The 104,032-nt window shown below is 47.8% G+C and carries 108 protein-coding genes (1 of these 108 running past the window's edge); 60 read left to right on the top strand and 48 right to left on the bottom strand.

All coding sequences use genetic code 11. From position 1 onward, the window contains the following. A protein-coding gene (locus tag ACP7FG_RS08995) for an epoxyqueuosine reductase QueH (protein WP_054490416.1) crosses the window boundary here: on the top strand, positions 1-80 show its 3' end. The gene continues 577 nt to the left of window position 1, outside the view; 80 of the gene's 657 nt are visible here — the last part of the coding sequence; its start codon lies beyond the left edge, outside the window; it ends in the stop codon at positions 78-80. 71 nt (positions 81-151) lie between these two features. Here ACP7FG_RS08995 and ACP7FG_RS09000 read toward each other — a convergent pair whose 3' ends face one another. From ACP7FG_RS09000 to ACP7FG_RS09010, 3 genes are all read right to left on the bottom strand, one after another. Further along, positions 152-2,275 carry a TonB-dependent siderophore receptor gene (locus ACP7FG_RS09000; RefSeq protein WP_439226186.1) on the bottom strand — a complete coding sequence of 708 codons (2,124 nt, stop codon included), beginning with the start codon at positions 2,273-2,275 and terminating at the stop codon, positions 152-154. A 72-nt stretch (positions 2,276-2,347) separates the two neighbouring features. Then, complete coding sequence (locus tag ACP7FG_RS09005; protein WP_278356392.1) at positions 2,348-2,818, bottom strand: hypothetical protein; 471 nt, start codon at positions 2,816-2,818, stop codon at positions 2,348-2,350. Beyond that, positions 2,818-3,963: a PepSY-associated TM helix domain-containing protein gene (locus ACP7FG_RS09010; protein WP_439226187.1), complete on the bottom strand. Its 1,146-nt coding sequence runs from the start codon at positions 3,961-3,963 to the stop codon at positions 2,818-2,820. The genes ACP7FG_RS09005 and ACP7FG_RS09010 overlap by 1 nt, the downstream gene beginning before the upstream one ends. 112 nt (positions 3,964-4,075) lie before the next feature. Between ACP7FG_RS09010 and ACP7FG_RS09015 the strand changes: the two genes are divergently transcribed. The 7 genes from ACP7FG_RS09015 to ACP7FG_RS09045 all read left to right on the top strand — a co-directional run bounded on the left by ACP7FG_RS09015 (position 4,076) and on the right by ACP7FG_RS09045 (position 10,385). Then, positions 4,076-6,241, top strand: a complete 2,166-nt coding sequence (locus ACP7FG_RS09015; protein ID WP_439226188.1) for a TonB-dependent siderophore receptor — start codon at positions 4,076-4,078, stop codon at positions 6,239-6,241. Positions 6,242-6,348: 107 nt separating this feature from the next. Further along, entirely contained in the window at positions 6,349-7,269 is a 921-nt protein-coding gene (ctlX, locus tag ACP7FG_RS09020) for a citrulline utilization hydrolase CtlX (protein ID WP_439226189.1), read from the top strand. 238 nt (positions 7,270-7,507) lie between these two features. Then, positions 7,508-7,717, top strand: a complete 210-nt coding sequence (locus tag ACP7FG_RS09025) for a cold-shock protein (RefSeq protein WP_054490405.1) — start codon at positions 7,508-7,510, stop codon at positions 7,715-7,717. Positions 7,718-7,845: 128 nt separating this feature from the next. Then, positions 7,846-8,679 (top strand): putative RNA methyltransferase, encoded by an 834-nt coding sequence (locus ACP7FG_RS09030; protein ID WP_439226190.1) that lies wholly within the window; start codon positions 7,846-7,848, stop codon positions 8,677-8,679. Between the two features lie 112 nt (positions 8,680-8,791). After that, positions 8,792-9,028, top strand: a complete 237-nt coding sequence (locus tag ACP7FG_RS09035; protein WP_439226191.1) for a DUF4160 domain-containing protein — start codon at positions 8,792-8,794, stop codon at positions 9,026-9,028. After that, entirely contained in the window at positions 9,009-9,248 is a 240-nt protein-coding gene (locus ACP7FG_RS09040) for a DUF2442 domain-containing protein (protein ID WP_054490399.1), read from the top strand. The genes ACP7FG_RS09035 and ACP7FG_RS09040 overlap by 20 nt, the downstream gene beginning before the upstream one ends. Before the next feature lie 3 nt (positions 9,249-9,251). After that, entirely contained in the window at positions 9,252-10,385 is a 1,134-nt protein-coding gene (locus tag ACP7FG_RS09045; RefSeq protein WP_439226192.1) for a GNAT family N-acetyltransferase, read from the top strand. On the opposite strand, the gene ACP7FG_RS09050 is transcribed toward ACP7FG_RS09045, so the two are convergent. Beyond that, positions 10,382-12,157, bottom strand: a complete 1,776-nt coding sequence (locus tag ACP7FG_RS09050) for an SLC13 family permease (protein WP_222235980.1) — start codon at positions 12,155-12,157, stop codon at positions 10,382-10,384. The genes ACP7FG_RS09045 and ACP7FG_RS09050 overlap by 4 nt on opposite strands. Positions 12,158-12,262: 105 nt before the next feature. On the opposite strand from ACP7FG_RS09050, the gene ACP7FG_RS09055 reads away from it, so the two are divergent. Further along, the gene (locus tag ACP7FG_RS09055) at positions 12,263-13,288 is read left to right on the top strand and encodes a Vgb family protein (protein WP_199495099.1); all 1,026 of its coding nucleotides are present in this window, start codon (positions 12,263-12,265) and stop codon (positions 13,286-13,288) included. On the opposite strand, the gene ACP7FG_RS09060 is transcribed toward ACP7FG_RS09055, so the two are convergent. After that, positions 13,289-14,119, bottom strand: a complete 831-nt coding sequence (locus ACP7FG_RS09060; RefSeq protein ID WP_439226193.1) for a DUF4198 domain-containing protein — start codon at positions 14,117-14,119, stop codon at positions 13,289-13,291. A 2-nt stretch (positions 14,120-14,121) separates the two neighbouring features. Further along, positions 14,122-15,189: a PepSY-associated TM helix domain-containing protein gene (locus ACP7FG_RS09065; protein WP_439226194.1), complete on the bottom strand. Its 1,068-nt coding sequence runs from the start codon at positions 15,187-15,189 to the stop codon at positions 14,122-14,124. 143 nt (positions 15,190-15,332) lie between these two features. Between ACP7FG_RS09065 and ACP7FG_RS09070 the strand changes: the two genes are divergently transcribed. The 5 genes from ACP7FG_RS09070 to ACP7FG_RS09090 all read left to right on the top strand — a co-directional run bounded on the left by ACP7FG_RS09070 (position 15,333) and on the right by ACP7FG_RS09090 (position 18,999). Then, positions 15,333-16,115: a ferredoxin--NADP reductase gene (locus ACP7FG_RS09070; RefSeq protein ID WP_054490386.1), complete on the top strand. Its 783-nt coding sequence runs from the start codon at positions 15,333-15,335 to the stop codon at positions 16,113-16,115. Positions 16,116-16,157: 42 nt separating this feature from the next. Further along, on the top strand, positions 16,158-16,997 hold the full coding sequence (locus ACP7FG_RS09075) for a patatin-like phospholipase family protein (RefSeq protein WP_054490384.1): 840 nt from the start codon (positions 16,158-16,160) through the stop codon (positions 16,995-16,997). Further along, positions 16,954-17,544: a uracil-DNA glycosylase family protein gene (locus ACP7FG_RS09080; protein ID WP_439226195.1), complete on the top strand. Its 591-nt coding sequence runs from the start codon at positions 16,954-16,956 to the stop codon at positions 17,542-17,544. Before ACP7FG_RS09075 ends, ACP7FG_RS09080 begins: the two co-directional genes overlap by 44 nt. 64 nt (positions 17,545-17,608) lie before the next feature. Beyond that, positions 17,609-18,325: a PepSY domain-containing protein gene (locus tag ACP7FG_RS09085; protein WP_054490376.1), complete on the top strand. Its 717-nt coding sequence runs from the start codon at positions 17,609-17,611 to the stop codon at positions 18,323-18,325. A 5-nt stretch (positions 18,326-18,330) separates the two neighbouring features. Then, positions 18,331-18,999, top strand: a complete 669-nt coding sequence (locus tag ACP7FG_RS09090; protein WP_236690636.1) for a PepSY domain-containing protein — start codon at positions 18,331-18,333, stop codon at positions 18,997-18,999. An 11-nt stretch (positions 19,000-19,010) separates the two neighbouring features. Here the strand turns inward: ACP7FG_RS09090 and ACP7FG_RS09095 are convergent, their stop codons facing one another. Beyond that, on the bottom strand, positions 19,011-19,472 hold the full coding sequence (locus ACP7FG_RS09095) for a methyltransferase family protein (RefSeq protein WP_222235973.1): 462 nt from the start codon (positions 19,470-19,472) through the stop codon (positions 19,011-19,013). Between the two features lie 36 nt (positions 19,473-19,508). Here ACP7FG_RS09095 and ACP7FG_RS09100 point away from each other — a divergent pair, with 36 nt between their 5' ends. From ACP7FG_RS09100 to ACP7FG_RS09110, 3 genes are all read left to right on the top strand, one after another. Then, the gene (locus ACP7FG_RS09100; RefSeq protein ID WP_222235972.1) at positions 19,509-20,048 is read left to right on the top strand and encodes a DUF1415 domain-containing protein; all 540 of its coding nucleotides are present in this window, start codon (positions 19,509-19,511) and stop codon (positions 20,046-20,048) included. Between the two features lie 85 nt (positions 20,049-20,133). Then, positions 20,134-21,522, top strand: coding sequence for a diguanylate cyclase (locus ACP7FG_RS09105; protein ID WP_439226196.1), 1,389 nt, complete (start codon positions 20,134-20,136; stop codon positions 21,520-21,522). A 216-nt stretch (positions 21,523-21,738) separates the two neighbouring features. Next, positions 21,739-21,948, top strand: coding sequence for a cold-shock protein (locus ACP7FG_RS09110; RefSeq protein ID WP_054490368.1), 210 nt, complete (start codon positions 21,739-21,741; stop codon positions 21,946-21,948). Between the two features lie 62 nt (positions 21,949-22,010). Here the strand turns inward: ACP7FG_RS09110 and ACP7FG_RS09115 are convergent, their stop codons facing one another. Together ACP7FG_RS09115 and ACP7FG_RS09120 are read right to left on the bottom strand one after the other, a co-directional pair. Then, positions 22,011-22,343 carry a helix-turn-helix transcriptional regulator gene (locus ACP7FG_RS09115; RefSeq protein WP_199495090.1) on the bottom strand — a complete coding sequence of 111 codons (333 nt, stop codon included), beginning with the start codon at positions 22,341-22,343 and terminating at the stop codon, positions 22,011-22,013. 3 nt (positions 22,344-22,346) lie between these two features. After that, positions 22,347-22,742, bottom strand: a complete 396-nt coding sequence (locus ACP7FG_RS09120; protein WP_224798401.1) for a hypothetical protein — start codon at positions 22,740-22,742, stop codon at positions 22,347-22,349. Positions 22,743-22,965: 223 nt separating this feature from the next. Between ACP7FG_RS09120 and ACP7FG_RS09125 the strand changes: the two genes are divergently transcribed. After that, positions 22,966-23,625, top strand: coding sequence for an SDR family oxidoreductase (locus ACP7FG_RS09125; protein ID WP_417442811.1), 660 nt, complete (start codon positions 22,966-22,968; stop codon positions 23,623-23,625). Positions 23,626-23,684: 59 nt separating this feature from the next. On the opposite strand, the gene ACP7FG_RS09130 is transcribed toward ACP7FG_RS09125, so the two are convergent. Continuing rightward, a complete protein-coding gene (locus ACP7FG_RS09130) occupies positions 23,685-24,710 on the bottom strand; it encodes a phospholipase A (protein WP_439226197.1) in 1,026 nt (341 codons plus the stop codon). Positions 24,711-24,886: 176 nt separating this feature from the next. Here ACP7FG_RS09130 and ACP7FG_RS09135 point away from each other — a divergent pair, with 176 nt between their 5' ends. Together ACP7FG_RS09135 and ACP7FG_RS09140 are read left to right on the top strand one after the other, a co-directional pair. Continuing rightward, positions 24,887-26,011 carry a hypothetical protein gene (locus ACP7FG_RS09135; RefSeq protein WP_439226198.1) on the top strand — a complete coding sequence of 375 codons (1,125 nt, stop codon included), beginning with the start codon at positions 24,887-24,889 and terminating at the stop codon, positions 26,009-26,011. A 300-nt stretch (positions 26,012-26,311) separates the two neighbouring features. Continuing rightward, on the top strand, positions 26,312-27,178 hold the full coding sequence (locus ACP7FG_RS09140) for an AraC family transcriptional regulator (RefSeq protein ID WP_439226199.1): 867 nt from the start codon (positions 26,312-26,314) through the stop codon (positions 27,176-27,178). A 73-nt stretch (positions 27,179-27,251) separates the two neighbouring features. Here the strand turns inward: ACP7FG_RS09140 and ACP7FG_RS09145 are convergent, their stop codons facing one another. The 4 genes from ACP7FG_RS09145 to ACP7FG_RS09160 all read right to left on the bottom strand — a co-directional run bounded on the left by ACP7FG_RS09145 (position 27,252) and on the right by ACP7FG_RS09160 (position 29,720). After that, positions 27,252-27,713, bottom strand: coding sequence for a hypothetical protein (locus ACP7FG_RS09145; RefSeq protein ID WP_439226200.1), 462 nt, complete (start codon positions 27,711-27,713; stop codon positions 27,252-27,254). A gap of 85 nt (positions 27,714-27,798) precedes the next feature. Next, complete coding sequence (locus ACP7FG_RS09150; protein WP_439226201.1) at positions 27,799-28,656, bottom strand: alpha/beta hydrolase; 858 nt, start codon at positions 28,654-28,656, stop codon at positions 27,799-27,801. A gap of 18 nt (positions 28,657-28,674) precedes the next feature. Next, entirely contained in the window at positions 28,675-28,986 is a 312-nt protein-coding gene (locus ACP7FG_RS09155; RefSeq protein ID WP_417437486.1) for a hypothetical protein, read from the bottom strand. Continuing rightward, a complete protein-coding gene (locus ACP7FG_RS09160; protein ID WP_439226202.1) occupies positions 28,983-29,720 on the bottom strand; it encodes an alpha/beta hydrolase in 738 nt (245 codons plus the stop codon). The genes ACP7FG_RS09155 and ACP7FG_RS09160 overlap by 4 nt, the downstream gene beginning before the upstream one ends. Positions 29,721-30,095: 375 nt before the next feature. Here ACP7FG_RS09160 and ACP7FG_RS09165 point away from each other — a divergent pair, with 375 nt between their 5' ends. After that, positions 30,096-31,001 carry a TlpA family protein disulfide reductase gene (locus tag ACP7FG_RS09165; RefSeq protein WP_439226203.1) on the top strand — a complete coding sequence of 302 codons (906 nt, stop codon included), beginning with the start codon at positions 30,096-30,098 and terminating at the stop codon, positions 30,999-31,001. Positions 31,002-31,222: 221 nt separating this feature from the next. Beyond that, positions 31,223-31,690, top strand: coding sequence for a hypothetical protein (locus ACP7FG_RS09170; protein ID WP_271332245.1), 468 nt, complete (start codon positions 31,223-31,225; stop codon positions 31,688-31,690). 126 nt (positions 31,691-31,816) lie between these two features. On the opposite strand, the gene ACP7FG_RS09175 is transcribed toward ACP7FG_RS09170, so the two are convergent. The 13 genes from ACP7FG_RS09175 to ACP7FG_RS09235 form a co-directional block, all read right to left on the bottom strand. Continuing rightward, positions 31,817-32,959: a N(5)-(carboxyethyl)ornithine synthase gene (locus tag ACP7FG_RS09175; protein WP_439226204.1), complete on the bottom strand. Its 1,143-nt coding sequence runs from the start codon at positions 32,957-32,959 to the stop codon at positions 31,817-31,819. Between the two features lie 196 nt (positions 32,960-33,155). Then, on the bottom strand, positions 33,156-34,337 hold the full coding sequence (locus tag ACP7FG_RS09180; RefSeq protein ID WP_439226205.1) for an NAD(P)/FAD-dependent oxidoreductase: 1,182 nt from the start codon (positions 34,335-34,337) through the stop codon (positions 33,156-33,158). Further along, positions 34,337-34,828 (bottom strand): peroxiredoxin, encoded by a 492-nt coding sequence (locus ACP7FG_RS09185; RefSeq protein ID WP_439226206.1) that lies wholly within the window; start codon positions 34,826-34,828, stop codon positions 34,337-34,339. The genes ACP7FG_RS09180 and ACP7FG_RS09185 overlap by 1 nt, the downstream gene beginning before the upstream one ends. Further along, entirely contained in the window at positions 34,812-35,603 is a 792-nt protein-coding gene (locus tag ACP7FG_RS09190) for a class I SAM-dependent methyltransferase (protein ID WP_439226207.1), read from the bottom strand. Before ACP7FG_RS09190 ends, ACP7FG_RS09185 begins: the two co-directional genes overlap by 17 nt. Continuing rightward, on the bottom strand, positions 35,600-36,052 hold the full coding sequence (locus ACP7FG_RS09195) for a GNAT family N-acetyltransferase (protein ID WP_439226208.1): 453 nt from the start codon (positions 36,050-36,052) through the stop codon (positions 35,600-35,602). The genes ACP7FG_RS09190 and ACP7FG_RS09195 overlap by 4 nt, the downstream gene beginning before the upstream one ends. Then, on the bottom strand, positions 36,049-36,921 hold the full coding sequence (locus tag ACP7FG_RS09200; RefSeq protein WP_199495068.1) for a Dam family site-specific DNA-(adenine-N6)-methyltransferase: 873 nt from the start codon (positions 36,919-36,921) through the stop codon (positions 36,049-36,051). Before ACP7FG_RS09200 ends, ACP7FG_RS09195 begins: the two co-directional genes overlap by 4 nt. 81 nt (positions 36,922-37,002) lie before the next feature. Continuing rightward, positions 37,003-38,601, bottom strand: coding sequence for an AAA family ATPase (locus ACP7FG_RS09205; protein WP_439226209.1), 1,599 nt, complete (start codon positions 38,599-38,601; stop codon positions 37,003-37,005). Positions 38,602-38,646: 45 nt separating this feature from the next. Then, positions 38,647-39,720 carry a 3-dehydroquinate synthase gene (gene aroB / locus ACP7FG_RS09210; RefSeq protein WP_439226210.1) on the bottom strand — a complete coding sequence of 358 codons (1,074 nt, stop codon included), beginning with the start codon at positions 39,718-39,720 and terminating at the stop codon, positions 38,647-38,649. Between the two features lie 18 nt (positions 39,721-39,738). Further along, positions 39,739-40,272 (bottom strand): shikimate kinase AroK, encoded by a 534-nt coding sequence (gene aroK, locus ACP7FG_RS09215; RefSeq protein WP_199495065.1) that lies wholly within the window; start codon positions 40,270-40,272, stop codon positions 39,739-39,741. Between the two features lie 137 nt (positions 40,273-40,409). Continuing rightward, complete coding sequence (locus ACP7FG_RS09220) at positions 40,410-41,684, bottom strand: type IV pilus secretin PilQ (RefSeq protein WP_439226211.1); 1,275 nt, start codon at positions 41,682-41,684, stop codon at positions 40,410-40,412. Beyond that, a complete protein-coding gene (locus ACP7FG_RS09225; RefSeq protein WP_439226212.1) occupies positions 41,684-42,505 on the bottom strand; it encodes a hypothetical protein in 822 nt (273 codons plus the stop codon). Before ACP7FG_RS09225 ends, ACP7FG_RS09220 begins: the two co-directional genes overlap by 1 nt. Further along, positions 42,498-43,019 carry a hypothetical protein gene (locus ACP7FG_RS09230; protein ID WP_439226213.1) on the bottom strand — a complete coding sequence of 174 codons (522 nt, stop codon included), beginning with the start codon at positions 43,017-43,019 and terminating at the stop codon, positions 42,498-42,500. Before ACP7FG_RS09230 ends, ACP7FG_RS09225 begins: the two co-directional genes overlap by 8 nt. Next, a complete protein-coding gene (locus ACP7FG_RS09235) occupies positions 43,007-43,825 on the bottom strand; it encodes a hypothetical protein (protein WP_439226214.1) in 819 nt (272 codons plus the stop codon). The genes ACP7FG_RS09230 and ACP7FG_RS09235 overlap by 13 nt, the downstream gene beginning before the upstream one ends. Before the next feature lie 154 nt (positions 43,826-43,979). Here ACP7FG_RS09235 and ACP7FG_RS09240 point away from each other — a divergent pair, with 154 nt between their 5' ends. After that, entirely contained in the window at positions 43,980-46,442 is a 2,463-nt protein-coding gene (locus ACP7FG_RS09240) for a penicillin-binding protein 1A (RefSeq protein WP_439226215.1), read from the top strand. 30 nt (positions 46,443-46,472) lie between these two features. Here ACP7FG_RS09240 and ACP7FG_RS09245 read toward each other — a convergent pair whose 3' ends face one another. Further along, positions 46,473-48,914, bottom strand: coding sequence for a bifunctional aspartate kinase/homoserine dehydrogenase II (locus ACP7FG_RS09245; protein WP_417448030.1), 2,442 nt, complete (start codon positions 48,912-48,914; stop codon positions 46,473-46,475). 174 nt (positions 48,915-49,088) lie between these two features. On the opposite strand from ACP7FG_RS09245, the gene metJ reads away from it, so the two are divergent. After that, positions 49,089-49,412, top strand: a complete 324-nt coding sequence (gene metJ / locus ACP7FG_RS09250; protein WP_224798386.1) for a met regulon transcriptional regulator MetJ — start codon at positions 49,089-49,091, stop codon at positions 49,410-49,412. Here the strand turns inward: metJ and ACP7FG_RS09255 are convergent. After that, on the bottom strand, positions 49,409-50,653 hold the full coding sequence (locus ACP7FG_RS09255) for a malic enzyme-like NAD(P)-binding protein (RefSeq protein WP_224798385.1): 1,245 nt from the start codon (positions 50,651-50,653) through the stop codon (positions 49,409-49,411). The genes metJ and ACP7FG_RS09255 overlap by 4 nt on opposite strands. A 247-nt stretch (positions 50,654-50,900) precedes the next feature. Then, a complete protein-coding gene (gene rpmE, locus ACP7FG_RS09260; protein WP_054490333.1) occupies positions 50,901-51,113 on the bottom strand; it encodes a 50S ribosomal protein L31 in 213 nt (70 codons plus the stop codon). 167 nt (positions 51,114-51,280) lie between these two features. Here rpmE and priA point away from each other — a divergent pair, with 167 nt between their 5' ends. The 5 genes from priA (at position 51,281) to hslU (ending at position 57,894) form a co-directional block, all read left to right on the top strand. Beyond that, positions 51,281-53,491, top strand: a complete 2,211-nt coding sequence (priA, locus tag ACP7FG_RS09265) for a primosomal protein N' (protein ID WP_439226216.1) — start codon at positions 51,281-51,283, stop codon at positions 53,489-53,491. 92 nt (positions 53,492-53,583) lie between these two features. Continuing rightward, positions 53,584-55,326: an arginine--tRNA ligase gene (gene argS, locus ACP7FG_RS09270; protein ID WP_271332262.1), complete on the top strand. Its 1,743-nt coding sequence runs from the start codon at positions 53,584-53,586 to the stop codon at positions 55,324-55,326. Between the two features lie 6 nt (positions 55,327-55,332). After that, positions 55,333-55,899, top strand: coding sequence for an SPOR domain-containing protein (locus tag ACP7FG_RS09275; protein ID WP_054490326.1), 567 nt, complete (start codon positions 55,333-55,335; stop codon positions 55,897-55,899). Between the two features lie 83 nt (positions 55,900-55,982). After that, positions 55,983-56,540: an ATP-dependent protease subunit HslV gene (gene hslV / locus ACP7FG_RS09280; protein WP_054490324.1), complete on the top strand. Its 558-nt coding sequence runs from the start codon at positions 55,983-55,985 to the stop codon at positions 56,538-56,540. 1 nt (position 56,541) lies between these two features. After that, on the top strand, positions 56,542-57,894 hold the full coding sequence (hslU, locus tag ACP7FG_RS09285) for an HslU--HslV peptidase ATPase subunit (protein ID WP_199495055.1): 1,353 nt from the start codon (positions 56,542-56,544) through the stop codon (positions 57,892-57,894). A gap of 10 nt (positions 57,895-57,904) precedes the next feature. Here hslU and ACP7FG_RS09290 read toward each other — a convergent pair whose 3' ends face one another. Next, the gene (locus tag ACP7FG_RS09290) at positions 57,905-59,977 is read right to left on the bottom strand and encodes a putative bifunctional diguanylate cyclase/phosphodiesterase (protein ID WP_224798383.1); all 2,073 of its coding nucleotides are present in this window, start codon (positions 59,975-59,977) and stop codon (positions 57,905-57,907) included. A 161-nt stretch (positions 59,978-60,138) separates the two neighbouring features. On the opposite strand from ACP7FG_RS09290, the gene rraA reads away from it, so the two are divergent. Then, positions 60,139-60,624 (top strand): ribonuclease E activity regulator RraA, encoded by a 486-nt coding sequence (gene rraA / locus ACP7FG_RS09295; RefSeq protein WP_054490318.1) that lies wholly within the window; start codon positions 60,139-60,141, stop codon positions 60,622-60,624. Between the two features lie 2 nt (positions 60,625-60,626). Then, complete coding sequence (locus ACP7FG_RS09300) at positions 60,627-61,673, top strand: formimidoylglutamase (protein WP_199495053.1); 1,047 nt, start codon at positions 60,627-60,629, stop codon at positions 61,671-61,673. On the opposite strand, the gene hutI is transcribed toward ACP7FG_RS09300, so the two are convergent. Next, complete coding sequence (gene hutI / locus ACP7FG_RS09305) at positions 61,624-62,850, bottom strand: imidazolonepropionase (protein ID WP_439226217.1); 1,227 nt, start codon at positions 62,848-62,850, stop codon at positions 61,624-61,626. The genes ACP7FG_RS09300 and hutI overlap by 50 nt on opposite strands. A 122-nt stretch (positions 62,851-62,972) precedes the next feature. Between hutI and hutC the strand changes: the two genes are divergently transcribed. The 3 genes from hutC to hutH are packed head-to-tail and all read left to right on the top strand — an operon-like array spanning position 62,973 to position 66,899. Then, positions 62,973-63,674 (top strand): histidine utilization repressor, encoded by a 702-nt coding sequence (gene hutC, locus ACP7FG_RS09310; RefSeq protein WP_054490313.1) that lies wholly within the window; start codon positions 62,973-62,975, stop codon positions 63,672-63,674. 3 nt (positions 63,675-63,677) lie between these two features. Next, positions 63,678-65,354, top strand: a complete 1,677-nt coding sequence (hutU, locus tag ACP7FG_RS09315; protein ID WP_224798380.1) for a urocanate hydratase — start codon at positions 63,678-63,680, stop codon at positions 65,352-65,354. 9 nt (positions 65,355-65,363) lie between these two features. Next, positions 65,364-66,899, top strand: a complete 1,536-nt coding sequence (gene hutH, locus ACP7FG_RS09320; protein ID WP_439226218.1) for a histidine ammonia-lyase — start codon at positions 65,364-65,366, stop codon at positions 66,897-66,899. 3 nt (positions 66,900-66,902) lie between these two features. Here hutH and ACP7FG_RS09325 read toward each other — a convergent pair whose 3' ends face one another. From ACP7FG_RS09325 to ACP7FG_RS09335, 3 genes are read right to left on the bottom strand one after another with little or no spacing between them, the layout of a single operon-like run. Continuing rightward, the gene (locus ACP7FG_RS09325) at positions 66,903-67,805 is read right to left on the bottom strand and encodes a bifunctional GNAT family N-acetyltransferase/hotdog fold thioesterase (RefSeq protein ID WP_199495049.1); all 903 of its coding nucleotides are present in this window, start codon (positions 67,803-67,805) and stop codon (positions 66,903-66,905) included. A gap of 5 nt (positions 67,806-67,810) precedes the next feature. Continuing rightward, a complete protein-coding gene (dtd, locus tag ACP7FG_RS09330) occupies positions 67,811-68,248 on the bottom strand; it encodes a D-aminoacyl-tRNA deacylase (RefSeq protein ID WP_439226219.1) in 438 nt (145 codons plus the stop codon). Positions 68,249-68,303: 55 nt separating this feature from the next. After that, positions 68,304-69,158, bottom strand: a complete 855-nt coding sequence (locus tag ACP7FG_RS09335; RefSeq protein ID WP_439226220.1) for a virulence factor BrkB family protein — start codon at positions 69,156-69,158, stop codon at positions 68,304-68,306. Positions 69,159-69,227: 69 nt separating this feature from the next. Between ACP7FG_RS09335 and ACP7FG_RS09340 the strand changes: the two genes are divergently transcribed. The 5 genes from ACP7FG_RS09340 (at position 69,228) to ACP7FG_RS09360 (ending at position 71,939) form a co-directional block, all read left to right on the top strand. Then, entirely contained in the window at positions 69,228-69,950 is a 723-nt protein-coding gene (locus ACP7FG_RS09340) for an SDR family NAD(P)-dependent oxidoreductase (protein WP_224798376.1), read from the top strand. Positions 69,951-70,020: 70 nt separating this feature from the next. Further along, positions 70,021-70,260 (top strand): hypothetical protein, encoded by a 240-nt coding sequence (locus ACP7FG_RS09345; RefSeq protein ID WP_054490299.1) that lies wholly within the window; start codon positions 70,021-70,023, stop codon positions 70,258-70,260. Continuing rightward, positions 70,257-70,904: a DUF2959 domain-containing protein gene (locus ACP7FG_RS09350; protein ID WP_222235940.1), complete on the top strand. Its 648-nt coding sequence runs from the start codon at positions 70,257-70,259 to the stop codon at positions 70,902-70,904. The genes ACP7FG_RS09345 and ACP7FG_RS09350 overlap by 4 nt, the downstream gene beginning before the upstream one ends. 15 nt (positions 70,905-70,919) lie before the next feature. Continuing rightward, the gene (locus tag ACP7FG_RS09355; RefSeq protein ID WP_199495046.1) at positions 70,920-71,435 is read left to right on the top strand and encodes an NADPH-dependent FMN reductase; all 516 of its coding nucleotides are present in this window, start codon (positions 70,920-70,922) and stop codon (positions 71,433-71,435) included. A gap of 3 nt (positions 71,436-71,438) precedes the next feature. Further along, on the top strand, positions 71,439-71,939 hold the full coding sequence (locus ACP7FG_RS09360; protein WP_199495045.1) for an MgtC/SapB family protein: 501 nt from the start codon (positions 71,439-71,441) through the stop codon (positions 71,937-71,939). Here ACP7FG_RS09360 and ACP7FG_RS09365 read toward each other — a convergent pair. Then, positions 71,936-72,550 (bottom strand): TetR family transcriptional regulator, encoded by a 615-nt coding sequence (locus ACP7FG_RS09365; RefSeq protein WP_439226221.1) that lies wholly within the window; start codon positions 72,548-72,550, stop codon positions 71,936-71,938. The genes ACP7FG_RS09360 and ACP7FG_RS09365 overlap by 4 nt on opposite strands. A gap of 177 nt (positions 72,551-72,727) precedes the next feature. Between ACP7FG_RS09365 and ACP7FG_RS09370 the strand changes: the two genes are divergently transcribed. Together ACP7FG_RS09370 and trhA are read left to right on the top strand one after the other, a co-directional pair. Then, on the top strand, positions 72,728-73,009 hold the full coding sequence (locus ACP7FG_RS09370) for a DUF3081 domain-containing protein (RefSeq protein WP_054490288.1): 282 nt from the start codon (positions 72,728-72,730) through the stop codon (positions 73,007-73,009). Next, positions 73,006-73,674, top strand: a complete 669-nt coding sequence (gene trhA, locus ACP7FG_RS09375; protein ID WP_439226222.1) for a PAQR family membrane homeostasis protein TrhA — start codon at positions 73,006-73,008, stop codon at positions 73,672-73,674. Before ACP7FG_RS09370 ends, trhA begins: the two co-directional genes overlap by 4 nt. Positions 73,675-73,745: 71 nt before the next feature. On the opposite strand, the gene typA is transcribed toward trhA, so the two are convergent. After that, a complete protein-coding gene (typA, locus tag ACP7FG_RS09380; protein ID WP_054490284.1) occupies positions 73,746-75,587 on the bottom strand; it encodes a translational GTPase TypA in 1,842 nt (613 codons plus the stop codon). A gap of 303 nt (positions 75,588-75,890) precedes the next feature. Here typA and glnA point away from each other — a divergent pair, with 303 nt between their 5' ends. The 6 genes from glnA to ACP7FG_RS09410 all read left to right on the top strand — a co-directional run bounded on the left by glnA (position 75,891) and on the right by ACP7FG_RS09410 (position 82,958). Beyond that, a complete protein-coding gene (gene glnA, locus ACP7FG_RS09385) occupies positions 75,891-77,300 on the top strand; it encodes a glutamate--ammonia ligase (protein WP_054490281.1) in 1,410 nt (469 codons plus the stop codon). A gap of 73 nt (positions 77,301-77,373) precedes the next feature. Then, positions 77,374-78,447 (top strand): nitrogen regulation protein NR(II), encoded by a 1,074-nt coding sequence (glnL, locus tag ACP7FG_RS09390; RefSeq protein ID WP_222235937.1) that lies wholly within the window; start codon positions 77,374-77,376, stop codon positions 78,445-78,447. Next, the gene (ntrC, locus tag ACP7FG_RS09395; protein ID WP_199495040.1) at positions 78,437-79,843 is read left to right on the top strand and encodes a nitrogen regulation protein NR(I); all 1,407 of its coding nucleotides are present in this window, start codon (positions 78,437-78,439) and stop codon (positions 79,841-79,843) included. The genes glnL and ntrC overlap by 11 nt, the downstream gene beginning before the upstream one ends. A 75-nt stretch (positions 79,844-79,918) precedes the next feature. Then, positions 79,919-80,599 carry a response regulator transcription factor gene (locus tag ACP7FG_RS09400; RefSeq protein ID WP_054490274.1) on the top strand — a complete coding sequence of 227 codons (681 nt, stop codon included), beginning with the start codon at positions 79,919-79,921 and terminating at the stop codon, positions 80,597-80,599. Continuing rightward, positions 80,596-81,957: a sensor histidine kinase gene (locus ACP7FG_RS09405; protein ID WP_439226223.1), complete on the top strand. Its 1,362-nt coding sequence runs from the start codon at positions 80,596-80,598 to the stop codon at positions 81,955-81,957. The genes ACP7FG_RS09400 and ACP7FG_RS09405 overlap by 4 nt, the downstream gene beginning before the upstream one ends. Further along, on the top strand, positions 81,954-82,958 hold the full coding sequence (locus ACP7FG_RS09410) for an alpha/beta fold hydrolase (RefSeq protein ID WP_439226224.1): 1,005 nt from the start codon (positions 81,954-81,956) through the stop codon (positions 82,956-82,958). Before ACP7FG_RS09405 ends, ACP7FG_RS09410 begins: the two co-directional genes overlap by 4 nt. On the opposite strand, the gene fieF is transcribed toward ACP7FG_RS09410, so the two are convergent. Beyond that, entirely contained in the window at positions 82,948-83,877 is a 930-nt protein-coding gene (gene fieF / locus ACP7FG_RS09415; protein WP_054490268.1) for a cation efflux pump FieF, read from the bottom strand. The genes ACP7FG_RS09410 and fieF overlap by 11 nt on opposite strands. A 54-nt stretch (positions 83,878-83,931) precedes the next feature. Here fieF and trmL point away from each other — a divergent pair, with 54 nt between their 5' ends. Beyond that, a complete protein-coding gene (gene trmL, locus ACP7FG_RS09420) occupies positions 83,932-84,396 on the top strand; it encodes a tRNA (uridine(34)/cytosine(34)/5-carboxymethylaminomethyluridine(34)-2'-O)-methyltransferase TrmL (protein ID WP_439226225.1) in 465 nt (154 codons plus the stop codon). A 1-nt stretch (position 84,397) separates the two neighbouring features. On the opposite strand, the gene ACP7FG_RS09425 is transcribed toward trmL, so the two are convergent. After that, positions 84,398-85,717 carry an ABC transporter substrate-binding protein gene (locus ACP7FG_RS09425; RefSeq protein WP_439226226.1) on the bottom strand — a complete coding sequence of 440 codons (1,320 nt, stop codon included), beginning with the start codon at positions 85,715-85,717 and terminating at the stop codon, positions 84,398-84,400. Between the two features lie 298 nt (positions 85,718-86,015). Between ACP7FG_RS09425 and ACP7FG_RS09430 the strand changes: the two genes are divergently transcribed. Continuing rightward, positions 86,016-87,692 (top strand): cyanophycinase, encoded by a 1,677-nt coding sequence (locus ACP7FG_RS09430; protein WP_439226227.1) that lies wholly within the window; start codon positions 86,016-86,018, stop codon positions 87,690-87,692. A gap of 173 nt (positions 87,693-87,865) precedes the next feature. Here the strand turns inward: ACP7FG_RS09430 and pyrE are convergent, their stop codons facing one another. Together pyrE and rph are read right to left on the bottom strand one after the other, a co-directional pair. Further along, complete coding sequence (gene pyrE, locus ACP7FG_RS09435) at positions 87,866-88,510, bottom strand: orotate phosphoribosyltransferase (RefSeq protein ID WP_222235929.1); 645 nt, start codon at positions 88,508-88,510, stop codon at positions 87,866-87,868. 36 nt (positions 88,511-88,546) lie between these two features. Then, positions 88,547-89,260, bottom strand: a complete 714-nt coding sequence (rph, locus tag ACP7FG_RS09440) for a ribonuclease PH (RefSeq protein ID WP_224798449.1) — start codon at positions 89,258-89,260, stop codon at positions 88,547-88,549. A gap of 136 nt (positions 89,261-89,396) precedes the next feature. Between rph and smrA the strand changes: the two genes are divergently transcribed. The 5 genes from smrA (at position 89,397) to ACP7FG_RS09465 (ending at position 94,562) form a co-directional block, all read left to right on the top strand. Beyond that, positions 89,397-89,984 carry a DNA endonuclease SmrA gene (gene smrA / locus ACP7FG_RS09445; RefSeq protein WP_199493759.1) on the top strand — a complete coding sequence of 196 codons (588 nt, stop codon included), beginning with the start codon at positions 89,397-89,399 and terminating at the stop codon, positions 89,982-89,984. A 29-nt stretch (positions 89,985-90,013) separates the two neighbouring features. After that, entirely contained in the window at positions 90,014-90,877 is an 864-nt protein-coding gene (locus ACP7FG_RS09450; protein ID WP_439226228.1) for a YicC/YloC family endoribonuclease, read from the top strand. Between the two features lie 196 nt (positions 90,878-91,073). Then, the gene (locus ACP7FG_RS09455) at positions 91,074-92,303 is read left to right on the top strand and encodes a tyrosine-type recombinase/integrase (RefSeq protein WP_439226229.1); all 1,230 of its coding nucleotides are present in this window, start codon (positions 91,074-91,076) and stop codon (positions 92,301-92,303) included. A 398-nt stretch (positions 92,304-92,701) separates the two neighbouring features. Beyond that, complete coding sequence (locus ACP7FG_RS09460; RefSeq protein WP_439226230.1) at positions 92,702-93,787, top strand: helix-turn-helix domain-containing protein; 1,086 nt, start codon at positions 92,702-92,704, stop codon at positions 93,785-93,787. A gap of 190 nt (positions 93,788-93,977) precedes the next feature. Then, on the top strand, positions 93,978-94,562 hold the full coding sequence (locus ACP7FG_RS09465; RefSeq protein ID WP_439226231.1) for a hypothetical protein: 585 nt from the start codon (positions 93,978-93,980) through the stop codon (positions 94,560-94,562). Between the two features lie 35 nt (positions 94,563-94,597). On the opposite strand, the gene ACP7FG_RS09470 is transcribed toward ACP7FG_RS09465, so the two are convergent. Beyond that, positions 94,598-95,173 carry a helix-turn-helix domain-containing protein gene (locus ACP7FG_RS09470; protein WP_439226232.1) on the bottom strand — a complete coding sequence of 192 codons (576 nt, stop codon included), beginning with the start codon at positions 95,171-95,173 and terminating at the stop codon, positions 94,598-94,600. Between the two features lie 88 nt (positions 95,174-95,261). On the opposite strand from ACP7FG_RS09470, the gene ACP7FG_RS09475 reads away from it, so the two are divergent. Then, the gene (locus ACP7FG_RS09475) at positions 95,262-95,906 is read left to right on the top strand and encodes a LysE/ArgO family amino acid transporter (RefSeq protein ID WP_439226233.1); all 645 of its coding nucleotides are present in this window, start codon (positions 95,262-95,264) and stop codon (positions 95,904-95,906) included. 127 nt (positions 95,907-96,033) lie between these two features. Further along, complete coding sequence (locus tag ACP7FG_RS09480; RefSeq protein ID WP_439226234.1) at positions 96,034-97,137, top strand: Fic family protein; 1,104 nt, start codon at positions 96,034-96,036, stop codon at positions 97,135-97,137. Here the strand turns inward: ACP7FG_RS09480 and ACP7FG_RS09485 are convergent. Continuing rightward, a complete protein-coding gene (locus tag ACP7FG_RS09485; RefSeq protein ID WP_439226235.1) occupies positions 97,134-97,298 on the bottom strand; it encodes a hypothetical protein in 165 nt (54 codons plus the stop codon). The genes ACP7FG_RS09480 and ACP7FG_RS09485 overlap by 4 nt on opposite strands. Next, entirely contained in the window at positions 97,295-97,531 is a 237-nt protein-coding gene (locus ACP7FG_RS09490; RefSeq protein ID WP_439226236.1) for a hypothetical protein, read from the bottom strand. The genes ACP7FG_RS09485 and ACP7FG_RS09490 overlap by 4 nt, the downstream gene beginning before the upstream one ends. Positions 97,532-97,660: 129 nt before the next feature. Between ACP7FG_RS09490 and ACP7FG_RS09495 the strand changes: the two genes are divergently transcribed. The 3 genes from ACP7FG_RS09495 (at position 97,661) to ACP7FG_RS09505 (ending at position 100,417) form a co-directional block, all read left to right on the top strand. Then, positions 97,661-97,957 (top strand): hypothetical protein, encoded by a 297-nt coding sequence (locus ACP7FG_RS09495; protein ID WP_439226237.1) that lies wholly within the window; start codon positions 97,661-97,663, stop codon positions 97,955-97,957. 17 nt (positions 97,958-97,974) lie between these two features. After that, a complete protein-coding gene (locus ACP7FG_RS09500) occupies positions 97,975-98,394 on the top strand; it encodes a nuclear transport factor 2 family protein (protein ID WP_439226238.1) in 420 nt (139 codons plus the stop codon). A 154-nt stretch (positions 98,395-98,548) separates the two neighbouring features. Continuing rightward, positions 98,549-100,417, top strand: coding sequence for a DUF885 domain-containing protein (locus ACP7FG_RS09505; protein ID WP_439226239.1), 1,869 nt, complete (start codon positions 98,549-98,551; stop codon positions 100,415-100,417). 77 nt (positions 100,418-100,494) lie between these two features. Here ACP7FG_RS09505 and ACP7FG_RS09510 read toward each other — a convergent pair whose 3' ends face one another. Next, positions 100,495-101,394, bottom strand: a complete 900-nt coding sequence (locus ACP7FG_RS09510; RefSeq protein WP_439226240.1) for a diguanylate cyclase domain-containing protein — start codon at positions 101,392-101,394, stop codon at positions 100,495-100,497. A gap of 108 nt (positions 101,395-101,502) precedes the next feature. Continuing rightward, positions 101,503-102,108, bottom strand: a complete 606-nt coding sequence (locus ACP7FG_RS09515; RefSeq protein WP_439226241.1) for a methyltransferase family protein — start codon at positions 102,106-102,108, stop codon at positions 101,503-101,505. Positions 102,109-102,239: 131 nt separating this feature from the next. Here ACP7FG_RS09515 and ACP7FG_RS09520 point away from each other — a divergent pair, with 131 nt between their 5' ends. After that, entirely contained in the window at positions 102,240-102,710 is a 471-nt protein-coding gene (locus ACP7FG_RS09520; protein WP_417448050.1) for a hypothetical protein, read from the top strand. Between the two features lie 10 nt (positions 102,711-102,720). Here ACP7FG_RS09520 and ACP7FG_RS09525 read toward each other — a convergent pair whose 3' ends face one another. Both ACP7FG_RS09525 and ACP7FG_RS09530 read right to left on the bottom strand, forming a co-directional pair. Then, entirely contained in the window at positions 102,721-102,999 is a 279-nt protein-coding gene (locus ACP7FG_RS09525; RefSeq protein ID WP_054490045.1) for a peptidylprolyl isomerase, read from the bottom strand. 26 nt (positions 103,000-103,025) lie between these two features. Further along, positions 103,026-103,460: a nuclear transport factor 2 family protein gene (locus ACP7FG_RS09530; protein ID WP_439226242.1), complete on the bottom strand. Its 435-nt coding sequence runs from the start codon at positions 103,458-103,460 to the stop codon at positions 103,026-103,028. Positions 103,461-104,032 lie beyond the last annotated feature (572 nt).

Below are 104,032 nucleotides of genomic sequence, written 5' to 3' on the forward strand. Positions count from 1 at the left end.
TACGGGACACCAACCGCTGGCGCCTGCAAAATGGCCGCGACCGTATTCAAATTGGTGTTGAGTACTACACTCCTGAATAAACTCCCCCATAAAAAAGCCCCGAACGCTGGGAAGAAAGGCGTCCGGGGCTGCACGTGAAACTTACTAAGTCTTAAAAGTTATAACGGAAGTTCGCCATAACCGTGCGTTGCTGGCCGTAGAAACAGTCACCGCGCGCGCCACACGAGGTAATCACTGTTCTGTCTGTCAGGTTGTCAACATCCAGGCTTAAGCTGTAGTTATCCCAGTCGTAACCAATCATGGCGTCGAACACCGTGTAACTTGGCGTTTCTAAGTACAGTGGGTTGCCGTTATATACCACGTTACCGTCAGAGGTGTTCCCTACATAGCGGACGCCGGCACCAACTTTAAAGCCATTCCAGTTGTCCGGACGGTAAGTTCCCCAAACAGAAGCTTGATGATCAGGAGTGGCTGACAGTGGCTTGCCGACTTCAGATGAGATGTTGCTCTTGCTAACAGCCGCGTCGGTGTAGGCATAGCTGGCGTAAACGTCCAGAGAGTCCCAGGCAAGTTGCGCTTCAAACTCGACACCTTCAATCTCTACTTCGCCTATTTGTACTTGGCCGTCCGGGTTTGGTGCATCAGCATCGTTTACCGGAGTTGCCCGGTTCTCTTCGGTAATTTTATAAGCGGCAATGGTTAACAGGTGCTCTGTACCCTGAGGCTGGTACTTAATACCGGCTTCCCACTGTTTACCTTCTAATGGTACATAGGGATTTTCGTACGCATCCCGGCCAATAAGTGGAGAGAAAGACTCGCTGTAACTAAGGTATGGAGACAAGCCTCCGTCCATAAGGTACATGAAGCCCAGGCGACCGGTTGTCGCATACTGAACGGTAGCGCTTCCGTCTTCAGGATTATTGGTAGCGCGGTCGCGACGTAAAGCGGCTGAAATTAACCATTTGTTGTCTATACGCATGTTGTCCTGCACATACACACCCGTTTGCTGGCTAGTTAAAGAGGCATAGTCAACAACATCGGATTCAGTCGGCAAACCAGTTGCCTGGCCGTACACTGGCGCATACAAATCTAACGGGTTCATGGCACCGTAAGCGTAGTCGTTATCGGTGTAAGAGTCTTGAAAGTCCAGGCCGAAGACTAAGTCGTGCTCAACAGCACCAGTAATAACAGATCTGTGCAACTGCAGGTCGCTGGTCCAGGTTCTTGCATCAGCACGAGACAAGTAAGAAACGCGGTTAACCGTGCGGTTGTCGTCGGCGAAAACTGGTGGCCAGCCATACATCGTATTGTAGTCGGCATGACTGTCGTTGTAGCGACTTGCTAAGCGCAGACTCCAGTCCAGGTTTATATCGTGCTCAACAATAGCGGTTAACGCGTCCTGCTCAGTATCGTATTTATCGAAGCCGGGCTCTGACACAAAGGTGGAACTGTCAATTTGACCAAACTCGTTCGGGAACAGGGTGCCCTGCCACGGAAAAAACTGTGTACTGGAGCCTGATTCGTTACGCTGAATATTGCCGATCAAAGTAATTTTAGTGTCTTCAGAAGCGTGCCAGCTTAAGGAAGGGTTGAGTACCAGGCTGTTGTCGGGCACAAAGTCGGTTTGGGTGTCGCTGTCGCGGTATAAGCCAATGAAGCGCCCGGTTAACGACGCATCATCGTTTAAGGCGCCGGTAATGTCGCCAGCTACTTGCTTGCGCGAATAGTTGCCCAATTGTGCCCAGAACTGACCTTCGGTCTCTGCCTGAGGGCGCTTGCTGACTAAATTAATAATACCACCGGTAGAGCCTTGTCCGTATAAGACCGAGCTTGGCCCTTTCAGTATTTCAATTTGACCTAACGAGTAGGGGTTAATACGCACGTTGTTGTAGTAGCCGAACAACGACTTAAGGCCATCTAAATACTGTACTGGAGAGACGCCACGAATTTGTGCCCAGTCACCGCGGGTATCAACGCCGTAAGGTCCGTTGTATAAACCCGCCACATAACCAATGGCGTCTTGCACTGTTACAGCACCTAAGTCTTCAATACGGGTTTCGGTCAGAACTGAAACCGATAAAGGTGTTTCAATAATCGGGGTGTCAGATTTGGCGCCGGTAGCGCTAACGTAAGAGATAAGTCCGCGTGAACTGACTTTGATGGTTTCCATCATCTCTTCCTGAGTCTTTTCAGGGCTTTCTTCTTGTGCGTGAACGTTGGTGGCGGTTAAGGCGGCCAGGATGCTGGCCGCCAGTAAGGTCTTGTGAATGTTCATTGTTCCCCTCAAAAATTAACTGCTGTCTAAATTGAGGTGGATCGTAAATGAAAATGATTCGTGTTTAAAGTTTTATTTTAACCAATTTTCGGGAAGTTGCCATGAGGCCTTATGCACATTGCCGTCCCAGGTCTGCAATGTCACCCAAACGCGGTGTTCAGGTTGATATTGTTGTGGCGCAATAGCATGCACATGTTGCAGTAACTCACTGCCATGCAGAATGCCGACGTCATCTTTTTGCAAGGCTTCCAGGGCAACCGGTTCTTCGCCGATACTGACGTAGCCCTGGCGTATATTGCTGACTTCACCATCATTTACATAGGCCGCAAAGTCTTTTACCCAGTCGTCGTGGTGTGCATACGGCGCATCGTTATTTAACGGCTGTATGGCAACTTCAAAAGGTCCGACTGATTTTTCTTCCCAGGCATCCGGAAACACAGGTGGCTGCAGCTGCTCGTATAAAAAATAAATAGGCAGAATGAGAATTAAGCCACTGAGTTTGAATTTGTTTCGGTTCCAGAATGTATTTTTGCGACGTGCCATTACTGAGCCCCCTCGCTTTGCAGCTGTTCTTGAGCGGCAGCTCGTCTCTCTTTCGATGCTTTAACAGTACGCGAGCCCCAGATTAAAAACCCGGTAATGGACATGGCTGACAATATAAGGCCAAAAATAAACCAGATGGCTTTGGTCCAGATGCCGCCAATAGTGCCGTAGTGCAGGGGATCAATAATATGCTGGATGGTTTGCAGCGCATTCATGTTTTCCGGTGAAACGGCACGGGCTATTTCGCCGTTCCATGGGTTAATATCCAGGCGATAGGAGTACTGGTCGTAAAATATAAAGTCGCCGCCACCCATAATTTTGAACATGTCGCGGTTGTGCTCCGGCATCATAATAAAGCTGGGTCTTATATCCGGGAAACGCTGCTCGGCAATTGTCAGGGCTTGTTCAAAGGAAACCGGTGGCTGTGCTTTTTCACCCATGGGAATGTCAGATACTTCTACTAACGGTGCATGCCCTTCAATATCGATATCGGCATGCCAAAGCACTTGCTGGGTGAAATACCAGAGACCGGTCAGGCTCATAACAATAAGGAACCAGATAGACCAGGCACCGCCGTGCTTATGTAAGTCAGTTAATAGTGTTTTCTTGCCCTGCTTAGCGCGAACTTTAGGTTGTGTATAGGCACGCCAGAATTTTTTGTAAATAACCAGCCCGGTAACTAACGCACCTATCATGACAAATGACATGGCTGAAACTAAATAGTAGCCAACGCTATAGCCTTCTTGCCAGGGGAATAGCAGCCAGCTATGCAACGAGCGCATAAAGTTAATAAAGGTAATTCCCTGATTCACTTCCTGAATTTCGCCGGTGTACTGGTTTACGTAAGCAATGCCATTCGGAATATTCTCGGCCGAGAAGATAACCGCATTAATAAGGTAAGGCTCAAAAGTCATTACTGTAGTGACGTTGGCGGTCGGGAACTGGCTTTTAACCGCCGCAACAAGTTCTGAAACAGGTTGAGCCGGCAAGCTGTCTGGGTTGACGGCGCGTGCATTCTCGTTAAATAGCCAGGTGAGCTCGTGACTGAAGACCGCAATGGTGCCAGTAATACAGATAAAGCAGAACAATACCCATATAGGTAATGAGCACCATCCGTGTAATTTAAACCATTGTCGTTGCGTCATTTTGAGCCCCCTGAAAAATTTTCCGAAATGATATTGTAAATACGAACAATTATCAAATACAATGTTGACTGATAACAATTCGCATTTATAGTCTGTAGTCGGGAGACAATTCATGAAGGCATTCGCCAAAAGCTTTTTAGCGACAGCAGTAACATCGGTGCTGTTAACTTCTACTGCGTTTGCGGTGCAGTCAGAAGATTCAGACCAAGCTGAACAAAATACCGAGACTAAAGAAAAAATTTTTGAACACATTAAAGTGACCGGAAGCCCGCTTGACCGTGCGACAACGGCAACAGGACTACCGTTAACTCTACGCCAGACACCTCAGTCTATTTCAGTTATCGATCGCGATTTTATTGACGGTTTCGCATTAGATACTGTTGCAGATGTTATGCAATTTGCCCCGGGTATTCAGGCGCAGCAGGCTGAAACGGACCGCTTTTTCTTCCGCTCTCGCGGGCGTGACGTAACTAACTTCCAGTTCGACGGCGTACCCATTGCCTATAACAGTTTCTTTAGTGAAGCCTTAGCCGACTCGGTAGTATTTGAGCGAGTGGAAATTGTGCGCGGCGCAACCGGCTTGTTAACGGGTGCCGGGGAACCTTCTGCAGCAATTAACCTCATTCGTAAGCGCCCAAAAACAGAAGACGGCGGCTATGCGAGTGTTGGTATTGGCTCCTGGAGTAATTATCGCTTCGAGGCTGACCATTCTCAGACATTGACCGAAGACGGTAATGTGAAAGCGCGAGTGGCCATGGCCTATGAAGAAGGCGAAAGCTACGTTGACCTGTCGGAAAAAGAAAACGCACAAATTTACGCGGTAGTAACGGCCGATTTAACGACCCAAACGCGCTTGACGGTAGGTGCAGACTACAGTGAGCGGACCCCCAAAGGCAGCATGTGGGGCGCATTACCGCTGTTTTATGACGACGGGACTCAGGCGGATGATCTACCTGTGAGTACGACAACCGCTTCGCCATGGAACAGATGGGACAGAGAAAGCACTAATGTGTTTGCGCAACTAGAGCATGCGTTTGATAACGGCTGGGATCTTCAAATGGATGTTGAGCGCCGTGAAGGTGAGATGACTGGTGAGCTACTTTATGTTTCTGGCTTCCCAAACAAGGAAACAGGCGTTGGCTTGATAGGTTCTCCGGCAATCTATTTGTCAGAGCGTGAACAAACATCTTTCCGTGCTTTAGCCTCCGGTCCGTTTGAATTATTTGGTCGAGAGCATCAATTAACTGCGGGCGCTTTATACTCGAAGCAAGATGTGTCATCTCAGCAGTACGGTGCAATTGATGATGGCCGTTTTGAGTTTAACGAGTACAAACAAATTGTCTTAGGCAACTTTTTCAATTGGGGTAATGGTATTGATAGACCGACTTTTGGTGGTGCGCCTAGTATTTCAACAGAAGCGATAAAGCAGCAAGGCATATACGCTGCCGCTCAGTTCAGTCTCACCGATGAACTCACAGCTATTTTGGGTAACCGCCTTACAACGTATGACACTCAAGCTCAGTCCCCATGGGCTACAAGTAACTATGAAAACTCAAATGTTAATACACCATACGTTGGTCTTGTCTACGATGTAACTGACATTATTTCGACCTATGCGAGTTACACCGAGATCTTTCAGCCTCAGAACGCGCTTGATGTTAACGGCGAATTAATTGGCCCAGTTGAAGGGTCTAACGCAGAAGTTGGTGTTAAAGGTGACTTCTTTAATGAAGCGCTCTCGGCCAGCTTCGCAGTGTATAAAGTGAAAGAAGATAATCTTGCAATTAGTGACCCTGATGCAACTGGGCCTATACCAGGCACTGAAATTGACCCTTCTATTGGAGTGGATGGGGCAGAAAGTGAAGGTTATGAATTGGAGTTAAATGGTAAACCAACAGACGCTTTGAACATTTTCTTCAGCTATACGCATAATGAGTCGACGGATCGCGACGGTTCAGATTATGCACCTTACTTGCCGGAGGACATGATCAAGGCGAGCGTGCTTTACACTGCTACCGATGCACTGAAGCTCGGTGTTAACGCGAGCTGGCAGAGTGAAGTCTCGAACCCAACAGTTATAGGGATGCCGACGTTTTATCAAGAAGGCTATACCGTAGTAAACGCTATGGCTAACTACCAGATAGGTAAAAACCTGGATCTAAGCCTGAACGTCAACAATCTGTTCGATGAGAAATATTACTCGAGTATCGATTTTTATGACCAGGGTTTCTTTGGCGCTGATCGCAATTTTGAGCTAAGCCTAAAGTACGCTTGGTAGGAATTGGCACGTTTATTTAATGGAGGGCAGTGCAACAACGCTGCCCTTTTCTTTTGCCCCGTTGCTAAGCGTCAGCCAAGTTGCTATAACTGCGCGCAAATTCTGCAATGTCTATAAACGCAATGAATCAGTCGTCCGATACCGTTGTTATGGTGCGCCCGCATCACTTTGCTTCAAATCCTGAAACTATGGCGGATAATGCTTTTCAGTCGATAGCGCAGCAGGGACTCAATGTCGCCAAGGCCGCTTACGACGAAGTTACAAAGGCGGTCGAGCTGTTACAGAGTAAAGGCGTTAAAGTACACCTGTTTGAAGATACCGGCACAGAAACACCCGACTCGGTCTTTCCTAACAACTGGTTTAGCACGCACCGTACCGGAGAGCTGGTGCTGTACCCCATGTATTGCAATAACCGCCGTAAGGAACGTCGAGCCGATATTATTGAGTTTCTGCAGGAAACTTATGGATACGAAAAAACGCTCGACCTTAGCGTGCTAGAGCAAGAAGAGGTTTTTCTGGAGGGTACAGGATCGGTGGTTTTCGATCATGATAATCAATTGGCCTATGGTGCCCGCTCAAAACGCATGAACAAGAAAGCCTTGGAGCTATTGTGTGAACAGTTGGGTTATCAGCCAATTGCCTTTGATGCCACCAGCAGTGACGGTAAACCGGTGTACCACACCAATGTACTTATGGCGGTTGGCAGTGACTTTGTTATAGCGTCTGTGGATATGATCCGCAATAAGGAAGAGCAACAGACTTTTGTTGGTTCAGTGAAGAATTCGGGCAAAACCTTAGTGCCATTAACAGAGCAGCAGATAAGCAACTTTGCAGGTAATATGCTGGAACTGGAGGTTAATGGCCACAAACTCCTGGCTATGTCTGAAACCGCTTATCGCTCATTGACCACAGAACAAATACGGCAACTGGAGCAGTGGGTTGAGTTACTACCGATAGCGGTTCCGACCATAGAGCTTGGCGGCGGCTCTGTTCGTTGCATGCTGGCGCAGGTGTTTAGAAAGCCATAAAGAATTATAAAGGTGATTTATAAAATAAATGAAAACTATTGTTTGACATTATATAGAATGTGCGTAAAGTAGCCGGCGTTGGATAAGAAACAGTTAGTTAAACACTCCTCTACGTCGCTTTACTCTTAGTAATACCTTCGTCCTGCAGTTTTAAGTTTCATTTTTTACCCCGCATGATCATCGCAACTGGGAACGCCCGGAGCGATTACTTATTTTATAAAATTTCAGGATATTTATTATGTCTAATACAGTAAACGGTGTTGTTAAGTGGTTTAACGAAGCAAAAGGTTTTGGTTTTATCGAGCAGAAAGGCGGCGCAGACGTATTCGCTCATTTCAGCGCGATTGTTAGCGACGGTTTCAAAACGCTAGCTGAAGGTCAAAACGTTTCTTTCTCAGTAACCCAGGGTCCTAAAGGTCCTCAGGCTGAGAACATCCAGGCAATTTAATTTGCATGGACTAGCTTCTAGGTAAGCTAAAAATTATGAAGAGCAGCCCACGGGCTGCTTTTTTTGTGTCTGAATTTTAAGAACAAACCGCGTAGAATGATGACAGAACATGCGAACCGGAACCCAATGTGACTCAGTCGTTAACTGATTTGATCTGCCCACTTGATGGCAAGCCGCTGCGCTTAAATGAGCGAAGCTGGCGCTGTGGTAATAACCACAGCTACGATGTGGCGAAACAGGGATACGTGAATTTATTGCCGGTGCAGAATAAGCGCTCTAAGGATCCTGGCGACAGCAAGGCCATGGTGCAGGCGCGTCGGGAGTACCTTGAACAGGGACACTACCAGCCGCTGGCCCGGGCTTTGGCGAACACAGTGTTGGCGGAAGGTGATCAGGCGGTGCTCGATGCGGGCTGTGGCGAAGGTTATTACTTGCGCTATTTGGTTGAACAAGCTGAGCAAAAAGGCATTGATTTACGTGTAGCGGCTTTGGATATCTCCAAATGGGCGGTACAAGCGGCGGCAAAGAAAGACAAGCGTCTGAGCTGGATGGTGGCATCTAATAACGCTATTCCACTGGCTGACAATAGTGTTGATACCATTTTTTGCGTATTCGGGTTTCCGGTAGAAGCTGAGTTTAAACGGGTTTTAAAGCCCGGAGGCCGTTTGGTTATGGTGGATCCTGCCGGTAGCCATTTAAAAGAGCTAAAAGCCATTATTTATTCCGAGCTAAAAAGTAAAAATGAGATGCTGCCGATAACCGATTCCGCTTTTGAGTTGACCTCTGAGCAACAAGTAACTTTTCCGGTATCCTTGGCATCAAATCAGGCGATAAAAGATTTACTTACTATGACTCCCCACCTATACCGAAGCAGCGCTGAAGGCCGTGAGCGCATCGAAGCTCTCAGCTCATTAGAGCTGACAGCCGATGTATGGGTGCGGGTTTTTAGCTACGAAAATTAGTGCCGGATGAAATGAGCTGGCAAATGATTACGTACTTTTAGGTTATTTCATAACGTTCTATTGTTTGGTTTTTTCTAAGCTTGGTTTCTTTATAAAGCCTGGAAACTAAAGCATGCCGACAATACTAAGAATTGGTGCTTATCGCTTTTTCTTTTATAGTAATGAAAACGGTGAGCCTCTTCACATTCATGTGCAGCGAGACAACAAGCTGGCAAAATTTTGGCTTAAGCCTGTTTTGATGAGCAGTTCGATAGGCTTTTCATCGTTTGAGCTTAGGCGTATAAGCAAAATTGTCGTTCAACATAAAGAAGAGCTTCTGGAGGCCTGGGATGAATACTTTAGAGATTGATCGCCATCCTGTAGCAGTGAATGTATCCGTTACCGAAGCAACGCTTGAGGTCGAGCTAGCTGATGGACGTAAAATTTCTGCACCCATTGTCTGGTTTCCTCGTTTGGAAGCGGCCACGGAAGAGGAGCGTAAAGATTGGCATCTGCTGGGAAATGGCCAGGGAATTCACTGGCCACAATTGGATGAAGACATTAGTGTGTTGGGGCTTTTAAGCACCTAACGCATGCAAACAGTTATACACTCAACAATAACCACTATACCTAAGGCTGACTGGAGCCGGTTATTTAAGAGTGATTACCCTTTTACTTGCTATGATTTTCTGTTGGCGCTTGAGCAGGGCGGTAGTCTAGGACTGCAGCGTGGCTGGTTGCCTCAATATGTAGCGGTGCATGATAACAGCGACAAACTGATTGCCATTATGCCCTGGTTTAAAAAGACCCATTCCTATGGTGAGTATTTGTTCGACTGGGCTTTTGCCGAAGCCTACGAGCGTTATGGTTTTCAGTACTACCCAAAACTTATCAATGCTATACCTTTTACCCCGTGTCAGGGGCCTCGCCTGGCGACTGCCGAGAGCGTTAATACTGCTGATGTTCTGCCTATTATTGAATCTGCTTTGATGCAGGAACACGATGTCAGCAATTTGCAGTGTTTGTACGTTGAGCCGCATGTAAGCGAGGCTCTGGCAGAACAAGGTTGGTGGCAACGCTTTGATATCCAGTTCCTCTGGCAGAACCGAGGTTATAGTTCCTTTGACGACTTTCTCGGGGCTTTGGTGTCACGCAAGCGCAAGTCCATACGCAAAGAGCGGCAAAAGGTGTCAGAGCAAAATGTCGAAATGCGAACCTTACAGGGTACCGAATTAACCGCAGATTTTTGGCATCAATTCATTGTGTTTTACCAGCGCACCTATTTAAAACGCTCAGGCCATGGCGGTTATTTAACCCCGACTACCTTCAAATTTTGGGGTGAACATTTAGCTGACCATATTGTGGTTTTTGCGGCTTACCGAAATGACGAAATGCTGGCGGCGTCATTATGCTTTAAAAGTGAAGACACGCTTTACGGGCGTTACTGGGGTTGTCAGGAAGAGCTTGAGTTTCTGCATTTTGAAGCTTGTTATTATCAGGGTATTGAATACTGCATAAACCATAACCTTAGCTACTTTGACGCTGGTGCGCAGGGCGAACATAAGCTGCATCGAGGCTTTGAGCCTGTGCTTCGTGAAGGTTTTTACCGGTTTATGCCGTCTCCTCTTAACGACGCCATTGAACAGTATTGTCGGGATGAAAGCACCGCGTTACGCGAACATCTAAAAACATTGCGAACTTACCTGCCTTATAAAGACCGCGCTTAATACAGCGGCCATACCAGCAATATCATGACCAGAGCGACGGCGGCAACAACCAGCGACAGCGGCAAGCCCAGCCGCCAGTAATCGCTGAAGTTATAGCCGCCCGGACCCATAACCAGAATGTTCGACTGGTGTCCTATTGGCGTTAAGAACGGAACTGCGGCTCCAATAGCGACGGCCATTAAAAACGGATCCATACTGGCACTGAAGCTACTGGCCATGCTGATACCTATGGGAGCCATAAGTACCGCAGCTGCTGCATTATTGACAATGTTGGACAGCAACATGGTGACTATAAGTAGTAAGCCGACGGCCACAAATTCCGGTGACCCCTGGCTGATATAAAGTACGGCATTGGCAATGGTGTCTGCGGCGCCACTGCGTTCCAGCGCAGACCCCAGTGGTATGGTTGCGCCTAACAATACGATGATAGGCCAGTCTATAGAATGATAGAGCTCTCGCAGGGGTAGAATATTGGTTATAACCATAAGGCCTGCGGCCAGTGAAAAGGCGACAGGAACCGAGATTAAACCAAACGCAGCCGATAAAATGGTTGCGGCAAAAATACCCAAAGGCAACATTAAACGTTTTGACGAACCAATGCGCAGGCTGCGCTGTGCCAGCGGGAAGCAGCCAAAGCGCTGAAATACGTCATCGAGGATCTCAGCGTCTCCCTGCAGTAATAAAACGTCGCCGGGCTTAAAGCGAATATTGGCCAGTGCGGTGCCCAGTTTCTGGCCTTCGCGGGCGACGCCAAGCACATTGATGCCGTAGCGGCTGCGCAGTTTAATATCGGCGGCAGAGCGCCCAATAAGCCGCGAGTCGTGTCCGACAATTCCTTCTATTACGGTAATGTCATCGGATTTTAAGAAACGGTCATCGATTTCTTCTTCGGCATTAAGCTCAAGTCCGGTGCCGTCTATAACTTGCTGGATAGTTTCCGCGTTGGCTTCAACTATTAATACGTCTTCAGACTTTAGCCGCAAATAACGAGCCGGTGCTGACCAACGCTTGTCACCGCGCTGCAGCGCAACAATAACAAAGTCGTCTTCTGTACGGTTTTCAAGTTCGTACAGAGTTTCGCCTACAAAGCTGGACCCTTCGGGCACGTACAGTTCTGTCAAATAGCTGCTTACATCGTAAAGCGATTCTGACTTTGATTTACCGGCCTTTTCCGGTACCAGCCAATGACTGAGCAACCACATGAAAAGCAAACCGGCTATAGCAATACTGAGGCCAACGGGCGTAAATTCGAAGATACCAAAGGTTTCACCCATTGCCTCTCTGCGTATGTCGGCAATGATAATATTTGGCGGCGTACCCACCATTGTAATGGTGCCACCCAGTAAGGAGCCAAAAGCCATCGGCATAAGCAGTTTGGACGGGTTATTGCCGCTGCTGCGGGCTAACTGAAGTGCGACCGGGATCATTATGGCCATGGTACCGGTGTTACTGATAAACGCAGAGCAGAAAGTTGTGACGGAGGTTAGGGCTATCATCTGCACCCAACGCTTATCGCCAATGTTTTTCATGGCGGAAGCCAGTGCATCAACCACACCTGAACGCCACAGTGCCTGGCTTATAATGAGTACGGCGGCCACGGTAATGACCGCGGGGTTGCCAAAACCACTGAATACTTCTGCTGTTGGCACCAAACCAAGAATAGCTGCGGATAATAGCGCCATCATAGCTACCAGGTCATAACGCCATTTATCGATGACGAAGAGCACCAGCATAGCAACTAATATGATTCCGATAAGCCATTGATCCAGCATGTAAGACGCGCCGTTTTAGAGTTAAAGGTTGAAGATTGCACAGTGTTGGGTTTGACGCAATAGCGTCTATACTTACATACGAATCTATTTCGGGAGGCCATAACGATGAAGTACCTAAGTTTAACGAGTGCAGTAATCATTGGTCTGGCGGGAGTAAGCAGTGCGCCGGCAAAAAGTGATGATCACAAAGACAGCAGGCTGGCGAACGCAGAAATTCAGGAGTGGCAGGTTCCATGGGAGGACTCCCGTCCGCGTGACCCATGGGTACACGACGGAACGGTTTGGTTTGTGGGTCAGGGAAGCCATTACGCCGCCACCTTTAACCCAAAAACTGAAGAATTTAAACGCTACGATTTACCCGATGGCGCTGGCCCGCACACCGTTATAGTGGATGACCGCGGTGCCTGGTACGCCGGTAATCTTATGAATCATATTGGGTTAATTGACCCTGCAACAGGTGACATCGAGAAGTTTGAGCTGCCGGGTGATGGCACTCGTGACAGTCATACCATGGACTTTACCTCCAACGATGACATTTGGTTTACGGTGCAAGGTGGTAATCAAATTGGTTTTCTGGAAACCGGCGATGGTGAGATGATGCTGTGGGATGTTCCCACGGACTCGGCCAGACCCTATGGCTTAATCGTAGAAAATGACAAACCCTGGGCAACGCTTTTTGGCACCAATAAACTGGCGACCATAGAAAACGGCAAGCTTCAGGAAATAGAGCTGGATAGAAAAGATAACCGACCGCGCCGGCTGGGTATGACTGACGATGGTACGATTTGGTATGTCGACTACAACAAAGGGTATGTTGGCAGTTACGACCCGGTCAGTGGCGAGAATAAAGACTGGCGCGCACCCGCTGAAGAAAATTCGCGCCCTTACGGTATGGCTGTGGATAAACGTAACGATGTCTGGTTTGTGGAAACCGGTGTTCAGCCTAACCGACTGGTGGGCTTTGATACAGAAACCCATGAGTTTTCAGAGCCGATGGAGCTGGAAAGTGGCGGCGGTACCGTTCGTCATATGTTCTATGATGAAAGCACCGACTCCATTTGGTTCGGTACCGACGCCAATACACTGGGCGTGGTTCGTTTAGAGGAACCACCCGTTGTAACAGCCGATTAATTACATCGGTAATACTTCTAGTACCGCAACATAGGAGCCCTGGCGTTTACTTGCCGGGGCTTTTCCATTGTTGTCAGTGTACTCGGCCTCTAGCCAGTACATGCCCGGCTCATTCAGAGTAAAAGTCACCTCACCTTTCTTGTCGGTTTTCAGTTTGGTGGGTTGTGACTGGTCGCGGTAGCGCTCCCCGTCTTTTACCAGAACAATTTCAGTACCCGCCGCTGCTGTGCCATCAATATTGAACTTAAAGGTAATGTTTTCGCCGGTGTATAAGTCATTTGGGTGAGTGACCGGTTCCAGTTCCAGACCTTTACCAGTTGGACCCAAAGTGTCATAGGTTGGTGCACCGGAGGTAACAAAAGTTTCTACACGATGTGAGCGTTCACTAACTTCCAGATCTTTGGCGTTCTGAGGTACTTCCTTATAGAAATCCTCATTGGTTTTTTGCGAGCCACGAGGTGGCCAGTATTGGCGTTCACCTTCATCGTCTACCCAACGTGCCGATAAGCCTGAGCTGGCTGAGTAAACGGTATATGTGCCTTCTTTTTCCAGCTCAACATCGAATACAGAGCGAAGCTTGCCCTTGTGGCCATTTTCTAAAGTCACGGCTGCACCATCGGGTGCCATGGCTTTTACGCGGTCCAGTCCCAGCGGGTAGTGGTCAGGGTAGAAAATGCCGTTAGCAATAGCGGCGTCAAAAGTAATCCATTCCGAGTCGCCGGATACAATGGTTGCACTTGGTTTTATCCAGATACGGTGAGCTTCACTGCTGGCGCTGGCGAATAAGGTCAGAACGGCCAGGCTGGTGGTCAGTACAGAAGATAATTTCATGGTTAAGGCTCCAGTTTTAATGACACGCGACCAAGCTCATGCTCGCCGGTGTCTGAGATGGATATTGGGCTTTCAATTGGTAAAGACAATGGCAGCCGCAACATTTCACGGCCGCCCAGTTCACGAGCTGCCTCTACGTATAAGTAATACTGGCCGGCTTCAAGCTCCGGTAATTGAGTCAGTAAAGGTGTTAAGTCCACACGGTTATTGCCAGGGCGGCGCGTTGCACCTGACACGCCATCAATAGGCATGTCGGCCATGCGACCACTGCGTCGCCACCATTGACGCATGTCTTTCAGCCACTTCTCACCCTCGTTGTCTTTCAGGTTTACGTCATACCAGACGGCAATGTCGACAACTCGCTGGTGACGATCGTTAGCGAGCCATACCGCCAGGTAAGGTGCGTGGTATTCGGCAACCGATAAGCGAGGAATTTCCACGGTGAGTTCATTGTCAGCGGCATGTGCTGAACCCATAATGGCAAATAAGGGAATGATGAATCCGGCCAGAACTAAAGGCCAGGTGGACTTTCGCCCTTTGCTGTATTTTTTCAAGAGTAATAACCCTGTAACAGTGAACAGAATGCTGGCAATGGCAAATACATCAATAAAGAGGCTCCAGAAAAGCCCGGTGTTACGCGCTTTGTGGAGATCATTGAAGTAGGCAATCCAGCCGCGATCGGTGGTTTCTGAATAAAAGGCACCGCTGGCTAAATCGACGCTGAACCAGCTATCCCCGCCAGGTCGGGGCATGGCGACGTACAATTCGTAGTCATTCCATTCTATTTCGGCATTTGAACTGATGCTGTTTTGTGTCTTATCTTCGTACCAGCGGTGAAAAAAAGTTGGCAGAACGTCATTCCCTGACGCATTCACCAACCGGGCCAATTCCGTTTGTGGGAGAGAACTTTCATGGCTTTCGACGCTGGGCGCAGACTCTATCCAGCCGGCGTGGTTAAGCGTAATGCCGGTAACTGAAAACAACAGCATGCCAATGAGGCAGATGGCAGAACTTATCCAATGCCAGTCTTTTAATGACCATCCTTTGCGTCTACTCGAGCGTCGAGCCATGACTTTTTAATCCTTTACAAACATCAGTGAATGTATCTTATATAAAAACTATTCTCATTTGCAATACTTAATGATAAAAATTCTCATTTAGATTTAATCACGTTATGTTATGATGCGCACAAAATCGCCAATGAGGAATAGTTATGAGAAGTATCATTGCGGAAAAAGTGACTCAGGTACGCCACTGGAACGATACCTTATTCAGCTTCAGAACCACCCGTCAGCCAAGTTTCACCTTTGAAAACGGCCAGTTTGTGATGATGGGTCTGCAGCTGGAAGAGAAGCCCTTGCTCAGGGCCTACAGTATTGCCAGCGCAAACCATGAAGAAGAACTTGAGTTTTTCAGTATCAAGGTGCCGGACGGCGCCCTGACATCGCGCCTGCAACACATTCAGGTGGGTGACGAGGTAGTACTGTCCACTCGTCCAACAGGCACTCTGGTTCCGGGGCACCTGCTACCCGGCAAAAATTTGTATTTGCTGAGTACAGGCACCGGACTGGCGCCCTTTATGAGCGTTATTAAAGATCCTGATATTTATGAACAGTACGATAAAGTTGTGTTGGTGCACGGTGTTCGCTGGGTTTCAGAGTTGGCTTATCAAAAAGAAATTGGCGAAGACTTGCCAAGCAATGAGTACTTTGGTGACTGGGTGCGCGAAAAGCTAATCTACTACCCAACGGTTACCCGGGAGCCATTCCGTGACGAGGCTCATCAACAACGCATTACCGACTTGCTGGAGTCGGGTACCTTGACTAAAACCATTGGTATGCCCGACATTAACCCTGAGCATGACCGCTTTATGTTGTGTGGTAATGACGCTATGCTGCAAGACTTAATGGCAATACTGAATGAGCGTGGCTTCACAAAAGCTACATCACGTCGCCAGGGTGATTACGTGATTGAGCAGGCCTTTATTGAGAAGTAAAGAGTATTGAGAAATAAAGAGCATTGAGAAATAAGCGAGTGTATGACGCAAGAGCAAGGTAACAAAGCACTGGTGGTTGAAGGCGGCGCTATGCGCGGTATTTTCGCCGCAGGCGTATTGGACGGCTTTCTTGAAGCCGGGCATACAGACTTTGATTTTGCGATTGGTGTGTCGGCAGGTTCAACCAACCTGATTGGCTTTCTTGCCGGCGACCACGGACGTAACCGAAAGATTCTTTTGCAGCATGCACTGCAGCCCGAGTTTCTTAATTGGCGGCGATTTTTAAAAGGTGGTCACTTTTGCGATGTCAGCTGGCTATGGCATGCTTCGTTTGAGCAAGTGCCGTTGAGTACTCAGTATTACCTTGAGCAAAATCGCCCTTTGTATGTCGTTACCACCAACGTCGATACAGGCTTACCAGTTTACACCCGGGTGACAGCCGATAATTTGCACGAACTTTTTCCGGCGTCCTGCGCTATTCCTTTGGCTTACCGAGACTTCCCCACCGTTGGCGGCGCGGCTATGACAGACGGTGGTCTGGCCGACTCTATTCCGGTGATTAAAGCCTATGAAATGGGGGCCCGGGACATTACCGTTATTTTGTCTCAGCCCCGTGGCTTCAGGAAAAAAATACGACCACTGCCGACCTTTATGAAGCGCTTTTTTAAACATCATCCTGCTTTATTTGACGCGGTTGCCAGACGCTCCACTGTGTATAATGACGCAATTAACTTCATTGATAATCCACCAACGGATTGTAATATGACGGTGTTAGCACCGCCCGCTGACTTTCCGGTGGGGCGTTTTACTCAGGACAAAAAACTGTTGGAGCAGGGGTATGAAATGGGAAGAGCCGCCGCACTGGCAACAATTACTGCGTGATGTAAGAGCCTGTTCTTTATGTGAGCCGGAGCTTCCCTTAGGTGCCAGACCGGTTGTTCAGCTAACCCCTAAAGCCCGTATTCTGGTTGCAGGTCAGGCCCCTGGCAGACGTGTACACGCCTCCGGCAAACCCTTTGATGACCCAAGTGGCGACAGGTTGCGGCAATGGATGGGTATCGATAGAGAAACCTTCTATGACCCAGAAAAACTGGCTATTATTCCTATGGGACTTTGCTACCCGGGAACAGGGAAGTCCGGTGACCTGCCACCGCGTCCGGAGTGTGCTCCAACCTGGCGTAATCAGCTGTTAGAGCAGTTACCTAATTTAGAACTGACGCTGGCTATTGGCCAGTATGCTCAGCAATGGCATTTAAATGAACCAAAGCGCAATTTGACTGAGCGAGTAAAAGACTGGAAAAGTTATTGGCCGGGCTTATTGCCTATGCCGCACCCTAGCCCACGAAATAACTTATGGTTACGTCGGAACCCATGGTTTGAAGACGAAGTTATTCCTCAATTAAAGCAGAGAGTTAGAGAACTGCTTTGACTTTTGCAGGGCGACCCTATAATTTTAACGCCTTATAATAAAAAGGTGGGTACGGATAACCCTTATGAATCCAAGAAAATGGCGAGTCTGGCATCGCTGGTTATCTCTTATTGTCGGCTTACAGCTGGTGGTATGGAGTATTAGCGGTGCCTATATGGTGTATTTTGATCTGAGCTTTATTCACGGTAATCACCTGGTGAAAGAGCTTGAGCAGCCTATTGCTAAAAATACCTTAAACTCTCCAATAAGCTGGGTGTTGGAACAAAACCCCGAGGCCACGTCGGTTCGCTTAATACAGCAGTGGATAGATGGATCTTTGCAACCGGTTTATAGCGTTGAGAGCAAGGCTGGCACACAGTTGCTTATGGCTGAGTCTCTTGAGCCGATAGAGCTTGATCGAATGGACATCGGCTACATAGCGCGACAGCATTATACCGGTGACGAAAACACAAAAGCCCAGGTCAGTTTTATTGAAGACAAAGCCCCGGGTGAGCTGAACCCTGCCTTATTACCCGTTTGGCGAGTGGACTTTAATGATATGGCCGGTGCTACTTTATATTTTTCAGCGGCGACGGGTGAGCTTGTAACCAAGCGTCATGATTTCTGGCGGATGTTCGACTTCTTCTGGATGCTCCATATTATGGATTATCAGGACAGGGTGGACATTGAAACCTGGTGGTTAAAAGCGTTTAGCATTGCTAATGGCTTGTTTCTGATAAGTGGCATTGCCTTGCTTTACTTTCATTATCGGCCACGTAAAAAAAGAAGGCGGTCAGTATGAGGTTTATGCGCAAACTGCATCGCTGGTTAAGCCTGGTTATTTTTATTCAGGTATTTATATGGTTAGCTAGCGGCTTGTACTTTAGTTGGTTGGGTCATGAGAAGCTGGCAGCCCATGACTATTTCCAACCCGTTACTGAAGAGGCCGTAGGTCCGGTTTATTACCCGGAAAGCGCGTTAATTGAACGTTTTGAGAATGTTCAAAGTCTGGAAATACGGTCCGTTGCGGGTACCGCTCAGTACGTGGTTACAACAACCGATGGTAAAAAGCATTATGTGAATGCTCTCACAGGAAAAGACTGGAAGACCTCGGCACCGCTGGCAGCTGAGCTGGCTCGACAAAGCTACAATGGCCCTGGCCGTATTGAACAAGTGCATGCCGTAACCGGAAGTGATGAGATTATTGGTTGGCGGAGCAAGGGCTTTAGAGTGACCTTCAGCGATGACATTGCAACGCGTGCCTACATAGACGCAGCCTCCGGCGAAGTGATTGATCACCGTAACAGCAGTTGGTGGTTAAGTGACTGGATGTTCCGTTTACACTTTATGGACTACAGCGGTGAACGGGACTTTAACAGCCTTCTGAACATTGTTGCGGCAACCGCTGCGCTCTGGTTTAGCTTGTCGGGCCTCATTCTACTGGGCCGGAGCTTAAAACGGCGGCAGCTTTTTTAAATTAAGCGGCCCTACCACCAACGGCCAGTTTTCTGACAGTAATCTTTATAAGTTTCACCAAAGGTTTCTGTCAGAATACGTTCTTCCGGAATAATCTGAAAGCGGTTCATGTAAGCCACATACAACGCTAAGCCCCATAAAGAAAACACACTACCCAGAAAAACGCCCCACGCCATTAACAAAAAGAAAAAGCCTAAATACATTGGGTTCCGCGTTCGCTGATAAATACCCGTGGTGACCAGTTCTGTACTTTTGGCAGGGTCGCGTGGGTCTACTGTTGTCTGTGCACGTCGAAAACCAATAACACCCAGCAAGGGTAATAACACGCCTAATGCCAATAGGAAAATAGCGGCAGCGCGCTGACCAACATAAAACTGGTTAAAGGCTTCCGTGTAATGGGCGGTTAACCACATTAGCCCGGCAACAACGGCAACAACCAGCACGGGCGGTACTTTGAGTTCAAGCGATTTCATGGCAAAGTGGCTTCCTTTTCGGAAAAGATACGAAAAATGACGACTGATACAGCTAAGATTATTGAGCAAACCCGCCATTGGGTGCAACAGCTGATTGTAAAGTACAACATCTGCCCTTTCGCGCGCCGCGAAGTTGAGCGTAAGAGTATTCGATATGTGACAGCTGCTCAGCGCGAACCTCAAGCCGTGCTGCAACAATTACTGGATGAAGTTAACCACCTGGACGCGACGCCTGAAACTGAAACCACATTGCTTATTCTTCCTTCCGGGTTTGAAGGCTTTTATGACTTTCTGACTCTGGTTGATATTGCCGATGCATTGCTTGTTGAAGAGGGTTACGAGGGCGTTTATCAACTGGCGCATTTTCATCCCGACTATTGTTTTGACGGTGAACCACAAGATGATCCGGCTAATTACACCAACCGGGCTCCTTACCCGACCTTACACCTGCTGCGTGAAGCCAGCATTGAAGAGGCGCTGAAAAGCTACGATGACCCAGAATCCATTCCGGAACGAAATATAGAGTTTGCCCGCCGTAAGGGTAGCGAGTTCTTTAAGGCAATCTTATCCGAATAGTTTACGACACTTTGCTACACTGTTAGTTAGTATCGTTAGCAGTTATGCTGGCTCGTACCCTTGAGTTTTAAAGCGATGAGGCGCTATGTCAACAAACCGTATTACTCATAGAATTATTGAACAGCTGCCAACGATGGTGGCTTATGTCGATGTTGAAAGACGTTTTCGCTTTGTGAATACGGCTTATGCCTCGTTTTTTGATTTAACGCCGGATGACATGCTGGGTAGACCGGTAACCGACGTGTTGAGTGACGAATCTTACCAGCGGGTAAAGCCAAATCATGACCGTGTGTTTTCTAGTGGTGAGAAGCTAGAGTTTTCAGACGTTATTACTTTCCGAAACGGACGTAAGTGTTTTTTGGATATTCGCTACCTGCCTGAATTTGATGAGCAAGGTAAGGTCATTGGTCTTTATGCTCTTATTGAAGATGTCAGCGATTATTACGCATCGGTTGATGTTATGCGCACCATTCATGAAGTGATTCATAAACGTGGACGCCGGATTGACCCTGCTTCCATTGATGAGTTACTAAAAGTCGGTGTGGATTACTTAGGTGTTGATATTGGTACCGCCAGTTCCATTAAAAACGAGACTTACACCATTGAATGGGCGCAAACCGCAAAAATGGATTTTCCAGCCGGTACGCAATTACCTCTGGCGACAACCTATTGTTCGGTGGTACTTAAGGCCAATAATTTAATTCATACCAATGACGCTTCAGAAGATCCACGCTTTAAAGATCACTCCAGTTTCCAGACTTACGGCCTGGAGACCTACATTGGTACGCCTATTATTATTAACGATATAACTTGGGGCATTTTAGGGTTTTCCCGTAAAAACAGACGGGCTGAGCCTTTCAGTGAGCTTGAAGTCGAAATGGTAAGAATGATGGGCACGGCGGTAGAAACCGTTATTGCTGAGCAACAGGTTCGTTCGGACCTAATCCGGCAGCGGGATGATATGGCGGTTATTGCCTATACCGATGCGTTAACCGGACTTAAGAATCGTTCGGCGGGCATGGAAATACTTGAGCAAAGCTTAATACGGAAAAACGATGAGCGCGGATGTGTTGTTGCCGTTATCGATTTTGACCACTTTAAAGCAATTAATGACACTTTTGGGCACGATGTGGGTGATAAAGTACTAATTGCAGGCACCGGAGCCATGTCAGAAGCCGTTCGTAGCAGCGACAGCGTTGTCCGGGTGGGTGGTGAAGAGTTTATGGTGGTATTGGCTTACGCCGACCATGATAGTGCGACGCAAGTACTGGAAAGAGTGCGTCAGGCGGTAGAAGAGACAGTCATTACGCTCGATTCAGGGGAAATTATTAACCCAACAGTCAGTATTGGCGCCTCGGAAAGCCGAGCGGAAGATGACGTTTCCAGTATTTACAGAAGGGCTGATCAGGCGCTGTATAAGGCTAAGCGGGCAGGTCGTAACTGTGTTGTCTGGGCGGATGACACTGATGCATAAATTTATTATTAAAATAAAGTGATAAATCGTTTGACTCACAGTGCAATAGGCGTAGACTCCACTGCGTCGGATAGATAGAAAGACAGTTAGTTAAAAAACTCCACTTCGTTGACCTATTATTATTAATACCATCGTCCTGTAGTTCTAAGTTCTTATTTTTACCCGCATCATCGGCCTTTAACGGCCACATACTTAAAAGTTACAGGAAGATATATTATGTCTGATAAAATTACTGGTTCAGTAAAATGGTTTAACGAAGCAAAAGGCTTCGGTTTCATCGAACGTGAAAACGGCGCAGACGTTTTCGCACATTTCAGCGCTATTTCTAGCGACGGTTTCAAAACCTTAACTGAAGGCCAGCGCGTTGAGTTCGCAGTAACTCAAGGCCCTAAAGGTCCTCAGGCTGAGAACATCGTAGCGCTGTAATTACGCGCCTCGAAGTCTAAAAAGGCAACCCTCGGGTTGCCTTTTTTTATGCCCACTTTTCATTAGCGGTTAGTTAGCCAGAGTGTTAAGCCAATACCAATAGCCATACCTAACAGCAGTGTGATTAACATGGGCAGTGCATCTAACCAGCTCGGTGACCGTTGCTGATTTACTGCGTTACTGACTTTGGGTTTTGTGACAGAGTCTGCTCCGATAATCTGTCGCTCTATTTCGTACACACTACACAGGGCTGCAACGGTCTCCTGTGACGCTATGCCATCTTTTTCCACGCGTTGTATCGTCCGTAAGCTGACTGCGCAGGCATCCGCCAGGTGCTGCTGTGTCCAACCTCTTTTATTCCTTAGCTCTATGGCTTTAGCTGCATCAATTTGCATAGCTTACCCCATTACCTTTAGCGCTATGGTGGCTGCTAAATAACCAAAGGCCATACCGGCCAGAAAAAATAAAATGAGGTTACGGATAAAAACTTTCTTATTATCAAAAGCGGAACGAGTTTCGGTTTTTATGACGTTGCCGTCCGCCATCAAAGTACATTCCACCCGACAGAACAGAAAACCGGTCACATTGAAGCGTAGTTCGTACGAAGTGCCATCAACCTGAAACTGATGGCGACTGGATAAGCCCAGGTTACGTTTTTTTGATACCGACACGCCGTCGACCAGAATTTCTTCTTTACCGGTAAGGCTGGAAGCATTTGCCGTAATAGTATGGCCGTTATGCTCAAATTCAAAACGATACGCTAAATACAGCTTTTCAGTCAGAGATTGTTTCATTGCGATTCACCTTTTTATTTGTTTTAAAGAATACACTCTTCGTGTGCTGAATAAAGCTACCAGTGTTAGAAAAATAGCGTGACGTCAGTTTTGAGCCTGTCATATGACAGTGCTCTGTCGTAATGCCTACAAGCCTTATGCTACTTGTAAATGTCAGTAAAATGGCGATCTAAATTCAGTAAAAGTTACGTAGAATCAGACAGAGAAAAACTCATGGAGGTGGATGATGAAAGTAGCTGTTATTGGAGCGAATGGAAAAATAGGTCAGCATTTGGTTGAGCAAATGCAGCACGCGAAGACACATGAAGTGATTGCGGTGGTGCGTAAAGAAGCGCAGCAAAAGGCATGGCAGGAACGAGGTGTTACTGCCAAATTAGGCGATTTAGAAGGACCGGTTTCAAAGTGGCAGGCGCTTTTTGACGGCGTCGATGCCGTGGTCTTTACCGCTGGTTCAGGTGCAAGTACCGGTGACGATAAAACATTGTTGGTTGATTTAGACGGTGCGGTAAAAACTATGGAGGCAGCAGAAGCAGCCGGAGTTCAGCGTTATGTCATGGTCAGTGCCTGGCAGTCGAATAACCGGGAGAACTGGGCCGATTCTTTACTTCCCTATTATGCTGCAAAACATTATGCAGACCGGGAGTTGATGCGTACAAACCTTAACTGGACCATTGTTCGCCCGGGGGCATTAACGGACGAAGAGGCGACCGGTAAAGTGGTTGTCGGTGATTCACTGGCACCGGGCTCTGTGCCCCGTGAAGATGTTGCCAGCGTTCTGCGCCGCTGCCTTGACGAAAATGGAACTGAGCATAAAGCTTTTGATTTAATGGCAGGCGACAGCGAAGTCGAACGTTCGCTACAGTCGATGAAAGGAATGGCTTAGTACCTTGGCGTTACGGCTGGAGTATCTTCTTGCTCCAGCCGCTTTTATCCATTTAAGCGTTATAGAATGTTGTTTAAAGCTATGCCGATAGCAAAGCGAGTCTGTTTATGGTTGTAATCAATGAGACTCTCTCCGTAACCGGTAAATATTGAGGTATAACCTATAAATTTACCGCCAATAGGGAAGGTCCAGTTGAGTTCTGCTGACCCTCTGCCGGTATCAATGGCATGGCGAAGGCGAAGAATGTATTCAAAGTCACCATCGCTGTAAGCCGTGGTGAATTCGTAGTCGCCAACGTAGTCGGTAATGTTCGGGTTGTCATCTCCGCTGGACTGCATAGGGTCGGTTTTTCTGTTTTCCTGTAAGCGTACCCAGGGTTTTAGGGAGAAAACAAAACGGCCTTTTTCAACAAAAAACTGCGCATAAAATCGGTTCCAACTACGCGACAAAGGCTGGCTGCGACCGTTTGATAAGTGTTCGGCACCAAAAACGACCCCCGTATTTGTGCCAAAAGGATGCCAGCCGGTTGGTGTGGCATAGAAAATTTCAGGCATGTAATTGGTTTCACGGAACGGCTTGGAAATATCATCGGAGTACACCTGCCACCACGACTGCACGGTTAAACCGAAGAAAAGTTTATCTTCTTCAAACAACAAGCTTTCTCTATTGAAAGGCACTTTAAAGCTGAACTGAAACTTTGCTTCGTAGTCTTCAAGGTTTTGCTCATAACCATCTACGCTCGCATACTGCTCGCGGTTAATGTTGTTACTGGTAATTACCGGCAGTAAATAATTGCGACGGTGCGGAGTTAAAACATAAGGGTCAAACTGAGTAACCTGCTCACTTTTCATGCGGTTGGTTAAAGCGCCGGGTTGCTCAACGGCATCGACTTCAACAATGTCTTCGTCCTCAGCAGAGCGAAGTTCTTCTTCACACTGAGCCCGAACATCCGCAATAGTGACTTCAGCATTGGCGTCATTCATTTTACCCAGCAGGCATTGCTGCATATTTGAGAGTTCTTGCGCCTGGACATTAACCGCTACAGCGGAAACTCCTGTCGCAAATATCCAGATCCATTTTCTCATAAGCGCAATACTCCTTTACCAAGACTCCTTGTACTATAGCGTAAGAGAGGGTTTTAGATCACTCGCTCATTCGAAAGTGAGTGTAAAGGGTTGGTTTTACTTTACGGCAAACTCATTGTTTAAGATAATTGAGTGCGCTATCGTTGAGTAACAACTTAATAACAAAAGTCTGTGTTATGCGTCCTTTTCTAGCGTTGTTACTGTGTGTACCCTTAATGGTGTCTGCAGAAACAAAAGAAAACCCTCTTTCTGATATCGCTCCTTACCTCGAACAGGGGCGCATTAATACGTTACTTGATTACGTCAGAAACCCGCAAAACGAAGCGCAAATTTATACCATGCTGGGTCGCTCTGATAAGGTCTATGAGTTCCTGACTAAATATACTGAGAAGATTCACTGCAAGCTGGATAGCTCGGTCAAAAAAATGCCAGCAACGCCTTTGGTGAAAAAGCATGTCGCGGATCACCAGGTTGTTATGGTGAATGAAAACCACTTCAATGTGGCTTCAAGAGCGCTGGTCGCCAAGTGGCTGCCTTGGTTTAAAGATCAAGGGTTTACACACGTTGGCTTTGAAGCTTTTGGGCCTGGTGAGAAAGCAGCCAGGGAGTTTTACTTTCAGGAGTCGATGATGTCTAACCTCATCCAAAAGGCTGAGGCGCTAGGCTTTAAGGTGTTCGGGTACGAGGCAGAAAAGAGCACGCCGGACGAGATGGACTTTGCTGAAGGCTTTGCATTCAGAGATAAGCAGCAAGCTGAGAACATCTTAGAACAAATAGCCCAGGCAGATGACAACGCCCGGTTCCTGATATTTGCCGGTTGGGCGCACATTGCCGAAGCACCACTTAAATACCCCGGCGGTAAGTACCGCACAATGAGTGACTTCTTGAAAAACGACCATGGTATTAATCCGCTGACTATCGATACAACAGCCTGCCCGTACAGCGGCGACGAAAATAATCCACTAGCCAGTTATGCGTACATGCAGGATGGCGATATCATCAATGTCGGAAGCGTGCAAAACGTTGATATCCAAATACGGGTACCTAAAGCACCACCAACAACCATCGGCTATTTTAGGAAGGCTCTGGGAGACGCCTATATTCCAAATGAAGCGGACTGGCCTGAGAATACACCCGTCATACTTCAGGCTTACAATACTGATAAAGGCTATGTTGCCGACCGTATTCAGTCCGATGCCGGTGAGCAATTACCACTTTATCTTCCTTCCGGTAATTACCGAGTGACCTTGCATAGTCTCGACGGTGAGCTGATTTGGGAAGACAGGGTAGAGTTGAATTAGTTTTTAGGTTGTATCTATGAGCAGTATTTTGCACATGTAACACCGTAATGTGGATATCGGGAGCTTAACGTTGATCTACGTATGGCACTCACTTTTTATCGAAGAAATTAACATTTGGCCTAAGTTCGCTCTTCAAATGTTCGGACAATTATTTGTTGTTACGGCTGTGGCGATGCTGTGTGTTGGTATTGCTAAAAAGCTGCTGCGTAGAACAAATTTTCCTCGATATTGAGCAACCTTAGTCAAGATTAACCCTCTATTAAGTTTTAGTATTAAACCGCTAAGGGGAGAATTACTTATATGTCGAACTATCAAGGTCGGTTTGAGAAAGTTATTAGTCACATTGAGGCGAATCTGGACGCTGATCTTGATATTGATACGCTGTGCAAGCTTGCGCATTTGTCCAAGTATCACTTTCACAGGCAGTGTTCGGCATTCATGGGAATGTCGGTAATAAAACTGGTACGGTTGCTTAGGCTCAAAAGGGCTGCTTATCAGTTGGCCTACAGAGATCATGAAAGAGTTCTGGATATTGCGCTGGCAAATGGCTACGAAAGTCATGAAGCCTTTTCTCGGGTGTTTAAAAAGCACTTTAATCAAAGTCCATCCGAATTTAGAAAAGCGGCTAATTGGAACCCTTGGCACTTGAAATATGAACCGATATTGAAGCTGAGGAAAAATATTATGAATAATGGCACAAAGTTTAACGTTGATGTTAAAGCGTTTCCTGAAACTCTAATCGCGGTAATGGAGCATCGTGGGTCACCGAGCTTACTGGGAAGCTCGCTACAAAAATTTATTGAGTGGAGAAAGCTTAATCATCTCTCGCCAAGCAAAAGTAAGACATTTAACTTGGTTTACGATGACCCGAATGTTACCGCACCAGACGACTATCGACTCGATATAGGCTGCTCTGTCGATAAGCCAGTCGCCGCGAATGACTACGGCATAGTCAACAAAGTTATTCCTGCGGGACGATGCGCCGTAGTTAGGCATATTGGTAGCGATGACTCTATCGGTGTGATAGTAAGCTTTCTTTATACCCAATGGCTGCCGAAGTCTGAGGTTGAAGTGCGGGACTTTCCTATTTACTTCGAGCGAGTCAGTTTCTTCCCGGATGTGCCGGAGAACGAAATGATAACCGATATTTATTTACCCATTGAGTAAAATATAGTTGTCGGCTAATCAATCTGCCCCTGACACAAAGCGGAACCAGCTGCTAGTTCCAGCCAATAATCAGCTACATCAGCTCTGATATACCAAATGCAAAAGTGTTACTTAAAGAGTGGGATAAAAATGCAATTGAGAAGCCTCTCAGGCAATGACTTTCCCAAAAGTGGACCAGCGGCAGAGAAAGTAATATGAAGGGTATGAAAACCATGAAAGCGTGTCCTGGTGCAGAGGAAAAATGAAGTGCAGACAATGTGAGGGCGCATACAAAAACTTGAATGGTCGGATTCGTTGTTAGGGAACGTATCAGAAGAACAATAACAAACATTATCATTGTTTCGATCAGCGGCATTAACACTATGGTTATCAATGGGAAATTAAAAGCGCCAAACTTCTCAGGTGCCTCATCAGAGAATACAAAAACCAGCATTAACGCAACAACTATCGTTGATAAGAATGAGGCTATACTTAACTTGCACGAAGCCTTTATGATTGACTGGTCTTTTAGGAAAAAATTGGATAACTTTTGCATTTACTGCTCTCCTCACTCTTACCTGACAGTCATATCATGTAAACTGACAATATAGTTTGTATCCTTGGGGTGATCACTTTACTCCTTACCCTTGAGAATCTGACTCAGGCTCTTTGCGTTGAAATATCCACTTCAATGTCTGGCGGTAAGTTTCAGCAATTGTAGCTGCGTGCGTTCCACCTTCCATGACAAACTTTTTTACTGTCCAGGGCGCACTATCAGAGTCCATCCAGGTATCAGACCACTCTTTGACAAAGTCTTGGCGTGACTGTGTGTCTTTTGTCCCTATAGTAATTGCAACTAGCCCTTCTTTGTTTGTACTTTCTGAAGCTTCAGAAAATAGCCTCGAACGCTCATCACCAAAGCTCGTATTACTCGCTATTCTCGCCCAAAATAAATCAGGATCTTGAAGAGCTGACCAGAGAACAAAGAAGCCACCATAAGACTGGCCTACCAACACGCGTTTACTTTCATCTGTTCTATACCGATCTGAGACTGTTGGCAGCAGTTCATGCTTTAAAAACTTTAAGAACTTACCAGGGCCATGTGGCTCACCGCTCTCTTGGCTAGCAAACTCGTGAAAATCAATGTCGCGTTTATTCACATCACCAAAGCCGCCATAGGCAATACCAACGACAATGGCTTCAGGTATTTGCTCGTCGTACGTTAGAAATAAATGGGTCGGTGCCAACATCGGAAATAAGCTATCACCGTCTAATAAATAGATAACGGGATAGTTTTTTGATGGGTTGTCCTCGTAGCCATGAGGTAACCGAACAAATATATGGTAAGAACGTCCTACGCTTTTGGAGTCATGCTTAAAATAGTCACCGGCAAGAGCCGGAAGATAGTCGATTGGTGTTTTCGCGTTATCAGAACGTTCGCTCCCATTACTGGGGGCACTTAATAAAACAAGCAGCAACGCTGCAACAAATTTAAGCATTTGGGATTCCTTTCGTGTTTACCGTTTCTGGGTGATGCGAAGTAGCTTTTTAGCAAGACCAACGCACAGCATCGTCATGGCCGTAACAACGAAAAACTGCCCAAACATTTGAAGTGCGAACTTAGGCCAAAAGTTAATTTCTTCAGTGAAGAGTGGATGCCAAACATATATCAACGTTAAGCTCCCCGGGAAAAGTAACACCTTGGTGCCGGGCATAGGACCGCCAAGAATGTCGTATAAATTCCAACTCAACGCGAATGTTGCTGCTCCAATAATTACAGAGATTAACCCCGCATAGACTGCAATAGTTGTCGTTTTAGTATTCATCATGAATTAACTAGACAGCTCGAGCCATTTAGAAAATTATCTATAACTCTATTAATTTCATCTTTAAGCCATTTGGGGCCGTAATCAGTCATGTCGTTGTGCCGGGACTCTGGTATTTCTTTAACGCACATACTGTACTCTTTTGCTTCTTTCTTTAAAGGCAGTACGCCATCGTCAGCTGGGTAATCACTACCTCGAATCGAGAGGACATTAATATCCTTTCTTCTGGGAAGCGGAACGCGACGATGGTCAAGTGTAATAACAGTATCAATGTAATCCTTGCCCGCATTCGCAAGCCAGGAGGAAATATCCCCACCGTTTGAATGACCAATAAGTAGCAAATCATTGAAGTTATAGTTTTGGTAAGTAGATGCGAGACTATGTTTAATAAAGTCCAGTGTTTCGGCGCCTCTGATCCAGTTTTCGCTTCGAGTTTCATACAAATTACCCGATACCGACAACGGAGGATCGTTCTCTAGTTCGTGCCCAATAGCTATAACCATGTAACCCAGCTGGTTCAGCTGTTTGGACAAAAATGCGTACTTAGTATGTGATACGCCGTAACCCGCGCTAAGCATTGCTACTGAACACTTTTGGGTCTCATTGCAATGTTCATTTTCAATTGGATGCGAAACTTCTATCGGAATATGCCTGTCCCTGGATTCGTCGTAAATCTTGTCGCCTGCGAGGCTAAAAGTGCTGAAAAATAAACTTGCGAATAATGTGAGGAGTTTCAAATTATAGTCCTTTACGATTTGATTGTATTTTTTCTAACATTACTACGGTTTCTAATAAATGTCCGTTCCTCGTTCAAAGCAGACACGTAAATATTTTAGATTTTACAAGAATCAAGTATTAGCTTGTCAGAGTTTTATTGTTTTTTAGCAGAGTTCTAGACCCGCCATGAGCAAATGTATGAAGCTAAAGCCAGCGACTCAACCCAAGGCGAATATGATAGCTACAGTTTTTGATCTTGTTATAGACTGAAACACTGCAATAAAAGTGGAGGCTCCGTCGCATTCGCCAACGTGCGGTTGAACTGGGGTGGTTTGCTTAATGTTTCATTATTAAGCATGATGAAAAGGTAAGAGATGAGTTAAAAAGGGAATTTCATGCGGTTTATTGTGTTAATCGTGTTACTTGTCAGCACTTTTTCGGCGGTGGCTGACAGGATAGACGCCAAAGATTGGCTACTCTGGAAAGAGTACAAAACACAGCTGCCTTTTCATTCGGCTTTAACGATATATCCTCCGGTTAGTATTCGGGCGCAAGACAACCGATTGACCGGATCGATAGCTGTGCCTTATTCAATGAGCGATGACAACAGTCGTTTGATTTCCGAGTTTTTAGTTGTTGTTATCGATGCCTCGGGTAAATCGCATTTTTTGCAGCCTAAACTTAATAGTGTCGGCTTTGCCAAAGAGCAGGGCATAGCGATGTCGTTGTTTGAGTCCACATCCTTTACTGACGGTGATGTCGTTGTGCGGTTATATAAGGCCAACAATGAGACCAATCGTTCGGCGTTAGAGCAGTATTTACACGCGAAGGCCAAGAATAATAAAGGCATTCAACAGGCACTTGCAAATTTAGCCATTAGCGTCCCTAAATTAGGTGAAGTATGGGACGTCGATGAACAAACCCGACAAGGGTTAACCCTTGGAGCAAGGGACCGTTCAGCCAAGTGGACCGTCGTGCAGATCTACAGCGAAAGTTGCGGCTTTTGTCGTAAAGCTATCCCTAAAATGAATACACTAAATAACGACTCTGGCCACGATATTACTGTTATTGGCCTGGTAGGGACGAATAATACTGCCGGTTTTAAAGACCACATGACCGCTAGCAATATTTCTTACCCTTTCGTTGCTTATGAAGGCGAGTTCGTTGAGTCTGCGCTATTACAAGCGCTAGGTCAGCTCGGTTTTCCGACTTATTTTGTTCTAGACGACAATGAGGAAGTCGTTGGGATTTACGTAGGAAAAGAGTTTGATGAATGGTTGGGAATTATTGGGGAGGGTTAGGTCCGCTTCGAGCGAGAAGTGGAACTTGAATTTTTCTTAATGTTTTTAATGTGCTTCAACTTGCGGTGGTGTTATTAGTAACTGAGATTACGCTATGGCGTTCGGGATCCCGTAAGCGGCTTTATTGTGTAGTATGTGGTTGTGTTACTATATTTGTTGGTTTAATGTTCTCGCTATGCAACACCCCAATATGAAATTTCATGTATTCAAGGAGGATGACGATGAAGAAGACTCTAGGGATCGCGGTCGTTGCTTTTTTAACCGGGTGCACATCACAAAATTATTCGGATGTGAGTGACAGCCAAGCGGTCATTGATAATCTTAAAGTTTCCGAAGTGGGACTGCCTAGAACCGAAAAGCACCAGTTACATGTAAAGTTTGATTATAGTATCAAGAACTATAAAGCACTTGATGGTTTATATACATGCTCAGTCTTGTTTGCAACGGGAAAAGATGAGTGGGTGACCCAAACCAAAGAAAGCGCTCCTTGCCAAATTGACTCGAAGAGCGGCTCAGTATCAATGAAATGGACTACTCCTTTATCGACGAGTGCGGGTTATTCAAATAAAGTATTGAAAAAAATGCAGTTGCCACTCAAATACCAAGTAGCTATTCATCAAAAAAAGACTAAAAGCAGAAACACTGTCATCGGTATGAGTGAACCTCTCTACCTTGCACCCAAACGATAAGAATAATGGCGCATTTTGCTTGGTGCTTCTTTGTTCGGTAATGGGTCTATTGAGCTTCGTCTGTCCAGCTTTTTATGACCGAGTAAAAGCTGGACTACGTGTGTCCGCTTTAAGACTAAGCGAACACTAAATTGGCAGGTGAGGGTAAGCCTGCTGGCGGTTTTGATAAGCCAGAATATCTGGTTTTTGAATGACGCCTTTATCAATATTGATGGCCCGACGTATGGTTTCATTTTGTTGCCAGCCATCCGGTCCTGCGGCTATGGCCGGTAAATGGAAAACCAATGCGGCGGAAATTGAGCGTGAGGCACTTTCCCAAAAATAGCTGGGCGTATGGTCAACGGCGTAGTAATCCACTTTTTCAACTTGAAACATGGGATTTTTAAAGGTGGTTGGTTTAGCAAAATAAAAACCCATACCTTCGTCACAACTGACATCAATAATCAAACAGCCCGGTTTGAGACAAGCTTTTTCTTGTTCGATGACAAAGTCGATAGGGTGGTTGGTGTCTTGATAGATGCCATTGATAATGAGTCCCGATTCGCTGATCAAATCACACAGTGGCCTTTCTGTACCGTCATGTTCAACCACCATCATCCTTGCTTGATCGGCAGTGCCAGCTCTTAACCAAACATAATGACAATCTAGGACTTCTTCACGGACCTCATGATCAGGTCGCTGAATGCAGATAGTAATATCGCGAAAGCCATGGGCTTTGAGTGCATAAATAGCTCCACGACTAACAGCACCAAAACTGAAGATAAGCGCTTTACGCTGATTACCATAATGGCCGTCTATGCCCTTAAGCTGGAGCGCATGGATCACCCCGCAATATCCCGCCATTTCATTATTTTTATAGAATGTATGGCGCCCAACCTGGCCTTGGGGACCCCAGACATACATATCTTCAAAAGCGATTAAAGTCTGTTTTCTATCAATGGCAATCTGGGTGACTTCCCGTTGTTGTGTGCAATGAGGATAACCCCAGAGTACGCCGCCGGTCCGCAATTGCTCAAAATCGGCAAGTACTGGTTTGGCGATAACAACGGTGTTCATGGTTTCTAACAACTCGTCTCTTGATGCCAGTCCTCCCACCTGAGAGGCGAGTTCAGCATCATTAATACCAAAGCGTTCGCCATAGCCCGTTTCAAAAATGAGTTGCTTACGTATTTTTTCGGGGATCCTGGATAAATGATCCGGATGTATCGGCACGCGCCGTTCATCTTCCTTTTTAGAGCTGCCAATAACGCCTAGTGAAGTCATATTCATGGTATTGCCTTGTGCTTGAGCGTTTGAACCAACAGTGGTTGGCAATTCTTACTGCAAGCGAGAATGAAGTGTGCAGGTACTTTGATTTGGAGAATAGGTTTTGATTGTAAATGCAAAAAGACTGGAGCTTGTGAACCTAAAGCCAGGCCGGAAGTGTAACACAGTTCGGGTTTTCTATCTGAATATTAAGAGCCACTCACAACTCCGACCCACAAGCAAAACCACTGCTCCACGCCCATTGGAAATTAAAGCCCCCCAACCAACCGGTTACATCCAGCACTTCGCCAATAAAGTACAGACCTGGTTGCTTCTGGCTTTCCATGGTTTTGGAGCTGATTTCGTCGACGTTAACACCACCCAAGGTAACTTCAGCGGTGCGGTAGCCTTCGGTGCCGTTGGGTTTTAGCTGCCAGCGGTTGAGGTTGTCGGCTATAGCCTGAAACTGCGCGTTAGAGGTGTCGGCCAGTTTGTTGTTCAGCGGCCATTGGTGGTGCTCTGCTAGCGCGGTCACTACGCGCTTAGGGAAGTGTTGCTGCAATACGGTATTGAGCTGGGTTTTGGGCTGTTGCTGCTGTTGCGTTTTCAGCCACTCAAAAGCGTCTAAATCTGGTAGCAGGTTAATGGTCACGGCTTCGCCGGGCTGCCAGTAGGAGGATACCTGCAAAATGGCCGGTCCGCTGACGCCACGGTGGGTAAACAGCATGGCTTCACGGAAGTATCCGCCATGGGCTTCTGCACTGACGGGTACAGCCACACCTGAAAGCTCGGCAAAACGGACTTTTTCATCTTCTTGCAGGGTAAAAGGCACTAAACCAGCGCGTACCGGTACAATGGAATGCCCAAACTGCTCGGCAATTTGATACCCCAGCGGAGTGGCGCCTAACTTGGGCATAGATAACCCGCCACAGGCAATAACCAGTTTGTCGCAGCTATAGTCGCCGCGGCTGGTTTCAATGCGGTAGTTGCCTTCGTAGTCTACCGACACAATCTCGGTGCGTAACTGAACTTTGGCGCCGTGTCGGTCGCATTCGCTCATTAACATGCGCACAATGTCTTTGGCGGAGTCGTCGCAAAACAACTGGCCTAAGGTTTTTTCGTGGTAGGCAATACCGTACTCAGCCACCAGGCCAATAAAGTCCCATTGGGTGTAGCGGCTGAGTGCCGACTTGCAAAAATGCGGGTTGGAAGACAGAAAGTTCTCCGGGCCGGCGTACATATTGGTGAAATTGCAGCGGCCGCCGCCGGAAATCAGAATTTTCTTACCTGCCTGCTTGGCGTGATCCAATACCAGCACCGACTTACCGCGCTGTGCGGCATGAGCGGCGCAATGCAGCCCCGCCGCGCCGGCACCAATAATAATCACATCCCAGTTCGACATTATTTTTGCAGTTGCTCCAGTATGTATTCGGCTTTGCTCACTTCAAAGGACTTGTCCTCTTCCACAAACACACCTTTTACCTGGCCGTCGGTGATGATCATGGCGTAACGCTTAGAACGGATACCACCGAAGTTACCGGTGTCCATGCTAAGGCCCATTGTCTGGTTGTATGCGCCGTTGCCGTCGGACAATAACCGAACCTTTTCTCCGATCCCCAATGCGTCGCCCCAGGCCTTCATAACAAAGGCGTCATTTACAGCGACACAATTAATACTCAGAACACCCGCTTCTTTTAACGCTTCGGCGTGCTCTACGTAGCCGGGCAGGTGTTTCTCCGAACAGGTCGGAGTAAACGCGCCAGGCACTGAAAACAATACGTGTGTGCCTTTGGCGAATATCTCTGCCGGGTCGTAGTTCTGAATGCCAACATCACCTTTGCTGGTCAGTGAACCTGATGGAATTTTATCGCCTTCTTTAATTTGCTGACTCATGAAAACCTCGTTTTATATAAACATCAAAGCGATGTTTTTTACTCTTAATTTGACTGTTTGGTTCACGCCCGGACAGAAAAGGCGCGCTGTTGGGGCGCTTAACCACTACTCGGAATTTAGCGTTATTAAGCGCAGGCTCTAGCAATGAATCGGCGTCTTCGTCGCTGCCGACTAACTGCTGGAACATTTGCATGTCTTTTTTCACTTGTGCCTTTTGCTTGCCGGTTTTTGGGTACATGGGGTCTAAATAAACCACGTCGGGCTCGTGGGTGAAGCCTTTACCCGTATATAAATTGTCGGTTCCGATTAAATGCATGCGCTGGCAGGTTTCGCCAATGAAGTCGGCTTCCTGCTGGGCTCTGTGCAGGCCATTGTCGAGCAGTGCAGCGACAACCGGATGCCGTTCAATTAACTGAACGTCACAAGCTAGCCCGGCTAGTACAAAGGCGTCTCGCCCAAGGCCGGCGGTTCCATCGACAACCGATGGCTTAAACTGCCCACTAACACCAACGGCTTTGGCAATAGCTTCGTTCTTTAACTGTGTGTTCTGAGCACGGTAGGCGGCTTTGCCCTGATGAAAATCGACCACTAAAGGCGACATTTTTTGCGGGCTTTGCAGCCAGTGCAGTGCCAGTACCCCGTCGGTCAACCAAAGCTGAAAAACGTCACTATCCGTGGTTTCAGACGGGAGTCCCCAGCGCTCGGCAATGGCTTTTGCCGCAACGGTTTCAGCGTCGCTGCCTGCAAAAATGGGAACCCGGGGCGTAGTTGTCACTGCGCAGCCTTGCGTTGCATATCAATGTGTGGAATGTCGTCTTCCAGATACTCGTCGCTAATGGCTTCAAAGCCGAAGCTTTGGTAGAACTTCAGCAGATAAACCTGTGCGCCTACCCGAACTGGGGCTTTGGGAGCATATTCTTCAAGGTAGTCGATACTGCGTTGCATGACTTCTCTGCCTAGCTTCTGGCGGCGCACTTTTTCATGGGTTATTACCCGACCAATACGGGAATAGCCGGTATCGGCGGTGGCCAGGTAAAGCCGGGCGTAGGCGACCATTTCGCCGGTGTCTTTGCGGGCGTACAAATGTAAAGCCTGCTCGTCTGCGCCGTCGGCGTCCAGGTAGGGACAAGTTTGCTCCACCACGAAAACTTCTTGTCTAAGTTTCAGCAAGTCGTAGAGATCGTGCAGTGAAAGATCGTTAAATGCTTTTAAGTGCCAGTTCATGTGCCTACTTTCTTCAATGAGTTGCTAAGAGAAACCACGTTGCTTTTATTGACTTCGCTATCATATAAAGCGAGCAGCTCGGCTACGGGTTTGCGGCCGTCGCCTTTTTGACTGATGCTGCGCGAGACCGACAAGCTACTGATGTCGGCGTGTTTGTATAAAGCCCGGGTGAGGTCGGTGTCGTGGTTGCTTATCAGTACCGGAATGTGGCGCTTTTTCGCAACCTGCACTGCCCGGCGGGCTAGCTCGTCCTGGTCAGTCAGGCCAAAGCCACCGGTCGCGTAGCTGGTAAAGTTAGAGGTCTGATCCAACGGTGCGTAGGGCGGATCGCAATAAATCACGTCGCCTTGTCGGGCGCGCCGGAAAACTTGCTCAAATGGACGGCAAATAAATTTGGCTTTGCGCGCTTTCTCGGCAAAATGCTCGAGCTCTTTTTCCGGGAAGTAAGGTTTACGGTAATCACCAAAGGGCACGTTAAAAATGCCTTTGCTGTTATAACGACACAAGCCGTTGTAGCCGTGGCGGTTCATATATAAAAAAAGCAATGAACGAAAGTAAGGGTCGCTGCTGGCATTAAAGGCGGCACGCAGTGCGTAGTAAGCGTCGGCCTGGTTGTTACGGTTAACGAAGAGCTTGCGGGCGTCCTGAATAAAAGTCTTCGGACGGCGCTTCACAAACTGATACAGGGTAATGAGGTCCTGATTAATGTCGTTAAGCAGGTAGCTGTCGTAGTCGGTATTCAGAAAGACTGAACCGGCACCCACAAAAGGTTCGATGAGCTTTTTACCTTGCGGCAAGCGTGCTGTTATCGGCTCGATAAGTGAGTACTTACCGCCTGCCCATTTTAAAAATGCCCGATTCTTCTTCATGCGCCGGCCGTTGGTGGATCCTCAAGGGATTGTAACCCAAAGGCCGGGGGATGAAAATTGCTGACTGCGTGATTCGTCCGGCTACTGGCTAGTAATGTCGTTTTGCACACTGGCAAACGACTTAGCCCAGGGCTCCATTTGCTGCACATCGGTCGGCAGCTGAGTGGCGGCTGCACGTGCTTGCTCAATGCTGGGATAGCTGCCAAAAATAACCACATAACGTTGATCAGCGCGCTGATACACCTGAGTATTAGCGGCAATACCGTAGTCATTACGGAAACTGCGCAGTAGCTGCGGGTCACTAATAATGCTGATTTGCAGTGTGTAATTGCCTGAGTTCTGATCCAGTGCCCACTGGGTCTGGAACGGCCGCGCTTGAGGCTGAGACTGTTGTGGTTGTGGTTCAGGTTGGTCTGCTTTAACTTCTGGTTCTGGTTTGGCTACAACGGTATCAATGCCTGCCTCGGCTGCCGACTGCTCGTTAGACTGCCCGACAGGCTTGGCTTCCTGCGGCTCTTGTTGTTTCGGCTGTTGCTTAATGAAGCCCAGTGAAATTTCACCTTCTGTAATTTCAGAGGCGGCTACGGTGTTTAATGTACCTAAAGCGTTGCGGTAAGAGGCGGCCAGTTCCGCAGGAACCAGTTCTAAAGAACGTTCATTGAGCGGTTCAAAGCTGGGCAAACTGGTCGTCTGTTCGGTAGCTTCTGTTGCTGTTTTATCTTCGGCTGTCGTGGCACTGTTTGCATCGCCTTGTTCGGTCGTGGTTTCTGCCGGTGCCGCTGATTCCGGATTCACTTGTTGCCAGTAGGCGGTCAGCTGTTCTTTATTCAGAAAACCAGCAAAGGCCAGACTTATAATGGCTGCAATTAAAAGAATAGGCCACAGACGCATTTTGCGGCGGCTGTTCTGCTCTGCTTTACGGTTCCCTTTGCTTTGTTCACTGCCGTCGCTATTGTCAGAATTCTCTTCGGCATTGGTATCGCGGTAGCGGGCTGCCTGAGTGGTTAAGGTTAACTGCAGGCGCTGCTGAATTTCACCGGGAAACCCATGAATGGAGTTTAAAAATTGTTGAATGCGTTCCAGGTTCCAGAAGCTACGCTGCTTCTCCGGCAGTAAGGCCTGCACAAAGCGAATCTGTTCGTCATGATTAAGTGGCTGAACCTCAATCATGGTGGGCCCTTGTACACGCAAGTGCGGCGCCGGGCGTTGTTGCTGTGCCCAGCGGCTGTCGCCGGTAATGATAATGCTGGTGCGCTGACCAATGGCGCTAAGCTGAGTAACGGTGGAAATGCACTCGGCTAAAAAGCTTTCTGACAATAGCTCACCGTTATCGATAACAATAATGGCGTGGTTAAGCGGACGCTGGCGTTGCATCTGGCGACTTAGTGACTCGTCGTTAATGCTGATGGTGCCGAACAACTGGTTGAGTATTTGTGCGCGAAGTCGGTCGTTGGTGGAGCGTTCATTGGCGCTGATAAAAGCCACTTCCGCGTATTCTGATGCCTGCTCCAGAAACACTTCTGCAATGGTGGTTTTACCGCTGCCCTCTTTGCCGTGCAGCATAATAAGCGAAACGCTTTGCTGGCAATTTTGGTGGAGCTGGTCAATAACCTGTTGCTGGCTTGGTTTGGTTTTTACCGGCGCGGCAACAATGTGTTGTGTGGTTGCAAGTGCTTGCATCTGTCTGTTCCTGTCTGTCAGCCGAATAGAGATAACGCGTTGGCGTTAGCAACATTCAGTGATCACAGCAGCAACGGTATTGTGTTCTACAGTACTGACGACTTCAGCTTTACCAATAGCGACTGGAAGAACAAAGTGCAGCTGACCGTCTTTTACTTTTTTGTCGCGCTGCATGTAGTCTAACCAGTCCTGCCAGGGCATTTGCGGGCCCTTCGTCGGCAAGCCAAGTGCCAGCAGTAAATCTTTAATGCGTCGAAAATCTGACGAATTGAGCCGCTGTGTCACTTCTGACAGCTTAGATGCAATTATAATGCCAGCAGCTACGGCTTCGCCGTGTGTCCATGCGCCGTATTCGGTGGCGGCTTCAATGGCGTGTCCAAAAGTGTGGCCTAAATTGAGTAATGCCCTTAGGCCTTTTTCGCGTTCATCCAGTGCGACAACTTCCGCTTTGATTTCGCAGCTGCGTTGAATAGCATAAGTCAGTGCTGCCGGGTCTTGCTGATTTAACTCTGTCGTATGCTCTTCCAGCCACTGGAAAAACTCAGCGTCGTAGATAACACCGTATTTAACGACCTCGGCTAAGCCGCTGCGGTAGTCTCGCTCAGTCAGTGTTCGCAAGCAGTCTATGTCGATAACCACCGATTTGGGCTGATAAAAAGCGCCAATAAGGTTTTTACCCTGCGGATGGTTAACCGCTGTTTTTCCGCCCACGGAAGAATCGACTTGCGACAGTAGGGTGGTCGGAATTTGATAAAAATCGACCCCCCGTTGAAATGTTGACGCCACAAAGCCCGCTAGGTCACCAACCACACCTCCGCCTAAAGCAATAATGCCGCAGTCGCGGTTAAAGCCAGCGTTAATAAGAAGATCCATGGCTTCGCTGTAGCTTTCCAGGCTTTTAAACTGTTCGCCGTCGCGCATTTCAAATACTTCGACCTGATGGCCGGCAAGTGCACTTAATAATGGCTTTAAATAGTGCTGGCTGATGGTCGGGTTAGTGATGACCAGTAGCTGTTGATTGAGTTTACGCGGGAGGTTTTCTACGTAGTTTGATAACAGGGCGTTACCAATGTAGATGGTGTAGCTGCGTTCACCTAAAGAGACGTTAACCTCAGCCATGAACGCAGCTCCCTTTATTTACCCGAGGCCGTTAATCGACTCGAGTTGATCGATAATGTCATTGACGACGAATTTTGCGCTTTGATCATCGGTTTGTACCGTGATGTCTGCAATTTCTTCGTATAAAGGGTCGCGTTCTTGTGCCAGTTGCTCCAGCACTTTACGCGGGTCGTCAGCTTCTGCAATTAAAGGCCGGCGTTTGTCGCGCTGGGTGCGCGCCAGTTGTTTCTCAATGGGTGTTTTCAAGTACACAACAACACCCCGAGCCGACAGACGGTTACGGCTTTCTTTGCTCATGACCGAGCCGCCACCTGTCGCTAAGACAATACCCATGTTTTCGGTAAGCTCTTCGATTACTTTTTCTTCGCGTGCACGAAAGCCTTCTTCACCTTCAAGTTCAAAAACCCAACTGATATCAGCCCCTGTGCGGCGCTCGATTTCAGAATCTGAGTCGAAGAACTCTAAATGTAATTGTCTGGCGATTTGACGGCCAATCGTACTTTTGCCAGCCCCCATGGGCCCAACAAGAAAAATATTACGTTTCTCAGCCATATTCCTGCTTACATCATTGGTTAAAATTAGCTGTAACTCACGAATCCGGAGTGTCTGGAGACGTCCCCCAACCCAACGAAAAGAAGCGCGATTATCGCAACTTGAGCCCACTTTAGCAATAGTAATCGGCTTTTGGACTAAGTTTGGGGCAATATCGTTGGTGTGACGAAAATCATTAACTCCCGCTTTTCATTGCGCTGCTGCTGGTGAGAGAACAAATTCCCGAGTAACGGCAGCGAACCTAAGATGGGGACACGACTGTCATCATTCAAGCTATGTTCCTGAAAGATTCCACCTAAGACGATAGTTTCGCCATTTTTCGCCAGTACCCGCGTCGACATTTCCTGAGTGTCGATGGCAACGGCTGGTCCGGTAGGTGTTGCAACGGTGTCGCCGCGGGTGTTCTGGGTAATGGTGAGCTCCATTAACACATGGTTATTTGGCGTAATTTGCGGAGTCACACTTAAGCCCATAACCGCTTTTTTAAATTGCACCGCAGTAGCCCCGTGCGCAGCTGTTTCGACGTAAGGTATCTCTGTACCTTGTTCTATGTAGGCGGGTTGCTGGTTCGACGTGAAAATTTTGGGGCTGGTAATAATTTCGGCTTTGTTTTCCTGCTCCAGCGCCGTTAATTCAAGATCCAGCAGAATGTCATCGCTCAGCCTGGCCAGGTTAGCGGAAAATGTTCCGGCGGGGTTTGTTGCCGGTAAGTCCACTTGCATACCTTTAACAAAGCTCCCTGCGTCCTCAGGTATTGCCAGTCCGTACTCCGACGCGCCCCAACGAATACCCAGTTCTTTACTGACGTTGGCCTTTACCGTCACCATACGGGCTTCAATGAGAACTTGTTTGACCGGTACATCCAAATCAATGACTAACTGACGAATGGTGGCCAGTTGCTCCGGCGTGTCCCGAACAATGAGCGTATTAGTGCGCTCATCAACACTGACCGCTCCGTTGGGTGACAAAAAGCTTTGCTGCTCATTTTTTAATAACGACGCTAAGTCACTGGCTTTCGCAAAGTTTACGCTAAGCAAAATAGAGCGGTGCTGGCTATTGTCTACGACAGCATCATCGGCGACATCAATGCGGAGCATGGAACCTTGTGCGTGAACCGTTAAGCCATGACTGGTTAGTAGCGTGTCGAAGGCATCCTGCCAGGCAACCTTGTTGAGTTTCAAACTGGATTCACCACTGACCTGGTCGGTAATCAATATATTTAACTGATGCTGATCGGCCAGTAATTGTATGAGTTGGCTTAGCGGCATTTTATCGGTATTGAGCGAGACAGGTTGTTGCCTTTGCTCTTCGCTCAGCAGGCTTTTCCAGGAAGTTTCCATTGCGTAACCAGATGTAGAGCAAAGCACCAGCAGCAGACTGAGCACACAAAAAGAGAATTTAATTGGCTTCATTACGTTTTCTTGTCCTTAGTTAAACGAAGTTTGACGGTCTCGGCCGACCAACAGCCAGCATACTGCTGCCAGCGTTCGAACAGTGCGTACCCGGGGTTAATTTCACGCAGTTGCATGAGTGGGTTTTCTATCCAGCTGTTGTTAGCAAGGGTTATTACGCGGTCCGGCAGTTGCAGCAGAGCTTTTCTTTGTGGTGAGGTTTGTGTGGCCAGTAACTTAACTAAAGACCAGTCACTGATTTGAATATTGCTCTTTATTGCAGGCCGCTCTAAGCATTTAGGAGGCTCGACAGTAATGGACGGAAAGCTTGTTTTAAACAGCGTGTTGGCGTCAATGCTTGCCGAAGCGGCATCATTGGCGTTTAACCACAGAAACTGCCAACTGAGTTTACCGCTGGTTAAGTCTGTGTCTTGCCACTTTAATGTTTGAGTAAAAGGAAAAGCCTGAGTCGCGCCGTGTTGTGCCAGCATTACAGAGGCAACAAAACGGACAGCGCGCTGATAGCTACCATTAACCCCAACCAACCATTGCTCAGAACGCTCTGGATCCTGTTGGTAGTGCAAGTCTACCTTTTGTTGCTTTGCCGCCTGGGTCAGTAAAGACGAAACACCCACGAAGGAGGGTTCGGGCACGTCGATACTGTCCTCTGCCGGAACTGGAGGAAGAGGTGCCTGTAGCTGCTGATACTGATTCCGCAAGGTGTTGCTAAGCTGCGCGGCCTGATACCCGGTTAAGTAATAGCTAATGAGCACAGCAAGCAGGGTAAAGATAAGCAGGGCCATGACCCAGATTAAAAGTGTTTTGTGTGATGATTTAGCCACGGCTGGCCTCACGCTGGCTATTTAAGTAATGGAATGAAACGCGTTTTTGCGGCAACAACTGCTGTTTTAGCCCGGCATGAACAAGTTGTTTGTTTAGCCATAAATAGTGATCGTTAACTTCCTGAATATGGCGATAGTTAGCCTCAAGCTTGAATTGTTCATGGCTAAAAGCAAGCCGGCGGTGATGAAAGCTTTTTGGGGTGTTGTCGAGTAATGCCGAAAATGCGTTAAGCCTCAGCTTATGTAAGCGTTTAAGCTGGGTAAAAATACGCTGATTTTCTTGCTGTTGCTTGTAGGCTTGCCAGCGTTGTTGGTGAACTTTACGCTCAGTCAGTTGTTGTTTTTGCACACTGATTTGCTGCTGCAACTGAGTCAGATAGTCACTGTATGAAATAACCCACTGTGACGAGAAAAAGGTAACAGTTATTAACAGTGCAATACCTGCTTTATGCAACGTGCGGTGGCGTTGCCATAAGCTTTGCTGTCGCCATTGCAGAAGGTTTAACGATGCCATTGGTTAAACCCCCGCAAGACTAAGCCTAATAACACCAGCTCATTATCTAATGCCGCAACAATGGGTGCTGGATTGTTTTTGAAAAAGGGTGTTGTTGATAGCACTAAGTGCGTGAGTTGCGTTTGCCCTTCAAGCTGCCGGTCAAGCGACGACTGAACCGCCTTATCGCCAAAGCTCATAACCCAACTGAATTTGCCGGACATTTGAGCCGACAAAAGATAAGGCAGTAAATTGAAAGTATCGACGTATTCTAAGCGCTGAAAAACACCGCCTTTGCAATACAGAACAATAGACTGAGGCTGTCTCAGCTCGACAATGACCCATTGCATTGGGCTTTCAAATACTGCGTTGTCGGGCCAAAGGTAAGGAAGTACTGCGTTGGTTGCACGTACAACAGACTGATAGGCCGGTTCAACCACATGTACCGGCATTTTCAGGGGGGCTAATAATGTTAGTAACTCCTCCAGAGCTGAGCGTTGACCAATGACCGCTTCAGCTTCGTTGTTTCGGGTAAAATAGTCGTAACTGATACCGGTACTGGTCTTTAATTGTGGCGGTAATTTTTCCAGTAACTGCTCTTCAACCTGATTGCGGTTGTCCAGTGCAATTTTCTGATAGTGAGTTGCGGTGTAATCAAGCGCTGAGACAATGCCATCTTTATTGAGTCCTTTATCGCTGAGGCTGTTTTTGTGTTGCTGTGAAAAGTGATCGACCACAAAGTGCCGGCCCTGTCGTGATAGTTGTAAAACCAGACAACTTTCACGATTCATTTGCACAGCAAGTGGTTGCTGGCGAAGTAATGACATTAGACAATATCCTTATTGTAGAAAAGCCAGATGCAAGCGTAGTGTTGTGAACAAAAATCCGCCATAATAGTCAGTAAGAATTTAGAGCTAATTTATGTCGGTTTTTGCGGTTTAAGCAGACTGGTGTAGTGAAAAAGGGTTATGGAGCAGATAATTGAAGTGGTTTAAGCGGCTAATTTACACCTTGCTGGTGTGTACTATTATTGGCGGGGTAGCGGTTGGCAGCCTTTACTTGTATGTAAAGCCCGAATTACCCAGCGTGGAAGCTTTGCGCGATGTGCGTTTGCAGACACCAATGCAGGTGTTCACAGCAGACGGGGAACTGATCTCACAGTTTGGTGAAAAGCGGCGTATACCAGTGGAGCTGCAAGACGTACCGCAACCGCTTATTGATGCTTTTCTGGCAACTGAAGACAGTCGTTTTTATCAGCATTTTGGCGTTGATCCTATTGGTGTTTTGCGTGCCTTTAGTGTGTTGCTGACCACCGGTGAGATTCAGGAAGGTGCCAGTACCATTACCATGCAGCTGGCACGTAACTTCTTTTTGAACTTTGAACGCGCGTGGATGCGCAAGATAAAAGAAGCCTTTATTGCCGTTCACATTGAACAGCTCTTAAGCAAAGATGAAATTCTGGAACTTTACCTCAATAAAATTACCTTCGGGCATCGCGCTCATGGCGTCGGGGCTGCAGCACAGGTTTATTACGGTAAGCCACTAAAAGACCTGACTTTAGCACAGATGGCAACCATCGCAGGTCTGCCTAAAGCGCCATCGAATCTAAACCCAATTTCAAACCCGATTGCTTCGAAAGCGCGCCGACGTGTGGTTTTGTTGCGTATGCTGGATGAAAATAAAATCAGCCAGGCGGAGTTTGAAGAAGCGGCTAATGCTCCGGTCACCGCTCGTCGTCATGGAGCGGAGGTAACGGTCAATGCGCCTTACCTGGCCGAGATGGTGCGCCAGGAAATGGTAGACCGCTACGGAGACGACCAAGCTTACAATGAAGGCTACAAGGTTTACACAACGATAAGAAGTGATGTGCAGCTGGCTGCGCGTCAGGCCGTCTGGGATAACCTGCACAGTTACGATGAACGCCATGGTTACCGCGGTCCGGTTAGCTTGTTGTGGTCGGCAGAGAAAGAAGAGGAGCCGGTGGAAGAACCGGCTATTCGGCAATACCTTGAACAATTACGCGTTATTGGTGCGGTTACACCGGCTGTGGTGACAGCCATTGGTGAGCAGTCTGCGGAAGTGATGGTTAAAGACGAGGGGAAAATCACTTTACCCTGGGAAGCCATGCACTGGGCCCGCGAATACCTGAACGAAGAACGTCAGGGACCGCCTCCGGAGACAGCCGGAGAAATCATGCAGCCCGGGCACGTTATTTGGTTGCGCCGGGTGAATGACGGCAGTGAATGGCGTCTGGCTCAAATTCCTGAACCAAGTTCCGCCATTGTGTCGTTAAGGCCCGATGACGGCGCTGTAGCTGCTGTGGTTGGTGGTTACAGTTTCCAACTGAGTCAGTACAACCGCGCATTACAAGCGGAACGTCAGGTTGGTTCTAATATTAAACCGTTAATATATTCAGCAGCCTTTGAAGAAGGATTGACGCTGGCGACTCTGGTTAATGATGCTCCGATTAACCAGTGGAATCCGGGCTCCGGTATTGCCTGGCGGCCCAAGAACTCGCCTGAAGTTTACGAAGGGCCTATTCGCCTGCGTAAAGCGCTGGCTAAGTCGAAAAACGTGGTTTCAGTGAGGCTAATTCGCGAAGTGGGTGTGAAAAAAGTGGCGGATCATTTAGCGAAGTTTGGGCTGGACCGTTCTGAAATTCCTGAAAATGAATCGCTCTCGCTGGGTTCTCTTTCAATGACACCGATGCAGGTAGCCAGAGCATTTGCTGTTTTCGCAAATGGTGGCTTTTTGGTCGAACCTTATTTCATTGAACGAATTGAAGATGCAGACGGTAATGTTTTAGACGAAACCGAGCCGACGCGCGCTTGTTTCGACTGCGATAAACCGGCACCGCAGGTCATCAGTGAGCAAAATGCATTTTTGGTTGAACAGGCAATGAACTCTGCTGTCTGGGGTGGTGGAAGCTGGCCTAATGGCACCGGCTGGAATGGTACCTCCTGGCGTATTCAACGTTCTAAACCCATTACCGAAGCGGTAGGTCGTAACATTGCCGGTAAAACCGGTACGACAAACGATGTGCGAGACACCTGGTTTTCGGGCTTTACTTCTAGTCTGTCCACCACGGTCTGGGTAGGTTTTGATGATGTTTCCAGAAAGCTGGGGCGTACGTCAAAGCATCCTGAAGTGGACTCCAGTCAGCAGGCAATAACAGGCGGTGAGGCTGGTGCTAAAACAGCGTTGCCTGGCTGGATCCTATTTATGGAAAAGGCGTTACCCCTGTTCCCCTCACGCGAGTTTGGTATTCCACCGGGCGTGGTGAATGTTCGAATCGACTTAGAAACTGGTAAGTTGTCGCATAAGAGCGATTACACAACACGCTTTGAATACTTCATTCGGGGAACTGAGCCGACAGAGTACAGCCGTAATAATGGCAACTCAGACCGCGATATTTTTGAAGACAATGACGACGATTTATTCTAGTCAGGCATTAGGACTAAATGAGTGGGAGCGTTAAGCTCCCACTGCCAGTTTACCCAGTAACTGATTCAAATCGGACTGAACACCACCTGCGGTAACGTGTTTACCTGCACCGGGACCACTTATTACGAGCGGCATTTCAGAATACCAGTCGGTGTAGATAACAAAGATGTTTTCGCCGGGTATTAGGTTTGCCAGCATATCCCCTTCCGGAATGTACTCAATACCAACCTGGGCGGTAACCCGCTGCTCATCACTGACCGTGAAGCTGGCCAGTAGTCGAGGGACCTTACCGTCTTTGGCGGCTTCGTCGAGCATAGCTGCCATGGGCTCATCAAGCTCAGATATGCGTTGCATAAAGTCGTTAAGCGGTATGTCGCGTAAGTTCTCCGGCACAAGGCTTTGTACCTGAATGTCCTGCCAGTCCAGATTCAAGCCAATTTCGCGTGCAAGAATCAGCAGTTTACGGACAAGGTCCTGGCAGGACAGATCCTCTCGTGGGTCGGGTTCGCTGTAACCCCTCTCTTTGGCTTCTTGTACCAGCGAACTGAAAGCCACACCTTTGGTGAAATTTTCAAACAGCCAGGACATAGTGCCGGAGAAAATACCGGAAATACTACGGATTTCGTCGCCGGAATTGCGTAAGTCATTAATGGCGTAATTCAGAGGCAGTCCGGCGCCAACTGTGGTGTTATAGAGCCACTCACGTTCGTATTCGTGCTGGATGGTACGAATTTCGCGGTACAGCGCTTCGTCAGCCGAGCCCGCGCGCTTGTTGGCGCTGATGATATGAAGACCGTTTGCGAACAGACTCGGGTATAATTGCGCGACTTGTTTCGCATCGGTTAAATCAATCACAACCAGCTCGTCGTATGGCGCATTGGGCAGCTCGCGCAACAGTTCGGTCAATACGTAAGGGCGCGCCAGGCGGTCGAAGTCATCTGCCCACTGGGTCAGTTCAACGCCGTTGTAATCCAGCCATAAACGGCGGGAGTTGGCTATGCCAATAACGCGAACGTCCATCACCTGATTAATGCGGTCTCGTTGTTGTCTGAACAGCTCCAACCAGGCTGTACCAATATTGCCACGGCCAATAACCAGCACACCCAGACTGCGGCGGTAGTTAAATAATTGACTGTGTAAACGGTTCAGTAAACGGTTATCAAGCTTCTGCTCTAAAATAGCCACAGCGGAGTCGCCGTTCTGAGTTAAGGCAAAGCGGCGTACTTTTTGTTCTGAAAGCTGGAGCTTAAAGGTCGAAAACTGATCGGTTTCCTGAATGCGGTTACCGACAATAGCGACCATGGAGTAACCGCGAATTTGAGTGATGGCATCACCCGCGCCCAGACTGTCCAGCCAGCCGGTCAGATAGTCTAAGTGGTTTTGGTGAAAGACCAGATATTGCTGATGATTTTCCGGCTCGGTCCAACTGACCAGCGGCTCTAACTCCAGTTCATCCAGGCGCTTTACTAAAGCCTTGTCCTGCAACTCAACTTTAAACAGAACCACTTCGGACAAAGACGTGAAAACTTTGCCGCGGGGCTGCGTATTCTGGAACTGACCAATGCGGGTTTGCTGGTTTTCTACTTTTAAGCTGGAACGTACCGATATGACCATGCGTTGACGGTCGACTGGCTGAAAGGTTCTTGGGTGCAGAACCGGGCTGCCAAGTCTTGCCAGTTCCTCGGCTTCGGTCCAGTCCAGTGTGGGCAAACTGACGACACGTTCAACTTTACGAGGATCCGCCGAGTAAACACCGGCAACGTCCTTCCATATGGTGACCTGGCGAGCATCGAGCAAGCTACCCACCAGCGTAGCTGAGTAGTCACTGCCGTTGCGACCCAGAGTCAAGCTTTCGCCGTTTAAGCCACGGGCAATAAAGCCGGTGACAATAAAGCGGGTGCCGGAATGAGGGGCTACCCGCAGTAGTAGCTTTTCACGGGAATGCTCAACCTGAATCACAGGCTCTGGAGCATCCGCTGCCAGTAAGAAGTCGCGGGCATCAATGTGGTCGGCCCGGGTGCCCTGTTTTTGCAGCAGCGCAGATAATAAGCGCGCCGACCAAAGTTCACCGTAGGACAGTAGCTCGGCGTTATGGGCAATGTCTTCGTCACCGGCCAACCAACGACGCCAGCGAGTGAAGTCCTGTTGTGACTGTTGCAGCAATTGCTGTTGTAAATCGCCACTTAATAACTCAGTGATAAGTCCTTGCTGAAAATTCTCCAGCTGATCGAGCAGAATACTGGCGGTATCGCCCGGCTGCGGTTTGGCGTTTATAATAGCCAGAATACGATTGGTCGTATCACCAGCGGCGGAAACCACGACAAGATCGCTCGCGCCGGCGTATTCCGTTACAATGCGGGCCACACGTCGATAGCAAAAGGCGTCGGCAAGACTGCTTCCGCCAAACTTGTGTACCTGAACACTGTCGGCAACGGCCTGCTTTTGCTCCTCTGTGAGCTGTATTGTTGTCATTCCGCCTTCCTTAACTACTCGCATGGATTGGGTTACTGCTACTAAGGCTAAAATATTGTCAGACAAATGTCAGCAACTTTTAGCCATCTAGACGGATAAAATTTGACGGGGTCGCTCAGTCGGGTACAATTCATTACAACTTACAGGGTTTTGTCTGACATCAGAGCAATGAATATGAAATGGAACGGCGAATACATTTATCCGTATGCTGAACACGGTCGTAAGAGTCAGCAGGTTAAGAAAGTTACGGTCTCAATTCCTACTCGGGTATTAAAAGTACTGACTGATGAGCGGACCCGTCGCCAAATCAATAATTTGCGTCATGCTACCAACAGCGAACTGCTGTGTGAGGCGTTTTTACACGCTTTTACCGGTCAGCCGCTGCCCGAAGATGAAGACTTGCAAAAATCGAATCCGAATAAAATACCCAAAGCCGTGCGGGAAGAGCTGGAAGCCAGGGGCTTGCCCATCCCGACGGATGACGAATTGGACGATTAATCCTGCATATAATTTTCTGGTAAATCGATTTTAGCCGCGCCGGATTTCACTGCGGCTTCAGCAACGGCGCGAGCCACACGCCGGCACAAGCGTGGATCGATAGGCTTAGGAATAATGTAGTTGCGGCCGAAGTTTAATTCTTTGACATCGGCTGCTTTTAGCACGGAATCGGGCACGGGCTCTTTCGCCAGCTGACGAATGGCCTCTACCGCTGCCACCTTCATTTCATCGTTAATGGCTGTTGCCCGCACATCTAATGCTCCGCGGAACATAAAGGGAAAACAGAGTACATTGTTCACCTGGTTCGGATAGTCGGAGCGGCCAGTTCCCATAATTAAGTCGTTCCGTGCTGCCATAGCAACTTCCGGTTTAATTTCCGGATCAGGGTTTGAGCAGGCAAAAATAACCGGGTTAGGTGCCATTAGCTGCAGCTCTTCCGGGCTGAGCAGGTCTGGGCCTGAAACGCCAACAAAGATATCAGCACCCTCAATAACATCTTTTAGCGTGCGCTTATCGGTATTGTTAGCGAACAGTTGCTTGTATTCGTTTAAGTCGTCACGGCGAGTGTGAATAACGCCTTTAGAATCGAGCATATAAATGTGTTCGCGCTGTGCACCGCATTTAATCAAAAGCTCCATACAGGCAATTGCTGCTGCGCCGGCACCGAGACAAACAATGCGTGACTCGGCCAGTTTTTTGCCCTGAATTTCCAGCGCGTTAAGCATACCGGCTGCGGTAACAATGGCAGTACCGTGTTGGTCGTCATGGAATACCGGTACATTGCAGCGTTCTATTAGCGCCTGCTCAATTTCAAAACACTCAGGTGCTTTAATGTCTTCTAAGTTAATACCGCCAAAGGTGTCAGCAATGTTGGCAACCGTATTGATAAAGTCCTGTGTGGTACGGTGACTGACTTCAATATCAATGGAATCCAGCCCGGCGAAGCGTTTGAACAAAAGTGCTTTACCTTCCATGACCGGTTTTGACGCTAATGGTCCCAAATTGCCCAGACCGAGAATAGCCGTTCCGTTGGTAATAACAGCAACCATGTTGCCTTTAGCTGTGTACTTGTAGGCATTGTCCGGGTCCTGCGCGATTTCCCGAACCGGCTCTGCTACGCCCGGGCTGTAGGCCAGCGCTAAGTCTTTACTGGTTTCAGCAGGGGTGGTGAGTTCAACGGAAATTTTACCCGGGGTCGGGTATTGATGGTAATCCAGTGCCTGTTGGCGAAAGTCTGTCATGCGGTGATACCTGAGTCTGGTGATCAGAATGCCGATCAGTCTATCGCTTTTGTGCTAATAAACAAATCTTACCTCCACCTTTGAGGGTAATGAGGTGAATGAAATTTCCAATGTGTTCAAAAGTACACCAGTTAACTTTTCTTTAACAATAGGCCGCTTAGCGAAACAGGCACAAAAAAAGGCGCTGTTTAGCGCCTTTTTCTTAAAATCTGCTGTTAAGCAGCGTTTTCTATAAGTTTTCTTAGGCTTATTTCTTGCCCAGAGCACCAAAACGCTTCTTAAATTTGTCAACACGACCACCAGTGTCCATTACACGCTGCTTACCAGTGTAGAACGGGTGGCACTCTGAACATACGTCCAGGTGAAGATCTTCTGAGCGGGTTGAACGCGTTTCGAACGTGTGACCGCAAGAACAGCTGACTTTTAAAGTCTCGTACTTAGGATGAATACCTTGTTTCATGGGGTTACCTCAGTTATGGGCCGCATCGCCATTCGATCCAAAGCCGAACACCATGCGCAAAAAAACATCAATGAATTAAGAGCCGCGCATTTTATGTGATCCTGAGCTTGTGATCAAGCAGAATCTGCTGCCTTGTATTCTGTGCGGTAGCGTTCCAGAATAGAGCCATGAAGCAAGCCAACACGGGCAGCGAACGACGTTATAAAGTCGCCCTGCCGTTACCTCTTCGACAAACCTATGATTATCTGTGCAAAAGTGCTGAGCCGCTGCCGCAGGGAGTGCGCGTGCGCGTGCCATTTGGTCAGCGCCAGTTAGTCGGTTATGTGGTTACTGAAGCCAATGACGAGCCGCCAACGTTTGAGCTGAAGTCGGTTTCGTCGGTATTGGATGAGCAACGACTGTGGCCGGATGATATTTGGCAGCTGGTTCGCTGGTCTTCCGATTATTACCACCACTCGTTGGGGGATGTTGCTGCCAATAGCCTGCCGGTTTTGTTGCGTAAAGGCGATGCGCCGGAATACCTGACTGAAACTTTTTATGCGTTGACTGACTTAGGCCTTGCTCAGTCTATTAACGACTTGAAAGGGGCGGCGCGACAACAGCAAGTGCTGGCGGCGCTGAAACATAAGCCGCTCAGGCGCAGCGACTTAACCGACATAGGTGTGACCTCGGCCGTGCTTCGTACCCTGCAGGATAAAGGCTGGATTGAGGTGCGTGAGCAGGCACCGGCAAAGCCACAAAGCTGGCAGCAGAAGCCATCGGTATTAAGAGAACAGGGTCACGAGTTAAATACCGAGCAGGCAGTAGCGGTTTCAACCATTAACCAGCAACAGAAGCACAATACGCTATTGCTGGAAGGCGTTACCGGCAGTGGTAAAACCGAAGTCTACTTACAGGCTATGCAACCGGTGTTGGAACGCGGTGAACAGGTTTTAGTGCTGGTGCCTGAAATTGGCCTCACCCCGCAAACCCTGCAGCGCTTTAAAGAACGCTTTGACGCGCCTGTGGTGATGCTGCACTCCGGTATGAGCGACAGAGAGCGGCTTAATACCTGGCTGGATGCTAAGCACGGGCATGCAGCGATTATTATCGGCACCCGGTCGGCAGTGTTTACGCCCTGCCAGAAGCTGGGGCTTATTGTGGTCGATGAAGAACATGATTTGTCCTACAAACAACAGGACGGCTTTCGCTACCATGCCCGGGACATTGCTATAAAACGGGCAGCATTGTTGAACATACCGCTGGTATTAGGTAGTGCAACTGCCTCGCTGGAAACGCTGAACAACGCGGTCAGCAAGCGTTTTCACTGGCTTAAACTGGGCCAGCGTGCCGGTGGCGCGCAAATGGTTAAACACGAGCTTATTGACCTGAAGCAGCAGCCGATAAAAGCCGGTATCTCTAAAATACTGCAGGAACAAATTCAGGTAGAAATTGAGCGGGGCAACCAGGTGCTGCTGTTTCTCAATCGCCGTGGGTTTGCGCCGGCATTAATGTGTCATGAGTGTGGCTGGCTGGCGCAATGCCATCGTTGTGACGCTTATTACACAGTACATAAAACCCATCAGCAACTGCAGTGCCACCATTGCGGTAGTCAGCAGCGGATACCGCGTCAATGTGGTTCCTGCGGTTCGCCGCAGATGATTTCTCATGGTGTGGGGACTGAGCAGCTCGAGCATAGTCTGAAAGAGATGTTTCCCGGCCGCGGGGTGCTGCGCATTGACCGGGATTCAACCCGCCGCAAAGGTCAGTTAGATGACTACCTGCAAAAAGCCACAAATAATGAATATCCCTTGCTGGTCGGCACGCAGATGCTGGCAAAAGGCCACCACTTTCCTAACGTGACTTTAGTGGCACTGCTGGATGTTGACGGCGCGCTCTACAGCGCCGATTTTCGGGCGGCAGAGCGTTTAGGGCAGCTTTATACTCAGGTGGCCGGGCGCGCCGGGCGTGAGCACAAAGCTGGTAAAGTGGTGCTGCAAACCCATCATCCGGAGCATGATTTAATTCAGGATTTGCTCAACAACGGCTATTCGCATTTCGCGTTGACGGCTTTAGCCGAACGCCAGCAAAGTGAGCTGCCGCCGTTTTCTTATTTGGCTCTGTTCAGGGCTGAGGCAACAGACAGAGACTCTGTGGTGCAGGCCATGACCCAAATTCAGCAGTTGATGCCGCAAGTAGAAGGTGCGTTTTTACTGGGGCCAATGCCTGCCTTAATGGAGCGTAAAGCCGGTCGTTACCGCTATCAATTGCTGTTACATTGTCAGTCACGGAAATTACGTTTTCAGTTAATTGAGCACTTGCTGCCGCAGATTAACGCCTTGCCGTTATTGAAAAAAGTACGCTGGTCGCTGGATATCGATCCGCAAGACTTCAGCTGATTAACAACTAAGCGGTTTTTTTTATCGGGCGTAGCGATTAAACTAAGCGCTTTGAATTTCCTCTTCGATTTTTCATACAGGTAGTCGCATTAATGAAAGAACAACTTGAACAGTTACTGGCCGAAGCCATTGGTCAACTTAAAGCACAGGGGAAAATCCCTGCGGATCACCCAGTAAAGATTCAGTTGGATCGCCCTCGCGACAAATCGCACGGTGACTTTGCGACGAACCTGGCACTTATGTTGGCAAAGCCGGCAAAGTCGAACCCGCGTCAGTTGGCTGAAGCCATTGTTGATGCGGTTCCGGAGAACTCTCTGCTGTCGAAAATGGATATTGCCGGACCGGGCTTTATTAATTTCACCATTTCGCAGGACCAGCTGAAAGATCAGTTAACGGCAATGCTGAACAGTGACCGCCTGAATATCGATGTTGCTGACCAAAGCAAAACCATTGTCATTGATTACTCGTCGCCTAACCTGGCGAAAGAAATGCACGTAGGCCATTTACGCTCTGCCATTATTGGTGATGCCGTGTCCCGCGTGTGCGAGTTTTTAGGTCATAAAGTGGTTCGCCAAAACCACGTGGGGGACTGGGGTACACAGTTCGGTATGCTTTTGGCTTACATGGAAGCGTTGGATAACCAGTCGGCAGAATATGAGCTGAGCAACCTGGAAACTTTTTATAAAGCGGCCAAGCAGCGTTTTGACGACAGCGAAGAGTTCGCTGACCGTGCACGACAGCTGGTGGTAAAACTGCAGTCGGGCGACGAATACTGCCTGAAGCTGTGGAACCAATTTATTGATGTATCACTCAGCCATTGCCAGGAAGTTTATGATCGTTTGGGCGTTAAGCTGACCCGTGATGACGTGATGGCAGAAAGTGCCTACAACGACAAGTTACCGGGCGTTATTGAACACCTGCGTGAAAAAGGGTTGCTGACCGAAGATCAGGGCGCGCAATGTGTGTTCCTGGAAGAGTACAAAGGTAAAGAAGGCGAACCACTGCCAATTATTGTGCAGAAAAAGGGCGGTGGTTATCTGTATGCCACAACCGATTTAGCCGCCATTGAATACCGCCAGAAAGTATTAGGCGGTGACCACTTAATGTATTTTGTAGACGCCCGTCAGGCACTGCATTTTGACCAAATTTTTACCCTGGCGCGTAAAGCAGGCTTTGTTGAGGGTGAGATACAGCTGGACCATTACGGTTTTGGTACGGTGATGGGTAAAGACGGAAAACCTTACAAAAGCCGTGACGGGGGTGTGACTAAACTGGCTGATTTATTAGATGAAGCCGAACGCCGCGCACTCGAATTGCTTCAGCAGAAAACGACCGACTTAACAGACGAGCAGCAGAAACGCGTTGCTGAAGTGGTGGGTATTAGCTCGGTGAAGTATGCCGACTTGTCGAAAAACCGCACCAGTGACTACATTTTTGACTGGAACCACATGCTGACCTTTGAAGGTAATACAGCGCCTTACCTGCTTTATGCTTACACCCGTGTGAACAGCATTTTTGACCGACTCGGCGATACCGCTTTTGACCGTGATGCAGAGATTATTCTGAACGACGAACGTGAGCTGGCACTTGCGAACCAGCTGGTGCGTTTTAATGAAGTGCTGCATCAGGTTCAGGATAAAGCCATGCCGCACTTCTTATGCGGCTATCTGTTTGATCTGGCCGGGCGTTTTTCCAGTTTTTATGAAGCCTGCCCTATTTTGAATCAGGAAGATGAAGCCCTTCGTAACAGCCGCCTGAAGTTATCGATGTTAACGGCTAACGTGCTCAAGCAAGGTCTGGATTTACTGGGCATTCCAACCCTGGAGAAGATGTAACGCATTATGGATTACGCGAATCGTAAGCCAAAATCGCCGAAACGTAAGCCGGCTAAGAAAAAGGGAAGCAATAAAAAGCAGCAACGTGGCGCAAAACCCGTTGGTGAACGTAAAGCTGTCCCTTGGTTCGTGGTTATTATTGCCATTGGCTTAATCGCCTTATTTACTTATATTCTGGTTCAAATTAGCGGTAAGTCAGAGGAAGTTGAGCAACCGCATGTGCAGCAACCACCGGCCGATCTGTTGCCGGAAAAGTCGGCCGAACGCTGGCGTTATATTGAAGAGCTGGAAAGCAAAGAAGTGGAAGTGGATGTACCCGAACGCGAAGTGGGTCCACCTAAGCTTATGCAGTGTGGCTCTTTTCGTCAGCAGGCTGACGCAGAAAGGCTGCGTGCGCAAATTGCTATGGCGGGTCTGGAATCTCAGGTTAGAGCAACGGACGGCAGTAATGGTCTTTGGTACCGGGTTATTTTAGGGCCTTATGAAACAAAACGTGACGCCGAACGTGATCGCCATAAACTGCAGCGGAATCAGGTGTTTGGTTGCGCAATTTGGAACTGGAACATCGATTAATCCATACCCACCATTGAAAAACACAATATAGACCCTCAAATACTTGTCATTGATGTCACAAAGACAAAAAAGAGGGTCTTGATTTGACTACTATCGTATCTGTTCGCCGCGGCGATAAAGTTGTAATTGGCGGAGACGGCCAGGTTTCCTTAGGTAATACCGTAATGAAAGGCAATGCACGTAAAGTGCGCCGCCTTTACCACGACAAAGTGCTGGCAGGTTTTGCCGGCGGAACCGCTGACGCTTTCACACTGTTCGAACGCTTTGAATCCAAACTAGAGCAACATCAGGGCAACCTGATGCGTGCTGCTGTGGAACTGGCAAAAGACTGGCGTACTGACCGGGCGCTGCGTCGGTTAGAAGCTCTGTTGGCAGTGGCTGATAAGGAAACCTCACTGATTATCACGGGTAACGGCGACGTTGTGCAGCCTGAGAATGATCTTATAGCTATTGGCTCGGGTGGTCCTTTTGCTCAGTCAGCGGCAAGAGCGTTGCTGGAAAACACCGACTTGAATGCCCGCGACATTGTGCAAAAAGCATTAACTATAGCGGGTGATATTTGCGTATATACGAACGGCAATCAGACCATTGAAGAAGAAGAGTCTATTGCTGAAGACAAAACAAAGCAGGGGAAAGAATAAGATGTCTGAGATGACCCCAAGAGAAATTGTTGACGAATTAAACCGACACATTATTGGCCAGGATAAAGCCAAACGCGCTGTTGCCGTTGCTTTGCGTAATCGCTGGCGCCGCATGCAGCTGGACGATGAACTGCGTCAGGAAGTGACGCCAAAGAATATCTTAATGATTGGCCCAACGGGTGTTGGTAAAACGGAAATAGCCCGTCGCCTGGCAAAATTGGCAAAGGCACCGTTCATTAAAGTAGAAGCCACTAAGTTCACCGAAGTTGGCTATGTGGGTAAAGAAATAGAGTCTATTGTTAAGGACTTGACCGATGTAGCAGTGAAGCAAACTCGTGAAGAGATGATGCAAAAGGTACGTTACCGCGCTGAAGAAGCGGCGGAAGAACGTATTCTGGATGTACTGTTGCCTCCGGCGAAGAAGTCGTCCTCCGGTTGGGCTCAACAACAGGAAGAAACACCTGAAAACGATGATCAGCGCGGCACACGTCAGGTATTCCGTAAGAAGCTGCGCGAAGGCCAGTTAGACGACAAAGAAATTGAAATTGATTTAGCTATGCCACAAATGGGTGTTGAAATCATGGCACCACCGGGCATGGAAGAGATGACGTCGCAACTGCAGAATATGTTCCAGAACATGGGCAACGATAAAACCAAAGCCCGTAAGATGCGTATCAAAGACGCCTACAAACAACTGGTCGAAGAAGAAGCGGCGAAATTGCTGAACCCAGATGAAGTCAAAGAAGCAGCGATTGAATCGGTTGAGCAAAACGGCATTGTCTTTTTAGATGAAATTGACAAGATTTGTAAGCGCGGTGATACCAGCGGACCGGATGTTTCACGCGAGGGTGTGCAGCGTGACCTGCTGCCTTTGGTTGAAGGTACAACGGTGAACACCAAGCATGGCATGATAAAGACCGACCATATTCTGTTCATTGCCTCTGGTGCATTCCAGATGAGTAAGCCATCGGATCTTATTCCGGAGCTTCAGGGTCGTTTGCCGATTCGGGTAGAACTGGAAGCGCTGACCAGCGGCGACTTTGTCCGCATTCTGACAGAGCCGAGTGCTTCACTGACGACGCAATACCATGCGTTACTGAACACGGAAGGCGTGGAGGTTAACTTTACCGAAGAGGGCATTCAGCGCATAGCTGAAGTTGCATTCCATGTGAATGAGACGACCGAGAATATCGGAGCCCGCCGGCTGCACACCGTGCTTGAGCGCTTGATGGAAGAAATTTCCTTCCATGCAACAGACCACAACGGTGAGAAGTTGACCGTAGACGCAGATTACGTCAACGAACATGTCGGTGAGTTGTCGCAGGACGAAGACTTAAGTCGCTTCATCCTGTAATACATTACCGTTAAAAAGCCGTTGCAAACTCCCCGGGAGGCAGCGGCTTTTTATTGCTCTGAATTTGACGTTCAATAAATTGTTCGGCGAATTGCAGGCGCATTGGCGGCGAATAGAAATAGCCCTGCATCATGTCACAACCCAGTTTCTGCAACATATCCTGCTGTTCTTCGGTCTCAATTCCTTCAGCAATCACTCGTTTTCCTAAACCATGAGACAAGCGGATCATGGCTTTTAAAATGGTCGCGTCGTTATTATTTTGCTGAAGTTCGCTGATGAAACTTCGGTCAATTTTAATTTTGTTAATAGGCAAGGACCGTAAATAAGCCAGAGAAGAATGTCCTGTACCAAAGTCGTCGATGGATATACCAAAGCCCATCTCCCGCAAACGTTGAATGACACTCATGCCATTATGCAAGTCAGACATAGCGACATTTTCAGTAATTTCTAATTCCAGCCATTCCGGCGATATACCGTAGTCTTCCTGCAGCCGCTGCATTTTTTCAATCAACTGGAAATGCTGAAACTGAGGTGCAGAGAGGTTTACCGCAATTGGCCAGCATACGCCAAACTTTTGTTGCCAGGAGCTGAGAATCGCCGCGGCCTGATTCAGCACCCAGTCATCTAAATCGGTAGAAAGGCCGAGTTGTTCTATGTAAGGCAGAAACTCTGCCGGACTCAGCAAGCCCCGTTCGGGGTGTTGCCAGCGTATGAGGGCTTCAAACCCACAAAGCTGCTGATGGTCGAAGTCGAACTGAGGCTGAAGGTACAAAGTGAATTCATTTTCTTGCATTGCCTTACGAAGCACTGGCTCCATATCAACCAGATAGGAGTACATTTCGTCCATGCCGCGCTCATAAAAGGTTATGGTGGGCTGGTGCGACTGCTTGGCCTGAGTTAAACCTATGGTTGCCTTATTGAGCAAGACTTCCGATCGGCTGCCGTGCTGAGGGTAGCGCGAAATACCAATGCCTACTGCAATATTTACGGTTTTCTCGCCAATATCAATGGGCAGGGTCAATGCTTCCTGAAGTTCTGTGGCTAAGTCTTGTATCAGGCTTCGGTTCTTTAAATGGTCAAAAGCAATAGCAAAAACGTCACCGCTGATACGTGAAACAGTGAGGGGCTGCTTAGTAAAATTTTGCAGGCGGCGGGCAATTTCCTTTAGAACCTGGTCACCGCCGCGAATACCGATATTTTCGTTCACCACTTTAAAACGGCTGACACCAATTAGCATCATTGTTAAGTGGCGATTGTTGCTACGGCAATATTCAATAAACAACGGAATTTTACTGACCAGTTGATCGCGGTTAGAAACCCCTGTCAGAGCGTCATGAGTGTGAAGATATTCGGCGCGTTGAATAGCGCGCACTGCGGTATTGCGCTCTGACTCCAACAGCCAAATAATGACGCCAACAATAACAACGGCAATGATAATAACCGTTAACAGAGCCTGGAAACTTAAAACCCAGTCGATGGCGTTGGCTGATAACGAGAACATTCCGGCCAGCACCAGAAAGTTTTTAATGCCAATACTCAGAAAACCACCTGATACTAACTTGGGGCCGATACCTGCGCCTAGCCTACGCCACATGAAAAAGCCGATAGCAATAAGCGCTAAGCCTGTGACTAAAAAGCGCATAAACCCGGCATTGGGGGTGCTGCCGACAGAGCTGATAGTTGGCTCCAGCCAGAAGTAGGAGATAACCCCACCAATGAGTGAAACGGCGTAAGCAATATACTGCCAGTATTTTTGTGGTTTGCTGTTAAAGGCGGCACAGGACGCCCCCAAAGCAATAAAGCAAATTGCCAGGTACTGGAAGGTTAAGGCAATGCCTTGTAAGCCGCCGGACCAGTTAAGTGCAGACTCGGGTGCAACCATTGCGCTGCCTGCAAGAAAGGCGCGAATTAACTCACTGGGGCCAAAGGCAAAGCAGGCAAAAGACCAGTAACTTAAGTAGTCACGTCGATAATAACGGTGATAATACATAAGCAGCGACGCGAAACCGATAAGAAAAACGGCTTGTATGGCGTGCGCAAAGGTCTCTATTGCCAGACTTGTCATTAGGTCAAGCTGCGGCATGAAAATAGCGATTCACTTTATTATTATTATAGTTAGTTAGATTAAACGGGTTTTTATTCTATAATTCAAGGGTTTCGTTACCTCTGTCGGGCTTACTTTTGTCCTTGCCGGATAGCAGGTATACTGCCAGTCACTGCTATAGCAACGTCAGGAACACAATCATGGAATACAACACTTCAGAACTTTGCGATTTATACCCCGATATGGTCGATGTGGTTGAGCCCATGTTTGAGTCTTATGGAGGCCGTAGCTCTTTCGGCGGTCGTCTGGTTATCATTAAATGCCACGAAGACAAAGGGCTCATTGAAGAAACGGTGGCGGCAGACGGTGGCGGCAAAGTATTGCTGATAGATGGTGGTGGCTCGGCACGTCGTGCTCTGCTTGATGCTGCTATAGCTGAACAAGCTATGGATAACGACTGGGAAGGCATTGTCTGTTATGGGGCTGTGCGTGAAGTTGATGCGCTGGAAGAACTGGACATTGGTATTCTTGGCGTAGCTTCTATTCCTGTGGGGGCAATTAGTGAAGGTGTGGGTGAAGTGAATGTGCCGGTTAACTTTGGTGGCGTCACCTTTTTACCCGATGATCATCTCTACATTGATACCACGGGTGTCATCTTGTCTCCGGAACCACTAGATATTGAATAACTATGAGTGAGATTTCGTTTTTAGAATTAACCGATCCGGCTAAATGGGTAACGGTGCGCGAGCAGGAAACAAAAATTGGTCAGGCTATTCGGGTTCTTTCTGAGCAGGGAACTTATGAAGAAAGCCTGGCGGCAGCCTGGGAAGATGGTCAACGCGTAGCTTTAGTGGGAGTTCCGGAAAGTATTGGTGTGCGCGCGAATCTTGGCCGCGCAGGTGCTGACGATGGCTGGCAGTCCTTTCTCAAGAGCTTTTTGAACCTGCAGAAAACCGGCCTGCTTTCTACCCATGAATTGTTGCTGATTGGTGCTGTTAATTGTGATGATTTGAATGAAAAAGCTGAGGAGCTGGATACTTCGAACCCGCATGAACTAGCGACGTTACGCGAACTTTGCGCACAAGTCGATGCGCGGGTGGAAAAGGTGCTGACGCCTCTGTTTGAACAAGGCTTTGAAGTCATTGTTATTGGTGGTGGTCACAATAACGCGTATCCGCTATTGAAGAGCCTGCATAAAGTGACCGGTGAAGCCTGTGGAGCCGTGAATTTAGACCCGCATGCAGACTTTCGCCCGCGCGAGGGTCGCCACTCTGGTAATGGCTTTAGCTATGCCTATATGGAAGGCGCGCTGGAGTTTTATCATATTGTTGGTCTGCATCAGGGGAAAAACTCCGCCAGCAGTCTTCGCCAGTTGCAGGACGCAGGAATGCGTTACCATACGCTGCACCGCTTATACGAGCGCCCATTTACTGAAGTGATGGACGAAGTGGTGGCAAAAGCAGTGTCCTGGCAGCGTCCACTGGGCATTGAGGTTGACGTGGATGCCTTAAACGCTGTGCCTGCCAGTGCGGTGAATTATGTTGGCTTGAGTCTTGGACAAGGCTTTCAGTACGTTAAGCGACTGGCAGAGGTTAGCGAGGCACGTTACCTGCACCTTGCCGAAGCCGCACCGTCATTATGCAGTGCGGGCTTCGATGAAGGCATGAAAATTTGCGGACAGCTGCTTAGCGAGCTGACCACGGCTTACTTACACGGTCGTGAGCGACGCCGTTAAACCACAAGGTTTTTAGCGGGTTTACGCCAAATTGGTAAGTGAGCTCAGCGGCGTCCTGACAATTCCATAGCGCTAAATCTGCGTAACAGCCTTCGGCAATAACGCCCCGCTTCTGTTCACCTAAGGCTTTGGCAGCATTAACTGTTACCCCGCGCAAGCATTCTTCAGGTGTCATGTGGAAGAAGGTAGCGGCCATTTGCAGCATTAACGGTAGGTTGTGAATAGGCGAAGAGCCCGGGTTTGCATCGGTAGCGATGGCCATTGGAACGCCGTGCTTTCGCAGTAATTCAACCGGCGGCTTTTGGGTATCGCGCAGAAAATAGAATGCGCCCGGCAATAACACCGCTACTGTGCCATTTTCGGCCATGGCTTTAACGCCTTCTTCGTCTAGCTGTTCAAGATGATCAGCAGATAACGCCTGATATTCCGCGGCCAGCTTCGCGCCTTGCTGATTAGTAATTTGTTCGGCATGAAGCTTAATAGGAAGTCTTAACTTTTTAGCTGCTTCAAACACTTTTTCAGTTTGTGCCGGGCTGAACCCAATGCTTTCACAAAAAGCGTCAACGGCATCGACCAGCCCTTCGTTCGCCAGAGTCGGCAGAATGTTTTGGATAATTTCATCAATATAGCCGTCGGCGTTATCCTTGAACTCTGGCGGCACGGCATGCGCTGCCAGTAGCGTGGTCTTTATGTTCACCGGCAACTGTTCGGCTAACTGACGCGCTACGGTTAACTGTTTGCGCTCGTTTTCTAAGTCCAGCCCGTAACCGGATTTCACTTCAATGCTGGTAACGCCTTGTGACATGAGCGTTTCTGCGCGCTCTAAAGCTAATTTAAGCAGCTCTTCCTGTGAAGCTTCGCGAGTGGACTTAACGGTGCTTTTAATGCCACCGCCCTGCTCGGCAATTTCCTGATAGCTGGCGCCATGCAAACGTTGAGCAAATTCGTTAGCCCGCGAACCTGCCCATACCAGATGGGTATGGCAGTCGATTAATCCAGGGGTCAGCAAACCGCCGTTACCGTCAATGACTTTCGCCGTCGGAGTGGCGGGAGCGTCAAAGGCTGCACCTACAAATTCAATTTTTCCTTTATTGATAATGACTGTAGCGTCGTGGATCAGACCATAGCCCTGATCATCGTTCATTGTTGCTGCGTTGATGTTTTCTATACGTTGCATAGCAGTCCTTAAAGGTGAGTTCTGATAAAAGAATAGCAAAAGCAACTTGTATAGACAATTATTCTGGACTAGACTTTTACCCTCAAAAGTACCGTGTCATATCATTCATTGTTGGGGTCGGGATGAATAAATTCTCAAAGATAAAACAGCACATTTATCTGAAGATAGAATCCGGTGAGTGGCCTGAAAACCACCCTGTCAGTTCGGAAAACGCATTATCGACGCAGTTCTCGGTCAGTCGTATGACGGCTCGCAGAGCCTTGCAGGAGCTTGCGGATGAAGGTCTGGTGATAAGAACGCAGGGGTCCGGCACTTACGTTGCCCCCATTAAGTCACAAACTTCGTTTATGGCCATTCGCAATATAGCCGACGAAGTGCGTTCGCGCGGACACGATTACCGCGCCAAGGTGCATTTGCTAAAAGAACAGCCGGCAAGTGCTCAAATTGCCGAAGCACTGGAGCTGGAAGAAGGAAACCCGGTTTTTCATTCGTTGATCACCCACTATGAAAATGACCAGCCAGTGCAGCTTGAAGAGCGTTTTGTGAATCCGAAGCTGGTACCCGATTATCTTAAGCAGGACTACAGTAAGGTCACTCCGCATGAATATTTATGCGTAGTCAGTCCGCTAACCGAAGCCAGTCATCAAATTGAAGCCATTCTGCCGGTCAGCACGATATGCCAATACTTAAATATCGACCGTCACGAACCTTGTCTCAGAATTTTGCGCCGTACCTGGAGCTCAGGCGGTGTGGTCACCTTTGCCACACTGACTCACCCTGGCTCCCGGTTTAAGTTAGGCGGCCATTTAACCTTTAAGGAGTAAGTCATGTCATTCACCCGTTTGGATAAAAGTCGCAAAATAAGCGCACCTCATGGAACCGAGCTAACCACCTGTAACTGGCAGGTAGAAGCTGCAAAGCGGATGCTAATGAACAACCTGGATGACGAAGTTGCCGAACACCCACAGGCACTGGTCGTTTATGGTGGTATTGGGCGTGCTGCGCGCAGCTGGGAATGCTATGACAAAATTATTGAAACTTTAGAACGCCTGAAGCCAAACGAATCTCTGTTGATTCAGTCGGGTAAACCGGTGGGTGTATTTCCGACTCATGAAGACGCGCCGCGTGTATTGATCGCGAACTCTAACCTGGTGCCCGAATGGGCAACATGGGAGCACTTTAACGAGCTCGATAAAAAAGGCCTGATGATGTACGGGCAGATGACCGCGGGTTCATGGATTTACATTGGCTCGCAAGGCATTGTTCAGGGCACCTATGAAACCTTTGGCGCGGTTTCGCGTCAGCACTTCGACGGCGACGCTAAAGGTAAGTGGGTACTTACTGGTGGTCTTGGTGGGATGGGCGGAGCTCAGCCGTTGGCGGCCACCATGGCCGGCTTTTGCATGTTAGCGGTGGAGTGTGATGAGTCGCGCATCGATTTCCGTTCGCGCACTGGCTATGTGGATCATAAAGCCACCAACCTGGACGATGCGTTAAAGCTGATTAACGATGCCATGGCAAAAGGCGAAGCCATTTCAGTGGGCTTACTGGGTAACGCCGCTGACGTTTATTCTGAATTGCAGCGCCGCGGTGTGACGCCAGATGTGGTGACTGACCAAACGTCTGCCCACGACCCTCTGCACGGTTACTTGCCACAAGGCTGGACACTGGACGAGTACAAAGAGCAGCAGGAAAGCGACCCCAGTGGCACGGTAACCGCCGCGAAAGAATCTATGGCTGTGCAGGTTCGCGCTATGCTGCACTTCCAGAAAGAAGGCGCAGCGGTACTGGATTACGGCAACAACATTCGCCAGATGGCCAAAGACGTTGGCGTTGATAACGCCTTTGACTTCCCGGGCTTTGTCCCCGCTTATATCCGTCCGCTGTTCTGCGAAGGTATTGGTCCATTCCGCTGGGTGGCGCTTTCGGGTGACCCGGAAGACATTTACAAAACCGACCAGAAAGTGAAAGAGCTGATTCCGGACAACGAGCACTTACACAACTGGCTGGATATGGCCAAAGAACGCATTAGCTTCCAGGGCTTGCCGTCACGTATTTGCTGGATTGGCCTGAAAGACCGCGCCCGCATTGCTCGTGCGTTTAACGACATGGTTAAAAGCGGTGAGTTAAAAGCTCCTGTGGTTATTGGTCGTGACCATTTGGATTCCGGCTCAGTTGCCAGCCCTAACCGCGAAACCGAAGCGATGCAGGACGGCTCTGATGCAGTATCCGACTGGCCGCTGCTGAATGCTTTGCTGAATACAGCCGGCGGCGCGACCTGGGTCAGCCTGCACCATGGCGGTGGCGTAGGTATGGGTTATTCACAGCACGCTGGTGTGGTGATTGTGGCTGACGGTACAGAAGCAGCGGATAAACGCTTAAGCCGGGTACTGTGGAACGACCCGGGCACAGGCGTTATGCGTCATGCTGATGCCGGATACGATATTGCGAAAAACTGCGCCCGAGAACAAGGGCTTGATTTACCGATGCTGGATACGAAGTAAGGAGGTTGCATGAGTCATTTTGAATTACAGCCAGGACAATTGCAGTTAAGTGAACTGCGCAACTGGTTTTATCAGCATCAGACACTGAAGCTGTCTGATGAAGCTAAGGACAACATTGCGACTTCGGCGAAAACCGTTGCAGATGTACTGGAGCAAGGGCGAGTGGTTTACGGTATTAATACCGGTTTTGGACTACTGGCGAATACACGTATTCCACCAGAACGTTTGACTGATTTACAGCGCCGCATTGTTTTGTCGCACGCCGCCGGCACCGGTGACTTAATGGAAGACGCCGTTGTGCGTCTAATGCTGCTACTGAAAATTAACTCTCTGTCGCGCGGCTTTTCTGGTGTGCGGCAAGTGTTAGTTGATGCGCTGATCAAGCTACTGAATGCCGAAGTGTACCCCTGCATACCGGAAAAAGGTTCCGTAGGCGCATCTGGTGATTTAGCGCCGTTAGCGCACATGGTATTGCCGTTAGTAGGCGAAGGTACGGTTCGTCACAACGGAAAGGTGCTAAACGCTGAGGAAGGTCTGAAAATAGCGGGTATTGAGCCCTTTGAACTGGCACCGAAAGAAGGTCTGGCTTTACTGAACGGCACTCAAGCATCGACTGCGTTAGCTCTAGCCGGACTGTTCCGCATTGAGCGTAATTTCCATGCCGCCATTGTGGTGGGTGCGACTTCTGTGGAAGCCGCTATGGGCTCTCGGGCACCATTTGACGAACGTGTACACGCTGTGCGCGGACAGCCGGGGCAAATTAAAGCGGCGGAAATGCTGCGTCACGTGCTGACTGACAGTTCTGAAATTGCCAAAGACCACGAAGACTGCGAGAAAGTGCAGGATCCGTATTCTCTGCGTTGTCAGCCTCAGGTAATGGGTGCAGTATTGGACCAAATTGAGCATGCCTCGGGCATTCTGGTACGCGAAGCTAACGGTGTTACTGACAACCCACTGGTATTTAGCGAAGAGCAGGACATTATTTCCGGTGGTAACTTCCACGCCGAACCAGTTGCTATGGCGGCGGATATTCTGGCTATTGCGGCCAGCGAAATCGGTGCTTTGTCAGAGCGTCGTAGTGCCTTACTCATAGACAGTCATTTGAGTAAATTGCCGGCGTTTTTGGTCAATGACGGTGGGGTTAACTCGGGCTTTATGCTGGCGCAGGTTACCGCTGCGGCATTGGCTTCAGAAAATAAAACATTGGCGCACCCGGCGTCGGTGGATAGCCTGCCAACCTCTGCTAACCAGGAAGACCATGTGTCGATGGCAACCTTTGCAGCACGCCGGTTAACGGACATTGCTAAGAACGTCAGCGACATTATTGCTATTGAGTGGTTAGAAGCGGCGCAGGGTCTGGATTTCCGTCGTCCTTTAAAAGGTGCGGCTGCGGTTGAAACGGCCTTTAACTGTCTGCGTGAGCAAGTGGCGTATTATGCGGAAGACCGCTTCTTTGCACCGGACATTAAAGCGGCGAGTGACCTGATTCAAAATGGCGAGTTAGCGGCAGTGGTGCAACTACCGCATATTTTGTCTGAAGTGTAAGGGTTAATCCCGTTTAGCAAGAACCACGAAGCGGCCGGTAAATTCTGCTACCGGCTGCTCTTCGTCAAGTATTTGAGCTTTTAGTGTTAACCGGGCATTTTTGCCTTGTTTTAACGCAGAAAAGTCACCGGTAACATCACTTAACCGTGCTACTGCCCGAGGCTCCTGAGTCACCGGCTTATGGTAATGAATGTTGCCATCGCCCAGTACGACTGACCCTTCAAGTTCCCGCTCCAACAATTGCAAATGCAACAACCCCCAGCAGGTTAAAGTACCCAGTGAGTAAATGCTGCCGGCAAACATGGTGCCGTGTACATTAATGTTTCGCGACAGTACCGCGCGGGTTTCGAAAACACGCCCTGTGTATTGATGAATCTTAATGCCCATGGCATCGGAAATCGGAATGTCTTCCTGCCAGGTTTTCTGTAGCTCAGTACACCACTCGGGTCGATAAATTATGCGGTTATATTCAGTAAAGGACTTACGTAAGTGATGTTCTGCCATCGGGTTATTCACGGTATCGGCTTCTTCCGCGACTTCGTAACCACACTTCTTGTAAAAGCCGATGGTATTGTCGCGTGAGTTGATCACGACATGGGTTGCGCCTTCTTTGCGCGCAGCAAGCTCCAGCGCGTAGATAATAGCAACCCCATGGCCTTCGCCACGGTATTCAGGTGCAACGGCCATAAAGCGTATTTGAGCTTCTTCCGGGCTATTAAAATGCAGCCTGCCAACGGCAACGGCTTCGTCAGCTTCATTCACGACCATTCGGTGATGACCCACTTGATCGTATTCGTCTTGTTCAGAGCCCAGTGGCCGTTGAAAGGGTTCACGCAGAACCCGCCAGCGAAGGTAATAATAACGTTCGAGTTGCTCGTCGGTTTCAGGAGTAATAACGCGATACATGACAGTTATACCTTCAATTCAAAAGTGACCGGGCCGTCATTGACCAGTTCAACCTGCATATCGGCCGCAAAAAGACCGGTTTCTACCGGAACGCCCTGAGCTTTTAGTTTTTCACAAAACACCTGATATAAGTGCTGAGCCTGGTCGGGTGTTGCTGCAGATGAAAAACTGGGGCGACGGCCTTTACGGGTATCTGCTGCCAGGGTGAATTGAGAAACAACCAGGGCTTTGCCTTGTTGATCAACGACACTGTTATTCATTTTGTCTTCGGCGTCACTAAAAATCCGATAATGAGCAATGCGTTTTGCCAGCTTTTCGGCACTGGTTTCGTCGTCCTGGTGTTCCACTCCCAGCAAAACTAGCAGCCCGTGGTCAATGGCACCGACAACTTCATCGGCAACGGTGACCTTTGCACGGCTAACGCGCTGAATCAGTCCGATCATGAGTACTTACCTTTAAAAAAGAGAACCGCTATGGTCGGTGAAAATTCAAAGCAGGTCAATCAGACTTCGGCTCAGGCATCTGTAACTGATATTCCTCTAAGCTAACGGTTAAAACCGCGCCAATGAGTACAATCAACCAGGAAAGGTAAATCCATACAATAAGAATAGGAATAGTGGCCAGCGCGCCGTAAATGGCCTGATAGGTTGGGAAGAAGGTGATGTACAGTGAAAATAGCTGTTTACTCAGCTCGAATAAAAGTGCCGCGATAACCGCACCAAAGGCGGCATAGCGGAACTTAACCTGACGGTTAGGTACCAGCTGATACATGAGCACAAAGAATACAAAAGAGGTGACAATGGGTACGAACCATAAGACAAAATTTTGTACACCGGAAACATATTCATCAGCAAACTGGCTGAGCGAAATCAAATAAGACGTGGCTGCCAGACCGGAACCGATAAGTACCGGGCCGAGTGTAAGCAGCATCCAGTAAACCGCAAAAGAGACTAGCCAATGCCTGCTGCTGGAGTCGCGCCAGATATTATTCAGTGCTTTATCAATGGCTGACATGAGCATAATGGCCACAATGAACAGAAAGCCAACGCCAATGGCTGTCATTTTCGAGGCGTTGGTTACAAACTCATTCAGGTATTGCTCAAGCTGCTCGCCCGAAGTGGGAAGTAAGTTGGCGAACAAGGCCTGTTCAAGGTTTTCCTGTAACTCCTCAAACATGGGAAAAGCGGAAAAAACCGTAAACATGACCACTAACAGAGGCACTAACGACAGCATGCTGACGTATGTTAAATGACCAGCGGTAATGTTCGTATTGTCACTGTTAAACCTCTTACCAAAGTACTTGAGAAAGCCTAAGGTATGTTCGAAATACGATTTCCAGTCAAGTTGCATCATGATGTACTGAGCTAATCCAGTTTAAATAACGTAGGGAAGTATAAACTATCATGATAGAGAGTAGTGCAAATGGCAATGGTGGTATTGGGTGCCGGTGGTGGATTAGGCCAGGCCTTAACACGGGAATTACAAAATCAGTTTCCTGATGAAGAAATTATTGCGTTGTCTCGTCAGCCTCAAACTGGGTTATTTGACTCGGGTAAAATAACCTATTGCCAAATTGATGACTACAGTGAAGACTCGTTGAGTGCGTGGGTGAGTGACTTTAAAAGTGGCGGCAAGCAGCTGACGGGAGTCATTTCAACTATTGGTATGCTGCATGATGAAAAGACGTTTCCAGAAAAGAAATTGTCAGACATTACTGCGGACAATCTGACTAAGTTGTTTTCTGTTAACGCGATAAAGCCGCTATTAGCGCTGAAGGCTTTTTTACCCATTCTTGACCGTAAAAACACCCGGTTTTGGGTGCAGTTGTCGGCAAAAGTGGGCAGCATTGAAGATAATTATCTGGGTGGCTGGTATGCATACCGGTCGAGCAAGGCGGCGTTAAATATGCTATTGAAAACGGCGTCTGTAGAATTAAAACGAACCCATAAAAAATTATCGATAGCAGCGGTGCATCCGGGGACAACAGATACTGACTTATCGAAACCTTTTCAGCAGCGTATTTCAGCCGACAAGTTGTATTCGCCGGAATTGTCCGCAGAACGAATAGTCGAAGTCGTGAAAAACTTAAAACCCGAGCAGTCCGGTGGGTTATGGCACTGGGACGGCTCAGCGTTACCTTATTGATTTAATTTGCTTTTCGTTAAGGAATGTCTCTTAATTGGTATGAGGCACAATGCAGTGCAAGGAGAACACGATGTTATATATTTTAGCGATTTTATTCCCGCCGATTGCAATTCTCTTCACCGGGAAAATATTTCAGGCAATATTTAATGCGATCATCGCCATTATTGGTGTGGTTCTTTTTATTGTATCTTTCGGTGCGTTAGGTGTTATTTATCTGGTCGCTATTATTCACGCTATTATCGCCGTGCATGATTACCGTCAGACCAAACGCGACGAACGCTTAATTAAAGCGGCACGAGGTGACAAATGATGAAATGGACTTTACCAATTGTTGCGGTATTCATACTGTCAGCCTGCCAAAGTGCCTACTACGGCACCATGGAAAAGTTTGGTGTAGAAAAGCGCGACATTTTAGTCGACAGAGTGGATGACGCTCGCGACTCGCAGTCCGATGCGCAGGAGGAGTTCCGTTCAGCGCTTGAGCGTCTGGATACCATGCTGAACATTGATGGTGGCGAGTTGGAACAGCAATACAATGCGCTACGGGACGACTATGAAGACAGTAAAGACGCAGCGGAAAAAGTTCGCAGTCGTATCGATGAAGTTGATGAAGTTGCGAATGACTTGTTCGACGAATGGAGTGAGGAGTTAGGCGAGTACAGCAATGACAATATGCGTCGCGAAAGCGAGCGTCAGTTGCGCGAAACTGAACGGCGTTACGCTGAGTTACTGAGAGTTATGGAACGCGCGGCGGATAAGATGCAGCCGGTTCTGGATAAAATGCAGGACAATGTGCTTTATCTGAAGCATAACCTGAACGCCAAGGCGATTGATGCCATTCGCGGTGAGTTCAGTAATCTGCAAAACGATATTTCCGTACTAATAAAAGACATGGAAGCGGCAGTAGCTGAATCGAACCGCTTTATCGAAGCTATGAAAGATTCCCAATCTTAACGATCAGGAGATGATATGACAGTTTTATTTATTGGTGGCAGTCGCCGTAAAGATTCGCTCAATACCAAGCTCAAGCACCGTTTAGCAGAAGTGGCGGATAAACACGGTATTCGCTATGAGCTGGTTGATGCTGACGCGCTGGATGCTCCAATTTACCACGGTGACTTAGAAGCTGCTGATGGCGTTCCCGAGCCGATGAAAAGGCTGGGTGAAAAAATCCAATCCGCATCGAAAGTGGTTTTGGTAAGCCCTGAGTATAACTCGTCGGTGTCGCCGTTAGTGAAAAATGCCATCGACTGGGTGTCACGGCTTGATATGGGGGCATGGTCTGGTAAAACGGTTTTATTAGCTGCGGCTTCCCCTGGTGGTTTAGGTGGTTTGCGTGCTGTCAGCCATTTGCGCGATATACTTGCGAATGTAAAAGCCTGGACGGCTCCTATGTGTGCAAGCTGTCCTAATGCCACTGATGAGGCTATTGCCGCAATGGACGAGAGCTTTTTAAAGAGCTTTTTAGAACAAGGAAAGGACTGATTAGTGATTGACTGGCAAATTGTCCAGGAGCTGGGTCCATACTCCTGGAGGGGAATAGGCACCGCACTTTTGTGTGGTGCTATTGTGGGTCTGGAACGACAAATTCGTGGTAAACCGGTTGGTATAAGAACCTCTGCACTGATTATTCTGGGCACCTACCTGTTTTTGGTGGGTGGTTCATCCGTTGTCAGTCAGGGCGGCGATCCATCGCGAGTGATAGGCCAAATTATTACCGGTATCGGCTTTCTTGGCGCCGGTGTTATGCTGGCGCGCGATGGCGTGGTGGTCGGCGTAACATCCGCTGCGACCATCTGGGCTTTGGCGGCCATTGGTATTGCAGTAGGCCTGGGAATGTACGGTGTGGGTATTGTGTTGTCGTTGGTTATTGTTGGCGTGTTGCTTGGCGTTGACCTGCTTGAAGACACTTTTCAATCACTAACCCGTGGCGTACACCGAAAATACAGCGGCTGGCGCCGCCGTCGTGGAGACAGCAACGAGCCTTAACGAGTTAAGCCATTGATGTAACTGTCGATGGCCTGGTTCCCGTACTCGACTAAAGGAAAATAGTCAGGCGCGAGCAACCAGTTGTAAATGAGCCCGTCTGCCAAAGAAAAAAGACCAATAACAGCAATTCGGGCATTCACTGTTGTTGCTAATTCGCCCCTTTCAATAGCTGATTCAAAAAGCTTTTCGATATCGCAGATACACTCATTACGCCCACTTACATGTCGTAGTTTAATTGGGTTTACTTCGTCAATGTATTCGCATTTATGAAGTAAAATACTGGCCAGTGAGCGTACTTGCGGGTCTTCCTGAACGCGGCTTATAAATTCTTTCGAGCGCCCTTTAATTTCCTCCAGAGGATCAAACTCGGAGCCTTCAGCGATTTGCTCACGCATTTCATCAATGGGGAGTTTGACGCGTCCCATCAGGGATTCAATGAGATCCATCTTGTTCTCAAAGTGGTGATAGATAGCACCGCGAGTGACACCTGCTTTTTCAGCCACTTGCATCATAGACGTATGGGTTACACCGTTTTCACTGAATAGAGCTTCAGCAGCATCTAATAATTTGGCGCGGGTCTCCATTGCGTCTTCTTTTGTGCGTCGAACCATTTGGGGCTCCAGTTTCTTAACATTCGTTCATTATTATAACGGTTTTTGTTTAATCATGCATCAATGTATGTATATTCTAATACAAGGTTTTCAAAACAATTCGGTAAAAGCGGTTGTGGAATGGGATTTCCGCCCTAATAATAAAGGTATACATTTAGTAAAACGCTGAGGTGTGTGATGAAAAACGAACTCGATAACAAACTGATGTTGGATGCGTACGAAAAAATACACACTCATGGTGAAGCTCGTCAGGGGCGTCACTATTTAGAAGGAATTGAAGCTTATACCGACCATGATGGGTATACGGTTTTTCTGGAAGGACATGGCGTTAAGCTGACATTACAATTCCATAACTCGTATCACTTAGACTACGACAACGAAAGACAATACGACCAGTTTATACGAGCCCTTAAAAATATCAGTAAGGGGTATGAAACTCCTGGGCTGGAGAGAGGATGAGCCAACATAAAGCCTATACGGCAATGGAAGAAGTTGCTCACGCGCTAACTCATGGCGTGGGGGCCGTTCTAAGTGTCGTTGCTTTGATTGTCATGTTGGTGTGGACTTCAACTCATGGCGATGCTTTTCATGTTGTGGCGGTGAGTATATACGGTGCGAGCCTTATTCTGCTTTATACTGCCTCGACGCTATATCACGCATTTCCCTGGCCAAAAATTAAAGCGGTGTTTCAGCAGTTAGATCATGCCGCTATTTATGTACTGATAGCCGGTACTTATACGCCGTTTGCATTAATTAACCTGAGGGGAGCCTGGGGCTGGACGCTGTTAGGCGTAGCCTGGGGTATTGCGCTCTTGGGTGTCGTTCTTGAACTTGGCATGAAAAAGCGAATAAAGTGGCTGTCGCTGAGCTTGTATCTTGGTATGGGCTGGATGGCGCTTATAGCGATTAAGCCCATGATTGATAATGTGGATGCTGGTGGCTTGATGTTACTGGTTGCCGGAGGTCTGGCATACACCTTTGGTGTTATTTTTTATGTCTGGAAAACGTTGCCGTACCATCATGCTGTTTGGCATTTATTTGTATTAGCCGGCAGTGTTTTTCACTTCTTTTCTATTTTCTACTTTGTGTTGCCTCAACCGGACTTATTGTCAGTGAACGGATGAGCATGAGCCGGATAATAGACAATAAAAAAGCCCACTATGAAGTGGGCTTTTTGCTATCTAACTAAAATGAATTAGCCGTTCTTCGGTTCACGACCTAAACGTTTACGATCGTTTTCTGTCAGAGCACGCTTACGGATACGAATAGATTGTGGTGTTACCTCAACCAGTTCGTCATCGTTAATGAACTCAAGCGCCTGTTCCAGTGTTAAACGAATAGGCGTACTCAGCGTTTGCGCTTCATCCGTACCAGAGGCACGAACGTTGGTTAGCTGCTTACCCTTCAGACAGTTTACTGTCAGGTCGTTTGAACGGTTATGAATACCAATGATCTGGCCTTCATAAACTTCATCACCGTGCGATGCAAATAACTTACCGCGTTCCTGCAGATTAAACAGTGAGTAAGTCAGAGCTTTACCCTGGGCATTTGAAATCAGTACACCGTTACTACGCTGACCAATGGTGCCGCCTTTGTGCGGGCCGTAGTGGTCAAACGTATGGTACATCAGGCCAGTACCAGAAGTTAATGTCATAAACTCTGTCTGGAAGCCAATCAAACCACGGCTTGGTACTTCAAAGTCGACGCGAACGCGACCTTTACCGTCTGGTGTCATGTTGGTCATTTCGGCTTTACGTAAGCCTAATTTTTCCATAACGGCACCCTGATGCTGCTCTTCAATATCAACCGTCATGGTTTCGTAAGGTTCCAGTTTTTTACCATCTTCGTGCTTGATAATAACTTCCGGACGAGAAACGGCTAACTCGAAGCCTTCACGGCGCATGTTTTCGATAAGAACACCTAAGTGCAGCTCACCACGGCCTGATACACGGAAACGGTCCGGGTTATCAGTTTCTTCAACGCGCAGTGCGACGTTGTGAACCAACTCTTGCTGCAAACGCTCAAGAATTTGACGAGAGGTAACAAACTTACCTTCTTTACCCGCGAAAGGTGAGGTGTTGACCTGGAAGGTCATGGTTACAGTAGGTTCATCGACGGTTAGCGGCTTCATTGCCTCCGCTTTACCAACCGCACAAACGGTGTCGGAGATTTTTAATTCGCCCAGACCGGTAATAGCGCAAATGTCGCCTGCTGCTGCTTTGTCGGCTTCAATTCGGTCCAGACCTAAGTAACTAAAGACTTTACCAATTTTGCCGCTGCGTTCTTTGCCGTCAGCACCAACAATAGTAACTGGCTGGTTAACTTTAACGCTACCACGGGTAACACGGCCGATACCGATAACGCCTAAGTAGCTTGAGTAATCCAGCTGTGACACCTGCATCTGCAGGTCACTTTCGGGGTCTGCGTCCGGGTGACTTACCTTATTAACGATAGTTTCGAACAATGGCGTCATGTCGCCATCCTGATCGTCTGCGTCTAATGATGCCCAGCCATTAAGTGCTGATGCATAAACAACCGGGAAGTCCAGCTGCTCGTCGGTAGCGCCGAGGTTGTCAAACAAGTCGAAGACCTGATCCATAACCCAGTCTGGGCGAGCTCCAGGACGGTCAACTTTGTTGATAACCAAAATTGGGTTAAGACCGTGAGAGAAGGCTTTCTGCGTGACAAATCGAGTTTGAGGCATAGGGCCGTCAACGGCGTCAACCACTAACAATACAGAATCCGCCATAGAAAGTACGCGCTCAACCTCGCCGCCAAAGTCGGCGTGTCCTGGAGTATCCAGAATGTTAATGCGGTAATCTTGCCAGTTAACCGCGGTGTTTTTGGCGAGGATAGTAATACCACGTTCTTTTTCAAGATCGTTGGAATCCATAATACGGTCTTCTATTTCGCCACGGCTTTCTAACGTGCCGGATTGTTGCAACAACTTGTCGACTAGGGTGGTTTTACCATGGTCAACGTGCGCGATGATCGCGATGTTGCGTAATTTTTCTATATCAAATACCTGAATTGTCATTAAGAACTGCCTGTAGTTGTCCGGGAGCGAAACCCGTCCAAGGGGTTTTGTGAAAAATAGCGGCGTATTCTACCTTTTTGAGTTGGATTAAGAAAGGGCTGATTGTTTTTTGTCCATTATATTTTCTTTTCCTTTCTCTTTGTTTTGCACCAAAAATGTGCGATATGCGCTATACTGGTGCATATAAACTTTTAAAAGAAGACTGAATTTAACTTAATAGTATGAATATAAAGGGAAAGTTCAGTTGGCACAGGCTTTGCTATACTTAGGCTGTATTTTTAGACGCTGTCTACGGAGGACAACATGTCAGCTAATAAGATTTTCGATACCATTAAAGAACACGACGTAAAATTCGTCGACTTACGCTTTACCGACACCAAAGGTAAAGAGCAGCACGTCACTATTCCGGTGTCGCAAATCGATGAAGACTTCTTTGAAGAAGGCAAAATGTTTGATGGTTCATCTATTTCCGGCTGGAAAGGGATTAACGAATCGGACATGGTGCTAATGCCCGATAATGAGTCTGCCGTTCTGGACCCGTTTACTGATGAAATCACCCTGAATGTCCGCTGTGACATTCTTGAGCCTGAAACCATGCAAGGTTACAGCCGTGACCCTCGTTCAATTGCTAAGCGTGCAGAAGAATTCCTGCGCTCGTCAGGTATCGCCGACGAAGCTTACTTTGGCCCTGAGCCAGAATTTTTCCTGTTCAATGACGTTCGTTTCCACACCGATATGAGTGGTTCGTTCTACAAAATTGATGCAGAAGAAGCGAAATGGAACTCTGGTCGTGAATATTCAGAAGGTAACCTGGCTCACCGTCCTGGCGTAAAAGGCGGTTATTTCCCGGTACCTCCGGTTGACTCTGCACATGACATTCGCGGCACTATGAGCCTGGTTATGGAAGACATGGGCCTTGTTGTTGAAGCGCATCATCATGAAGTAGCCACTGCTGGTCAAAACGAAGTAGCAACTCGCTTTAATACTCTGACATCTAAAGCTGATGAGATGCAGGTTTACAAATACGTTGTGCATAACGTAGCGCACTCTTATGGCATGACAGCAACCTTTATGCCGAAGCCACTGGTTGGTGATAACGGTTCTGGTATGCACGTGCATATGTCTCTGAATAAAGGTGGCGAGAACTTATTTGCCGGTGACCAATATGCAGGGCTTAGCGAAACGGCATTGTATTACATTGGCGGTATTATCAAGCACGCTCGTGCTATTAACGCCTTTGCGAATGCTTCAACTAACTCGTACAAGCGTCTGGTTCCTGGTTTTGAAGCTCCGGTAATGTTGGCTTATTCAGCGCGTAACCGCTCGGCTTCTATTCGTATTCCATTGGTTTCCAGCGCCAAAGGTCGCCGTATTGAAGTGCGTTTCCCAGACCCAAGTGCCAACCCTTACCTGGCCTTTACTGCATTGCTCATGGCGGGTCTTGACGGTATCCGTAACAAGATCCACCCGGGCGATGCAATGGACAAAGATTTATACAATCTGCCTCCTGAAGAAGCGAAAGACATCCCGACGGTTTGTCACTCCCTGGAAATGGCTCTGGAAGCTCTGGATAAAGACCGTGACTTCCTGAAACAGGGCGGCGTTATGGATGACGACATGATTGATGCTTACATTGATCTGAAATATAACGAAGTAGAGACATTGAAGAAGACTACCCACCCGGTAGAATTCGATATGTACTACAGCGTTTAATGGCGAATTATCGGGTGAGGCTTTTAGCCTTGCCCGATTGCACCAATACGGTGCATAACCCTTTCCTGCCTTCGTGAATAACAACGCGCTACTTAACCAATTACTCACAGGCATACTCATCCTTGATGACCGCCTGACCATTCGTTATGTCAATTCATCCGCGGAATCGTTGCTGGATCACAGCGCCAAGCGACTATTAGGTGAACCGTTTAGCGCCGCGTTTTATCATTGTTCTCTGGCGTCGGAAACATTAATAGAATGCCTGAATAGTGAGCAAACTGTGCTGAATGCGGAAGTTCATTTTGCACTGCATTCCGGTCACGATATTCGTGTGGAAACCAGTATTCAGACAGTTGATCAAGAATTTGGCCGGGCATTGTTGCTGGAACTCAAACAAGTTGATCAATTGCGACGCATCAACCAGGAAGATCAGCAACGTAATCAGTTATTTGCGACACAGCATTTATTGCGCGGTATGGCTCACGAAATAAAGAATCCGTTAGGTGGTTTGCGGGGCGCTGCGCAGCTACTGGCAAGGCAGCTTCCCGATGAAAAACTGACCGAGTATACCGACTTGATTATCAGTCAGTCTGATCGTTTACGGTACCTGGTGGACAGACTGTTAGGGCCAACTAAGCGTGGTGAATCAAAGCTGACCAATATTCATGAAGTACTGGAGCGTGTGGTTCGGACACTAACTTATGAGTACGGCGAGTCACTGAAGCTGACCAGGGACTATGACCCTTCTTTACCGGACATTCGGGTGGTGCCTGAAGCTTGTGAGCAAGTGTTCCTGAATATTGCCCAGAATGCGGCGCAAGCTATGTCGGGTGCTGGCACTATTGTCATTAAGACTCGGGTCGAGCACCAATTGACGTTGTTTGGTCTGCGTTATCGGCAGTGTGCGGTTGTGACAGTTACCGATAACGGACCCGGCATACCGGCGGAATTACGCGATACATTATTTTACCCTTTAATTAGCGGACGTGCAGAGGGAACCGGCCTGGGTCTTTCATTGGCGCAAAACCTTGTGCACCAGCATAAGGGGAAAATTGAATTTGACTCAAGCCCGGGCAAAACCCGGTTCTCAGTTTATTTGCCGTACCTTACTGCAGACAATGGTAACGAGGTGATGGATGACCACTAATGCTCAGTTATGGATCATTGATGACGATGACTCAATTCGTTGGGTTTTGGAAAAAGCTTTTGCTGACAGTCGCTATCATGTTCGCAGTTTTGCTAACGGAGAGGACTTTTTTTCCGCATTAAAGACCGATGCTCCGACTGTGGTGTTGACGGATATTCGGATGCCCGGGGAAAACGGTTTGGCCGTGCTTGAAAAATTAGGCCGTGAGCAGCCGCAATTACCAGTGGTGGTGATGACCGCACATTCAGACCTTGAAACCACGGTAAAGGCTTTTCAGGGTGGGGCTTTTGAGTATTTGGCAAAGCCTTTCGATATTGATGAAGCGATAACAGCAGTGGACCGTGCGCTGCAACATGCAAGGCAAAGTGAAACCACGGCGAATGAGTCTATTGATAATAACGTTCCGGAGCTTATCGGTGAGGCAGCTCCCATGCAGGATGTTTTCCGCGCCATTGGCCGGCTGTCGAGTTCCAGTGTCAGTGTCTTGCTGACCGGTGAAACCGGAACCGGTAAAGAAGTGGTTGCACGAGCTTTGCATAAACACAGTCCGCGCGCGGAAAAGCCTTTTATTGCACTTAACATGGCGGCCATACCGGCTGACTTGATTGAGTCGGAGTTGTTCGGGCATGAACGCGGCGCTTTTACCGGAGCTGACAGAAAACGTGTGGGCCGCTTTCAGCAAGCCGATGGCGGAACCTTGTTTCTGGATGAAATTGGCGACATGCCATTACCGGTTCAGACACGTTTGTTACGAGTTTTGGCCGAAGGGCAGTTTTATCCAGTAGGGGCGCATCAGCCAGTTAAAGTTGATGTTCGCGTTATTGCAGCGACACACAGAGAACTGGAGCAGTTAGTCGATAAAGGACAATTTCGTGATGACTTGTATCATCGGCTTAATGTTATCCGGTTGCGTTTACCCCCTTTGCGCGAGCGAACAGAAGATATAGCGACTTTGGCAAAGCATTTTCTGAAAAAGTCGGCTGAAGAGTTGAATGTTACACCAAAAACGTTGTTAAATGAGACACTTAGCAAGTTAATGAGTTACTCTTGGCCCGGTAATGTAAGACAGCTGGAAAATACCTGTCGCTGGTTAACCGTTATGGCACCAGGGCAGAATATTGGTGTTAATGACTTGCCTGAAGACATTCTGGTGCCAGCTGATTCAGAACCTGAAAATTTTACCGGGGAACTTACCTGGCTGCATTGGCTCGAAAGAGAACTGGAAAAACACCCGTTAGAGGCTCAGGATGTTTTGCAAAGTTATCAGCATCAGTTGGAAAAAATTGCTTTGCAAACTGCTTTACAACGTTTTTCCGGCCACAAGCAAAAAGCAGCGACATGGCTGGGCTGGGGACGAAACACCTTAACCCGAAAGCTGAAAACTCTGCTAAAGTAAAAGTTATGTAAAGGGGGTCGTATCCATGCCCGGCATTTTGGATCATGGATTTATTTCTGGAGAGAACAGTAAGTTATGAGACATTCCGTACTACTCATTGATGACGATACTGAAATGTCTGTCATGCTGACAGAATTGTTTAAACGTGAATCCGTAGATTTAAGCGTTGCCGAAGATGGCGTGACCGGCCTCGACAAAGCACTTAACGGCGACTACGAGCTTATTTTGCTGGATGTCATGTTACCCGGTATTGATGGTATGCAGCTGTTACAGCGTTTGCGCCAACAACACCGCGATACAGCTGTGCTCATGCTGACGGCCCGTGGTGATGACGACGACCGTGTTATGGGTCTGGAGCTGGGTGCAGATGACTACCTTCCAAAACCGTTTAACCCGCGTGAACTGGTTGCCAGGGTGAGAGCTTTACTGCGTCGTACACCTAACACCACCATGCAAAACGAAAGCCTGAACGTGTGCGGTATTGTATTAGATCCGGCCACAACGGAAGTGAAATGCGACGATGCTGAACTGATATTGACCCCCACTGAATTCGATATTCTGCGCTGTTTAATGCAGCAAGCGGGCCAAATGGTGAGTAAAGATCAATTATCGGTTGCGGCACTGGGGCGTAAAATGGAGCCTTTTGATCGCAGTCTGGATGTCCATATCAGTAACATTCGTAAAAAGTTTCCGACGAAACCTGATCGTATCCAAACCATTCGCGGCCGTGGCTATCGACTGATCGCCAGCTTATGAGAAACCGGCGTACGCGGTGGTATCGATCGCTAGCCCTAAGGTTACTTTTTATTTTCTGGGCGTTGCTGTCGGTCACAGCGGCCAGCGGTTACCTGTTAGCGGTTTGGAATAAACCGAAAGCAGAGTTAAAGCCGCTGGAGCCGGATATTTATCAAACTCTACAACCGCTACTCAGCGATGCTTTAACTTTTCAATCTTTGCAACCTGGGCGTTTAATCGCTGGCGACTACCGCGTGGCTGCTCAACTATCCGTGGAAGGCAGTGAAAAGCTGTTGATGGACGAAATGCTGAGAGTCAGTCACGGCTCAACCTTGCTGCGTATGCTGGGCCAAAGCTCACCTCAACAAATTCCTCTGGACGAACGTTTGCTGATGGGCCCGTTTGAACTGGACGGCAATAAAATATTGGTGACTAAACCTTTGGGTATTGATGAGCAAGTTAACAGGGAGCAGTTAGAAAGAGAGTCAACCCGGGCGCGCTTACTTACCTTGTTGGTGGGTAGTGGTTTACTTGCCGTTTTACTGGGCATTTGGCTTATCCGCCCAATACGACGAATGATCCTGGCTATGCGAGAGGTAGCTGACGGTAGTGCAACTCCTGAATTAAAGCGGCTACCCAAACGTGGTGATGAAATTGGCGAACTGGCGCGAGCGTTGTCCCAGGGTGCTGTCGATTTAGCGACATCGCGCGATGCCCAACGGCGTTTACTGAGTGATGTATCGCATGAGCTACGCTCACCGATGGCACGTATGCAGGTTGCCCTTGATTTAGCTGACTGTAATGAGGATGACCCAAATTGGCAGCAACTGAGTCGCGATACCGAACGCCTCAGCGTAATCATTGAACGAATTTTGTCATTATCGCGGTTAGAGAACGGCTTGGTAGAGCTTAATCATGAGAATCTGGACAGCGGTGAGTTAGTGCAACAACTTATTGGTGATATGTGCTATCAGAGCTCCGAGGTTAGTGGGCGCCTGGTGCAACAAGATGGTGACTGGCCTGTTATTGATACTGATCCTGAATTGTTCAGATTGGTATTGGAAAATATTGTTCGTAATGCGCTGCATTATACTGACGATAAAGTCGAGCTATCTTATGATGACTATGGCAAAGGGTGCCGCATTCGCATTCGTGACCATGGTCCGGGTGTGGATGAAAGTACGTTAGACAAGTTGTTCGAGCCGTTCTACCGCGGCGACCCGGCACGCCATCATAAGGCTGGAGTTGGTCTGGGACTGGCCTTAAGTCATCGCGCTGCGGCTGTGTTAGGGGGCGAATTAAAAGCCAGTAATCACTCTGAAGGAGGACTGGAAGTCGTGTTAGACTTACCTAAAAGTCAGCCTGAACCAAATACATGAAGCAACCCGATAGACAACATCAGCGGCCTGCAGATGATACCCCTGAGTGGCCGGAGTTTTTCAAAACGCAGGTAGAACCCTTCTGGGAACAACAGGTTCTTTCTGAGTATTTCACGGCGTTTGACGGTATTCAGTTGCATTTCGCATACTATAAACATAGCGCTGATGCACCATTGGTGGTCATTGCTCCGGGTCGGATAGAGTCGGCTCTTAAATATCAGGAGCTGTTTTGGGAGTTGGCTCAGCAAGGCTTTTCCGTGGCGGCGCTGGACCATCGGGGCCAGGGTTTATCGGCTCGGTTGACGGCCAATCATCATCAGGGACATGTCGACAACTTTGACGATTTTGTCCGCGATTTCTCAGATTTTACCGAACAATTAACAAGTCTATTTGGTAATGTCCCTAAAACCTTATTTGCTCATTCAATGGGTGGCACCATTGCGACAATTTACTGTGCGACTTGTAGCCACCCATACAATAAGCTGATTTTATCCGCTCCCATGTTCTCTATCGAAACCGGTAAAGTCCCTTATTGGCTGGCGCGCTGGGTAGTTGCCGCAGGCGCATGTATTAACCGGTACTTGGCTAAGCCCTGGTATTTTTTTGGTATGGGTGACTACCAGGCGGTACCCTTTGAAGAAAACGTTCTCACTCACAGCAAACAGCGTTACCAGACCTTTCGCAGGGTATACGATAATGTCGCTGAGGTGCAGCTGGGCGGGCCAACTTTTAACTGGCTTTACGAAGCGGTTAGTGCAGCCATGAAGGCGCAGCAACTGGCGAGTGATGTTCACATTCAGGTCATTTTATTTCAGGCTGGTAATGATCAGGTTGTTTCTGCTGCCGGGCAGAAAAAAGTCGCCGCGGCAGTCACCCGAGAGTATTTTCGGTTTGAAACCATTGAGGGCGCATCGCATGAGCTGATGATGGAAACGGACAGATTCCGCCAGCCAGTGTTGGATGCCATCATTGAAGAGACTCGAGAGCTCGTTAACGCTTAAGTGAACCTTCCACCACGGCGACAATTTCAGGATCCATATGCACAATGATGTCTGCTCCCGGGAAGGCTTTCATAAGCTGCGCCTCAACATCGTCAGCTATGGCGTGTGCGCGCAATAACGACAACTCATTAGCCAGTTCAATGTGTAATTGAATAAAGCGTACCGGGCCGGCTTCGCGCGTGCGCAAACCGTGAAAGCCTCTGACACCATCCACCGCCATAGTAATGCGACCAATTTGCTCCTGCAGATCCTCTGAAAGCTCTCTGTCCATTAGTGCCTGAAAGGCATCCCAGCCAATGCGAACAGCACCAATAATTAAGTAAACGGCAATACCAATGGCAAAAATACTGTCGGCCCAGAGCCAACCGTAACTGCTGAGAATTAAGGCAACAATAACCGCTAAGTTCAGCAGTATGTCCGACTGATAATGAAGGTTGTCGGCTTGTACGGCTTTAGAATTGGTATGCTGAATGGCCATGCGCTGAATAACAATCAGAACAAAGGTAATGACAATTGCGATGCCAGAAACAGCGATGCCGTAACCCACTTTCGGAACGCTACCACCCTGCATAAATTGCTGCACACTGTGAAAAATAAGCAGCATGCTGGAACCGGCAATAAACGCGCTTTGCGCCAGAGCGGCCAGTGACTCCGCTTTACCATGACCAAAGCGGTGCTCTTCATCTGCGGGTTGTAACGCATAGCGAATGGCAAAGAAACTAAAAATCGAGGCGCCACTGTCCAGAATGGAGTCTGTGAGAGAGGCAAGCATACTGGCTGATTCAGTCTGAAACCAGGCAAAAAGCTTAATGCTTATGAGGGTTATTGCAACAACAACGGATGCCGTGCTGGCCAGACGCACCCAAAAAGCGTAATTTTGTTGGTAATTTTTCTGATTTGCCACAGCGCCGGTACACATTTCTAAAAAATATTCTGCTATTCTACCGCTTTTACTGAAGCGATGAAAACGACCATGTTACACCTCGTACTGTTTGAGCCTGAAATACCCCCTAATACGGGCAATGTGATTCGTCTGGCGGCGAATACCGGAATGTCGCTGCATTTGATAGAGCCCCTGGGTTTTGAGCTGGATGAGAAAAAGGTTCGGCGTGCCGGTTTGGACTATCATGATCTGGCTTCTGTGAAAATTCACAAAGACTGGCAAAGCTTTTTAGATGACACGAAGGTTAATCGTATATTTGCCTGCACGACAAAAGGTAAGACTAACTACGCTGAGGTAGCTTATGAAGCGGGCGATGTTCTGCTTTTTGGCCCTGAAACCCGTGGATTGCCTATGGAAGTGCTGAGAACCTTTCCAGAAGAGAACTGGTTGAGGTTGCCTATGGCGGACAGCAGCCGCAGTCTTAACCTGTCAAATTCTGTTGCTATCTTTGCCTATGAAGCGTGGCGCCAAAATGGTTTTAAAGGGGCCTGTTAACTTATTTGTCGATGGCTACCGGGCTTTGCTGAGTCAGAACCGTATCGAATAAGCTTCTTAGTGAGCGGCCTCGTGGTGTGTCTGAAAACGCAACAAACAGTGGCAAAGGATCCGATAATTTTTGTTTTTTGTAAGGCTGCTCTGTCCAGTCTGGCAGGTTATCCTTGTAGTCCACAACCGCACTCACCCTTTCCATATCGAGCAGCGCAAAACAATCAAGAGAGTTTGATGCGCGATAAAAAGGGCGCTCAGTATCAACCAAGTTCTCCATAAAACGAGGGCCTGAAACGCAAATAGGGCCTTCGTTGGGCTTTTCCAGAGTAAAGAGAAAAACACTGTCGTCATAAGCGACATGGTATTTTGACAGAATAATATTTTCTATTCTTTGATCAGGACGAACACCAATGAGGGCATCAGCCCGGCCTTCCTGGATCAGCTGAATACTGCGTTGCCAGCTACTGACAACGGTATTGAGTTGAGAAGTAAACATTGGGAATGTTGATTTTGCTATTTGCCAAAGTTTACCGGTGCCGTCGGCATTAAGTAAGCCTGGGTGTATGGCGCCAATAACCGTCAGCTGCTCCGGACGTTTAATAGGTTCCACCGCAGGCTCGGGCTTTATTCCATACTTTTCACGAAGCACTTTCATACGACCATTCTCATGCATTTCTTGCAGCTGATAAGTGAGCTGAGGAATAAGTCGGGCGTGTTCTTCGTTTAGATAATGGAAGCCAGTTTCGGTGGACAGTTTGTGGGTAATAAAGTGTGGGTTATCGCTTAATTCCGAACTTTGAAACTGGAAGTCCCCCATAAAAGCAAACTGAATGCGTCCCGATTCAAGCAGCTTTAGTACTTGTTCGAGATCAATAGGCGTTACTATGGACGGCTGGTGAGGAAGACTTTCAACGACGTCAGTAATGGAATCCATACCATCGACGTATGCCAGACTTTCTATTTTCGACAATGGGCAGTAACCGCAGTCGCGCCTGTCAGCGATAGCTATGATGTCGAAAGTGAATAATGGAAATGGGATACGGCGAAGGTCGCGACGCTTGTTCTCAAGCATGGCTGTTCTTCCAAGCTCACCAGCAATGGTACCTTCAGTCGCTAGCTGCTCACCACGAGCGCGAGGTAGTTCAATATATTCAAGCTTGATATCCAGTTTGGCATAAGCTTCTTCAAGAACTGCTGTTACGTATTGCGTAAAAGGGCCTTCGTCAGGCGCACGAAAGACCAGTTTCTCCTGAGCGAGCGCGAGACTGGTTGTTAGGAGACTCCCCAGAAACAGTATCAGGACGCAAAAACGTAGCGATGAATTCATAGCTTATAAGTGTGGTCTTATTTCGTGAATCAGGGGTTAGTATAGCAGTGTTAGAATGGCTATCACGAGCCCTGAAAACTATTTATTTTCAAAAGGTTACTGTCATTAACAACGGTGTCACTAGTGGCTATTACATAAGTTAGTGCAACGAGAATTCAAGACACATCTATAATAAATACATTAATTTGCTGTCTTAAATTTGACAGCTGGGTAGCAGACACTCTAGCGTTGCAGTCTGATACTATGTCAATTGAAATACTTAAGCGGCGCACGCCGTCGGTAAAAAGGGGTTCTATTTATGGTTAAGTCGTTGTTTTCCTTGCTCTCTTTGGCGGTGCTTGCGTCTCTCTTTACAGCGCCTTCAAATGCGGAGGAAGATGGTAGCTATCGACATCTATTACTTGCCGGCGGCGGATTGAAGGCTTGTTCCAGTTTCGCTTCGGACAATTGCGACAACGTTGACTGGATAGATAAGGACACCATGCGCACTGACAGATATCTCAATCTGTCAAAAAAGTTTCGCTCCAAAGCAACGGCGGAGTCGGTTTGGCCAACCTACCGTGAAGAAACTCGCAAGAAGGTGGCCGATGCGCTGGAATTGATTCATGAACGTTTAAAAGAAGACATTGTTCCTGAACGTGTTTTTCTGCGTGAATTTACCCGTCGTGCGACACAGCAGCTTTATAACGCATTGTCAGACGCTGAATGGAACCGGATTATCGATTTAATTGAGCTTCCTGTTCCCAACTCTGCCCGTGAAGTTGTTAATTTGGATGAAAACCTGAAAGGTGAATCGAAAGCAATTTTTCAGCGTTTTGTTGAAATGGCTCAGTCTGTTGCCGGAGATGATCAGAAGCCGACCATTTATTTTCTGACCTCTGCATCACGTAACCCTTATGACGCTATTGATTTTTACAGCAGTGTATTTGAGCAATTGGGAGCTGAAGCGCGTTGGCTGCCTTTGGATTCGGCGTTAGTCAAAGCTCAGCGTGAGGGCCGTTGCGATGAGCTGGCAAAAATTCAGCAGGAAGAACTGGGGGCTTACGAACGTGACCGTGTTCACAGAGACCGTTATAAAGAACAGGTCGCGTTTTGCAAAGACTCTGATGCCGCCGCAGAAATGATTGCGAAGGCCGACGGACTGTTTTTTAATGGTGGCGACCAGAATTTAACTCGTTCGACCTTTGTTAAGGCGAATAATCAGCCTGGCGATGTGCTGAAAACGATTATTGCCGCTGTTCAGCAAAAAGAAGTGGTTGTTGGTGGAACCAGCGCAGGTACGGCGGTCATGACCTCTAAGCCGATGATCTCTAACGGTACAACCGCTCAGGCGATAAAAGAAGGGGCGATTGCCTCTGATCCACCGCCGTTTGGGTGTGATTTAGACACCACTTGTCCGCCGAATGTCGGGCCGGACAGCCTGACTTACCATCCGTTAGGTGGCTTGAGCCTGTTCCATTACGCAACCTTAGATACGCACTTTTCTGAGCGAGGCCGGCAAGGTCGCTTAATGCGCTTAGCAGCGGCAAGCTCAACACCTTTGTCGATTGGTATTGATGAAAACACCGCGATGGAAGTGAATCTTGAAACTGGGGCGTTTGATATTATTGGCGAGCGTGGTGCTTTCTTTGTAGAAGATGCACAGGGCACCGATAACGCGGTAGCCGGTACTTTCCATTACCTGGTTGCCGGCGCTTCAGGTGTGATTTCCCCTTATGGCCTGCAAACCGCAGAATTCGCTGAAGGTGATGACGTAGTGCAGACAGAGCCAACCACAAACTTCTTGTCTGACCGTGGTTTAATTGATTCTATGCGAATTTTGTGTGGTGAGCGTAAGCAGGTGAGCTTGTTGAATAAGGACTACCGTTTAATTGCGCAGCGTGGTGAATCAAGCCGGGTTAAGTCTTCAGGTGGTGAATGTCAGGTTATAAACGGCAGCATTGGTATTGCCTGGCAGCCACAGGAACAGCTGTAACGGGTGACTGCGAATGAAAACGGCTGTGGTGATTACCCCCTCACCTGAAAGACGCCGTGAACCCATCCCTGGGGGCTTGGGTGGCGCCATCCTTGGCGCCACACACTTTCAGGTGAGGGAATAATCACTTATTGCCGTTTTCCTGGTAGCCTGACAGGCTACGCAAATACGTATCAGGCGACACCAAACTCGGCGCGATAAGCTTCAACTTTGGGAAGATATTCTTTAAAGGTGTCGTCATCTTTCAAGAAGGTGATTACATCATTTAAGCTGACAATGCTGACAACCTGAGCGCCAAAATCACGCTCAACTTCCTGAATAGCAGATAACTCACCTTTGCCTTTTTCCTGACGGTCGAGAGCAATCAGAACACCGGATAATTCGGCGCCGTTAGCCTGAACTATGTCCATGGCTTCGCGAATAGCTGTGCCTGCGGTGATCACGTCATCCACCAGCATAACTTTGCCTTCCAGCGCAGACCCCACCAGGTTTCCGCCTTCGCCGTGGTCTTTCTTTTCTTTACGGTTAAAGCAATAGGGTGTGTCCTGCTGATGGTGGTCGTATAAGGCAACGGCTGTGGCGGTGGCAATTGGAATGCCTTTGTAAGCCGGGCCAAAAAGCACATCAAAACTGATACCGGAGTCGACCAGCGCGGCGGCATAAAAGCGGCCTAAGCGTGCTAAGTCAGAACCTTTATTAAACAGCCCTGCATTAAAAAAGTACGGGCTGGTGCGGCCGGACTTTAAGGTAAATTCACCAAACTTTAATACGCCACGCTCTATGGCAAACTCAATAAACTCTTTTTGATACGCTTTCATTGCCTGCTTATTCCTCGCTTACATTTATACTGAAGCTTACGCTAACGCTTGTTTCTGAATATCAATTAACTCACGAATGCTGTGACGCGCCATTTCAACCAGGCTGTTCATTTCGTCAAAACTGAAGGCTTCGCCCTCGGCTGTGCCCTGAATTTCGATAAACTTACCGGCTTCTGTCATGACTATGTTCATGTCGGTATCGGCTTTTGAGTCTTCAATGTATTCCAGATCGCTGACCGGTTCGCCGTCTAAAATACCGACTGAAATTGCCGCGACCATTTCTTTTAACGGGTTCACTTTGACCATGCCCTGGCCGCGCATCCAGTTCAGCGCGTCAACTAAAGCGACACAAGCACCGGTAATAGACGCGGTACGTGTGCCGCCGTCGGCCTGAATCACGTCACAGTCGATAGTAATGGTGTGTTCACCTAAAGCGCTCATGTCGATGCAGGTACGCAGTGAACGGCCAATCAAACGCTGAATTTCTAAAGTCCGACCACCTTGCTTACCGCGGGACGCTTCGCGGGCAGAACGGGTATGAGTTGCGCGTGGTAACATGCTGTATTCAGCGGTAACCCAGCCCTGTCCTTTACCTTTTAAAAAGCGAGGAACGCCGCGTTCTACCGACGCATTACAAAGCACCTTGGTTTCGCCAAACTCTATTAAAACCGAGCCTTCTGCGTGTCTGGTAAAGTTACGGGTAATGGTTACCGGTCGAATTTGTTGTGCCGTACGGCCACTTGGACGCATGTCATCTCCTTACTGAGTGAATGTCGCGATGTATAAATTGAGCGCAATTGTAGCAGAATTGCACGATTAATGGATCGCGATTCGCGCAGCAACGTATTACACTAGACCGAGCAAAAAAATATGAGCGGGAGGCAGTATGTCGCGTTCAGATGATGAAGAATTTGAGCTGTTCCGTCAGGAAATGACTGACGTAACGCCCTTGGCGGGTGAAGAAGTTGCCGATATTAAGCAGGCTTTTGAACCAACGCTGGCGCAAAAAGAGCGTCGCCGCGCTGCCGAGGCGGAAGAGGCTGAAAATGAAAACTTTTTATCGACCGAGTACGTGGACTTAGTTGAGCCGGATGACGTTATTGAGTTTCATCGTGACGGTGTCCAGGCGGGTGTATTCAAGCGCCTGAAGCAGGGGCGTTACAGCATGGAAGCCAGCTTGAATTTGCACCACCATACATTGGCAGAGGCGCGCACGGCACTGTTTAACTTTGTGAAAGACTGCCATGCCGCGGGTGTACGTACGGCTTTAATCATCCACGGCATGGGCAAGCATACAAAACCGCATCCGGCACTGATAAAAAGTTACGTGAATAAGTGGCTGCGCGAGCTGGAACCGGTACTGGCGTTTCATAGCGCACAGCGACCCCATGGTGGCCGCGGCGCAGCCTACATAATGATGAAAAAGAACGCCGAACAGAAACAAAAGAACCGTGAAAAGCACGCTAAGCGGTAACAGAAACGATTCGTTTTAAAGGAACCGACATGATTCAAAGTATGACCGGCTACGCTCGTTACGAGCAAAAAGCCGACTGGGGCACCGCAGTTTGGGAAATTCGTTCAGTTAACCAACGTTATCTGGAAACTTACTTTCGTTTACCGGAAACCTTCCGTTCACTGGAAAACTCACTACGCGAGCAGTTTCGTAAGAAACTTCAACGCGGCAAAGTTGAATGCAAACTGAGCCTGCAGGTCGATGAAGCCCAGCAAAGTGCATTGTCGATTAACGAAGACTTGGCAAAAAGCGTGATTGCCAGTGCTAAATGGGTGAGCCAGCACTCCGCTGCCGGGCAGTTAAACCCTATTGATGTTCTAAAATGGCCTGGCGTGGTTGCCGCTCAGGACCAGGACATGGACGAGCTGCAAAAAGACGTTCTGGCTGCTCTGGAAAAGACCACCAACGACTTTATTGAAAACCGCAAAAGTGAAGGCGCAGCTATTGATAAAATGCTGCAGGAACGTTTAGACGGTGTGACTACACAGGTAGCTTTTGTGCGTGAACGCATGCCGGAAGTTATGGCCTGGCAACGTGAGCGCCTACTAACCCGCTTTGAAGAAGCCAAAGTTGAGTTGGAGCCGCAGCGCATAGAGCAGGAAATGGTTATGCTGGCGCAGAAAACCGACGTAGCCGAAGAGCTCGACCGTTTAGATGCGCACGTGGAAGAAGCCCGCAAAATACTGAAAAAAGGTGGACCATGCGGACGCCGCCTGGACTTTATGATGCAAGAGTTCAACCGCGAAGCAAACACCCTAGCCTCTAAGTCTATTAACTCTGAAATTACTGCCGCTGCGGTGGAGCTTAAGGTTTTGATAGAGCAAATGAGAGAGCAGATCCAAAACATCGAGTAATTTTCTCTACCGTATCCGATATTTTCCTGATGCTTCCAAAACCCTTTTAAATAAAGGGCTTTGTTGTTTATTGAGCTTCCTGATTTTTCCGTTACGTAGCAATTTTGTGGTGAGTGCGGCGGTGAGTATGAAACAGTTGTGAAAAACCAGAATGGTGAGTACTTTTCTAGCCATAGATTAAAAAGAGGTACACACCATGGCAGCGCTTACTGCAACAAAAATAGCTGCACTGGATCGTTCAAAGCAAAACGGCAAATACGCCGATGGTCTTGGGCTTTACTTCGTGGTGCCCAAAAAGGGCCATTCTTACTGGTCGTATCGTTATACTGTCCATGGCAAGCGCCGTGAAATGACCCTAGGCAAGTACCCATTTATGGGATTGGCCGATGCTCGCGGTGAACTAATGCTGAAGAAGCGTGAGCTGCTGAATGGGTTAGACCCATTGGTTGCGCGCAAGAAGGAAGCCTGGTCGGGTATCGAAACCATGGACCATTTGTTCGAGGACTGGTTTACGAATGACATTCAACCAAGATTGAAGCACCCGAACATTCCAGCTCGTTTGTATCGAAAAGAAATAAAACCAGTAATTGGTGACATGCGCATTGAGCAAGTGAACGCTCGTGACGTGCGAGAGGTGTTGCAACGGATTAAGCTCAGCAAGCGGCCGAGTATTGCGAATGACGTTCTAATGTATATGAAGCAGCTTTTTCGTCACGCCGTGAAGCTTGATTTAACGCTGAATAATCCTGCCGCTGCTTTTGGTACTAATGATGCCGGTGGTGTGGAGAAATCACGGGACCGGGCACTATCGCTTGATGAAGTTAAAAGTGCGACTGCGATTTTCCGAAAGCATATGGACCGCTTCGGTATGGATAATTATCTTTCTGTATGCTTATTTCTGGTTCTTGGAGTGCGTAAAGGAGAGCTTGCCGAAGCCGCATGGTCTGAATTTGACCTCGTTAAGGGTGAATGGGAGATTCCAGACCACCGCGTGAAAAAGGGTAAAGGTATTATCATACCGCTACCAACTCAGGCCGTTGAATGGTTGCACATGCTTAAAGCGCGTTCTTTCGGTTCAGAGTATGTACTGCCTGCACGAAGAGGTTCAACGAAGCCATATATCGGTTCTGATACGATAAACCGTGCCATCAATAAAATGTTTGGTATTGAACAGGGCCGCAAGAAACCTGGACCGAATTATATGGGTGATATCGCGCATTTTACCGTGCACGATCTGCGTCGTACATTTCGAAGCCAGGTATCTGCTTTAGGTTTCAGTGGTGCCGTTGGTGAGCGGGCCATAAACCATAGTTTGAAAGGCGTGGAAGGTATTTATGACCGTTACGATTACTATGAAGAACGGCGGCAGGCGCACCAGAAGGTTGCTGATGTGATTGAGCCGTTGGCTTGGGTGGGGTTTGATTAAGAAGCTTGCTTTTAAACTAATTATTGTTAAAATAGTTAACCTGACAGGTTAATAAAAATATATGGATATACAATTCAAATCGAGAAAACTCGAGAAGCAGCTCAGCAAAGATAAAGAGATGCAGAAGGCCTACGGAAGCAATCGGAGCAAACATCTTCGACGGGTGATGGTGTCGCTATCGGCTGCGCCTACCTTAGGTATATTTGCTCCGCCATATAGCCCGCCTAATCGATGTCATGAGCTAACTGGCAATAGAAAAGGAACTATTTCGATAGATCTCGATGGTCCATATCGATTGTTATTTGAACCTATCAACGATCCACTATCAACTTTGCCTGATGGCGGACTAGATTGGGGTGGCGTTACAGCAATTAAAATACTGGGAGTGGAGGATACTCATGGTTAAAGTAAAAAATGAGTTTCACCCTGATTATGCGGTGCCTCCGGGCGAGATTCTGGAATATGAGTTAGAGCTTCGTGCGATGAGCCAAAAAGAACTCTCTGATCGGACAGGCATTACCTCTAAGCATTTAATCTCAATTATCAAGGGGGATTCAGCGATAACACCGCAAACAGCGATTAAGCTTGAGCGAGTGTTGGGTATGCCTGTTGATTATTGGCTGAACCTAGAATCTCAATATCGAGAAATATTAGCCCGAAAGTCTGAGCAAAAACAGCTAGAACGCGACTTGGAATGGCTTAAGCGTGTTCCTGTGAATGAAATGGCAAAGCGTGGTTGGATAGAAAAGCCGAAAGATAAGATGGAGGTACTAGACCGCGTACTTAAGTTCTTCGGTATAGCCAGCGTGGCTCAATGGGATGATATCTGGCCAAATTTAGCGGTTGCATATCGACAGCATCAAAAGCATGAGGTGTTTCCTGAAGCCGTATCGGCTTGGTTGCGGAAAGGCGAGCTAGAAAGCCATAAGATTCAATGTAATAAGTTTGATAAATCTGGTTTTAAGGCACTACTTTCCGACCTTCGGGAGTTAACAACTAAGACACCAGAAAACTTCGTTCCTGAATTACAACAAAGATGTGCAAATTTTGGTGTTGCTGTAGTTTTTGTGCCCGCATTACCGAAAACGAGCGTGAGTGGTGCTACACGTTGGCTCACAAAAGATAAAGCATTGATTCAGTTGAGCTTACGATATAAATCAAATGATCACCTTTGGTTCACGTTTTTTCATGAAGCCGGTCACATTTTACTTCATGGTAAAAAGGAAATGTTTCTGGAAGGAACCAACGGACTGGATGGTAAAAAAGAGGAAGAAGCGGATAAATTTGCCGAAGAAATGCTTATACCGCGAGCTGAGTTCAATGCCTTTGTGAAAACTCGTAACTTTTATGCCGATGATATACGTGGGTTTGCGGACGCTATCGGTATAGCCCCAGGAATCGTCGTTGGTCAACTACAGCATAAAAAGTTTTTGCCGCAGAACTTTTGCAACGAATTAAAACAACGCTATGAGTGGGAGGGGTAAGATGTTTTCAGAGAACTATCAGCAGATAGAAAAGAGAGAATACCGAAGGTTTCTGAATACCTGGATGATTTTTTAATCTCTCAAACAAATGAAGCTCAAATTCAGCATCTCAAATCAACTCACTAAGCTATGTAAGCTAGACTTGCTTCGCCTTACTGATGCGAACGGAGAAAACCCTGGTGTACAGCCAGTGGTAACAAACAGTGTGCAATGTGGCTGGCAATTTCATGTCGTACGCGATGAGCTCTGTTGGCTGGTGTTTTCCATGGAGTCGTATAGCCGCTACAGCATTGTCATGCCCTATGTATTAAAACCGGACTGGAATGAAATTGCTCGGGATTTTGATGCTCTATGGTTAGAGCACATGTTGGCTTGGTTCCGTATGGGTGGCTTTGTGCGAACAGATGCACAAATTGCCGAAGTCGTGCGGCAATTTAACACGAAGCCGATTGCAGAATGCCATCGTAATTTGGACATGAGTATTAACGGCCATTTAGCCGACGCAAAGCTGTGGCTAGAGGCTTATAAACGAGATGTTAAACCACGCTTATTCGATAGCGAACACGCCTGGCACTTTTGTGAAATGCTAAATCAGGAAACAAAACGAGTGAACAAACAACGCCGTAAAAGTGCGGAGTTTGTGCCTTTAGAACGATTCTTATACGACAACCTGTATCGTTATGCGAAGGGGCTCTGCGACGGGCCGATCCCGGGAACCAAAGAAGGTGATTTTCCAAACCCGCATAAACAAGGACCGGACTTGCGGTTGGTTTGATGTATCGAACTGGGTATAAAATTTCAATGAGAGCTCTACCTAGACTTTTCGTAAACCGTCATAGTGAAGTGAACCGGTTCGCTAGTGCTGTTCTGGTATGTGTGAGCAACGTCCATTTCGGCGGTCATTGAGTCACCCGCCGATAAAGTATAAGTTTCTTCATTCACCAAAACGTCTAAACAACCCTCCTCAACGTGAATGAGTTCAATGGTTCCTTTAGAGTGCGCTTCAGATACAAACTGCTCTTTAGGAAACATAGACCATCGCCATAACTCAATCATGATTGAGCCCTTTGAACCTGCAAGCAGGCGAGCCGCCCCTCCATGATCACCATTCCAGAGTATCGGAATATCCTTAGGCTGTCGAATCGTTACTTTTGGTTCGTCTGACACAGCTACAATATCTGCGACAGAAACAGCGAGTGCATTGGCTAATTTGCATAGAATCCCTATGCTTGGGTTTGCACGCCCTTTCTCTATTTGCACAAGCATTCCCTTGCTAATTTCGGCATTTTTAGCCAGCTCATCAAGGGACATTCCGTATTGTTTACGAAAGGTGTAAACGCGTTTTGCGATAGCTTCATTAATAGCTGTTTTATCTTTATCGGTCATTATATTGACTATTTGTTTCTTTATATTAAACTGGCGATGATTTCCATTATCGTTGACTTAAACGATTAGAACAACGCAGGAAGTGATAATGTTTGAGTTTGTCAGTGTATTCGTTATGGGTGCCGTAATTTCTGGTGGGTTGATTATCGCAATTGGTAGCCAGAATGCCTTTCTGTTAAAAACAGGGCTAACCAATAATCATCCGTTTGCAGCGGCGACCGTTTGCTTTATCGGCGATATTCTACTTATTGGTGCGGGCGTATTTGGCGTTGGCGCGCTCTTTTCGATTGAAAGCATCTGGGGGCAAATGCTGAGCTTAGCGGGTGCTATTTTCTTAATCTGGTATGGAAGTAATGCGCTAAAAGCAGCGATAAAAGGTGAAAGTCGATTATCGATAGAAGAGAGTGAAAGCAAAAGCAAAAGAACATCGCTTAAAAGCGCATTATTGATGGCTTTTGCAATGACATTTTTAAACCCACACGTTTATATAGACACTGTTGTTCTGGTTGGCGGTGTTACTGCTGGCCTTGAGCAAGTCTATAGACCGTGGTTCGTTGCCGGAGCTTTATGTGCCTCGGCAACCTGGTTCTATACACTGGTATTTGTTGCAAAAAAACTTGCGAGCAAACTGAATAAACCAAGAACCTGGCGTATTATCAATGCATTAATCAGTGCGGTAATGTATCTGATTGCAGGTAGTCTTTTAGTAGATTTAGTCCCGTATTGGCTTTAGCAGGTAAAAGGTACAGAAGTACCAATGTTTGCAAAATGAGCCGAATACACCTACTATTTGGCTCATACGGTGAGCCGAATAGACTCATTGTTCAGCTCACGACACAAGCAACTAAGGTAATCAGCAAATGACCGTGTGGCTTTGGCAACATAAAAACTGGCCGAACATGGTGTGGCAGCAACAACCGCTGGCGCCTTTGTTGCGTGGTGTTTACGATCGTCTCGGGCAACTAAAAGGTAAGTCTGCACTGGTTGAGAATGACGCTGAGTTTAGTCTGGATACGCTCCTGGCAAATATTGTTGCATCGTCTGAGATAGAAAGTGAAAAAGTTGATGTGTACGCGGTGCGCTCATCTTTAGCTCGGCAGCTTGGTATTAATGATAACTCTCCGGTAAAAACGGATGGTTCCTCGGAAGGGCTAGCCAGTTTAATGCGATCTGCAGTAACAGACCTGGATGAGCCAATTAAATTAGAAAGGCTACTAAACTGGCATCGATGGTTGTTTGAGCATCATGAATCGCTTATGCAACAAGTAGAACCCGGTGTTTTACGCGGTGGAGCGTCCATGCAAATTGTTTCTGGGCCTATTACACGACCGACCGTTCATTTTGAAGCGCCCCCAAGAAACACTATTGAGCCAGAGCTCGAAAGCTTTGTTAATTGGTACAACGAAACGCAACATGACACGCACTATGACCCCCTATTACGCGCCGCTATTGCCCATTTGTGGTTTGTGACAATACACCCATTTGAGGATGGTAACGGGCGCATAACTCGAGCACTTACCGACAGAGCTCTGGCTCAGGCGGACAGGCAAAGCATTCGGTTATTTGCGATGTCCGAAGCGATTCTGGCAAATCGTACGGGTTATTACGACATACTGGAATATACTCAGAAACATGGGGTTGATATAACGCCATGGCTTGTTTGGTTTTTACAAACACTTGCTGAGGCTATTGATGCTGCTCTAATAAAAATTGACCGGGTTGTCGCTAAGGCAAAATTCTGGGCTCACCACGCGGAGAAAAATGTTCAACCGAATCAGCAAAAGGTGCTTAACCGGTTGTTGGATGGTGATTTTGCGGACGGCATTAATGCATCGCAGTATAAGTCGGTGGCTAAAGTGAGCAAAGCAACGGCGACGCGACATTTGGCGGATATGGTTGCACAGGGGCTGCTTTATAAAACACAAGGTGGGGGGCGAAGTACGCGTTATAAGGTTTTAATCTAACGTAACAACAACCACACCCCACCAAGGTAAAGTATTGTAATAAGTACGCTTTCCAGACCAATACGGCCGGGGCCTTCACGCTCACGCCGAATGAGGCCGATGATCAGAATAGCTGACATTAACAGCGTCAGGCAGACCCAGAACAAGGTACCGTCGGTCATGGTGTGATAAATCGATCCGTCGCGGTAGGCAATATCCGATGCAGCGGTAAATAAGGTATCAAACGCGTTACCACCGATAACACCGCGCCTGCTGCGGCTTCACCGATACCAGTGCGATCGGCAAGCTGATCGACAATACGTGTAATGCGGGTACCGGCAATAGCAATAACCAGAGCGCAAAGCCCAAATACCGCCAGTCCTTGAAATAAACTCCAGTTTTCAGGGTTTAACAAATGCCAATGCCCCTTACTACGACTGATAAAATGAGTATAGCTAGCTGAATAGGCGGGTCAAACACCAGGCAGGGCAACATTGTTGTTATTAGGTTATCCTATGGCTAGAAAGCTATTAAAGGTGTTTGTATGCGAAAAACGGACAAAAAGCTGGAACGAGAGATAATCCGCGAGCTGACTCAGGTGTGTGAAGCGGCAAAGTTTGAATATGAAGGCTTTATTTGGCTCACGCATGAAGTGGATTATCAGCGCTTTCCGCAAAGTTTAAAGGTGACGCTTGTGTTTAACGAGAGTGTAAGCAAGGATGTATTACTTGCCGAGTTTCAGGCTTTGATTCCAAAAGTGCAGTTCGCACTTGAGCCTGTAATAGGTGAGCCTTTGCCGGCTGCACAAATTGAAGCGTGCCGGGAACACACACTGCAGTAACTGAATAAGGATTGATCATGCGGCATTTAGCTTCCTGTTTCATGCTCTTTTGCGTTGTCTTATCGGCTCCCGGCCTGGCGGCTTCCGAGCGTTCTGAACAAGTTAAGGGATTCGTGGCCGCGTTTAATGCGCACAATGCGGAGCTAATGTCACAATACGTGACCGATGATATTCAATGGCTGTCGGTTAATGGTGACAGAATAGCGGTTGAAACCAGCGGGAAGACTGAGCTCATTGAAGCGATGGACGGATACTTTAAATCTTGCGCGTCGTGTCAAAGTGAAGTAACCGACCTAACTGTATTAGGAAACCGTGTCAGTACAGTGGAAGAAGCAAGCTGGCGGCAGAACGGAGAGCTGAGGTCGCAGAAAAGCCTGGCGATTTACGAGTTTAATAATAGCCTCATTCGTCGCGTTTATTACTTTCCTGCAGAATAAGTTATCTCGCAACAGTGCCCGAGTTATTCCGGACATTTTCACTGGGTTGTCGGCATAGACGTTTGGGCGTAGCTATTACCCCTGCCGTCGTCTCTTCATTGACATCCCGTGCTGTACACGCTATCTAGTTGATGAAACAACAGGAGAGAACATAATGTTTGAATATAAGAAAATTGCGCTGGCTGTCTCGCTGGTGCTAATGACGACCGCTTGTTCAGACGCTTCCAAAGAAGAAGCGACGACGGCAAATGCTCAGTCTCAAACCGCAACGTCTGAAAACACTACTCAGAATGCTGAACAGACTGAATCTGAAAAAGCCAATAAGCTGTTTGAAGACATTTTTATGGAAAATGTCATGCGCAGCCCAATGTATCAGTCTTATCTTGGTATTAAAGAAGACCAGGACAAATGGGACGATATTTCTGAAGCGGCAGCAGAGGAAGAGCTGGCGTTACAGAAAGAGCATTTAGAGCAAGTGAAGGCGATTGATGAGTCAAAGCTGAATGAGCAGACTAAAATAAGCTGGATGCTGATGAAGCAGAAGCTGGAAAACGAGATTGCTGATTACAAATGGCGTCATCACAACTATCCGGTTAATCAGATGTTTGGCATGCACTCCAGTGTTGCTTCGTTGTTGATCAACCAACACGGTATTAGCGAATTGGACGATGCACAAGATTACATTGCTCGTTTAAATGGCTTGCCGGGGCTGTTTGACCAGTTGGCAGAGAACCTGGAACTGCGGGCTGAAAAAGGCATTATCGCACCGAAATTTGTTTACCCCTACGTAATTAGCGACAGCAAAAACATTATTACCGGTGCGCCGTTTGATGACGGTGAGCCTAGTGCTTTGTGGAAAGACTTCACCAGTAAAGTTGAGAAGCTTGAGCTTGAAGAAAGCCAGCGTGAAGAGCTGTTAGCGTCTGCAGAAAAAGCCATGCTGGAATCGGTTAAGCCTGCCTATGAAGGTTTAATTACCGCGGTGGAAGGTATTGCCGAGCAAGCTACGACCAAAGACGGTGCCTGGAAATTCCCTGACGGTGAAGCGTTTTACAATAATGCGTTAAAGCGCACCACCACGACTGACTTAACCGCAGAAGAAATTCATGAAATTGGTTTAAGTGAAATGGAGCGTATTCATGAAGAAATGCGCGGCATTATGGAAGAAGTGGGATTTGAAGGAACGCTGCAAGAGTTCTTTGTCCATATGCGCAATAGCGAAGAGTTTGTTTACCCGAACACCGAAGAAGGTCGCAAGCGTTATCTGGATGAAGCAACGGCTTACATCGATAACATGCGTGGGCGTTTGGATGAGCTGTTTATCAAAAAGCCTAAAGCTGATTTGATTGTCAAAGCGGTAGAACCTTTCCGTGAGAAGTCAGCGGGTAAGGCCTTCTACCAGCAGCCATCAATGGATGGTACTCGCCCTGGTACTTACTACGCGAACCTTTATGACATGGCGGCTATGCCGACTTATCAGATGGAAGCGCTGGCTTACCATGAAGGTATTCCGGGTCACCATATGCAAATTGCAATTCAGCAAGAGCTGGAAGGTATTCCTAAGTTCCGTCGTTTTGGCCGTTACACGGCTTACAGCGAAGGCTGGGGACTGTACACCGAGAAGCTGCCGAAAGAAATTGGTTTGTACAAAGACCCATACTCCGACTTTGGCCGCTTAGCGATGGAGCTATGGCGTGCGGTTCGTTTAGTTGTTGATACCGGTATTCATGATAAGAAATGGACGCGTGAAGAAGGTATTGATTTCTACGTAACCAATACACCGAACGCAAAGTCAGACGCCGTGAAAATGGTGGAGCGTCACATTGTCATGCCAAGCCAGGCAACTGCCTATAAAATTGGCATGAACAAGATACTGGAATTACGTGAAAAAGCTAAGTCAGAGCTTGGCGATAAATTTGATATTCGTGAGTTCCATGACGTTGTGCTTGGCAGTGGTCCAGTACCGCTGAACATTCTGGAGCAATTTGTTAACGACTACATTAGTGAGACAAAAAACTCTTAGAAGTAGACTCTAAAACGGCAACAGCCGTGTCTGATTCAACGCACCACCCTTACCAAGGTGGTGCGTTTTTATATCAACTACTCACTTAATTGATTACCGCCATTCCTTTTAGCTCGGTACATAGCCTCGTCAGCCTGACTTATTAGGGTGTCTGCGGTGTCACCGTGCTGTGGCCACAAGGCCATACCCATACTGCAGGTAACGACCTCTTCACCATGGGGCAGTCGCAACGGTGCTTGCATTGCTAGCCGGATTTTTTCTGCCACAGCACGTACCGTCGTTATACCTTCGTCTGTTGAGGGAACGGCATCAATAAGCACCACGAATTCATCGCCACCCAGTCGAGCAACAGTGTCGGTTGCGCGGACTGCCGAAGCCATGCGTTGGGCAACTTCTTTTAACAGTTGATCGCCTGTGGCGTGGCCGTACTCATCATTAATGAACTTGAACTTATCGAGATCCAGATACAGAAGACCTAAACCTGTACCGTCTCGAGTGGCACGCTTTTGGGCTGTACTGACTCTGTCGTAGAACAAAGCGCGATTAGGTAATTGAGTTAAGGGATCAGTCAGCGCCATGTGCTCAAGGCGAGCAATCAAGCTTTCGCGGTCGTGCTCCAGGCGCTTTTGTTCAGAAATATCGCGGGCGACGCCAACTCGCCTTTGATCACGCTCTGACCAGCGAGCTGACCAAAGTATGTGTGCAACGGAGCCGTCTTTACGTATATAACGGTTTTCGAAGTGCACCACTTGGTCACCGGAGTTTATTTTCTGTGCTATAGCCATGGTTGCCTGATGGTCATCAGGGTGAATGAAGTCGAACATTGAACGATTCATCATTTCGTCTGGTGTATAACCAAATACGCGCTGAGTGCCAGGGCTTAAATAACTAAACCGGTGCTGCTGGTCAACGACGCAAATAGCATCGAGCAGAAGGTCCATATACTCGGCGAGTTCTGCAAATGCAGTTTTGTTCATGAGTTTGCCCGGTTTTTCTGGAATTATAGCCATCTTAATGGAAGCTGCTACATAAGTAACCTGTGATGATGTTGTTTTCAACAGAGCCCACAGCACAACTGAACGAACTCAAAACCAGCGTGGCACCTCGGCCTTGTACTGAAGATATTTGTCACCGTAAAGCTCACTCAGTGCTTGTTCTTCTTTTACCGCTTGCAGGCGTATCATTGCGACGCCCATTGCCAGACAGATGAGTGTAAACAGGCTGGGCAGCGTCAAAAATAACCCAATTTGTCCCAGCATAATGGCTAAAAACATAGGGTTTCGCGAGCGTGAAAAAGGCCCTTTTGTCAGCAAGGCCCGGTTTCTATCGGAGTCTATCCCTGAGCGCCAGTCTTGTCTCATGTAAGCATGGTTGTAGCTTACGAGCCCCAGAGACACCAGCATAATGACCATACCAGTGGAAAGAACCCAGGGGTTATAAAGTGAGGCGAAAACTCCCAGCCAGGGGTCTATAGGGAAGAAAACGCGGGCAACACAAACAACTAAAATGGTTCCACGAAAAAGGTTAAAGACCTGCCTTATCCACCAGGTAGCACTGCCTTTTTCCCCATACTGAATGTGACTTTGTGCGGTGCGCTTTGAAAGCCCAATGGCGGTGCTTGCGTAATGAACCGCAATAAAGAGAAAGTACAGTGCTAAAAAATGACGGCTAATTAGGTCAATATCAGGCAAAAAGAGCTCCGTTCAGTTGGTATGCTTAGTCTCTTCTATTTTACGGTTCCTTAAAGATATTGAAAGAGTTGAGTGAAATCGCCACTTCTGTGCTATTCATTAAGTAAGCGATTAAAACTGAGAGTAGCGTTATGCAATATACATTTTATTCTGGGCTGGCTCTAAGCGGCATGCTGTTATTGGCAGGCTGTGCATCACCTTCTTCCTCAGTACTTATTGGCGAAGCTCGCCCTGAAATTCCGGTTGAGCAGGTGAAGGTGTACTTAGAAAAGCCGGAGAACTACGAAGAAATTGCGTTGATAGAAGCCACCAGTGATTCGTCCTGGAGTTTTGGTGAACAAGCTAAGGTAGAGGCGGTTCTGCAACGTTTGAAAAAAGAGGCGGCGAAGGTCGGCGCAAATGGGGTTTTACTTGAAAAAACGGGTGATAAAGAAGGTAACTCCGTTTATGTGGGCACCGGTGCCGGAGGCTACTCAGGGAACGTTGGGTTTGGTGTCAGTGTGGGCAAAGCGTTTGGACTGACCGATAAAACAGGAGAAGGCATCGCTATTTATGTAGAGCCTGGTAAAAAGGACGCCGACCCGGTTGAGGAGCAAGAATAAAAACGGTTTGTTAGCTGCGGGACAATGTCTTAATTAAGTGCCAGCCGAACTGAGTTTTGACCGGCCCGTGCACTTCAAGAGTGGGCTTGCCGAACACGACTTTGTCAAAAGCAGAAACCATTTGGCCGCGATTAAACTCGCCTAAATCGCCGCCTTTTTTGCCGGAGGGGCAAAGTGAGTGTTTACGTGCTAACTCTGCAAACTTAGCGCCCTGCGCAAGTTGCTCTTTTAGTTTTTCGGCTTCGTCTTTGGTTTCGACCAAAATATGTAATGCGTGTGCTCGTGCCATTCTTTACCTCCGGTTGCTGTTTACTTTTATTCAGGAACTTCAGTTGCGTTCCAGTTGACGGCTTTCCAGCTACCGTCACGCTCAATTAAAACGCCGGTATTGTAATAGTATTTTGTTACTTTTCCTTCCTCTTCGGCGGTTAGCGTGAAATTAAATACCACAGTATCGCCAAACTGTTTTATTTCGATGTCTTCGGCCCCGTACCAAACTTTTACTTCTTCAGGGTCTTTAGCTTTGGCGTCTTTCATGCCGGACATAAGGTGTTCTTTACCAAAGCGGTTACCGCTGGAGCTGGTATAAGTGAGTTCTTCTGCCCAGAACCGGTCATGAGCTTTTGGAGAATTAATGCTGGCGCCATACAAAAATGCTTTTACGGCTTTTGTGGTGGCTTCTTCGACACTTTCTTGGGCTAAACTTGTTATGCTGAATAAAAGCGTAAAAACGATCAGTAAGTATCGCATTAGTATCATTCCTTTAAGTTATGACGTTGTTTTCGATATGCTGTAAGCATATGGCAAGCTTTGGACTTAACAGCTTCCGCTTTATAGCTACGATTAGTGCAAATTAGTAGGAAAGACGAGCAGCGTGACTAATTTTTTGTCTAAAGAACCGCCCTCTAAGTTAGAGAGCGGTGAGAGTTTTAGTTTGCCACGAAGTCATAACTTTTTACATTTTTATATAATTGAATTATATAATATATGAATCCTAGGATAGGTATGAAGAAAAGTAAAAAACTGATTAAAAGTTTTCCCTTTATGATTTTCCCAACATACTTTTTCTGATGTAGTGCCAGTAAAACCGTTAATAAAACCATCGAAGCAAAATAAATTTGGCCTGCAATAACCGCGTTCATAATTTTTACTCCGTTTAATCATATCCAACAGGAGGGCAGTCAAGTACTTCCTGTGAACCGACAGTGGCAAGTCCAGCAGTTAACAATAGTGAGTTAAATAGTTTCATGTCGTATCCCTTTTCAGTGAATTCAACATAAAAATATAACAATAAGCGTTTATTTCCAGTTTCAACTGTAAAT

The sequence above is a fragment of the Idiomarina sp. ST10R2A5 genome, assembly GCF_051842325.1.
GTDB classification, from domain to species: Bacteria; Pseudomonadota; Gammaproteobacteria; order Enterobacterales; family Alteromonadaceae; genus Idiomarina; species Idiomarina abyssalis.

What these genes read in the sequence shown, in the direction of transcription:
- ACP7FG_RS09245 (WP_417448030.1), bottom strand. Translation starts at nt 48,914, where the DNA reads ATGACAACAATACAGCTCACAGAGGAGCAAAAGCAGGCCGTTGCCGAC.
- glnA (WP_054490281.1), top strand. Translation starts at nt 75,891, where the DNA reads ATGTCAGCTAATAAGATTTTCGATACCATTAAAGAACACGACGTAAAA.
- ACP7FG_RS09365 (WP_439226221.1), bottom strand. Translation starts at nt 72,550, where the DNA reads ATGGTTCGACGCACAAAAGAAGACGCAATGGAGACCCGCGCCAAATTA.
- ACP7FG_RS09300 (WP_199495053.1), top strand. Translation starts at nt 60,627, where the DNA reads ATGAGTGAGATTTCGTTTTTAGAATTAACCGATCCGGCTAAATGGGTA.
- ACP7FG_RS09120 (WP_224798401.1), bottom strand. Translation starts at nt 22,742, where the DNA reads ATGAAACAATCTCTGACTGAAAAGCTGTATTTAGCGTATCGTTTTGAA.
- ntrC (WP_199495040.1), top strand. Translation starts at nt 78,437, where the DNA reads ATGACCACTAATGCTCAGTTATGGATCATTGATGACGATGACTCAATT.
- hslU (WP_199495055.1), top strand. Translation starts at nt 56,542, where the DNA reads ATGTCTGAGATGACCCCAAGAGAAATTGTTGACGAATTAAACCGACAC.
- hutC (WP_054490313.1), top strand. Translation starts at nt 62,973, where the DNA reads ATGAATAAATTCTCAAAGATAAAACAGCACATTTATCTGAAGATAGAA.
- ACP7FG_RS09400 (WP_054490274.1), top strand. Translation starts at nt 79,919, where the DNA reads ATGAGACATTCCGTACTACTCATTGATGACGATACTGAAATGTCTGTC.
- ACP7FG_RS09510 (WP_439226240.1), bottom strand. Translation starts at nt 101,394, where the DNA reads ATGAACAAAACTGCATTTGCAGAACTCGCCGAGTATATGGACCTTCTG.
- hutI (WP_439226217.1), bottom strand. Translation starts at nt 62,850, where the DNA reads ATGCAACGTATAGAAAACATCAACGCAGCAACAATGAACGATGATCAG.
- ACP7FG_RS09350 (WP_222235940.1), top strand. Translation starts at nt 70,257, where the DNA reads ATGATGAAATGGACTTTACCAATTGTTGCGGTATTCATACTGTCAGCC.
- ACP7FG_RS09495 (WP_439226237.1), top strand. Translation starts at nt 97,661, where the DNA reads ATGCGAAAAACGGACAAAAAGCTGGAACGAGAGATAATCCGCGAGCTG.
- ACP7FG_RS09530 (WP_439226242.1), bottom strand. Translation starts at nt 103,460, where the DNA reads ATGCGATACTTACTGATCGTTTTTACGCTTTTATTCAGCATAACAAGT.
- trmL (WP_439226225.1), top strand. Translation starts at nt 83,932, where the DNA reads ATGTTACACCTCGTACTGTTTGAGCCTGAAATACCCCCTAATACGGGC.
- ACP7FG_RS09145 (WP_439226200.1), bottom strand. Translation starts at nt 27,713, where the DNA reads ATGCAAAAGTTATCCAATTTTTTCCTAAAAGACCAGTCAATCATAAAG.
- ACP7FG_RS09460 (WP_439226230.1), top strand. Translation starts at nt 92,702, where the DNA reads ATGGTTAAAGTAAAAAATGAGTTTCACCCTGATTATGCGGTGCCTCCG.
- ACP7FG_RS09090 (WP_236690636.1), top strand. Translation starts at nt 18,331, where the DNA reads ATGCGCAAACTGCATCGCTGGTTAAGCCTGGTTATTTTTATTCAGGTA.
- ACP7FG_RS09040 (WP_054490399.1), top strand. Translation starts at nt 9,009, where the DNA reads ATGAATACTTTAGAGATTGATCGCCATCCTGTAGCAGTGAATGTATCC.
- ACP7FG_RS09130 (WP_439226197.1), bottom strand. Translation starts at nt 24,710, where the DNA reads ATGAGAAAATGGATCTGGATATTTGCGACAGGAGTTTCCGCTGTAGCG.
- hutU (WP_224798380.1), top strand. Translation starts at nt 63,678, where the DNA reads ATGTCATTCACCCGTTTGGATAAAAGTCGCAAAATAAGCGCACCTCAT.
- ACP7FG_RS09095 (WP_222235973.1), bottom strand. Translation starts at nt 19,472, where the DNA reads ATGAAATCGCTTGAACTCAAAGTACCGCCCGTGCTGGTTGTTGCCGTT.
- ACP7FG_RS09150 (WP_439226201.1), bottom strand. Translation starts at nt 28,656, where the DNA reads ATGCTTAAATTTGTTGCAGCGTTGCTGCTTGTTTTATTAAGTGCCCCC.
- ACP7FG_RS09080 (WP_439226195.1), top strand. Translation starts at nt 16,954, where the DNA reads ATGAAATGGGAAGAGCCGCCGCACTGGCAACAATTACTGCGTGATGTA.
- ACP7FG_RS09185 (WP_439226206.1), bottom strand. Translation starts at nt 34,828, where the DNA reads ATGAGTCAGCAAATTAAAGAAGGCGATAAAATTCCATCAGGTTCACTG.
- ACP7FG_RS09230 (WP_439226213.1), bottom strand. Translation starts at nt 43,019, where the DNA reads ATGGCATCGTTAAACCTTCTGCAATGGCGACAGCAAAGCTTATGGCAA.
- argS (WP_271332262.1), top strand. Translation starts at nt 53,584, where the DNA reads ATGAAAGAACAACTTGAACAGTTACTGGCCGAAGCCATTGGTCAACTT.
- pyrE (WP_222235929.1), bottom strand. Translation starts at nt 88,510, where the DNA reads ATGAAAGCGTATCAAAAAGAGTTTATTGAGTTTGCCATAGAGCGTGGC.
- ACP7FG_RS09345 (WP_054490299.1), top strand. Translation starts at nt 70,021, where the DNA reads ATGTTATATATTTTAGCGATTTTATTCCCGCCGATTGCAATTCTCTTC.
- ACP7FG_RS09085 (WP_054490376.1), top strand. Translation starts at nt 17,609, where the DNA reads ATGAATCCAAGAAAATGGCGAGTCTGGCATCGCTGGTTATCTCTTATT.
- dtd (WP_439226219.1), bottom strand. Translation starts at nt 68,248, where the DNA reads ATGATCGGACTGATTCAGCGCGTTAGCCGTGCAAAGGTCACCGTTGCC.
- rph (WP_224798449.1), bottom strand. Translation starts at nt 89,260, where the DNA reads ATGCGTCCAAGTGGCCGTACGGCACAACAAATTCGACCGGTAACCATT.
- ACP7FG_RS09340 (WP_224798376.1), top strand. Translation starts at nt 69,228, where the DNA reads ATGGCAATGGTGGTATTGGGTGCCGGTGGTGGATTAGGCCAGGCCTTA.
- ACP7FG_RS09010 (WP_439226187.1), bottom strand. Translation starts at nt 3,963, where the DNA reads ATGACGCAACGACAATGGTTTAAATTACACGGATGGTGCTCATTACCT.
- fieF (WP_054490268.1), bottom strand. Translation starts at nt 83,877, where the DNA reads ATGTGTACCGGCGCTGTGGCAAATCAGAAAAATTACCAACAAAATTAC.
- ACP7FG_RS09200 (WP_199495068.1), bottom strand. Translation starts at nt 36,921, where the DNA reads ATGAAGAAGAATCGGGCATTTTTAAAATGGGCAGGCGGTAAGTACTCA.
- ACP7FG_RS09500 (WP_439226238.1), top strand. Translation starts at nt 97,975, where the DNA reads ATGCGGCATTTAGCTTCCTGTTTCATGCTCTTTTGCGTTGTCTTATCG.
- ACP7FG_RS09170 (WP_271332245.1), top strand. Translation starts at nt 31,223, where the DNA reads ATGAAGAAGACTCTAGGGATCGCGGTCGTTGCTTTTTTAACCGGGTGC.
- ACP7FG_RS09205 (WP_439226209.1), bottom strand. Translation starts at nt 38,601, where the DNA reads ATGCAAGCACTTGCAACCACACAACACATTGTTGCCGCGCCGGTAAAA.
- ACP7FG_RS09065 (WP_439226194.1), bottom strand. Translation starts at nt 15,189, where the DNA reads ATGGCTCGACGCTCGAGTAGACGCAAAGGATGGTCATTAAAAGACTGG.
- priA (WP_439226216.1), top strand. Translation starts at nt 51,281, where the DNA reads ATGAAGCAAGCCAACACGGGCAGCGAACGACGTTATAAAGTCGCCCTG.
- ACP7FG_RS09055 (WP_199495099.1), top strand. Translation starts at nt 12,263, where the DNA reads ATGAAGTACCTAAGTTTAACGAGTGCAGTAATCATTGGTCTGGCGGGA.
- ACP7FG_RS09455 (WP_439226229.1), top strand. Translation starts at nt 91,074, where the DNA reads ATGGCAGCGCTTACTGCAACAAAAATAGCTGCACTGGATCGTTCAAAG.
- ACP7FG_RS09155 (WP_417437486.1), bottom strand. Translation starts at nt 28,986, where the DNA reads ATGATGAATACTAAAACGACAACTATTGCAGTCTATGCGGGGTTAATC.
- ACP7FG_RS09290 (WP_224798383.1), bottom strand. Translation starts at nt 59,977, where the DNA reads ATGCCGCAGCTTGACCTAATGACAAGTCTGGCAATAGAGACCTTTGCG.
- ACP7FG_RS09050 (WP_222235980.1), bottom strand. Translation starts at nt 12,157, where the DNA reads ATGCTGGATCAATGGCTTATCGGAATCATATTAGTTGCTATGCTGGTG.
- ACP7FG_RS09045 (WP_439226192.1), top strand. Translation starts at nt 9,252, where the DNA reads ATGCAAACAGTTATACACTCAACAATAACCACTATACCTAAGGCTGAC.
- ACP7FG_RS09450 (WP_439226228.1), top strand. Translation starts at nt 90,014, where the DNA reads ATGATTCAAAGTATGACCGGCTACGCTCGTTACGAGCAAAAAGCCGAC.
- hutH (WP_439226218.1), top strand. Translation starts at nt 65,364, where the DNA reads ATGAGTCATTTTGAATTACAGCCAGGACAATTGCAGTTAAGTGAACTG.
- ACP7FG_RS09135 (WP_439226198.1), top strand. Translation starts at nt 24,887, where the DNA reads ATGCGTCCTTTTCTAGCGTTGTTACTGTGTGTACCCTTAATGGTGTCT.
- aroK (WP_199495065.1), bottom strand. Translation starts at nt 40,272, where the DNA reads ATGGCTGAGAAACGTAATATTTTTCTTGTTGGGCCCATGGGGGCTGGC.
- ACP7FG_RS09025 (WP_054490405.1), top strand. Translation starts at nt 7,508, where the DNA reads ATGTCTAATACAGTAAACGGTGTTGTTAAGTGGTTTAACGAAGCAAAA.
- ACP7FG_RS09475 (WP_439226233.1), top strand. Translation starts at nt 95,262, where the DNA reads ATGTTTGAGTTTGTCAGTGTATTCGTTATGGGTGCCGTAATTTCTGGT.
- ACP7FG_RS09480 (WP_439226234.1), top strand. Translation starts at nt 96,034, where the DNA reads ATGACCGTGTGGCTTTGGCAACATAAAAACTGGCCGAACATGGTGTGG.
- aroB (WP_439226210.1), bottom strand. Translation starts at nt 39,720, where the DNA reads ATGGCTGAGGTTAACGTCTCTTTAGGTGAACGCAGCTACACCATCTAC.
- rpmE (WP_054490333.1), bottom strand. Translation starts at nt 51,113, where the DNA reads ATGAAACAAGGTATTCATCCTAAGTACGAGACTTTAAAAGTCAGCTGT.
- ACP7FG_RS09335 (WP_439226220.1), bottom strand. Translation starts at nt 69,158, where the DNA reads ATGATGCAACTTGACTGGAAATCGTATTTCGAACATACCTTAGGCTTT.
- ACP7FG_RS09060 (WP_439226193.1), bottom strand. Translation starts at nt 14,119, where the DNA reads ATGAAATTATCTTCTGTACTGACCACCAGCCTGGCCGTTCTGACCTTA.
- smrA (WP_199493759.1), top strand. Translation starts at nt 89,397, where the DNA reads ATGTCGCGTTCAGATGATGAAGAATTTGAGCTGTTCCGTCAGGAAATG.
- ACP7FG_RS09520 (WP_417448050.1), top strand. Translation starts at nt 102,240, where the DNA reads ATGCAATATACATTTTATTCTGGGCTGGCTCTAAGCGGCATGCTGTTA.
- ACP7FG_RS09000 (WP_439226186.1), bottom strand. Translation starts at nt 2,275, where the DNA reads ATGAACATTCACAAGACCTTACTGGCGGCCAGCATCCTGGCCGCCTTA.
- ACP7FG_RS09070 (WP_054490386.1), top strand. Translation starts at nt 15,333, where the DNA reads ATGAGAAGTATCATTGCGGAAAAAGTGACTCAGGTACGCCACTGGAAC.
- ACP7FG_RS09525 (WP_054490045.1), bottom strand. Translation starts at nt 102,999, where the DNA reads ATGGCACGAGCACACGCATTACATATTTTGGTCGAAACCAAAGACGAA.
- ACP7FG_RS09110 (WP_054490368.1), top strand. Translation starts at nt 21,739, where the DNA reads ATGTCTGATAAAATTACTGGTTCAGTAAAATGGTTTAACGAAGCAAAA.
- ACP7FG_RS09410 (WP_439226224.1), top strand. Translation starts at nt 81,954, where the DNA reads ATGAAGCAACCCGATAGACAACATCAGCGGCCTGCAGATGATACCCCT.
- ACP7FG_RS09005 (WP_278356392.1), bottom strand. Translation starts at nt 2,818, where the DNA reads ATGGCACGTCGCAAAAATACATTCTGGAACCGAAACAAATTCAAACTC.
- ACP7FG_RS09140 (WP_439226199.1), top strand. Translation starts at nt 26,312, where the DNA reads ATGTCGAACTATCAAGGTCGGTTTGAGAAAGTTATTAGTCACATTGAG.
- trhA (WP_439226222.1), top strand. Translation starts at nt 73,006, where the DNA reads ATGAGCCAACATAAAGCCTATACGGCAATGGAAGAAGTTGCTCACGCG.
- ACP7FG_RS09115 (WP_199495090.1), bottom strand. Translation starts at nt 22,343, where the DNA reads ATGCAAATTGATGCAGCTAAAGCCATAGAGCTAAGGAATAAAAGAGGT.
- ACP7FG_RS09370 (WP_054490288.1), top strand. Translation starts at nt 72,728, where the DNA reads ATGAAAAACGAACTCGATAACAAACTGATGTTGGATGCGTACGAAAAA.
- ACP7FG_RS09165 (WP_439226203.1), top strand. Translation starts at nt 30,096, where the DNA reads ATGCGGTTTATTGTGTTAATCGTGTTACTTGTCAGCACTTTTTCGGCG.
- ACP7FG_RS09220 (WP_439226211.1), bottom strand. Translation starts at nt 41,684, where the DNA reads ATGAAGCCAATTAAATTCTCTTTTTGTGTGCTCAGTCTGCTGCTGGTG.
- ACP7FG_RS09105 (WP_439226196.1), top strand. Translation starts at nt 20,134, where the DNA reads ATGTCAACAAACCGTATTACTCATAGAATTATTGAACAGCTGCCAACG.
- rraA (WP_054490318.1), top strand. Translation starts at nt 60,139, where the DNA reads ATGGAATACAACACTTCAGAACTTTGCGATTTATACCCCGATATGGTC.
- ACP7FG_RS09405 (WP_439226223.1), top strand. Translation starts at nt 80,596, where the DNA reads ATGAGAAACCGGCGTACGCGGTGGTATCGATCGCTAGCCCTAAGGTTA.
- ctlX (WP_439226189.1), top strand. Translation starts at nt 6,349, where the DNA reads ATGTCTATAAACGCAATGAATCAGTCGTCCGATACCGTTGTTATGGTG.
- typA (WP_054490284.1), bottom strand. Translation starts at nt 75,587, where the DNA reads ATGACAATTCAGGTATTTGATATAGAAAAATTACGCAACATCGCGATC.
- ACP7FG_RS09235 (WP_439226214.1), bottom strand. Translation starts at nt 43,825, where the DNA reads ATGTCATTACTTCGCCAGCAACCACTTGCTGTGCAAATGAATCGTGAA.
- ACP7FG_RS09485 (WP_439226235.1), bottom strand. Translation starts at nt 97,298, where the DNA reads ATGACCGACGGTACCTTGTTCTGGGTCTGCCTGACGCTGTTAATGTCA.
- ACP7FG_RS09430 (WP_439226227.1), top strand. Translation starts at nt 86,016, where the DNA reads ATGGTTAAGTCGTTGTTTTCCTTGCTCTCTTTGGCGGTGCTTGCGTCT.
- ACP7FG_RS09505 (WP_439226239.1), top strand. Translation starts at nt 98,549, where the DNA reads ATGTTTGAATATAAGAAAATTGCGCTGGCTGTCTCGCTGGTGCTAATG.
- ACP7FG_RS09100 (WP_222235972.1), top strand. Translation starts at nt 19,509, where the DNA reads ATGACGACTGATACAGCTAAGATTATTGAGCAAACCCGCCATTGGGTG.
- ACP7FG_RS09355 (WP_199495046.1), top strand. Translation starts at nt 70,920, where the DNA reads ATGACAGTTTTATTTATTGGTGGCAGTCGCCGTAAAGATTCGCTCAAT.
- ACP7FG_RS09180 (WP_439226205.1), bottom strand. Translation starts at nt 34,337, where the DNA reads ATGTCGAACTGGGATGTGATTATTATTGGTGCCGGCGCGGCGGGGCTG.
- ACP7FG_RS09255 (WP_224798385.1), bottom strand. Translation starts at nt 50,653, where the DNA reads ATGACAGACTTTCGCCAACAGGCACTGGATTACCATCAATACCCGACC.
- ACP7FG_RS09195 (WP_439226208.1), bottom strand. Translation starts at nt 36,052, where the DNA reads ATGAACTGGCACTTAAAAGCATTTAACGATCTTTCACTGCACGATCTC.
- ACP7FG_RS09035 (WP_439226191.1), top strand. Translation starts at nt 8,792, where the DNA reads ATGCCGACAATACTAAGAATTGGTGCTTATCGCTTTTTCTTTTATAGT.
- ACP7FG_RS09075 (WP_054490384.1), top strand. Translation starts at nt 16,158, where the DNA reads ATGACGCAAGAGCAAGGTAACAAAGCACTGGTGGTTGAAGGCGGCGCT.
- ACP7FG_RS09015 (WP_439226188.1), top strand. Translation starts at nt 4,076, where the DNA reads ATGAAGGCATTCGCCAAAAGCTTTTTAGCGACAGCAGTAACATCGGTG.
- ACP7FG_RS09425 (WP_439226226.1), bottom strand. Translation starts at nt 85,717, where the DNA reads ATGAATTCATCGCTACGTTTTTGCGTCCTGATACTGTTTCTGGGGAGT.
- ACP7FG_RS09175 (WP_439226204.1), bottom strand. Translation starts at nt 32,959, where the DNA reads ATGAATATGACTTCACTAGGCGTTATTGGCAGCTCTAAAAAGGAAGAT.
- ACP7FG_RS09470 (WP_439226232.1), bottom strand. Translation starts at nt 95,173, where the DNA reads ATGACCGATAAAGATAAAACAGCTATTAATGAAGCTATCGCAAAACGC.
- ACP7FG_RS09325 (WP_199495049.1), bottom strand. Translation starts at nt 67,805, where the DNA reads ATGTATCGCGTTATTACTCCTGAAACCGACGAGCAACTCGAACGTTAT.
- metJ (WP_224798386.1), top strand. Translation starts at nt 49,089, where the DNA reads ATGAAATGGAACGGCGAATACATTTATCCGTATGCTGAACACGGTCGT.
- ACP7FG_RS09125 (WP_417442811.1), top strand. Translation starts at nt 22,966, where the DNA reads ATGATGAAAGTAGCTGTTATTGGAGCGAATGGAAAAATAGGTCAGCAT.
- ACP7FG_RS09275 (WP_054490326.1), top strand. Translation starts at nt 55,333, where the DNA reads ATGGATTACGCGAATCGTAAGCCAAAATCGCCGAAACGTAAGCCGGCT.